Annotated in this window: 107 protein-coding genes, 6 tRNA genes and 1 pseudogene (1 of these 114 cut by a window edge); 56 read left to right on the forward strand and 58 right to left on the reverse strand. The window is 66.4% G+C overall.

Translation table 11 applies throughout. The features are described from left to right. Nucleotides 1-9: 9 nt before the first annotated feature. Both HWY45_RS20815 and HWY45_RS20820 read left to right on the forward strand, forming a co-directional pair. Nucleotides 10-85: transfer RNA gene (locus HWY45_RS20815), tRNA-Thr, on the forward strand. 308 nt (nt 86-393) lie between these two features. Further along, nucleotides 394-648, forward strand: coding sequence for a GlsB/YeaQ/YmgE family stress response membrane protein (locus HWY45_RS20820; RefSeq protein WP_059802254.1), 255 nt, complete (start codon nt 394-396; stop codon nt 646-648). Nucleotides 649-748: 100 nt separating this feature from the next. Here the strand turns inward: HWY45_RS20820 and HWY45_RS20825 are convergent, their stop codons facing one another. The 4 genes from HWY45_RS20825 to HWY45_RS20840 all read right to left on the reverse strand — a co-directional run bounded on the left by HWY45_RS20825 (nt 749) and on the right by HWY45_RS20840 (nt 5,355). Beyond that, entirely contained in the window at nt 749-1,231 is a 483-nt protein-coding gene (locus tag HWY45_RS20825) for a TlpA family protein disulfide reductase (RefSeq protein ID WP_059884906.1), read from the reverse strand. Next, nucleotides 1,228-2,487 (reverse strand): sialidase family protein, encoded by a 1,260-nt coding sequence (locus tag HWY45_RS20830; protein WP_059884909.1) that lies wholly within the window; start codon nt 2,485-2,487, stop codon nt 1,228-1,230. Before HWY45_RS20830 ends, HWY45_RS20825 begins: the two co-directional genes overlap by 4 nt. Next, a complete protein-coding gene (locus HWY45_RS20835; protein WP_059884911.1) occupies nt 2,475-4,844 on the reverse strand; it encodes a TonB-dependent receptor in 2,370 nt (789 codons plus the stop codon). The genes HWY45_RS20830 and HWY45_RS20835 overlap by 13 nt, the downstream gene beginning before the upstream one ends. A 121-nt stretch (nt 4,845-4,965) precedes the next feature. After that, on the reverse strand, nt 4,966-5,355 hold the full coding sequence (locus HWY45_RS20840; RefSeq protein ID WP_059885060.1) for a DUF2946 domain-containing protein: 390 nt from the start codon (nt 5,353-5,355) through the stop codon (nt 4,966-4,968). A 184-nt stretch (nt 5,356-5,539) separates the two neighbouring features. On the opposite strand from HWY45_RS20840, the gene HWY45_RS20845 reads away from it, so the two are divergent. Further along, the gene (locus tag HWY45_RS20845) at nt 5,540-5,686 is read left to right on the forward strand and encodes a hypothetical protein (RefSeq protein ID WP_017333050.1); all 147 of its coding nucleotides are present in this window, start codon (nt 5,540-5,542) and stop codon (nt 5,684-5,686) included. 221 nt (nt 5,687-5,907) lie between these two features. Further along, on the forward strand, nt 5,908-6,501 hold the full coding sequence (locus HWY45_RS20850; RefSeq protein WP_059563382.1) for a chorismate mutase: 594 nt from the start codon (nt 5,908-5,910) through the stop codon (nt 6,499-6,501). 10 nt (nt 6,502-6,511) lie between these two features. On the opposite strand, the gene HWY45_RS20855 is transcribed toward HWY45_RS20850, so the two are convergent. Both HWY45_RS20855 and HWY45_RS20860 read right to left on the reverse strand, forming a co-directional pair. Then, nucleotides 6,512-7,642: an exonuclease domain-containing protein gene (locus tag HWY45_RS20855; protein ID WP_059884913.1), complete on the reverse strand. Its 1,131-nt coding sequence runs from the start codon at nt 7,640-7,642 to the stop codon at nt 6,512-6,514. A gap of 151 nt (nt 7,643-7,793) precedes the next feature. Then, the gene (locus HWY45_RS20860) at nt 7,794-7,997 is read right to left on the reverse strand and encodes a cold-shock protein (RefSeq protein WP_010091695.1); all 204 of its coding nucleotides are present in this window, start codon (nt 7,995-7,997) and stop codon (nt 7,794-7,796) included. A 396-nt stretch (nt 7,998-8,393) separates the two neighbouring features. Here HWY45_RS20860 and HWY45_RS20865 point away from each other — a divergent pair, with 396 nt between their 5' ends. Continuing rightward, nucleotides 8,394-8,666 carry a hypothetical protein gene (locus HWY45_RS20865; protein WP_059563380.1) on the forward strand — a complete coding sequence of 91 codons (273 nt, stop codon included), beginning with the start codon at nt 8,394-8,396 and terminating at the stop codon, nt 8,664-8,666. Nucleotides 8,667-9,167: 501 nt separating this feature from the next. Continuing rightward, entirely contained in the window at nt 9,168-10,310 is a 1,143-nt protein-coding gene (locus tag HWY45_RS20870) for a porin (protein WP_059802266.1), read from the forward strand. An 87-nt stretch (nt 10,311-10,397) separates the two neighbouring features. Here HWY45_RS20870 and greB read toward each other — a convergent pair whose 3' ends face one another. Continuing rightward, on the reverse strand, nt 10,398-10,961 hold the full coding sequence (gene greB, locus HWY45_RS20875) for a transcription elongation factor GreB (protein ID WP_059802562.1): 564 nt from the start codon (nt 10,959-10,961) through the stop codon (nt 10,398-10,400). A gap of 129 nt (nt 10,962-11,090) precedes the next feature. Here greB and HWY45_RS20880 point away from each other — a divergent pair. Together HWY45_RS20880 and HWY45_RS20885 are read left to right on the forward strand one after the other, a co-directional pair. After that, a tRNA-Arg gene (locus HWY45_RS20880) sits at nt 11,091-11,167 on the forward strand. Between the two features lie 61 nt (nt 11,168-11,228). Continuing rightward, a tRNA-Arg gene (locus tag HWY45_RS20885) sits at nt 11,229-11,305 on the forward strand. 146 nt (nt 11,306-11,451) lie between these two features. On the opposite strand, the gene HWY45_RS20890 is transcribed toward HWY45_RS20885, so the two are convergent. The 4 genes from HWY45_RS20890 to HWY45_RS20905 all read right to left on the reverse strand — a co-directional run bounded on the left by HWY45_RS20890 (nt 11,452) and on the right by HWY45_RS20905 (nt 15,763). Further along, nucleotides 11,452-13,821 carry a RelA/SpoT family protein gene (locus HWY45_RS20890; RefSeq protein ID WP_059561011.1) on the reverse strand — a complete coding sequence of 790 codons (2,370 nt, stop codon included), beginning with the start codon at nt 13,819-13,821 and terminating at the stop codon, nt 11,452-11,454. A gap of 64 nt (nt 13,822-13,885) precedes the next feature. Beyond that, complete coding sequence (rpoZ, locus tag HWY45_RS20895) at nt 13,886-14,089, reverse strand: DNA-directed RNA polymerase subunit omega (RefSeq protein WP_006025620.1); 204 nt, start codon at nt 14,087-14,089, stop codon at nt 13,886-13,888. Between the two features lie 60 nt (nt 14,090-14,149). After that, nucleotides 14,150-14,833 carry a guanylate kinase gene (gene gmk / locus HWY45_RS20900; protein WP_059884915.1) on the reverse strand — a complete coding sequence of 228 codons (684 nt, stop codon included), beginning with the start codon at nt 14,831-14,833 and terminating at the stop codon, nt 14,150-14,152. 6 nt (nt 14,834-14,839) lie between these two features. After that, nucleotides 14,840-15,763 (reverse strand): YicC/YloC family endoribonuclease, encoded by a 924-nt coding sequence (locus tag HWY45_RS20905; RefSeq protein ID WP_059561001.1) that lies wholly within the window; start codon nt 15,761-15,763, stop codon nt 14,840-14,842. Between the two features lie 173 nt (nt 15,764-15,936). Between HWY45_RS20905 and rph the strand changes: the two genes are divergently transcribed. The 8 genes from rph to HWY45_RS20945 all read left to right on the forward strand — a co-directional run bounded on the left by rph (nt 15,937) and on the right by HWY45_RS20945 (nt 21,857). Beyond that, nucleotides 15,937-16,677 (forward strand): ribonuclease PH, encoded by a 741-nt coding sequence (gene rph, locus HWY45_RS20910; protein WP_059884917.1) that lies wholly within the window; start codon nt 15,937-15,939, stop codon nt 16,675-16,677. Beyond that, nucleotides 16,670-17,296, forward strand: coding sequence for an RdgB/HAM1 family non-canonical purine NTP pyrophosphatase (gene rdgB, locus HWY45_RS20915; protein WP_059884919.1), 627 nt, complete (start codon nt 16,670-16,672; stop codon nt 17,294-17,296). Before rph ends, rdgB begins: the two co-directional genes overlap by 8 nt. Beyond that, the gene (hemW, locus tag HWY45_RS20920; protein WP_059884921.1) at nt 17,293-18,507 is read left to right on the forward strand and encodes a radical SAM family heme chaperone HemW; all 1,215 of its coding nucleotides are present in this window, start codon (nt 17,293-17,295) and stop codon (nt 18,505-18,507) included. Before rdgB ends, hemW begins: the two co-directional genes overlap by 4 nt. A 92-nt stretch (nt 18,508-18,599) precedes the next feature. Then, nucleotides 18,600-18,687, forward strand: a tRNA-Ser gene (locus tag HWY45_RS20925). A 187-nt stretch (nt 18,688-18,874) separates the two neighbouring features. Continuing rightward, nucleotides 18,875-19,168 carry a hypothetical protein gene (locus HWY45_RS20930; RefSeq protein ID WP_017333036.1) on the forward strand — a complete coding sequence of 98 codons (294 nt, stop codon included), beginning with the start codon at nt 18,875-18,877 and terminating at the stop codon, nt 19,166-19,168. 337 nt (nt 19,169-19,505) lie between these two features. Further along, entirely contained in the window at nt 19,506-20,000 is a 495-nt protein-coding gene (locus tag HWY45_RS20935) for an energy transducer TonB (protein WP_059884923.1), read from the forward strand. Nucleotides 20,001-20,271: 271 nt separating this feature from the next. Then, nucleotides 20,272-21,582 (forward strand): MFS transporter, encoded by a 1,311-nt coding sequence (locus HWY45_RS20940; protein WP_059564857.1) that lies wholly within the window; start codon nt 20,272-20,274, stop codon nt 21,580-21,582. 95 nt (nt 21,583-21,677) lie between these two features. Then, nucleotides 21,678-21,857, forward strand: coding sequence for a hypothetical protein (locus HWY45_RS20945; protein WP_059884925.1), 180 nt, complete (start codon nt 21,678-21,680; stop codon nt 21,855-21,857). 20 nt (nt 21,858-21,877) lie between these two features. Here HWY45_RS20945 and waaC read toward each other — a convergent pair whose 3' ends face one another. Then, the gene (gene waaC, locus HWY45_RS20950; protein ID WP_059884927.1) at nt 21,878-22,876 is read right to left on the reverse strand and encodes a lipopolysaccharide heptosyltransferase I; all 999 of its coding nucleotides are present in this window, start codon (nt 22,874-22,876) and stop codon (nt 21,878-21,880) included. Between the two features lie 178 nt (nt 22,877-23,054). Between waaC and HWY45_RS20955 the strand changes: the two genes are divergently transcribed. After that, on the forward strand, nt 23,055-24,539 hold the full coding sequence (locus HWY45_RS20955) for a chloride channel protein (RefSeq protein WP_059884930.1): 1,485 nt from the start codon (nt 23,055-23,057) through the stop codon (nt 24,537-24,539). 116 nt (nt 24,540-24,655) lie between these two features. Here HWY45_RS20955 and HWY45_RS20960 read toward each other — a convergent pair whose 3' ends face one another. From HWY45_RS20960 to HWY45_RS20985, 6 genes are all read right to left on the reverse strand, one after another. Further along, nucleotides 24,656-25,057, reverse strand: a complete 402-nt coding sequence (locus HWY45_RS20960) for a YXWGXW repeat-containing protein (RefSeq protein WP_059564853.1) — start codon at nt 25,055-25,057, stop codon at nt 24,656-24,658. Between the two features lie 161 nt (nt 25,058-25,218). Next, nucleotides 25,219-25,473, reverse strand: a complete 255-nt coding sequence (gene minE, locus HWY45_RS20965; protein ID WP_010091676.1) for a cell division topological specificity factor MinE — start codon at nt 25,471-25,473, stop codon at nt 25,219-25,221. Between the two features lie 12 nt (nt 25,474-25,485). Continuing rightward, nucleotides 25,486-26,301, reverse strand: a complete 816-nt coding sequence (gene minD / locus HWY45_RS20970; RefSeq protein ID WP_017333028.1) for a septum site-determining protein MinD — start codon at nt 26,299-26,301, stop codon at nt 25,486-25,488. A gap of 59 nt (nt 26,302-26,360) precedes the next feature. Next, nucleotides 26,361-27,134, reverse strand: coding sequence for a septum site-determining protein MinC (gene minC / locus HWY45_RS20975; protein ID WP_059884932.1), 774 nt, complete (start codon nt 27,132-27,134; stop codon nt 26,361-26,363). Between the two features lie 150 nt (nt 27,135-27,284). Next, a complete protein-coding gene (locus tag HWY45_RS20980) occupies nt 27,285-27,797 on the reverse strand; it encodes a GNAT family N-acetyltransferase (protein WP_026044892.1) in 513 nt (170 codons plus the stop codon). Nucleotides 27,798-27,856: 59 nt separating this feature from the next. Next, on the reverse strand, nt 27,857-28,189 hold the full coding sequence (locus HWY45_RS20985; protein ID WP_150999142.1) for a hypothetical protein: 333 nt from the start codon (nt 28,187-28,189) through the stop codon (nt 27,857-27,859). 406 nt (nt 28,190-28,595) lie between these two features. Between HWY45_RS20985 and HWY45_RS20990 the strand changes: the two genes are divergently transcribed. Beyond that, nucleotides 28,596-29,756 (forward strand): alkane 1-monooxygenase, encoded by a 1,161-nt coding sequence (locus tag HWY45_RS20990; protein ID WP_059884934.1) that lies wholly within the window; start codon nt 28,596-28,598, stop codon nt 29,754-29,756. 46 nt (nt 29,757-29,802) lie between these two features. Here HWY45_RS20990 and HWY45_RS20995 read toward each other — a convergent pair whose 3' ends face one another. The 7 genes from HWY45_RS20995 to serS form a co-directional block, all read right to left on the reverse strand. Beyond that, nucleotides 29,803-31,344, reverse strand: a complete 1,542-nt coding sequence (locus HWY45_RS20995) for a methyl-accepting chemotaxis protein (protein ID WP_059884936.1) — start codon at nt 31,342-31,344, stop codon at nt 29,803-29,805. A gap of 372 nt (nt 31,345-31,716) precedes the next feature. Further along, entirely contained in the window at nt 31,717-31,998 is a 282-nt protein-coding gene (locus HWY45_RS21000) for a PAAR domain-containing protein (RefSeq protein WP_081059580.1), read from the reverse strand. A gap of 66 nt (nt 31,999-32,064) precedes the next feature. Continuing rightward, nucleotides 32,065-32,784, reverse strand: a complete 720-nt coding sequence (locus HWY45_RS21005) for a lysozyme inhibitor LprI family protein (protein ID WP_244110994.1) — start codon at nt 32,782-32,784, stop codon at nt 32,065-32,067. Nucleotides 32,785-32,885: 101 nt separating this feature from the next. After that, entirely contained in the window at nt 32,886-34,592 is a 1,707-nt protein-coding gene (locus tag HWY45_RS21010) for a glycoside hydrolase family protein (protein WP_059565464.1), read from the reverse strand. A 6-nt stretch (nt 34,593-34,598) separates the two neighbouring features. Then, nucleotides 34,599-37,385, reverse strand: a complete 2,787-nt coding sequence (locus tag HWY45_RS21015; protein ID WP_059884938.1) for a type VI secretion system Vgr family protein — start codon at nt 37,383-37,385, stop codon at nt 34,599-34,601. Between the two features lie 433 nt (nt 37,386-37,818). Next, nucleotides 37,819-37,909: transfer RNA gene (locus tag HWY45_RS21020), tRNA-Ser, on the reverse strand. Nucleotides 37,910-38,037: 128 nt separating this feature from the next. Beyond that, complete coding sequence (serS, locus tag HWY45_RS21025; RefSeq protein WP_059565461.1) at nt 38,038-39,339, reverse strand: serine--tRNA ligase; 1,302 nt, start codon at nt 39,337-39,339, stop codon at nt 38,038-38,040. A gap of 168 nt (nt 39,340-39,507) precedes the next feature. Between serS and HWY45_RS21030 the strand changes: the two genes are divergently transcribed. Next, nucleotides 39,508-39,774: a DUF2164 domain-containing protein gene (locus HWY45_RS21030; protein WP_059565459.1), complete on the forward strand. Its 267-nt coding sequence runs from the start codon at nt 39,508-39,510 to the stop codon at nt 39,772-39,774. Nucleotides 39,775-39,800: 26 nt separating this feature from the next. On the opposite strand, the gene HWY45_RS21035 is transcribed toward HWY45_RS21030, so the two are convergent. From HWY45_RS21035 to HWY45_RS21045, 3 genes are all read right to left on the reverse strand, one after another. Then, nucleotides 39,801-41,111 (reverse strand): replication-associated recombination protein A, encoded by a 1,311-nt coding sequence (locus HWY45_RS21035; protein WP_059565457.1) that lies wholly within the window; start codon nt 41,109-41,111, stop codon nt 39,801-39,803. A 161-nt stretch (nt 41,112-41,272) separates the two neighbouring features. Then, nucleotides 41,273-41,962: an outer membrane lipoprotein chaperone LolA gene (gene lolA / locus HWY45_RS21040; RefSeq protein WP_059565511.1), complete on the reverse strand. Its 690-nt coding sequence runs from the start codon at nt 41,960-41,962 to the stop codon at nt 41,273-41,275. Nucleotides 41,963-42,008: 46 nt separating this feature from the next. Further along, the gene (locus HWY45_RS21045) at nt 42,009-44,318 is read right to left on the reverse strand and encodes a DNA translocase FtsK (RefSeq protein ID WP_059565455.1); all 2,310 of its coding nucleotides are present in this window, start codon (nt 44,316-44,318) and stop codon (nt 42,009-42,011) included. Between the two features lie 376 nt (nt 44,319-44,694). Between HWY45_RS21045 and trxB the strand changes: the two genes are divergently transcribed. The 3 genes from trxB (at nt 44,695) to HWY45_RS21060 (ending at nt 47,174) form a co-directional block, all read left to right on the forward strand. Further along, nucleotides 44,695-45,657, forward strand: coding sequence for a thioredoxin-disulfide reductase (gene trxB, locus HWY45_RS21050; protein WP_059565453.1), 963 nt, complete (start codon nt 44,695-44,697; stop codon nt 45,655-45,657). Between the two features lie 130 nt (nt 45,658-45,787). Then, the gene (locus HWY45_RS21055; protein ID WP_059884940.1) at nt 45,788-46,564 is read left to right on the forward strand and encodes a Smr/MutS family protein; all 777 of its coding nucleotides are present in this window, start codon (nt 45,788-45,790) and stop codon (nt 46,562-46,564) included. Beyond that, the gene (locus HWY45_RS21060; protein ID WP_059565449.1) at nt 46,551-47,174 is read left to right on the forward strand and encodes a trimeric intracellular cation channel family protein; all 624 of its coding nucleotides are present in this window, start codon (nt 46,551-46,553) and stop codon (nt 47,172-47,174) included. Before HWY45_RS21055 ends, HWY45_RS21060 begins: the two co-directional genes overlap by 14 nt. A 35-nt stretch (nt 47,175-47,209) precedes the next feature. Here HWY45_RS21060 and hutC read toward each other — a convergent pair whose 3' ends face one another. From hutC to HWY45_RS21110, 10 genes are all read right to left on the reverse strand, one after another. Next, entirely contained in the window at nt 47,210-47,962 is a 753-nt protein-coding gene (gene hutC, locus HWY45_RS21065; RefSeq protein WP_059565441.1) for a histidine utilization repressor, read from the reverse strand. Nucleotides 47,963-48,056: 94 nt separating this feature from the next. Then, nucleotides 48,057-49,550: an aromatic amino acid ammonia-lyase gene (locus HWY45_RS21070; RefSeq protein WP_059884941.1), complete on the reverse strand. Its 1,494-nt coding sequence runs from the start codon at nt 49,548-49,550 to the stop codon at nt 48,057-48,059. Nucleotides 49,551-49,557: 7 nt separating this feature from the next. Further along, on the reverse strand, nt 49,558-50,349 hold the full coding sequence (locus HWY45_RS21075; protein ID WP_059565436.1) for an ABC transporter ATP-binding protein: 792 nt from the start codon (nt 50,347-50,349) through the stop codon (nt 49,558-49,560). A 28-nt stretch (nt 50,350-50,377) separates the two neighbouring features. Further along, nucleotides 50,378-51,124 carry an ABC transporter permease gene (locus tag HWY45_RS21080; protein WP_059884944.1) on the reverse strand — a complete coding sequence of 249 codons (747 nt, stop codon included), beginning with the start codon at nt 51,122-51,124 and terminating at the stop codon, nt 50,378-50,380. Nucleotides 51,125-51,134: 10 nt separating this feature from the next. Further along, on the reverse strand, nt 51,135-51,857 hold the full coding sequence (locus HWY45_RS21085; protein ID WP_017333000.1) for an ABC transporter permease: 723 nt from the start codon (nt 51,855-51,857) through the stop codon (nt 51,135-51,137). Nucleotides 51,858-51,938: 81 nt separating this feature from the next. Continuing rightward, nucleotides 51,939-52,805 carry a transporter substrate-binding domain-containing protein gene (locus HWY45_RS21090; RefSeq protein ID WP_081069905.1) on the reverse strand — a complete coding sequence of 289 codons (867 nt, stop codon included), beginning with the start codon at nt 52,803-52,805 and terminating at the stop codon, nt 51,939-51,941. Nucleotides 52,806-53,203: 398 nt separating this feature from the next. Continuing rightward, nucleotides 53,204-54,322 carry an ABC transporter ATP-binding protein gene (locus HWY45_RS21095; RefSeq protein WP_059884946.1) on the reverse strand — a complete coding sequence of 373 codons (1,119 nt, stop codon included), beginning with the start codon at nt 54,320-54,322 and terminating at the stop codon, nt 53,204-53,206. Nucleotides 54,323-54,430: 108 nt separating this feature from the next. Continuing rightward, nucleotides 54,431-55,288, reverse strand: coding sequence for a carbohydrate ABC transporter permease (locus tag HWY45_RS21100; RefSeq protein WP_059565429.1), 858 nt, complete (start codon nt 55,286-55,288; stop codon nt 54,431-54,433). Next, complete coding sequence (locus HWY45_RS21105) at nt 55,278-56,216, reverse strand: carbohydrate ABC transporter permease (RefSeq protein WP_059565427.1); 939 nt, start codon at nt 56,214-56,216, stop codon at nt 55,278-55,280. The genes HWY45_RS21100 and HWY45_RS21105 overlap by 11 nt, the downstream gene beginning before the upstream one ends. A gap of 147 nt (nt 56,217-56,363) precedes the next feature. Continuing rightward, a complete protein-coding gene (locus HWY45_RS21110) occupies nt 56,364-57,611 on the reverse strand; it encodes an ABC transporter substrate-binding protein (RefSeq protein ID WP_059565424.1) in 1,248 nt (415 codons plus the stop codon). A gap of 425 nt (nt 57,612-58,036) precedes the next feature. Here HWY45_RS21110 and zwf point away from each other — a divergent pair, with 425 nt between their 5' ends. From zwf to HWY45_RS21125, 3 genes are all read left to right on the forward strand, one after another. Further along, entirely contained in the window at nt 58,037-59,506 is a 1,470-nt protein-coding gene (gene zwf, locus HWY45_RS21115; RefSeq protein ID WP_059802319.1) for a glucose-6-phosphate dehydrogenase, read from the forward strand. Between the two features lie 85 nt (nt 59,507-59,591). Then, nucleotides 59,592-60,272: a 6-phosphogluconolactonase gene (gene pgl, locus HWY45_RS21120; protein ID WP_059565420.1), complete on the forward strand. Its 681-nt coding sequence runs from the start codon at nt 59,592-59,594 to the stop codon at nt 60,270-60,272. After that, nucleotides 60,250-62,181, forward strand: coding sequence for a bifunctional transcriptional regulator/glucokinase (locus HWY45_RS21125; protein WP_059802323.1), 1,932 nt, complete (start codon nt 60,250-60,252; stop codon nt 62,179-62,181). The genes pgl and HWY45_RS21125 overlap by 23 nt, the downstream gene beginning before the upstream one ends. A gap of 90 nt (nt 62,182-62,271) precedes the next feature. Here HWY45_RS21125 and HWY45_RS21130 read toward each other — a convergent pair whose 3' ends face one another. Next, nucleotides 62,272-63,489: a Bcr/CflA family multidrug efflux MFS transporter gene (locus HWY45_RS21130; RefSeq protein WP_059802325.1), complete on the reverse strand. Its 1,218-nt coding sequence runs from the start codon at nt 63,487-63,489 to the stop codon at nt 62,272-62,274. 246 nt (nt 63,490-63,735) lie between these two features. Here HWY45_RS21130 and HWY45_RS21135 point away from each other — a divergent pair, with 246 nt between their 5' ends. The 4 genes from HWY45_RS21135 to HWY45_RS21150 all read left to right on the forward strand — a co-directional run bounded on the left by HWY45_RS21135 (nt 63,736) and on the right by HWY45_RS21150 (nt 67,413). Continuing rightward, nucleotides 63,736-64,191 carry a hypothetical protein gene (locus tag HWY45_RS21135; RefSeq protein WP_059802327.1) on the forward strand — a complete coding sequence of 152 codons (456 nt, stop codon included), beginning with the start codon at nt 63,736-63,738 and terminating at the stop codon, nt 64,189-64,191. Between the two features lie 151 nt (nt 64,192-64,342). After that, on the forward strand, nt 64,343-65,626 hold the full coding sequence (gene hemL, locus HWY45_RS21140) for a glutamate-1-semialdehyde 2,1-aminomutase (RefSeq protein WP_059884948.1): 1,284 nt from the start codon (nt 64,343-64,345) through the stop codon (nt 65,624-65,626). 15 nt (nt 65,627-65,641) lie between these two features. Next, entirely contained in the window at nt 65,642-66,763 is a 1,122-nt protein-coding gene (gene ribD, locus HWY45_RS21145) for a bifunctional diaminohydroxyphosphoribosylaminopyrimidine deaminase/5-amino-6-(5-phosphoribosylamino)uracil reductase RibD (RefSeq protein ID WP_059565411.1), read from the forward strand. Between the two features lie 14 nt (nt 66,764-66,777). After that, the gene (locus tag HWY45_RS21150; protein ID WP_059565508.1) at nt 66,778-67,413 is read left to right on the forward strand and encodes a riboflavin synthase; all 636 of its coding nucleotides are present in this window, start codon (nt 66,778-66,780) and stop codon (nt 67,411-67,413) included. A 43-nt stretch (nt 67,414-67,456) separates the two neighbouring features. On the opposite strand, the gene HWY45_RS21155 is transcribed toward HWY45_RS21150, so the two are convergent. Beyond that, nucleotides 67,457-68,617 carry a GGDEF domain-containing protein gene (locus tag HWY45_RS21155; RefSeq protein ID WP_059884950.1) on the reverse strand — a complete coding sequence of 387 codons (1,161 nt, stop codon included), beginning with the start codon at nt 68,615-68,617 and terminating at the stop codon, nt 67,457-67,459. 348 nt (nt 68,618-68,965) lie between these two features. Between HWY45_RS21155 and HWY45_RS21160 the strand changes: the two genes are divergently transcribed. The 5 genes from HWY45_RS21160 to HWY45_RS21180 all read left to right on the forward strand — a co-directional run bounded on the left by HWY45_RS21160 (nt 68,966) and on the right by HWY45_RS21180 (nt 73,053). Then, complete coding sequence (locus HWY45_RS21160) at nt 68,966-69,472, forward strand: DUF1993 domain-containing protein (RefSeq protein ID WP_059884952.1); 507 nt, start codon at nt 68,966-68,968, stop codon at nt 69,470-69,472. A 168-nt stretch (nt 69,473-69,640) separates the two neighbouring features. After that, on the forward strand, nt 69,641-70,786 hold the full coding sequence (gene ribBA / locus HWY45_RS21165; protein ID WP_059565406.1) for a bifunctional 3,4-dihydroxy-2-butanone-4-phosphate synthase/GTP cyclohydrolase II: 1,146 nt from the start codon (nt 69,641-69,643) through the stop codon (nt 70,784-70,786). Between the two features lie 54 nt (nt 70,787-70,840). Beyond that, nucleotides 70,841-71,362, forward strand: coding sequence for a 6,7-dimethyl-8-ribityllumazine synthase (gene ribH / locus HWY45_RS21170; RefSeq protein WP_059565405.1), 522 nt, complete (start codon nt 70,841-70,843; stop codon nt 71,360-71,362). Next, a complete protein-coding gene (gene nusB / locus HWY45_RS21175) occupies nt 71,359-71,796 on the forward strand; it encodes a transcription antitermination factor NusB (RefSeq protein ID WP_059565404.1) in 438 nt (145 codons plus the stop codon). Before ribH ends, nusB begins: the two co-directional genes overlap by 4 nt. Nucleotides 71,797-71,856: 60 nt before the next feature. Next, on the forward strand, nt 71,857-73,053 hold the full coding sequence (locus HWY45_RS21180; RefSeq protein WP_059884954.1) for a pyridoxal phosphate-dependent aminotransferase: 1,197 nt from the start codon (nt 71,857-71,859) through the stop codon (nt 73,051-73,053). Between the two features lie 93 nt (nt 73,054-73,146). Here the strand turns inward: HWY45_RS21180 and HWY45_RS21185 are convergent, their stop codons facing one another. After that, complete coding sequence (locus HWY45_RS21185; RefSeq protein WP_059565402.1) at nt 73,147-74,268, reverse strand: lytic transglycosylase domain-containing protein; 1,122 nt, start codon at nt 74,266-74,268, stop codon at nt 73,147-73,149. A 584-nt stretch (nt 74,269-74,852) separates the two neighbouring features. On the opposite strand from HWY45_RS21185, the gene HWY45_RS21190 reads away from it, so the two are divergent. Further along, nucleotides 74,853-76,409 (forward strand): UbiD family decarboxylase, encoded by a 1,557-nt coding sequence (locus tag HWY45_RS21190; protein ID WP_059802337.1) that lies wholly within the window; start codon nt 74,853-74,855, stop codon nt 76,407-76,409. Between the two features lie 45 nt (nt 76,410-76,454). Further along, nucleotides 76,455-77,126 carry a LysE family translocator gene (locus tag HWY45_RS21195; protein WP_059884956.1) on the forward strand — a complete coding sequence of 224 codons (672 nt, stop codon included), beginning with the start codon at nt 76,455-76,457 and terminating at the stop codon, nt 77,124-77,126. Between the two features lie 97 nt (nt 77,127-77,223). On the opposite strand, the gene HWY45_RS21200 is transcribed toward HWY45_RS21195, so the two are convergent. After that, nucleotides 77,224-77,523 (reverse strand): hypothetical protein, encoded by a 300-nt coding sequence (locus HWY45_RS21200; protein ID WP_059565399.1) that lies wholly within the window; start codon nt 77,521-77,523, stop codon nt 77,224-77,226. 443 nt (nt 77,524-77,966) lie between these two features. Here HWY45_RS21200 and HWY45_RS21205 point away from each other — a divergent pair, with 443 nt between their 5' ends. Next, nucleotides 77,967-78,896, forward strand: coding sequence for a Rossmann-like and DUF2520 domain-containing protein (locus HWY45_RS21205; RefSeq protein ID WP_059884958.1), 930 nt, complete (start codon nt 77,967-77,969; stop codon nt 78,894-78,896). A 76-nt stretch (nt 78,897-78,972) separates the two neighbouring features. Then, nucleotides 78,973-79,536, forward strand: coding sequence for a YggT family protein (locus HWY45_RS21210; protein WP_059565397.1), 564 nt, complete (start codon nt 78,973-78,975; stop codon nt 79,534-79,536). Between the two features lie 4 nt (nt 79,537-79,540). Here the strand turns inward: HWY45_RS21210 and HWY45_RS21215 are convergent, their stop codons facing one another. Both HWY45_RS21215 and crcB read right to left on the reverse strand, forming a co-directional pair. Next, nucleotides 79,541-79,888 (reverse strand): DUF190 domain-containing protein, encoded by a 348-nt coding sequence (locus HWY45_RS21215; RefSeq protein ID WP_059565506.1) that lies wholly within the window; start codon nt 79,886-79,888, stop codon nt 79,541-79,543. A gap of 61 nt (nt 79,889-79,949) precedes the next feature. Next, nucleotides 79,950-80,336 carry a fluoride efflux transporter CrcB gene (gene crcB, locus HWY45_RS21220; protein ID WP_059884960.1) on the reverse strand — a complete coding sequence of 129 codons (387 nt, stop codon included), beginning with the start codon at nt 80,334-80,336 and terminating at the stop codon, nt 79,950-79,952. A 375-nt stretch (nt 80,337-80,711) separates the two neighbouring features. Between crcB and HWY45_RS21225 the strand changes: the two genes are divergently transcribed. Next, a complete protein-coding gene (locus tag HWY45_RS21225) occupies nt 80,712-81,923 on the forward strand; it encodes a S53 family peptidase (protein ID WP_059565395.1) in 1,212 nt (403 codons plus the stop codon). 37 nt (nt 81,924-81,960) lie between these two features. Here the strand turns inward: HWY45_RS21225 and HWY45_RS21230 are convergent, their stop codons facing one another. From HWY45_RS21230 to HWY45_RS21240, 3 genes are all read right to left on the reverse strand, one after another. Beyond that, complete coding sequence (locus HWY45_RS21230) at nt 81,961-82,821, reverse strand: SIR2 family NAD-dependent protein deacylase (protein WP_059884962.1); 861 nt, start codon at nt 82,819-82,821, stop codon at nt 81,961-81,963. A 93-nt stretch (nt 82,822-82,914) separates the two neighbouring features. Next, a complete protein-coding gene (locus tag HWY45_RS21235) occupies nt 82,915-83,307 on the reverse strand; it encodes a hypothetical protein (protein ID WP_059802342.1) in 393 nt (130 codons plus the stop codon). Then, nucleotides 83,304-83,906, reverse strand: coding sequence for an NUDIX domain-containing protein (locus HWY45_RS21240; RefSeq protein ID WP_059884964.1), 603 nt, complete (start codon nt 83,904-83,906; stop codon nt 83,304-83,306). The genes HWY45_RS21235 and HWY45_RS21240 overlap by 4 nt, the downstream gene beginning before the upstream one ends. Nucleotides 83,907-83,985: 79 nt before the next feature. Here HWY45_RS21240 and HWY45_RS21245 point away from each other — a divergent pair, with 79 nt between their 5' ends. Together HWY45_RS21245 and HWY45_RS21250 are read left to right on the forward strand one after the other, a co-directional pair. Beyond that, on the forward strand, nt 83,986-84,741 hold the full coding sequence (locus HWY45_RS21245) for a DeoR/GlpR family DNA-binding transcription regulator (RefSeq protein WP_175038325.1): 756 nt from the start codon (nt 83,986-83,988) through the stop codon (nt 84,739-84,741). Nucleotides 84,742-84,780: 39 nt separating this feature from the next. After that, entirely contained in the window at nt 84,781-85,053 is a 273-nt protein-coding gene (locus tag HWY45_RS21250) for a LysE/ArgO family amino acid transporter (protein WP_269114010.1), read from the forward strand. A gap of 326 nt (nt 85,054-85,379) precedes the next feature. Here the strand turns inward: HWY45_RS21250 and HWY45_RS21255 are convergent, their stop codons facing one another. The 3 genes from HWY45_RS21255 to HWY45_RS21265 all read right to left on the reverse strand — a co-directional run bounded on the left by HWY45_RS21255 (nt 85,380) and on the right by HWY45_RS21265 (nt 88,618). Beyond that, nucleotides 85,380-85,724, reverse strand: a complete 345-nt coding sequence (locus HWY45_RS21255) for a cupin domain-containing protein (RefSeq protein ID WP_047900015.1) — start codon at nt 85,722-85,724, stop codon at nt 85,380-85,382. A 641-nt stretch (nt 85,725-86,365) separates the two neighbouring features. Continuing rightward, complete coding sequence (locus tag HWY45_RS21260) at nt 86,366-87,352, reverse strand: toll/interleukin-1 receptor domain-containing protein (RefSeq protein WP_081069907.1); 987 nt, start codon at nt 87,350-87,352, stop codon at nt 86,366-86,368. Between the two features lie 69 nt (nt 87,353-87,421). Then, a complete protein-coding gene (locus HWY45_RS21265) occupies nt 87,422-88,618 on the reverse strand; it encodes a reverse transcriptase domain-containing protein (protein WP_063895670.1) in 1,197 nt (398 codons plus the stop codon). Between the two features lie 691 nt (nt 88,619-89,309). On the opposite strand from HWY45_RS21265, the gene HWY45_RS21270 reads away from it, so the two are divergent. From HWY45_RS21270 to HWY45_RS21295, 6 genes are all read left to right on the forward strand, one after another. Continuing rightward, entirely contained in the window at nt 89,310-89,522 is a 213-nt protein-coding gene (locus HWY45_RS21270; RefSeq protein ID WP_126877948.1) for a hypothetical protein, read from the forward strand. Between the two features lie 31 nt (nt 89,523-89,553). Further along, a complete protein-coding gene (locus tag HWY45_RS21275) occupies nt 89,554-90,150 on the forward strand; it encodes a hypothetical protein (RefSeq protein ID WP_009689783.1) in 597 nt (198 codons plus the stop codon). A 229-nt stretch (nt 90,151-90,379) separates the two neighbouring features. Beyond that, nucleotides 90,380-91,222 (forward strand): DUF7946 domain-containing protein, encoded by an 843-nt coding sequence (locus HWY45_RS21280; protein WP_150998755.1) that lies wholly within the window; start codon nt 90,380-90,382, stop codon nt 91,220-91,222. Nucleotides 91,223-91,262: 40 nt separating this feature from the next. Next, nucleotides 91,263-91,784: a hypothetical protein gene (locus tag HWY45_RS21285; RefSeq protein WP_230947000.1), complete on the forward strand. Its 522-nt coding sequence runs from the start codon at nt 91,263-91,265 to the stop codon at nt 91,782-91,784. 120 nt (nt 91,785-91,904) lie between these two features. Beyond that, complete coding sequence (locus HWY45_RS21290) at nt 91,905-92,732, forward strand: DUF2971 domain-containing protein (RefSeq protein ID WP_081069908.1); 828 nt, start codon at nt 91,905-91,907, stop codon at nt 92,730-92,732. A gap of 159 nt (nt 92,733-92,891) precedes the next feature. Then, nucleotides 92,892-92,966: transfer RNA gene (locus tag HWY45_RS21295), tRNA-Gly, on the forward strand. Between the two features lie 178 nt (nt 92,967-93,144). Here HWY45_RS21295 and HWY45_RS21300 read toward each other — a convergent pair. The 4 genes and pseudogenes from HWY45_RS21300 to HWY45_RS21315 form a co-directional block, all read right to left on the reverse strand. Further along, nucleotides 93,145-93,531, reverse strand: a pseudogene (locus tag HWY45_RS21300) (MlrC C-terminal domain-containing protein); the annotation flags it as partial. Between the two features lie 24 nt (nt 93,532-93,555). Beyond that, nucleotides 93,556-94,980: an aldehyde dehydrogenase family protein gene (locus HWY45_RS21305; protein ID WP_059885069.1), complete on the reverse strand. Its 1,425-nt coding sequence runs from the start codon at nt 94,978-94,980 to the stop codon at nt 93,556-93,558. Between the two features lie 37 nt (nt 94,981-95,017). Next, the gene (locus tag HWY45_RS21310; RefSeq protein ID WP_059884970.1) at nt 95,018-96,415 is read right to left on the reverse strand and encodes an aspartate aminotransferase family protein; all 1,398 of its coding nucleotides are present in this window, start codon (nt 96,413-96,415) and stop codon (nt 95,018-95,020) included. 56 nt (nt 96,416-96,471) lie between these two features. After that, nucleotides 96,472-97,833 (reverse strand): APC family permease, encoded by a 1,362-nt coding sequence (locus HWY45_RS21315; RefSeq protein ID WP_059884972.1) that lies wholly within the window; start codon nt 97,831-97,833, stop codon nt 96,472-96,474. 171 nt (nt 97,834-98,004) lie between these two features. Between HWY45_RS21315 and HWY45_RS21320 the strand changes: the two genes are divergently transcribed. Next, nucleotides 98,005-99,096 carry an AraC family transcriptional regulator gene (locus tag HWY45_RS21320; RefSeq protein ID WP_059884974.1) on the forward strand — a complete coding sequence of 364 codons (1,092 nt, stop codon included), beginning with the start codon at nt 98,005-98,007 and terminating at the stop codon, nt 99,094-99,096. Nucleotides 99,097-99,476: 380 nt separating this feature from the next. After that, nucleotides 99,477-100,244, forward strand: a complete 768-nt coding sequence (gene trmB / locus HWY45_RS21325; RefSeq protein WP_059884976.1) for a tRNA (guanosine(46)-N7)-methyltransferase TrmB — start codon at nt 99,477-99,479, stop codon at nt 100,242-100,244. A gap of 112 nt (nt 100,245-100,356) precedes the next feature. On the opposite strand, the gene HWY45_RS21330 is transcribed toward trmB, so the two are convergent. The 3 genes from HWY45_RS21330 to HWY45_RS21340 all read right to left on the reverse strand — a co-directional run bounded on the left by HWY45_RS21330 (nt 100,357) and on the right by HWY45_RS21340 (nt 102,199). Next, complete coding sequence (locus HWY45_RS21330) at nt 100,357-101,187, reverse strand: undecaprenyl-diphosphate phosphatase (protein ID WP_059565388.1); 831 nt, start codon at nt 101,185-101,187, stop codon at nt 100,357-100,359. A gap of 80 nt (nt 101,188-101,267) precedes the next feature. Then, nucleotides 101,268-101,849 (reverse strand): DUF1439 domain-containing protein, encoded by a 582-nt coding sequence (locus tag HWY45_RS21335; RefSeq protein ID WP_059565387.1) that lies wholly within the window; start codon nt 101,847-101,849, stop codon nt 101,268-101,270. Between the two features lie 44 nt (nt 101,850-101,893). Next, nucleotides 101,894-102,199, reverse strand: a complete 306-nt coding sequence (locus HWY45_RS21340) for a zinc/iron-chelating domain-containing protein (protein WP_059565499.1) — start codon at nt 102,197-102,199, stop codon at nt 101,894-101,896. A gap of 173 nt (nt 102,200-102,372) precedes the next feature. On the opposite strand from HWY45_RS21340, the gene hemN reads away from it, so the two are divergent. The 4 genes from hemN to HWY45_RS21360 all read left to right on the forward strand — a co-directional run bounded on the left by hemN (nt 102,373) and on the right by HWY45_RS21360 (nt 105,180). Further along, complete coding sequence (gene hemN / locus HWY45_RS21345; protein ID WP_059884977.1) at nt 102,373-103,758, forward strand: oxygen-independent coproporphyrinogen III oxidase; 1,386 nt, start codon at nt 102,373-102,375, stop codon at nt 103,756-103,758. 77 nt (nt 103,759-103,835) lie between these two features. Next, nucleotides 103,836-104,093, forward strand: a complete 258-nt coding sequence (locus HWY45_RS21350) for a hypothetical protein (protein ID WP_059565385.1) — start codon at nt 103,836-103,838, stop codon at nt 104,091-104,093. Between the two features lie 101 nt (nt 104,094-104,194). Further along, nucleotides 104,195-104,848, forward strand: a complete 654-nt coding sequence (locus tag HWY45_RS21355; protein WP_059565497.1) for a protein-L-isoaspartate O-methyltransferase family protein — start codon at nt 104,195-104,197, stop codon at nt 104,846-104,848. Between the two features lie 8 nt (nt 104,849-104,856). Continuing rightward, nucleotides 104,857-105,180 (forward strand): rhodanese-like domain-containing protein, encoded by a 324-nt coding sequence (locus tag HWY45_RS21360; protein WP_059884979.1) that lies wholly within the window; start codon nt 104,857-104,859, stop codon nt 105,178-105,180. A 123-nt stretch (nt 105,181-105,303) separates the two neighbouring features. Here the strand turns inward: HWY45_RS21360 and aptA are convergent, their stop codons facing one another. Then, the gene (gene aptA, locus HWY45_RS21365) at nt 105,304-106,632 is read right to left on the reverse strand and encodes an omega-aminotransferase AptA (protein ID WP_059884980.1); all 1,329 of its coding nucleotides are present in this window, start codon (nt 106,630-106,632) and stop codon (nt 105,304-105,306) included. Nucleotides 106,633-106,926: 294 nt separating this feature from the next. On the opposite strand from aptA, the gene urtA reads away from it, so the two are divergent. The 3 genes from urtA to urtC form a co-directional block, all read left to right on the forward strand. Next, entirely contained in the window at nt 106,927-108,234 is a 1,308-nt protein-coding gene (gene urtA, locus HWY45_RS21370; protein WP_059565383.1) for an urea ABC transporter substrate-binding protein, read from the forward strand. 115 nt (nt 108,235-108,349) lie between these two features. Continuing rightward, nucleotides 108,350-109,969, forward strand: coding sequence for an urea ABC transporter permease subunit UrtB (gene urtB / locus HWY45_RS21375; RefSeq protein ID WP_081069909.1), 1,620 nt, complete (start codon nt 108,350-108,352; stop codon nt 109,967-109,969). Nucleotide 109,970: 1 nt separating this feature from the next. Continuing rightward, nucleotides 109,971-110,409: the 5' portion of an urea ABC transporter permease subunit UrtC gene (gene urtC / locus HWY45_RS21380; RefSeq protein ID WP_059884982.1), read on the forward strand. 749 nt of this gene lie beyond the right edge of the window; the window shows 439 of its 1,188 coding nt (coding positions 1-439); its start codon is at nt 109,971-109,973; its stop codon lies off the right edge, out of view.

Consider the following 110,409-nt stretch of genomic DNA (forward strand, 5'->3'; position numbering starts at 1 on the left):
TTCTCTGCTGCCGGTGTAGCTCAGTTGGTAGAGCAGCGCATTCGTAATGCGAAGGTCGTAGGTTCGACTCCTATCTCCGGCACCAAGATAAAAAGGCCTGACAAGCAATCGCTTGTCAGGCCTTTATCGTTTTCCGCGCCGGAAAGCGATAAACGTACTCATCGCATCGCAGCACTCGCTGCGGTCAACGTCCTCCTCCACAAGATTCGACTCGCGCGCTGCGCAGACAAATCCCCTGGAAAATCCCGATCGCAGTACATAACATTACTTAACGATCCTGACCCGCCTATCGCGCTACATTGCGTGGGCGACGCTGCGTAGTCGACGTACCGCGCTGGCCGGCACACCGCACGGCGTCCGGTCTTATCGATTCGTTACAAGGAGAGGACAACCATGACTCATGGCTTGATTATGTGGCTCATCATCGGCGCGATTGCCGGCTGGCTTGCCGGCGTGCTCGTCAAGGGCGGCGGCTTCGGGCTCATCGTCGACATCATCGTCGGGATCGTCGGCGCGATCATCGGCGGCTGGCTCGCGGGGCTGCTCGGCATCAGCATCGGCAGCGGCTTCTTCGGCTCCGTGATCGTCGCGGTCATCGGCGCGGTGATCCTGCTGTTCGTGATCCGCCTGTTCAAGCGAGCCACCTGACGCACCTGTCGCTCCGCTTCGCAAGCCTTCGTGCGCGCCATCGGGCGCGCTTTCGCAGTCACCGGCGCACGGCCCGATCGCCGTGCGCCGCCCCACCCTCTCAACGACGCGGCGCCGCGCGCAGCCAGCCATCGAGCACGGCGGGCGTCAGCAATCCACTGCGCGCGTCGCGCACGCCGTCGCGGCCGATCCATACGGTGCGCGGCAGTTCTCCCCGCCATTCCGCATCGAGCGCCGTGCGCAGGCGTTCCGGCATCGCCTCGGCGTTCGCATACTGCGCGACGTGCGGCGGCAGGTTCATCTGCGCGAGCGCCTGTCCGATCGCCGCGCCGTTCTCGTCGTACGCATCCATGGCCACCATCGCGATGCGCACCTCCGGGTGACGGCGCTGCCATTCGACGAGATGCGCGGCATTCTCGCGACAGTACCCGCAGTCGAGCGACCAGATTTCGACCGCCAACGGCCGCTCGTGCGCACGCTCGAACAACCGGCCGACATCGGCCGCGCGCAGCGGCTGCAGCGCGCCGGCCAGCGCCGGCCCGCACGCGAGCACCAGGCTCGCCAGCACGATCAGGCGCTTCATTGCCCGCCCTCCACCGCAATCAGCCGGTAGCCGTCGTTGCGCGTGCGCCATGACAAGTAGACGCGCCCCGCATCGTCGAGCAGTTGCGGATTGTCGCTCGCCCCCGACGTCGACGCGATCACGCGCGGCTCCGACCAGTGCGCGCCGCGATCGTCAGAGCGGCGCAACTTGATCTGCATCGTGTCGCCGTCGAACGCCTTCCACGCGAGCCACACGATATCGCCGCGCGCGACCATCGCCGCATGCGAAGCCTGCTCGCCCGGCGCGGCCGGATTCGCGCCGAACGCCCATGCGGCGCCGAGCGGCCGGCCGTCCGCGGCGATCCGCGAATAGAACACGTCGGCACGGCCGTCGACCACGCCGAACCACGCAAGATGCCGCGTGCCGTCCGACGTGATCGCGAGCGCCGGACCATGGTCGGGGCACGCCTCGACGTGCCAGTTCGAGAACGTCGTGCGCAGCGGCGCAACCGGTGCATCGGCCGAGGCCGGCAGCACCGCAAGCGCGTGATCGCGAATCTGGCCCGGGAACACGTTGCGCCACGCAGCCTCCACGCGCCCGGCCGGGTCGATTGCCATCGCGATCCGGCAGCATTCGCAGGTGTGGTCGGTCACCTTGCGCTCCGGCTCGAACGATGCGCCGCCGTCGCGCGACACCGCGTAGTAGATCGCCGCGCCGTCGTACGCCTGCCCGGCCGCCTTCGCGGCGGTCAGGTCGCGCTTGTCGATCCAGGCCAGATAGATCCGTCCCGCGGGGTCGACCGCCATCATGTCGAAGCGGTGCGTGATCATCTGCCTGTCGCGATGCACGGTGATCGGCACACTCCACGTCGCGCCGCCGTCCAGCGAGCGCGAGAAGCGCACCATCCCCGTATAAGGCGCGTCGAGCGGCATCGACCACGACACGTAGATCGCGCGGCCGTCCGGGCTCGCCGCGACCTTCGGACGGTTTTCCGCGCTGGTGTAGATCGATTCCGGCATCGCGTTGACGGTCACCGCGGCAGACAGCGTGCGGCCCGCGTCGTCGGAATGCGCGACGACCACATGCTCGCCCTCGACCCACGCGGCCCACAACCGATGCCGCGCATCGAACGCGGCGCCGGTGGCGAGCGGCTGCTTCTGCGACGCGACCGCCGCCTGCATGCCCATGTGCGCGGCGTGCGGATCGGCGGGCTTCGCCGCGTCGTGCGCGCCGGCAGCGGACAGCCCCGCGAGCCACAGCGCGCAGCCTGCCGCGAATGATTTCACAGCGACCATTTCAGTTCTCCATAGAAAGTGCGGCCCGGATACGGGTGGAACACGTAGTAGCGGCGGTCCGTCAGGTTGTCGATGCCGACCGATGCAACCCAGTGCCGGTCGAAGCGGTAGCGCGCCTTCAGGTCGACGACCGTGTACGAACTGGTGCCGCCATAGACGCCGGGATTCACGTCGCCGTTGTCGAGCGTGTTGAACTGGCGCCCCGAATAGCGGACGCCGACGCTCGCGAGCCAGTGCTCGTCGAAGCGGTACGACGCGAGCAGGTTCGCGCGCATGCGCGGAATCCGCGGGAAACGCGAGCCGACATACGCGGGGTTCGCCGCGTCGGACAGGATCTGCGCATTGCTCGCGGACACGTTCGCATCGACGTCGAGCCCCCTGAGTCCGACGTTCTGCCCGCTGAACGCGAGCTCGACGCCGCGCACGCGGACGCGATCGACGTTCGAGATGTTCGTGACCGTCGACGCGCCCGACACCGTCGTCTGGCTGTAGATCGAGTCGCGCAGGTCGCTCTGGAACACGCTCGCGCGCACGACACCGACGCCCACGTCGCGCTCGGCGGTGAAATCCCAGTCGATCGCCTTTTCCGGACGCAGGTTCGGGTTGTTGTTGACGATGGCGTTGTTCGAGATCGTGCCCTGGAACAGTTCGCCGACCGTCGGAAAGCGCGTGCCCGTCGCGAACGACAGCCGGAAACGCCAGACGTCGGTGGCGTCCCACTGCAGCGCCACCTTCGGCGACAGCGCATTCGCACTGCGGCCCGCATAACCGAGCGTGCCGCTCGCGTTGCCGAGCGCGCCGCCGTATGCATCCCAGCGCTCGTAGCGCAGCCCGAGCGTCGCGAGCCAGCCGGGCGCGAAGCGCCACGCGTCCTGCGCGAACAGCGCCTGCGTGCGCGTGTCGCCGCGATAGATGCTCGCGAGCGACGTCGTCGGCCCGTTCAGCCAGTCCGCCGTGTTGTACGTGACGTTGCGCAGGAAATAGTTGTCGTAGTGATAGCCGAAGGTGAACGCATGCCCCTTCACTTCCGGCGCTTCCGCCTTCAGGTCGAGCGTGCGCCAGCCGGTGCCGTCGCCCTGGAACTGCGTACCCGCGCCGCCCTGCGCGGTCGACGCCGCGCGCAGCACGTCGCGCGACACGTCGTACGCCGACACGACGCCCGACAGCCGCCAGCCCGAGTCAAGACGCGCGTTCACCCCGAGCGCATACAGCCAGTTCTCCTGGTCGCCGCGCTGCGGCGCGAACGCGCTCGGCGCCACGGTCATGTTCTGCCCGCCGATCGACACGTTGCCGCCGTACACGGGGTTGCCCGCCGCGTCGCGCAGGAACGTCTCGCCGTGCTGCCGGTAATGGTTTTCCCAGTGGCCTAGCGTGAGCGTCGCGTCGACGTGATCGGTGAATGCGTAGCCCATCCGCACCGTCCCGTTGATCTGCTCGGTGCGTTCGAGCGACTGGGCGCCGACGATCGTGCGCGGCTTGCCGTTCGGCCCGACGTCGGTCGCCGCGCCCGTCACCGGCACCGCACGGCCAAGCTTCGGGTTGTACGCGGCGTTCGGGCTTGCGTACTGCATCGGCTGCCCGTTGTTCTCGAGCCGGTCGAGCGACAGCGCGAACCAGAAGCGGCCGACGCGGTTCGCGATCCGCGCGGTCTGGTGATTGCCGCCGAAGCTGTCGGCGAATCCGTAGCCGTCGCGATAGCGTTGCGTGAAGAACTGCGTCGACAGCGACGCCTCGAGCTGCTCGGGCCGCCGCGTGGTCAGCAGCACGGTCGAGCCGATCGCATTGCCCGGATACAGCGCGGAAAAGGGGCCGTACAGCACGTCGACCCGCGCGATGTCGTCGGGCGGAATCAGCGACCAGCGCGGCGGATACGCGTAGCTCGAGCCGAGCAGGTTCGACAACAGCACGCCGTCGGCATAGACGAGCCCGCGCGCGCTCTGCAATTCGTTGAAATCGCGGCCCGCGAATACCGCGTTGCGATCGCCGATGTAGCGCTTGCGCACCATCAGGTTCGGCGCGTACTTCAGTGCGTCCTCGGTGTTGACGTTGGTGTGCGCGTCGATCCGCTCGCGCGTGATCGACTCGACGACGGCCGGCGTATCGGGGTCGACCGGTCGCCGTTGCGCGGTCACGCTGACGGCGGCGAGCGTATCGCCGCCGGCAGGCGCAACCGCCGCCGGACGCGTGGCAGCGGGCGCCGCGGCGGCTGCCCGGCTGGTCTCCGCGACGGATTCCGATACCGGCTCGGCACGCGCGCCGTCCGGTTGCGCCGCATACGCGGCGGGCCATGCGAAAGCGGCCGCGCATGCCAGCGCGATCCGGCCGCGCGACGGCCGCGCGGCAAGGGTGAATGACATGAATCGTTTCCTGAAAACGTGATCGAACGCCGCCGGGCGCCGGGCTGCGCAGCGCGCACGAACCGGCGCGGCGCGCGGCCGGCGCCGCGTGCGGACAGCGCGCCGTCAGGCGCGCGCGAAATCAGATCGAGACGGTTTCAGGCGGGGCGCGCGGCTGGGCAAGGCGGATGCCCTTGCGCACGAAGACGGGAAAAGACGGTGCGGGCGTGCGAACCGTGAAGGTCCGCACGAAATCCGGCATTGCGGGCAGGCTCGCGCCAAGCGCGAGGTTCGCGGCGAAGCCGGGACAGTACACGCAATGCGGTACGCCTGCGTGATCGACCGACGCCGCGCTGCGATCGTCGCCTGCCTGCGCGAGCACGAGATGACGCGCGCCCGCTGCACTGCACAATTCGAGCGTGAGTGCTCCCGACCCGCTCGATGCAAGACGCGCGTAGCCGACGACGGGCGACAGTACGTTCAGTACCAGCGCCAGCCAGACGAGGCCGATCCATCGCGTCGTTCGTTTCATCGCGGTCCAGGAAAAAGTGCGCGCAAGTATAGCAAGCAGGCGCGCGCTGCCGATTCCGCTGACCGTATGATCGACATGGTCGCGCATGTGCCGTTAATACAACAGAGACAAAATCTAACGATTCGTTTCTGGCATAAATCTGAGCACGAGGTCGATAATCATTGAACCTGTTGGAGAAACGATCATGGACGAAAAACCGACCCGCGTGCCGCCCCCGGAGCAAGTGATGAGCCCGGATCCGGAACCCGTTGGCGTGGAATTCCTCGCCGAGCTGCCCGATCACGTGCGGGCATTCTTCGACGAGCAGCACAAGCTGTACGCGCCGAAGTGAACGGCCATTCCGCGCTTTAACCGCTGCGTGACGCCAGTCGACATCGTGCGGTTCATTGCTGCGCATCTGCCGCAGTTCGCATTGCACCCGGGTCGCAACGGCCTGACGGTGCCGGGTCAGCTCGTCCGCTGATTCCTGGGTCGCGACGCCACGCCGCGCGACTGTCTTCGTCTATTCTTCTGGTTTTCCACTTCCGGCCCGCCCGGCTCCCGATCGTTCCGATGAAGCATGCTATTCGCGCCGGCCTCGCCGCAGCAGCACTCGGCCTCGCCCTCGTCTCCTCGCCACGCATCGCCGCCGCCGACGGCGACGACACGGCCCTGACCAACCTCGTCGCGCTCGCGTCGCAACGCCTCGCGCTCGCCGAGCCGGTCGCCCGCTGGAAATGGGCGAACGGCAAGCCGATCGAGGATCGTCCACGCGAAGCGGAACTGCTCGCGTCGGTCGAGAAGCGGGCGGCACAAGCCGGCGTCGATCCGGCCTTCGCCAGGACGTTCTTCGCCGATCAGATCGCGGCCAGCAAGGACGTGCAGAACGCGCTATTTGCGACGTGGCGGGCGACGCGGCCACCCGAAGGCACGCCGCCCGATCTCGCGACCGGCACGCGGCCGAAGCTGGACCGACTCACGCAGGCGATGCTCGCGGGGCTCGCGCAGGTCGGTCAGTTGCGAAATGCGCCCGACTGCCAGTCACGGCTCGCACGCAGCATCGCCAACTGGAAGACATTGACGCGCTACGACGCGAACCAGGCGCAGGCGCTCAATACCGCGCTGTCGCACGTCTGTGCGGCGGGCGGCGCAAGCGCGATCGGCTGACCCGCAGCGTCTACTCCGCCGTCGTCGCGAGCGCGGCGAGCGGGATCAGCTGCAGGCCGCGCGCCAGGTGCGTCTGGAGCAGCCGATGGGTGAAGGGTTCGAACGGCCCGGCCGTATCGTCGGCGGCCAGCCGCGCGGCCGCTTCGAGCGACGCCGCGGCGCCGAGATAGCGCCAGCCATCGATCACATGGAACATCTTGCGCTCGCCGTGCGCCTCGAACGCCACCGCGCCGTCGAATGGCCAGGGTGCCGCCGCGCCTGCGCGCGCCTCCGCCGCCGGACGGCGATTGAACGTCGGGCGCAGGCGCGCGATCCACTGCGCCTCGGCGAGCATCGCGCCGAGTTCGTTGCCGGTTTCCCGCCACTCGACGCGACGCACCTGCTGCGCCAGCCGCATTTCCTTCGCCGAGCGCCGCTCGCCGGTCAACAACGCGCGAAGCCGCTGCCGCACGCGCACGCTGCGCGCGACATAGAGCGGCTCGTCCGCTTCGCCGAACAACGCATACGCGCCGCACCCGGCCGGCGCGGTATCGAGCCATGCCTCGGTCAGGCCGCCCGCGAGGCGGAAGTGGCGCGTCGTGCGCGCGATCTGCTCGCGCAGCCGCTCGAGCGGCACGATCTCGTGCAATTGCCGCCAGAACTGCCAGATCAGGTCGGCATCCGCGAGCGCCCGGTGCCGCGCTGACGGTACGAGGCTGTGCCGTTCGACCAGCGCGTCGAGGCCATGCCGCGATTCGCGCGGAAACAACGCACGCGACAAGCGCACGGTACACAGCACATCGGGATTGAACGCAAACCCCACCCGCTCGAACTCGGCGCGCAGGAAACCTCGGTCGAAACTTGCGTTGTGCGCAACGAACAGCTTGCCGTCGAGCCGCTCGAACAGCGCGGGCGCAAGCGACGCAAAGGATGGCGCATCGCGCACCATTGCATCCGAAATGCCTGTCAGTTGCTGGATGAACGGCGGGATCGACTGCCCGGGATTGACGAGCGAGGCCCACGTCGACACGCCGGACGGGCCGATCTCGACCACGCCGATTTCGGTGATCCGGTGTTCGGCAGACGAGCCCCCCGTGGTTTCGAGGTCGACAAAAACGAGCGGTTGTTCGCAGGCGGGATCGGGCGAGCGGGAATCGGACATGAAGGAACTGGGAATCGGTGCTCCCGTGAGTATGCACCGGCAGGCCGGTCCGCGGCCAGCCCGAAGCGGCCGCGCGACAATTCCGGGCCGCAATAATGCAAAAAGCCCCCGCATCGCGGGGGCTCGGACGTGATCGGCAATACGTGGCGCGTCAGATCGCCTGGATATTCGCTGCCTGCTTGCCTTTCGGCCCGACTTTCACGTCGAACGAAACACGCTGATTTTCCTTCAGCGTTTTGAAGCCGTCCATCTTGATTTCGGAAAAATGCGCAAACAAATCCTCGCCGCCGTTGTCCGACGTGATAAAGCCGAAACCTTTAGCATCGTTAAACCATTTCACGATACCGGTATCCATACCTTCGTTCCCCACTCTATTTTGTTCAAAAAAGCTACTGTTATAGCCGTTTCCCGAAATCTCGAAGCGTCGCCTCTGACACCAGCTACACACGCCGCCCGAGGACGGAGTGGTGACTTTATAAATTGGACAATCCCATTGCGTCAAGAGGATTTTTAGCGAACGTATTATAAAAATTACGCTAATGCCGGTGGAATCGGTACCCGATCGATTTCGATAAATCGATTCCACACAAAAACCTGTCACTATTACCGGGTTCGACATGGCCATAATCCGCGCCGCGAAAAACCTACCGGGGTCGAATCGCATCGGCAAAAATGCTCGGTATTTTTCCGGGTTGCAGAAAACGGCGGACGTTGCGATGCTGAACGTCACATCGACGCGACGGAGAAAGTCATGTGGCTGGACGGAATCAAGCGCTTCGCTAGCCGGCTCGGCCGCGTTCGCCGCAAGTCCCGCGCACTTGCCGACGCCGCCCGCGAAAAGCCCTGCGACGCCGAATTCGATACGACCTGGCATGGCGACCACTGGCAGAACCTGCTCGCGTCGCCGCTCGATGCGCGCCACTACGTGATGGAAGACTGGACCTATACCCCGCCCCCGGCCGAGGAAAACCGGGACGCGCCGCCACCCGGCAGGCGCAAGCGCCGCCGCTGGTACGAACAATAGAAGCGGGCCCGACGGGCAAAAAAAAAGCGCGACTGGGAAGTCGCGCCGACAAAGGTTTGGAGATCTTTTCCGTCAACGAAAAAGTCTGCTTCGGAAAGCAGAGATCGCAGTATAGCGAGATAACATCCTTTCATTATCCATGCTACGCACAAACCTCTATTGCCGAAGCGACAATAATGACGCTGACGCAATGGGCGTGGCCGACTGGCCGCTGTCGCGACTGCGCAACGCCTGACACCCGCACCACCCCTTGCCCGCAATCTGCCGCAGCGCCGCAAAGCCTTGATCCGCAAGGCTCCCGGGCCGACCGAAAATCATTGCGCATTCCAAAATACAGTATTGCTTAAAGTGGCTTCCTCGCCATTCGGAGCCGCTTCTTACACTGAAATTGAATTTTGAGACGAGAGCAACAAGCCCGCCCGTGCAGTAGCGCCGATGTCGCGCGCCGCACCGGAGCCCGCAACAGGTTCGCTTCCCTTCATCCGGTTTGGAGACAGATCAATGAAAAGGACTCTGATCGTCGCGGCATTGTCGAGCGTGTTCGCGACCGCGGCGCACGCACAAAGTAGCGTGACGCTGTATGGCCTGCTTGACGCCGGCATCACGTACACCAACAACCAGGGCGGCCACAGCGCCTGGCAGCAGTCGACCGGCTCGGTCAACGGCAGCCGGTGGGGCCTGCGCGGCACCGAAGACCTCGGCGGCGGCCTGAAAGCGATCTTCACGCTGGAAAACGGCTTCGGCATCAATAACGGCACGCTGAAACAGAATGGCCGCGAATTCGGCCGCCAGGCATTCGTCGGGCTCGCCCACAACCAGTTCGGCTCGCTCACGCTGGGCCGCCAATATGACAGCGTCGTCGACTATCTCGGCCCGTTGTCGCTGACCGGCACGCAATTCGGCGGCACGCAATTCGCGCATCCGTTCGACAACGACAACCTCAACAATTCGTTCCGGATCAATAACTCGGTCAAATACCAGAGTGCGAACTACAACGGCCTGAAGTTCGGCGCGTTGTACGGCTTCTCGAATTCGACCAGCTTTGCCAACAACCGCGCGTACAGCGTCGGCGTGTCGTACAACTTCATGGGCTTCAACGTCGCGGCCGCGTACCTGCAGTTGAACAACAACGTGAACGGACTGGCGCAGACGGTCAGCGATCCCGGCGCGGTTGCCGGAGACTGGACGTTTGCCGCCGCACGGCAGCGCACCTGGGGCGCCGGCCTGAACTACACGTTTGGTCCGGCAACGGCTGGCTTCGTGTTCACGCAGACCCGCCTCACCGATAGCGTCGCGATCAGCGCCGGCCAATCGGGCGTGACGGGCGGCGTCGGGCTCGCGGGTGGCGTGCGCTTCAACAACTACGAATTGAACGGCCGCTACGCGCTGACGCCGGCGCTCTCGCTGGCCGGGTCGTACACGTACACCGACGGCCGCATCGTCGGCCAGAGCCCGAACTGGCACCAGTTCAACCTGCAGGCGGCATACGCGCTGTCGAAGCGCACCGACGTCTACCTGCAGGGCGAATACCAGAAGGTCAACACGGACGGCCTGCACCTGCGCGCGAACATCAACGGCCTCGGCACGGCGTCGTCGAACAACAAGCAGGTCGCGGTGACAGCCGGCCTGCGCCACCGGTTCTGAACGGCGCCGCGCGGTCGCCGCCGGCACGACGAAGCGCCCCACGCGGGGCGCTTTTTTCATGACGCGGCAACCGCGCAGCCAACGCGCTCAGGCCGCCCCCGGCTCCGGATAGCGCACGTCGAGCACGTCGATCGGCTGCGGGCCGGCGGGCGTCATCAGCGTGACGGTGTCGCCGATCTTCGCCTTGAGCAGCGCGCGCGCCACCGGCGAGATCCAGCTCACGTGCCCGCGGTCGAGATCGACCTCGTCGATGCCGACGATCGTGATCGTATGTTCCTCGCCATCCGGCGTCGCATAGTCGATGGTGGCGCCGAAGAACACCTGGTCGGTATTCTCCTGCCGGCTCGCGTCGACCACTTCGGCGATGTCGAGCCGCTTCGTCAGGAAGCGGATGCGCCGGTCGATCTCGCGCAGCCGCCGCTTGCCGTAGATATAGTCGCCGTTCTCGGAACGATCGCCGTTCGACGCCGCCCACGACACGAGCCGCACGACCTCGGGCCGTTCGGTATCGATCAGGCTCAGCAGTTCGTCCTTGAGGCGCTTGTGCCCCACGGGCGTGATGTAGTTCTTCGAGCCCGCCGGGATCGCCGTGTGGGCCTGGTCGAGATCGTCGTCGTCGCCGTCCGACTCTTTGACAAACGCCTTGTTCATGATGCACATTCAACGTGGATTGCGGATGCTTCAAGGGTACACGATGCGTGGCCGCGCAAGCCCGCCTCCAGCATTTTGCGAATAAGGCTTCCCTTTTTATATAACCCTGCTATAATCCCTCTTCTGCGTGCGGCTGTAGCTCAGTTGGATAGAGTACTTGGCTACGAACCAAGGGGTCGTGGGTTCGAATCCTGCCAGCCGCGCCATCTTTAAGGGGCCTTCCCATCGCAGAAGGTCCTGGCAGTTTGAAGTAGTATCGCTTTGCGTGCGGCTGTAGCTCAGTTGGATAGAGTACTTGGCTACGAACCAAGGGGTCGTGGGTTCGAATCCTGCCAGCCGCGCCACTTCAGAAGGGCCTTCCTCCGGGAAGGCCCTTTTTCTTTTCCCCTTCCCTTCGCACGAATTGCCGACACGGCCTTCACCCGGTACGCCCCAATGAAAACGGCGGCCCGAGGCCGCCGTCGTATCGCACGCATCAGACGCCCGCGCGTCAGTAATCCTGCCGCTCGCGCTCGATCCGCATCCCGCCGTCGTGACGCGCATGCGTGCCGTCGTCGGTCGAACGCTCGCGCATGATCCGCATCACGTCCGGATTGGTCCGCACGCGCCGCATCACGTTCGCGAGGTGGACGCGGTCGCTGACCTGGATCACGAAGCGCAACACCGTCGATTCGTGCGTGAGATCCTCGTCCATCGCGATGTGGACGATGTTCGCGTCGGCCGACGTGATGTCCGCCGCAACCCGCGCGAAAATCCCCTTCGTGTTCTTCACGAGCGCCTTCACCGCGACGTCGAACAGGCGGCCCGGCTGCGGCGCCCACTCGACATCGATCCAGCGGCCCGGATCGCGGCGATGGATGCGCTGCGCGACACGGCAATCGGTCGTATGAATCGCCATCCCGAGGCCGATGCCGATATAGCCCATGATCGCGTCGCCCGGAATCGGCCGGCAGCACGCGGACAACTGCACCGACATCCCTTCCGTGCCGGTGATCACGACCGGCGGCGCATGATGCGCGGCATGGCGCTCTGCCTTCGGCAGGTCGTCGTCCGCATCGCGGCCGCTCATCAGCACCTCGATGCGCTTGGCCATCACCGCGGCGACGCGGCGGCCGAGGCCGATATCCGCGAAGATTTCCTGGCGGCTCTTGTTGCCCGTCCACTGCACGAGCTTTTCCCACACTTCCGGCGTGACGTCGGCGAGCGCGAGGCCGTAGCCCTTCAGGCTCTGGTCGACGAGCCGCTCGCCGAGCTGCACCGACTCGTTCAGGCGCATCGTCTTCAGGTAGTGACGGATCGCCGAACGGGCCTTGCCGGTGCGCACGAAGCCGAGCCACGCGGGGTTCGGCTTCGAATACGGCGCGGTGATCACTTCGACGATGTCGCCGCTCTTCAGCTCGGTGCGCAGCGGCAGCAGCTCGTTGTTGATCTTCACGGCGACGCACTGATTGCCGAGATCGCTGTGGATCGAATACGCGAAGTCGAGCGCCGTGGCGCCGCGCGGGAGCGCCATGATCTTCGACTTCGGGGTGAACACGTAGACCGCATCCGGGAACAGGTCGATCTTCACGTGCTCGAGGAATTCGCTCGAATCGCCGGCCTCGCTCTGGATGTCGAGCAGCGACTTCAGCCACTGGTGCGCGCGCTTCTGCACGTCGCTGAGATCCGCGCTGCTACCGTTCTTGTACAGCCAGTGCGCGGCCACGCCCGCCTCGGCGATCTCGTGCATCTTGCGCGTGCGCACCTGGAACTCGATCGGCGCGCCGAACGGGCCGACCAGCGTCGTATGCAGCGACTGGTAGCCGTTGATCTTCGGGATCGCGATGTAGTCCTTGAACTTGCCCGGAACGGGCTTGTAGAGCGCATGCAGCGCGCCGATGCACGTGTAGCAGTCGAGCGGATTCTCGACGACGACGCGAAAGCCGTACACGTCGAGCACCTGCGAGAACGACAGCTGCTTGTCGCGCATCTTCCGGTACACGCTGTAGATGGTCTTCTCGCGCCCGGTGATCTCGGCGTCGATCTTCGCGTCCGCCATCGCGCGCTGCGCGGCTTCGAGGATCTTGCCGATCACCTCGCGGCGGTTGCCGCGCGCGGCCTTCACCGCCTTCTCGAGCGTCGCGTAGCGATGCGGATTGAAGTTCGCGAAGCTCATGTCCTGCAGCTCGCGATACGTATTGTTCAGACCGAGGCGGTGCGCGATCGGCGCATAGATGTCGAGCGTCTCGCGCGCGACGCGGCGGCGCTTTTCCATCGGCACCGCGCCGAGCGTGCGCATGTTGTGCAGGCGATCGGCGAGCTTGACGAGGATGACCCGCACGTCGCGCGCCATCGCGAGCAGCATCTTGCGGAAGTTTTCCGCCTGCGCTTCCTCGCGGCTGCGGAATTCCATCTTGTCGAGCTTGGACAGCCCGTCGACCAGCTCGGCGACCTTCGGCCCGAACCGTTCGGCCAGCTCGCTCTTGGTGACGCCCTGGTCCTCCATCACGTCGTGCAGCAGCGCGGCCATGACCGCCTGCGCGTCGAGCTTCCAGCCGGCGCAGATTTCCGCGACGGCGACAGGATGGGTGATGTAGGGTTCGCCGCTCTGGCGATATTGACCGAGGTGGGCTTCGTCGCTGAAGTGGAACGCCGCCTTGACCTCTTTGATTTCCTCCGGAGCGAGATACTCGGCCAGCGCGGCAGTCAGATTCGCGATCGAAACGACGCCGTGCTTGCGCGGTTGCTCCGGGGTGGCGGTCGGCCCGAACAGATGCCGGAAGGACTGTTCGAGGACCGCGTCGATGTACTGGCGCGCAGGCGATTGTGCCGTGGCTTCGGTGGTCGGATCCGCGGAGGCGGACGATGGGGTGGTGCTCATATTCGCCTCCTCGGTCAGCAATCGTTGCGCGCGTGGACTACATGGCTGGCGTGAAGCGGTGCGGTTAGACCGGCACCTTCTTCAGCATCTCGACGCCAACCTGGCCAGCCGCGATCTCGCGCAGCGCGACGACGGTCGGCTTGTCGCGGCTTTCGATCTTCGGCGTGTGGCCTTGCGCGAGCTGACGCGCGCGATAGGTGGCGGCAAGCGCCAGTTCGAAGCGGTTCGGGATCTGCTTCAGGCAGTCTTCGACAGTAATGCGAGCCATGGTGGGTAATTCCTTCTGAATATAGTGCTTATTCTACCTTATGTCCCTTGTCCGTCGCCGTCATTCCACATGCGGCAGGTGGATGCCGAGCTCGATGAACAGCTCCGCGTGTCGCGCGTACTGCGAAGCAAAGCGCAGGCGTGTCGCGGCGACGATGCATTCGAGCTCGGCGAGCGCGCGATCGAAATTCTCGTTGATCACGACGTACTCCGCTTCGGACGCGTGCGCCATCTCGCTGCCCGCCGCGAGCAAGCGGCGCGTGATCACGTTCGGCTCGTCCTGGCCGCGCTTCTTCAGGCGCTCCTCGAGCGCGTCGAGCGACGGCGGCAGGATGAAGATGCCGACCGCGTTGCGGAACTGCTTCTTCACCTGCTGCGCACCCTGCCAGTCGATTTCGAGCAGCACGTCGTGGCCGTTCATCATCTGCTCTTCGATCCACACGCGCGACGTGCCGTAGTAGTTGCCGTGCACTTCCGCGCTCTCGAGGAATTCGTGCGCGGCGTGGCGCGTGCGGAAATCGTCGACCGTCGTGAAATGATAGTGCTGGCCGTCGTGCTCGCCGGGGCGCGGCTTGCGCGTCGTGTACGAGATCGACAGGCAGATGTCGCTGTCCTTCGACAGCAGCGCGTTCACGAGCGTGGACTTGCCGGCGCCCGACGGCGCGACGACCATGAACAGGTTGCCGGGATAGACGCCGCCGTGCAGCGAATGCGCGGCGTGGCCGTCGTGGGTGGGTTGGGTCATGTTGCGTTACTCCAGGTTTTGCACTTGCTCGCGCATCTGCTCGATCAGCAGCTTCAGCGCCATCGACGCGTCGGCCAGTTCCTTGGCCGCCGCCTTCGAGCCGAGCGTGTTCGCTTCGCGATTCAGTTCCTGCATCATGAAGTCGAGGCGCTTGCCGACGCGGCCGCCCTTCTCGATCACATGACGCGTTTCGTTCAGGTGCGCGGTGAGCCGCGACAGCTCTTCCGCGATGTCGATCCGGATCCCGTACATCGTCACTTCCTGACGGATGCGCTCCGCGGCTTCCTCGCGCGTCACGATCGGCGCGCTGCCTTCCGGCGCCGCGATGCCGAGCGCTTCCTGCAGCCGCTCGACGATCTTCTGCTGGTGCTTCGCGATCAGCTCCGGCACGAGCGGCGTGATGCGCGCGACGATCGCCTCCATCTCGGCGACGTTCGACAGCAGCATCGCGGCGAGCTGCGCGCCTTCGCGCGAGCGCACGACGACCAGCTCGTTGATCGCTTCCTTGCCGCACGCGAGCACCGCATCGCGGATCGCGTCGGCCGACACGCCGCTTTCGGCGATCACGCCGGGCCAGCGCAGGATCTCGCCCGCGCGCAGGCGGCCGACGCCCGGGAACGACTCGAGCACCGTGCGCTCGAGATCGGCGAGCTGGCCGAGCGCCGCCTGGTTCAGCGCGCCCGCGCCGATGCTCTGCTCGCCGCGCTGCAGGTTGATGCGCACGTCCACCTTGCCGCGCGACAGCTTGTTCATCAGCATCTCGCGCAGTGCGGGCTCGCAGGCGCGCACGTCGTCGGGCATGCGGAAATTCAGGTCGAGGAAACGCGAGTTCACGGTGCGCAATTCGACCGACACGCTGGTGCCGCCGTTGCCCGTCGCCGCCGCGAGTTCGCGCGTGGCGCTCGCATAGCCCGTCATGCTGTAGATCATGGTTCGTCTCGCCGTCTGGATGCCCTCGCGGGCCGGGGATAAGTCGAGGCGCCCGGCGCATTCGCAAGCGCGGGGCGGGAAACGGGCATTATCCCATTTTTGGCGCAGACCCCGCCGGGCACGCCAGCCGTTCGGCGCTAAAATCAGGGTTTCCTCTCTGCCATCTTTCCCTCATGACGCAATCCACCTCCCGGCCGAGCGGCCGCCGCGCCGACGAACTGCGCAAGGTCACCCTCACGCGCCACTACACGAAGCACGCGGAAGGCTCCGTGCTGGTCGAATTCGGCGATACCAAGGTGATCTGCACGGCGAGCGTCGCCGAGCGCGTGCCCGAATTCCTGCGCGAGCGCGGGCAAGGCTGGCTGACCGCCGAATACGGGATGCTGCCGCGCGCAACGCATACGCGCAGCGATCGCGAGGCGGCGCGCGGCAAGCAGACGGGCCGCACGCAGGAAATTCAGCGCCTGATCGGCCGCGCGCTGCGCGCGGTGTTCGACCTGGAAGCGCTCGGCCCGCGCACGATCCACATCGACTGCGACGTGATCCAGGCCGACGGCGGCACGCGCACCGCGAGCATCACCGGCGCATTCGTCGCCGCGCACGATGCGGTGTCGAAGCTGATCGCCGCCGGCAAACTCGCACGCTCGCCGATCACCGACCACGTCGCCGCGATTTCGGTCGGCGTGTTCGAGGGCACCCCGGTGCTCGATCTCGATTACCCGGAAGATTCGCGCTGCGACACCGACATGAACGTCGTGATGACGGGCGCGGGCGGCTTCGTCGAAGTCCAGGGCACGGCGGAAGGCGTGCCGTTCTCGCGCGACGAGATGAACGCGCTGCTCGACCTCGCGCAAAGCGGGATCGGCGAGCTCGTGCGGCTGCAGAAGGACGCGCTGGGTGTGAGCCATGTCTGACGATCGCATCACGCCGTCGCTGTCGCGCATCGTGCTCGCGTCGAACAACGCGGGCAAGCTGCGCGAATTCACGGCGATGTTCTCCACCGTCGGCATCGACGTGATTCCGCAGGGCGACCTCGCGGTGCCCGAAGCGGACGAGCCGTACCGCACGTTCATCGAGAACGCGCTGACGAAGGCGCGGCACGCGTCGCAGCTCACCGGGCTGCCGGCGATCGCCGACGATTCCGGGTTGTGCGTGCGCGCCCTGCGCGGCGCGCCGGGCGTCTATTCGGCGCGCTATGCGCAGCGCGCGGGGCTCGAGAAAGGCGACGCGGCGAACAACGCGCATCTCGTCGATCAGCTGCGCGGCGTCGACGATCGCCGCGCGTATTACTGCTGCGTGCTCGCGCTCGTGCGCCATGCCGACGATCCGGAGCCGCTGTTCGCCGAAGGCCGCTGGCACGGCGAGATCGTCGACGCGCCGCGCGGTGCGCACGGATTCGGCTACGACCCGTATTTCTACCTGCCGTCGCTCGGCGCGACGGCGGCGGAACTGGAGCCGCCCGTGAAGAACGCGCTCAGCCATCGCGCGCTCGCGCTCAAGGCGCTGCTCGCGCGGCTCGCGGAGGTGGAATGAGCCAGGCTGCGGACACCGGCGCGCGCGTCGTCGCGACCTTCACGTCGCCCGGCCAGGTGCGGCTCACGTCGCTGCCGCCGCTCGCGCTGTACGTGCATTTCCCGTGGTGCGTGCGCAAGTGCCCGTATTGCGACTTCAACTCGCACGAGTGGAAGGGTGAACGGTTTCCGGAAACCGAGTATCTCGACGCGCTGCGTGCCGATCTCGAGCACGCGCTGCCGCTCGTCTGGGGCCGCCAGGTGCATACCGTGTTCATCGGCGGCGGCACGCCGAGCCTGCTGTCCGCGGCCGGCCTCGACCGCCTGCTGTCCGACGTGCGCGCGCTGCTGCCGCTCGACGCGGATGCCGAGATCACGCTCGAGGCGAATCCGGGCACCTTCGAGGCCGCGAAGTTCGCGCAGTTCCGTGCGAGCGGCGTGAACCGCCTGTCGGTCGGCATCCAGAGCTTCAACGAGGCACACCTGAAGGCGCTCGGCCGTATCCACGACGCCGCGCAGGCGCGCGCGGCCGTCGAGGTCGCGGCGCGGACGTTCGACAACTTCAACCTCGACCTGATGTTCGCGCTGCCGAACCAGACGCTCGACGAATGCCGCACCGACGTCGAGACGGCGCTCGCGTTCGCGCCGCCGCATCTGTCGCTGTATCACCTGACGCTCGAGCCGAACACGCTGTTCGCGAAGTTTCCGCCTGCCGTGCCGGACGACGACGCATCGGCCGACATGCAGGAATGGATCCACGCGCGCACGGCCGAGGCCGGTTACGAGCGCTACGAGGTGTCCGCGTATGCGAAGCCGCACCACCAGTGCAAGCACAACCTGAACTACTGGCGCTTCGGCGACTATCTCGGCATCGGCGCCGGCGCGCACACGAAGCTGTCGTTCCCGAACCGCATCGTGCGGCAGGCGCGCTACAAGCACCCGGCGACCTTCATCGAGCAGGCGCTGGCCGGCACCCCGGTGCAGGAGGAGCGCGAAGTCGGCGCGCGCGACCTGCCGTTCGAGTTCATGCTGAACACGCTGCGGCTCGTCGAGGGCTTCCCGGTGCACAGCTTCGCCGAGCGCACCGGGCTGCCGATGAGCACGATCGAGCCGGCGCTCAAGGAAGCGGAGCGGCGCGGGCTGATCACGCGCGACTTCACGCAGATTGCGCCGACGCCGCTCGGCCAGCGTTTCCTCAACGATCTGCAGGAACTGTTCCTGCGCGACGATTGACCACCACGGCCGCATCGCTCTGCGACCGGAGTCGGCACCCAGGTACCGTCTCCGGTCTACATGCGCGGCATTTCGGTTACAATGCCGCCTCCGGAAGCGTGGCCGAGCGGTTTAAGGCACTGGTCTTGAAAACCAGCGACGGGCAACTGTCCGTGAGTTCGAATCTCACCGCTTCCGCCAGAACATCCCGCCGACGCTCGCGCAGCCAGGCGGGATTTTTCTTTTGCGCGGCCGTCGGCCACGCGCCGCGGCAATGCGCGCGTTGCACCGCCATCGCCTAGAATTCGGATCAGACCGGCGACACGAACGCCGCCGCGCATTCGATGCCGCGCGAGCTTACCCGCTCGCGCCGCACACGGAGACCGTCATGTCCGAACAGTCGACTCCCATCCGCCACGTCGATTACGAAGGTTTCGAGATTCACGTGGTGCCGGCCCCGCTGCCGGGCGACGACACGCGCTTCACGTACACCGGCTACGTGTGCCACCCCGGCGCGAATCCGGCGCTGCCCGGCCATGCGGTGCCGTTCCATGCCGACGGCGAAGAAAGCTTCCCCAGTCTCGACGAAGCGATCCACGAAGCGGTGCACGTCGGACGCAGCATCGTCGACGGCACGCATCCGGACCTGTCGGTGCTGTCGCTCGTCACCCACGGCTACTGAGGCGCCGTCCGACACGTCCGGTAGCGCGCCGATGCGGCGCGATGCCGTTGCGCAAGCAGGCGGCACGCGTCACCTTTCGATGCCGATCAGCGCCGCCGCTCACGTCATGCATTTATCGCGCCATCCCGGCGTGCGCGCACGCCGCTGACTCGCCCCGCTCGCCTGCGCGCAACAGTGTCAGGCAGGTTCCGCTTCGGCACCGTCGCGCGCCGCGTGCGTTTGCCGGCATCATCGTCCGCCACCGTAATGCGCACGCCGCGCGATATGTGTTTCCCCCGATGTCGCGGCACGGGCCCGCGACTATCATCTGTGTATAGTCAGACCTGCCCACCTTTCCATGGTCATCCCGCTCCGCCCGAGCGTCGTCCGCCTGCGCATCGCCGCGCTGGCCGGCGTTGCCGCGCTCGCCGCCTGCACGATCACGGTCACGCCGCCCGCTCCGCATTCCGTGGTGATACTGCCGTCGATCACGCGCAGCGCAAATATCGCCCAATACCGCACCGAAGTCGCCGAACGCGTCGCCGAAAGCAATCCGTCGGGCATGTTGCACGGCACGCCGCAGGCAATGCTGCGCTCGCTCGTCGTGGTCGCGTTCACCGTCGACCGCAACGGCCAGCTCGTGCACGCGTCGGTATATCGCAGCAATGGCGACAGCGAAGCCGAAGCGCTCGCGCTCGCGTCACTGCGCCGTTCGGCGCCGCTGCCGCCGCCGCCCGCGAAGCTGCTCGACGGCAAAGGCCAGCTGGAGCTGATGGAGGGCTGGCTCTTCAACGACAACGGCAAGTTCCAGCTGCAAAGCACGGCGTCGGCACAGGCCCAGTCGATCGACTGAATGCGCGCCGCGCGCGATTGCCGGTGCGCGCCGCCGCTGGCTATAATTTTCCGCACCCGCGCGGCCATCACGCCGCGTGCGCGTTCGCGCCTCACCCGGCCCGCGAACCGACCATGCCGGCACCGGGCGGCGGCGACCTGCCCGTCTCCCGCGTCGACCGGCGGATGACGATCGGCGGCGCGCGTCCACGCCGCCACCGCGTCGCGCCCGGCCATTCCGGCAGGCGCCGGCCACAAGGCCACCCCTTCCCCAGAACATCACGGAGACCTCCATGTCCGCATCCCCACCGGCCGTTGCGCACGCAACCAGTCCGGCCGGCGCCGTCAGCCACCGTCGCATCGTGTTCGCGAGCTTCATCGGCACCGCGATCGAGTTCTACGATTTCTACGTCTACGCGACCGCCGCCGCGCTCGTGATCGGCCCGGTGTTCTTTCCGCACGGCTCGGCGACCGCGCAGGCGCTGTCCGCGTTCGTCACGTTCGGCATCGCGTTCATCGCGCGACCGATCGGCTCGTTCCTGTTCGGCCATTTCGGCGACCGCATCGGCCGCAAGTCGACGCTCGTCGCGTCGCTGCTCGTCATGGGCGTGTCGACCACCGCGATCGGCCTCGTACCCGGCTACGACGCGATCGGCACGCTCGCGCCGGTGCTGCTGTGCGTGCTGCGCTTCGGCCAGGGCATCGGCCTCGGCGGCGAATGGGGCGGCGCCGCGTTGCTCGCAACCGAGCATGCGCCGCAGGGCAAGCGCGGCTGGTTCGGGATGTTCCCGCAGCTCGGCCCGTCGGTCGGCTTCCTGATGTCGAACGGGCTGTTCTTCGCGCTCGCGCTGTCGCTGTCCGATGTGCAGTTCCGCAGCTGGGGCTGGCGCATTCCGTTTCTCGTCAGCGCCGTGCTCGTCGCGCTCGGCCTGTACGTGCGCCTGAAGATCGCCGAGACGCCCGCCTTCCAGGCCGCGCTCGATCGCAACGAGCGCGTGCGCGTGCCGGTCGCGACGCTCGTCACGCATCACTGGCGGCCGACGCTGCTCGGCGCGCTCGCGATGGTGGTCTGCTACACGCTGTTCTACATCTCGACGGTGTTCTCGCTGTCGTACGGCGTCGCGACGCTGCATATCCCGCGCCAGACCTTCCTCGGCCTGCTGTGTTTCGCGGTCGTGTTCATGGGGCTCGCGACGCCGCTGTCGGCCTGGGCATCGGACCGCTTCGGCCGCAAGCCGGTGCTCGCCGCCGGCGCGATCGCGGCGCTGCTGTCCGGCTTCACGATGGCGCCGCTGCTCGGCAGCGGCTCGATCCCGCTCGTCGCGCTGTTCCTGACGCTCGAACTGTTCCTGATGGGCGTGACGTTCGCGCCGATGGGCGCGCTGCTGCCGGAGCTGTTCCCGACCAACGTCCGCTACACGGGCGCGGGCGTCGCGTACAACCTGGGCGGGATCCTGGGCGCGTCGATCGCGCCGTACATTGCGCAGTTGCTGGCCGCGCAGGGCGGCCTGTCGTGGGTCGGCGGGTATGTGTCGGCCGCGGCGGCGATCAGCCTGCTCGGCGTGCTGCTGATGCGCGAAACGCGCGACGCATCGCTCGTCTGATACCCGGGGCCGCCCGGGTTGTATGGCGGCCGGCGCCCTCCCATACTGGCAACCGGGCGCGCCGCCGGCTGCGCCGCGATCGCCAGGGAGCGACCATGAGCATCCGCCTCGGCAATGCCGATCTCATCCTGATCCTGATGCTTGCGTTGGGCTGTGCGCTGCTGCTCGCGACGCGCTTCCGGCCGAAGACCTGGCGCGGCATCGCGATCGAGGCGCTAGTCGCGAATGTGGCCGCCGTCGCGACGGTACTTGCGGTCGAAGCGCTGCTCGCGTGAGCGCGCGCCGCACTTGTGCGTCAGGCCGCGACGGGCGTACGACGCCTGCCGTAGGCCGGACTGACCGTTTCGATCGCCTCCAGCGCGTCGTCGACTGACGGCGCGGCGCCCGAATCGCCAATCGAGCAGGCATTCGGCGCGCCGCCGATGCCGAAGTGCTGGCGCGACGTTGCCACGAAGATCATCACGGTCGGCCGACGCAGCGCGTGCGCCATGTGAACGAACCCCGTGTCGACACCCACCACCAGCACGGCCCGGCCGATTGCCGCGCCGAGCTCGCGCACCGACAGCGCGGGCAGCACGACCGCTCCCGGCGCTCGTGCGGCGATGTCCTGCGCGGCATCGTGCTCGCCCGGCGAGCCCCACGGCAACAGCACGCGCACGCCGCGCGCCATCATCTCCGTCGCGAGCGCCGCCCAGCGCTCGGCGGGCCATCGCTTCTCGTCGTTCGACGTCGCATGGAACATCATCATGAACGGCGTGCCATCGGTCACGGCGTCCGGCAGGCTCACGCCCTGCGGCGTGACGATTCCGTAATCGGCGATGCCCTGCGGATCGTAGCCGAACGCCTCGCCCGCACTCACGCGCATCCCGTGCCATGCATTGAAACCGCGCCGCGGGCCGAAACGGTGCGAATAGGCGAAGCGTGCGCCGGTTTCGCCGAGATCCTGGGTCTGGTAGCCAACGCGGCGCGCGGCGCGCGCGAACGCCGAAATGATCGCGCTCTTGTAGACGCCGTGCAGATCGACGACCGCGTCGTAGCGGTGTGCGCGCAACGCGCTGATCGAGGCCCAGATCGCCTTCAGGTCGCCGCCGTTGCGCAGCTTCTTGAACCGCCGCAGCGGCGCGCACAGCACGTTGCTCACGCCAGGGTGCCAATGCACCACTTCCGCGCACGACTCGTCGACAGCCCAGTCGACCGTGACGCCGGGAAATTCGCGATGTAGATCGGCAACGACCGGCAAGGTCTGGACGACGTCGCCGAGCGACGTCACTTTCACGATGAGGATGCGTTTCACGTTTGTTGTCAGTGCGCGAGAGCGTGCCATTTCGGCATACTAGTGATTCCCGGCCCCGCTAGCATTACAGCGCAATTACATTTGTAACGATATGCGGCGCAAGTGTGAAAGAGTGTAGAACACCGTGCGGTTCCCCGCGCTCTTTTTGTCATCCTTTCTCGTCCGACGCCCCCCGCCGATGTCCCCTGCCAACTTGTTTCCCACCCTCACCCGCCGCACCCAGCGCCTCTGGCGCCAGTACGGCGTGTTCTGGCTCGGCGCAATTGCCGTCGGCCTGACCGCCGTGCTCTACGCGCGGCTGATCGACTGGGGTTACGACACGTTCCGCACGCTGCGGCAGCACGCGCCCTGGGTGCCACTCTTTCTGACTCCGGCCATCGCGGCCGGCTCCGTCTGGCTCACCCGTCGCTTCTTTCGCGGCGCGGAGGGCAGTGGCATCCCGCAGGTGATCGCGACGCTGCACGCGCGCCCGAGCGCGTTCGGCGCGCGGCTGCTGACGCTGCGCATCCTGCTCGGCAAGGTCGTGATTTCGTGGTTCGGGATCCTTGGCGGCTTCACGATCGGCCGCGAAGGGCCGACCGTGCAGGTCGGCGCGGCGCTGATGTTCAACCTGCGGCGCTTCTATCCGCGCTCGAACGCGCAGATCGAGCGCCAGCTCGTGCTCGCGGGCGCGGCGGCCGGCCTGTCGGCCGCGTTCAACACGCCGCTCGCCGGCATCGTGTTCGCGATCGAGGAGCTGACGCGCAGCTTTTCCGCACGCGCGAGCGGGGTGCTGATCACGGCGATCATCATCGCCGGCGTGGTCGCGCTCGGGCTGAATGGCAACTACACGTATTTCGGCACGATCGACGCCGGCCCGCATTTCCCGAAGTTGCTCGCGGTCGCGGTGCTCGTCGCCGCGCTCGTGACCGGCATCGCCGGCGGGCTGTTCGCATGGCTGCTGCTCAATACGGGCCGCTGGCTGCCGCCCCGGCTGCTCGCGCTGTATCGCGAGCGGCCGATCGCGTTCGCCGCGCTGTGCGGTTTCGTGATCGCCGTGGTCGGCCTCGTGTCGGGCGGCACGACGTTCGGCAGCGGCTACGCGGAAGCGCGCGGCCTGCTCGACGGCCGCGAGCAGCTGTCGGTGTTCTATCCGTTCCTGAAGATGGTATCGATGGTCGCGTCGTACCTGCCGGGCATACCGGGCGGGATCTTCGCGCCGTCGCTGTCGATCGGCGCGGGGTTCGGCAACCTGCTGCACCTCGTGTTCGGCGACATGCGCCTGCCGGTGCTGATTGCGCTCGCGATGGTCGGCTACCTCGCCGCGGTCACGCAGTCACCGATCACGTCGTTCGTGATCGTGATGGAAATGATCAACGGCCATGCGCTCGTGATTTCGCTGATGGCCACCGCGCTGATCGCGAGCCGCGTGTCGCGCTTCTTCGCGCCGCCGTTGTACGAGACGCTCGCGCAGCGCTACCTCGCACCGCCCGCGCCAGCCGACGCGCCGGCAGCCGCCGCTCCGGCGGCATCCGGCATCACCACGCCGCAGGATGCGGACGCCGCGCCGGCCGATCCGCTCGATACGCTGCGCGACGAGCGCGGCGGCGAGAACGGCGACGAACCGGCCGACGCCGCGGCGCCTTCCGCCACGACGCAGGCCGGCCCGCGCGACGCTCAGTAGATCACCACCGGCGCCGGCCGGTAGTAGACGGGCCGGGCCGGCACCACGATGCAGCCGGCGAGCGTGACGGCCACGAGCGCGATCACGAATACGGTCTTCTTCATCTCGCGCCTCCGTTACGCCCAGTGACCGCGCGTCCAGAACCAGTTCGGGCCGCGCTGGGCCCAGTGGCCCGGCACCCAGTGCATGCCGATCCGCTCGGTTTCCCAGTGGCCGCCGATCCACACGTAGCGGCCATGATCCCAGCGCCAGTGGCCGCGTTCCCACACGTAGCCGACCCGCGCTTCCGGTACGACCTCGTAGCGAATCGGCGGCGGTGCGTTCGGCGCGACGATCACGACCTCTTCGGCGCGCGCCGCCGCGGGCTCGGCGATGACGACTTCGCCGGGCCGGGTGACGACCGGCGTGGCGACGAGAATTTCATCCGCGCGCGCGGCAAGCGGCGCGGCGAAAGCAGACACGCCCGCCGCAGCGGCGGCGAACGCAAGGACAACGCGACGAATCGATGAGACAGCCATCACAACCTCCTGATTGAACAAGCAACGCGAGCGTATTCAATCAATGCGGAGGCAGGGGTTACGGCCGACAGGCGCCGTGTTACGGCGTGCCCGAAAGTGCAACAGGGCGTAAGACGCGCACGGCGGCCTGAAGCCGCCGTGCGGAACGGGAGCGACGCAGGTCAGGCCTGCGGAATCTCGATCTTCACTTCGAGCACCTCGAGATCGTCCTGACGCTCGAGGCTCACGCGGATGTCATCGTTCGAAATCTGCACGTACTTCGAGATCACGGCGACGAGCTCCTTCTGCAGCGCCGGCAGGTAGTCGGCGGGCGGCTTGCCGCCCACCCGCTCGTGCGCGATGATGAGCTGCAGGCGCTCCTTCGCGATCGACGCGGACTTTTTCTTCTCGCCGAGGAGAAACGACAGAATGGACATGGGCGGCCTCCGTTACTTGCTGCCGAAGAGGCGCTGCAGCAGGCCCGGCTTCTGGTATTCGGTGAAGCGCAGCGGCTTGTCCTCGCCGAGGAAGCGCCCGACGATGTCCTTGTACGCCTCGGCGACGTCGGTGCCGTCGAGGTGCACGGCCGGCAGGCCCTGGTTCGACGCGTGCAGCACCGCTTCCGATTCCGGCACCACGCCGATCAGCTTGATGCGCAGGATCTCGCTGATGTCCTCGAGCGACAGCATCTCGCCTTCATTGACGCGCTTCGGGCTGTAGCGGGTAATCAGCAGGTGCTCCTTGATCGGGTCCTTGCCTTCGGTCGCGCGCTTCGTCTTCGACGACAGGATGCCGAGAATGCGGTCCGAATCGCGCACCGACGACACTTCCGGGTTCGTGACGATCAGCGCCTCGTCCGCGAAGTACATCGCGTGCAGCGCACCGGCCTCGATGCCCGCCGGCGAATCGCAGATGATGTACTCGAAATCCATCCCGGCCAGGTCGTTCAGCACCTTCTCGACGCCGTCGCGCGTCAGCGCATCCTTGTCGCGGGTCTGCGACGCCGGCAGGATGTACAGGTTCTCGCACTTCTTGTCCTTGATCAGCGCCTGGTTCAGGTTCGCCTCACCCTGGATCACGTTCACGAGGTCGTACACGACGCGGCGCTCGCAGCCCATGATGAGATCGAGGTTGCGCAGGCCGACGTCGAAGTCGATCACGGCCGTCTTGTGGCCACGCAGCGCGATACCGGACGCGAAGCTCGCGCTCGTCGTCGTCTTGCCAACGCCGCCCTTGCCGGAAGTCACCACGATGATTTTTGCCATTTACCCTATACCCTGTGTTCGTCAATGAGAGCCGATCGATCCGGTGTGCGCCGCGTGCTTCACGTCAGGCGCAACGGTTCGATCATCAGTTTTTCCTCTTCGAGCCGGATCTGCACCGGTTTGCCCAGCACGTCGGCGGGCAGCGGGTTCTCGGTCGTTCGATAGATACCCGCAATCGAAATCAGTTCCGGCTCCAGACACGTGCAGAAGATGCGCGCGTCGTGATTGCCGTGCACGCCCGCCAATGCGCGGCCGCGCAACGGCGCGTAGATGTGGATATTGCCTTCCGCAATGATCTCGGCGCCATGACTGACCGGCGCGAGCACCACGAGGTCCCCTTTCGCGTAAATCTGCTGCCCCGAGCGCAACGGCTTGTCGATCACGAGCGTCTGGCCGCCGGCCGGCGCCACCGCCGGTGCCGGCTCGGGCTCCGCTGCTACGACCGGCGCCTGGTCGGCAATCGCGTCGGCCGCCGGTGCCGCGTCCGCGTCGCCGGCCGCCTTCCCCGACGGCGCGCGGCGGTCGCGCGCCTCGAGCAGCGGCAGCCCCGCCTCGCCCGCCCAGCCCTGCGACGCCAGCGCGACGACGCCCACCGGGCGCATCCGCACGTCGCTGAGCATCTGGCGGATGTCGGCCAGCGCCACGCGTTCGCCGTCCGCAAGACGGCGGACGTCGATCGCGACGACATCGTCGGCAAAAAACTCGGGAGTCGCTTCGAAGCGCTTGACCAGTTCGGCACGCAACGCGTCGAGATCGGTCGTCTTCACGGTGAACAGCAACGTATCGACCGAGCCGCTGCGCAGTTCGAAGAATGGCGATTTTTTAAGCGACATGGACACTCTGCAAAAAATTTTTGCGTATTTTACAGGCGTCCACGCGACCAGCCATTATTTTTGGGCGTCGCGCAACAGGCGTCGCGGCGGTCGACGTCGGGCCGCCGCGGGGAGAAAGGTGCGCCGGCGCCGGCGGGCACGGCCCGCCGGTCAGTGTTTCGCCTGCGACACGAACAGCGTCTTCATCGCGCCGGGCATCCGCGCGATCGGCGCATGTTCGCCGGTGTTGCCGAAGCCCGCGCGCTCGTAGAACCGGATCGCGTTGCGGTTCGCGTCCGCGATCCATGCGAAGACTTCCTGCGCGCCGCGTTCGGCGAGCCAGGCCGTCGCCGTTTCGACGAGCAGCACGCCGCCGCGCAGATGGCGCACCGCATGCGCGACCCACAGCTCGCTGACGAATGCGCGACGTTCGGGCGTATTGTCGAAATACGCGCCGATCATGCCGGCCGGATGGCCTTCGGTGTACAGCAGGAACGTGGTCGATTGATCGGATGTCGCGCGCTGCGCGGCAATGGCCGCCGCCGCGTCGGAATCGACGTTCAGCAATTCGGCCTCCGGCGCCTCGCCCGGTGCGTAGGGCTCACGCAGCGACGCGGCGCGGAGTTCGCGATACACGATGCCCTGGTCGGCAGCGATACGACGAACGGTCAAGGTCGAACTCATGCAGGCACAGCCCCCTTCGGACAGCAAGCTATTAGCTTCAACCGAAAGCGGGGCATGAGTCAAATCGTTATTTTCAAACGCCGGCGCGAATCGAAAGGCAACAGGCGTTGCGGGCGCCCGCGAAGGCCGTCGAACGTGCGCGGCTGTGCAGGTGCAGCATCGCCGGCCCGGGCTCGGTTGCGCTCGGCGAACGACGACGACCCGCCCCGGCGCAGCCGGCGCGCCGCCTTGATGAGCGGGACAGTGCGCGCGCGGATCGGGTCGCGCCGGGCCGACGTTTCCGTATCGTCCCGGTGCCTCACCTGCCGAAAATCAAACGGACGCCCGCTCGCCTCGCGGTTTTTTATTGCGTCGCAACATATGTTGTCCGGCATGGCGCTTCGTGCCTGCATCGCCGGCCATTCCGGTTTCGTCAGACAATCGACAACCGGCGCGGGGTCGCCCGCCGCGTTTGCGGTCGTTTCAATCGGGGCGCGGCCGCCCTTCCCCGCATGCGCGGCCGGCAGCCGCCCGTTTGGAGTTTCCCGCCTAGCGCCGGGGTTTGGAAAAGTGGGCGCGCCGGTCGTATAACTGGCAAAACCGGGCCGCGACCCGGCGCCGCGCGCAAGCGTTCGCCGCGGACCAATGACGGATTCAAACAGCTCGGCATGGGGCCGGACCAGGCGTTAAAGCGCCAACTCCGGCCGACTGCTCTGCATGGGGCCGGACCAGGCGCTAAAGCGCCAACTCCGGCCGACTGCTCTGCATGGGGCCGGACCAGGCGCTAAAGCGCCAAGTCCGGCCGACAGGAGGGAGACAATGGCAATGACCGACGGATCAGCCGCGAGCTGGTCGGATGGCAAGCGTTACCTCTGGCTGCTCGGCGTGCTGACGATCACGCTGCCGATCCTCTCGGCCCAGCTCGCGCTGTCGACAGGCCTGCACGTGTTCTGGTGGTTCGGCCCGCTGTTCGCGTTCGGCGTGATCCCGATCCTCGACACGCTGATCGGCGACGATCGCGACAACCCGCCCGAAGACGTCGTGCCCCGCCTGGAACGGGACCGCTATTACCGTGTCATCGTCTACCTCGCGACGCTCGTCGAGTACGTCGCGTTCTTCCTGTGTACATGGATCGTCGCCACGCACGCGCTCGCGTGGTACGACTACGTCGGCTTCGCGCTGTCGCTCGGCGCGGCGACGGGCATCTCGATCAACACCGCGCACGAACTCGGTCACAAGACCAGCCACTTCGAGCGCTGGCTCGCGAAGATCACGCTCGCGCCGGTCGCCTACGGGCATTTCTTCGTCGAGCACAATCGCGGCCACCATGTCCGGGTCGCGACCGCCGAGGATCCGGCCAGCGCACGCTACGGCGAATCGTTCTGGGCGTTCCTGCCGCGCACCGTGATCGGCAGCATCCGCTCCGCCTGGAACCTGGAAGCGGCGCGCCTCGCGCGGCTCGGGAAGTCGCCGTGGACGTGGCGCAACGAAGTGCTGCACGCGTGGGCGATGACCGCCGTCGTGTGGGGCATCGCGATCGCGCTGTTCGGCAAGGCGGTGATCCCGTTCCTGCTGATCCAGGCCACATACGGCGCGTCGCTGCTCGAGGTGGTGAACTACGTCGAGCACTACGGGCTCGGGCGCAGGAAGCTGCCGAGCGGCCGCTACGAGCGCTGCACGCCGCAGCACTCGTGGAACAGCAATCACGTCGTGACGAACCTGTTCCTGTACCAGCTGCAGCGGCACGCAGACCATCACGCGAACCCGACGCGCTCGTACCAGGCGCTGCGCCACTTCGACTATGCGCCGCAGCTGCCGGCCGGCTACGCGACGATGATCCTGCTCGCTTACGTGCCGCCGCTCTGGTATCGCGTGATGAACCCGCGCGTCGTCGCGCACTATGGCGGCGACATGGCGCAGTCGAACATCAAGCCGTCGATCCGGGACAAGGTGCTCGCGCAGTACGCGGCGACGGCCTGAGCCTTCGCGGCGCGGCGCCGTTCCCGACTCGGCTCCGGCCGCGCGCTCAGGCGGCCGCCGTCTGCGGCAGCTTGAACACCGCCACCGCGTGCTGCAGCGCACGCGCCTGCTCGGCAAGCGCCTGCGTCGCCGCCGACGCCTGCTCGACGAGCGCCGCGTTGCGCTGCGTCGCTTCGTCCATCTGCGTGACCGCGATGTTGACCTGATCGATGCCGCCGCTCTGCTCCTGCGATGCCGCCGAAATCTCGCCGACGATCGACGTAACCCGCTGCACCGCCCCGACGATCTCGTGAATCGATTCGCCCGCGCGGCCGATCAGCGCGGCGCCCGCGTCGACGCGCCGGGTCGACTGCTCGATCAGCACCTTGATTTCCTTCGCCGCGGCGGCGCTGCGCTGCGCGAGCGTGCGCACCTCGGACGCGACCACCGCGAAGCCGCGGCCCTGCTCGCCCGCGCGCGCGGCCTCCACCGCCGCGTTCAGCGCGAGGATGTTGGTCTGGAAGGCGATCCCGTCGATCACGGCAATGATCTCGCCGACCTTCGCCGAACTGTCGGCGATACCGTTCATCGTCTCGACTGCCTGCGTCATCACGCTGCCGCCGTTCGACGCGATGCCGGACGCGTCGTGCGCAAGCTGCGCCGCGTGCTGCGCGTTTTCTGCCGATTGGCGGACGACGCCCGTCAACTGCTCCATGCTCGCCGCGGTTTCCTCGAGCGACGCGGCCTGCGATTCGGTGCGTGCGGACAGGTCGTGGTTGCCCGACGCGATCTGCGCGCTCGCGGTCGCGACCGCTTCCGCGTGCGAGCGCACCTCGAGCACGACGTCCGACAGGCCCGCCTGCATCGTCTGCAGCGCGCGCAGCAGGTCGGCGATCTCGTCGCGGCCGGAGACCGAGAAGGCTTGCGTCAGGTCGCCGTCGGCGACGGCCTTCGCGCAAGCGACTGCTGCATCGAGCGGCCGCAGGATCGCACGGCTGAACAGGAACGCGCCGATCATCGCGACCACCAGCACGACCAGCATCAGCACAATGCTCGCGATCGTCGCATGCTGCGCGTCGCGCCCCGCGCGCTCGGACACCGCCGCGCTCTCGTCGGCGATCGTCTTCGCGGCCCGTTCGAGCAGCGCGGCCGGCTCGCGATCGACGCCCGCGACCGCCGCGTCGCCGGCCGCCGCCTCGAAGCCGGCCGCCTTGAAGGCGTCGAAGCCGCGCCGGTAGCCGTCGCCCATCGCTGCGTGCGCACGCGCGAACTGCTCGATGAGCGTGCGGCTCTCGCCGGCCGGCAACTGCTTGTCGAGCTGCGCGGCGAGCGTGGCGACCGCGCGCTCGCGCGTCTGGAACGCGCTCCAGTACTTGTCGAGCTTGTCGGGCTGCTTGCCGCGCAGCAGCGTGTCCTTCCATTCCTGGACCTGTAGCTTGAACTGCATGAGCGTCGCCGAGACGAGCCGCTCGTTGGCGACGTTCGTCTGCACGTCGTTCGTGAACGTGTCGATCGAGCGGTTGAGGATGTGAATGCCGTACAGCGCGCCGGAGAACATCAGCAACAGCGCGGCGGCAAACGCGAGGGGAATCTTGTAGCTCAGCTTCATGGGACCTTGGATCGACAGAGGGATGACGGCGTCGCGGCGCGGACGCCTGTTTGTCGAAACCTGTTAACGGCGGGGAGGCTGGCGGCTTAAAGTAGACGAAAGCGATTGGCTGGAGAGGTGGGCACAACTTTGCGTGTGAAGAGGACGCCCGGCTTGAGGGCGACTGGCTGTCGCGTCCACTGAATAGTTAATGGCTGCGAACAAATGGCGTTCGCCGCAAGCCGGCGCGTACCGGACCACACTGAGGTGATGCGCCGGTCATCGCCGATTCCGGGCCCCAAAAAACGAAACGCCCCTTGGTCCTGACGGATCAAGGGGCTGTGCCCAGGGTCGACGAAACGATCGGCGACGGTCGATGGATGCGCTACATGACTAATCGCCGACTTGTGCAGCCGTACTTCCAATCAACGTACAGCCACACTCGGTACGGTGGCCATGCAACGCGACACGCTCTCCCCCAATCGTGAATGTCGGATGGGACTCGATAATTTTGTTCACGCCGTGCGGACGCCCATCAGGATACTTTTCCGGGCAATCCACCAGATCGTGCAGCCGGGCGATCCTTTTACCATCGATCGTATGGCCTTCCGAGCCTGTAATGACTCGCCCGCCGTGCGAGGTCATGTCACCGACCACGATAACCTGCAATGCCATCTCGACACCTCCTTTTTCGTCACGCGTCAGCCCTGCGATCGCTTGCGACTTGATGCGCGCCGTCGCTCAATCGCCATCCTGCTCGGGCTCTTTTTCCGGATACGACGGATAGGTACTGGATATCCGGCCCTTGATGTATTGAACTCGCGCACGGTAGGCATCGGTAAGACACTCGCTATTCACACACTTGTTCCTGACGTTTCTGATCCAATTGATCTGATCTTTTCTGACCGGGTCCTGATAAGAAATTTCCTTCGACTGAACCAGCTGCATCGCAACAAATCCACGGTTCACCGTTTCATCAAGCTTCACGAGATCAGGATTGGCGCAAATAAGTCGCTCGACACTCGTCTGGGCCTTGGCACAATCGAAACTCTTTTCGGCGTTCATGGGAGGATGCGTTTCGCGTTGGAACGCATACATCCACGATCCGCTCGCCAGAACGAGAGCGTCTGACGACTTGTAAATCATTGCGAATCGCAAACCCGAGCAAAGCGGCACATTCGCATCTCCAAGAAGATAAATTTCACTCATGTTCTTGTAGCCCATATGAAATTTATCGCTCAGAAACTTCCCAAACGTATCAAGCGATCCGAAGGCGTGCGCAATGACCGGATCAAAATAAAAATTCAATCGCTTTTGAATCTTGACCGTGCACTCGTGCCCGACATACCGAAAAGTCACGCCATCATCGCTCGGAATCAGTGCACCCGAACTAACCGGATTCACAGGAAACGGAAGAGCATGATCATCCTTCGTTCTTTCGAATTGAGCGGCTCCGGTCATCAAGTATCGGTCTTGCGCGAAAGCGAAACCCGACAACGAAAACACCAGACTCAGAAATACTGCAACTTTCTTAAATTCTTTCATAATCTTGACCACGCGGCTCAGTGCTTTGAATTATAAACACCCTGGCAAAACATATCGTACTCTCGCTTCCGGCGCGTCGCGTTTTCGATATCCAGGAACTCCTTGGGAGCCTCCGTATAGTCGCATTTATTCAATTTTGCGCGAAGATTAGGTGTCTTCGACAAGCTACCAAGATTGAATGCGAGCGACACGAGGGCATCGTACTCGTACTGGTAGAGCGGAACAGTGATCGCGTTCCGAACACGTCCTTCTATGACCGCCACATCATCATCGAACAGTTTTTTCGCATCGGCCACCGGGATCTTGCTCGACATGGCGACATAACCACTTGCCGCACAGCTGGCTTCCCGAATCAAGTGCCCCCACCCAACCGTGCAATAGCCCTTGCTATCGTCGTAGTAGTAAGTATTTTCTTTGGCCTTGTCAAAATGGACACCTTCCCATTCTTTTATGAAGTCCTTGCCGCGTTCCGAGAGCTTGAGTTGCGCAATTGGAATCCGATTCCCGACCGGCGGCAGCGACGGTGCATCGAGAAATATCGCCCGATACCCCTCCTGCAATATATCCACCGAATCCATCAGATCTTCGCGACGCTGGAACATATTCTTCAAGACCTTTCCATTCAACTTCGAATTCGGATCAAACCCCAGCGCGCCTGAATAGGTCTCGAAGTGAAGCATCGACACGTTCTTGCCGTGTACGATAGTCAGCGGAGTTCCGTCATCGTGCAGCAAAACCCCGCTCTTGGCGATCAGTTGCCCTTGGCTAACCGATTCGCCAACTTTCACCTTGATCGACGATGGATCAACCTCTCCATACAACGCAATGAACTCACGTCCGTCGGTAGTTTTATGGTGAATGCTGATCTGCCACGTCTGACAATAAAAGGGTTCCCGTTTCATCACGACACCTGGCGCGATCGCAACGATCGGCGTATATGCCTCGACATACAAGTCCCGCGCGGCATGCTTTCGACGGCCGCGATCGCGGAGTGTGCCGAAACGTGCCAGAGTGATCCCACCGGCGCCCAAAGGCTTGACCCACGAACAGTCACCATATTTCCCTCCCTCGTCATTCAATGGACGAGTCTGGATCGGGAAAATAATCGGCGCGCCGCCCTTGCGCGGCGTAGTCGTCGGCGCTCCCCGATCGTTGTTGTCGTGATCGTTCTTCGGCGGCGCCCCCTTCGGATCCGGCTTCTTCGGTGCGGGCGCATCCGATTTTCTCGAATCGACAGGCGGCACCTTTAGTACCTGCCCAACCACGATCAGGTCGGATTTCAGACAATTGACATGCTTGAGGAGATCGACGCTCGTGTGATATTTCCTGGCGATCACGGTCAGGTTGTCATGCGCTTTGACCTTGTAGGTACCTCGCCAGTAGTCACCGCCGGCTCCGTCATCGGTCTTCGTCGGCAGGTCATGCAGCGTCTTCGGACTCGTCAGGTGGAATTTGATTTGCGACAGTGCGGCTTCAAGCCGTGCGACTTCTTTCATGCTGTCGCTGGTCCATCGCTTCACATGGACGGAAAGGGCTTCCCCCATGCGCACGGAAAACTCGACTGCGCCCTGTGCGTTCGTCGATGCGGTGTGATAGACATGGTCGAGCCGCTCTTCCATACCCTTTATCTCGACCTTCAGATTCTGGATAGGCTGGCCAAAGTGGTCCTTGAAATAGACAGTGACCGCGGAGAGAGCGTCGTTGGTATTGTTGGATGTAGCCATAGTCGGTCAAGCACTCTGATTGACGTAATGATACGGATCGTCTGGCAGTTCATCGCCGGAAACGTCGTACTGGTTGGCGTTATCGCCAGCCTCGGTTTCCACCAGCCACGCCCCCTGCGTGCCAACCAGAACCTGAATCGTTTCCGGTTGATCGGTCGAAAGGCGCGACGTCCTGCCCTCCTGATCGAGCGTGCCTTGGGCAAGCACCTCGCCGCTGACACGCCGAGCCGTATATTCGACCTCTTCAAACGACCTGCGCCAGTAAATGTCGTAGACATCGAGACGATTGCTGAACGCCTTGGGCATGTCCATGCCCGGGATCGAAACCGGCAACGACTTCGGGCCGGGCATTGCATGGCTCGCCGCGTGGGCGACCCACTTCGCCGGGGTGCCATGCTCGATGCCGGCCCCGTTGATCCGGATATAACTGCCCCTGGCCTGCAGCAGGATTTCTTCCGCCGCCGTGATCTCGATGCGCTTTTTCGCGCTGATCAGTTTCAGCACCTGGTCGGCAATGAGCTCTATGTCGTCGGACTGTGCCTGAATCTCCACCTTGCCTTTGGCGGAAAACAGCTTCATCCCCGCGCTTTTCACGAACAGGCTGATCTTTTCGGTCACGCTCGCCACCAGCGACTTGCCGACCGCCAGATGCGTACTCTCGCCGCTCACGACGTTCACGTGCTGATCGGCGGCGATCTGTGTCGACTGCCGCGTCGACATCGCGATACCGGCCGGGCTTGCCATCAGCATGATCGGCGTCTTGAAGCCGTTCGCACTCCCCGCTCCGCCTCCAGCCGTGCGGCCGCCCGATGCGGTGCCGGCCACGCTGGACTGCGTGGCATCGTTGAATGCACGCAGCGATTCATACCCGGGATCGAGCCCCTCAGCCTGGTGGGCAGCGCTCGCTCCCGAGAGCGACTTGACGACGTTCTCCGCGTTGGTCAGTTGTGCCGCTGCCTGCCGCACGTCCATCGGCTGATTGACCGACGCCGAATAACTGGATACGTAGATGCCTTGCCCCGCACGAATAGCACCATAAGCATCCGACTTCAGGTCGAAGCCGCTGCCAAGATAGGCACCCCGCGTGTTGCCGCTCTGATCGATCAAATAGCCGAGGTGAAGCAGACTGTTGGCGCTGCTGCTGAACAGCCGCACGCGGTTTTGCGCGGTCGCATCATCGAGCACCATCTCGTTGTAGCCGGCGCCCGAGAATTCCTTCGACCGATAGCCCGACATGATGCCGTTCGAGTGCCATTGCGGCTTGACGGCACCGTTATAGACGCGATGCAGGACCATCGGACGATCGCAGTCACCGCCGAGATATCCGACGATCACCTCTTCTCCGACGCGCGGAACATGGACACCGCCGTATCCGCCGCCAGTATCCGATTGTGCAACGCGCACCCAGCACGATGCGAGCTCGTTCCCGGGATTAACGCGATCCCAGACGAACATGACCTTGACCCGGTTCAGTTCGTCGGTATAAACCTCTTCCCCGCTCGGACCCACGACGATCGCGGTCTCCAGCTGCATCACGGGTTTCTTGTGTTCGAACGGGCTGCGATACGGCACCGTCACCCGCTGGGCCTCGACTTCGGCCAGGTAAAAACCTGTCGAGCCGTCGTGGTGCGCGACCTGGAACCCCGCGTCCGCCGCCTGACTGGCCTTCGCCTGTGCGATCTGATGGCTCAGGCCATGGGGAAAACTCGATTCACGATCCGACAGCGGCAGGTTGTTCTCGATATACCGCCATACCTTGATCGCGGCAAATTCGCGTTGACCATCGGGATCTCGATCGTGGTCCGGATGATCCGCCAGAACGAAACGTCGCCCGACGTCGATACCGCGAAGGCCGCCCACGCCAAAATATCGCTTCGCGCGCGACTCCCATTCCTCGAGCCGGATTTTCGACAAATGCTCGCCGCGCCCATGGTCCTGATAGGTATACGGGCCCGTGTATTCATACACCTCGGCCTGCTGCGGCAGATTTCCCTGGTCGGCCCGCGTCGGCAACGTCGTGCCTTTGGGATTGAACGGTGCGGACGGAGCCTTGTAGTCGAACGTACGCGTCGTGTGCAGAACGCTCTGCAGCGTTCGCGAGCCGGCCCATTGCACGAATCCGTCCGTCTCGCGGCGCGTGCCGGTGCGCTGGAACCGGGCCGTGCGCGGCGACATCTCGTCGAGTGATTGAATGGTGTCGGTCACAACGAACCGATGGGATTTGCCGTCTCCGTCGTGTTGCCAGAAACCAAACAGGCCCTCGTCCTCCATCAGACGGTGCACGAAATTCCAGTCGGTTTCGCTTTGACGGCAATACGAACGTGACGGCAATGGTTTCGACAGTGCGAACTGGAACTGCCCTCGCGCCTGTGGATGCTGATTGAACACATCCGCGATGATTTCGTCCGCCGCCTTGTCCTGCCAGTAGCGCATGTCGCTGCGAAACTTCAGGAAGTGCAGCCACGATGCAAAAGTCAACTGATAAGTCGTCAGGCTACCGTCCGCGCCGAGTCGGCGGGCAGTATGAATATAACCGTTGATCGGCAGATAGGACTTGTCCGCCTGCTGTATCCACAACGTCATGGGTGCCGCGATCAGCGTCTTGAGTTCGACCGCGCCCGCTGCAGACACCATATCGAGCGTGACCGTGAAATCGCGTCCCAGTTCTGCCGACGTCACCGCACGTCGCGGCACCAACGTGTTCAACGGCAATGACGGTATGTCGGTCTTGAGCAGTCGGTCCTGCTGAATCAGACCGCCACGAATGGCCCGAACCAAATCGATCATGTTCATGCGTTTTTCATCTTGTTTTCATCTCGGGCCTGTAGCGGCCCGTGCTCTCATGGATGGGGACGGCTACCCCATGAATTGCACACGTGCGGCGCGATTCTACAGACGAAGATGAACCAAAGGAATCGATTGTCAACAATCGAAAGCATGACGAAAGGAGCGCGCACAACATCGCCTTTCAACAGTCGAACACACGTGCACCACGGCAGTTCAAGGAAGGTACGTCACCGTCATTTTTGGCCGGTGGCCGTCACGGCCATTCGTGCTCTCGCAACATCCATTTGCTAGTGATTTTTCGTCCGGATGAGCGGGACCATGATCGACCGGATGCGTATAGCCACGGGGAACATGTTTCGAAGCGGTGAACACGAGACCGTATCGAATCGGCAAAAACGAAAAACCCCTTGATCCTTCCGAATCAAGGGGTTTCGTGTTCTGGCGGAGAGGGTGGGATTCGAACCCACGGTACGGGGAAACCGTACGCCTGATTTCGAGTCAGGTACATTCGACCACTCTGCCACCTCTCCGTTTTTACTGCTCTTCGCGGCTGGTCGTTTCCGCGAAAGACAAGATTATAGAACGGTCTCTTCGAATCTGCCAAGCCCCTTTTTGCATTTTTTTTGCGAGGGCCCGGAAGACGCGCCGACGTTCAATCTCACGACGCCTGTGCAGGCGCGTCGATCCGTTCGAGACCGCCCATGTACGGACGCAGCACCTCGGGCACCGTGACCGAGCCGTCCGCGTTCTGGTAGTTCTCGAGCACGGCCACGAGCGTACGGCCCACCGCGAGGCCCGAGCCGTTCAGCGTGTGCACGAGTTCCGGCTTGCCCTGCGCATTGCGGAAGCGCGCCTGCATCCGGCGAGCCTGGAACGCCTCGGTGTTCGAGCAGCTCGAGATCTCGCGATAGGTGTTCTGCGCGGGCAGCCACACTTCGAGGTCGAACGTCTTCGCGGCCGCGAAGCCCATGTCGCCCGTGCACAGCGTGATCACGCGGTACGGCAGGCCGAGCTTCTGCAGGATCGCTTCCGCGTGGCCGACCATCTCGTCGAGCGCCGCGTACGACGCGTCCGGCGCGACGATCTGCACCATCTCGACCTTGTCGAACTGATGCTGGCGGATCATCCCGCGCGTGTCGCGGCCGTACGAGCCCGCTTCCGAGCGGAAGCACGGCGAATGCGCGGTCAGCTTGATCGGCAGCGCGGACGCTTCGACGATCGATTCGCGCACGGTGTTCGTCAGCGAGATTTCGGACGTGGAGATCAGGTATTGCGTGACGGTGTTCTCCGCGCCGCCCTTCTCGACGCGGAACATGTCGTCCGCGAATTTCGGCAGCTGGCCGGTGCCGTACAGGATGTCCGGGTTCACGATGTACGGCGTATACGTCTCGCTGTAGCCGTGCTGCTGCGTATGCGTGTCGAGCATGAACTGCGCGAGCGCGCGGTGCAGGCGCGCGATCGGGCCGCGCAGCATCGTGAAGCGCGCGCCGGCGAGCTTCGCGCCGGTTTCGAAATCGAGGCCGAGCGGCGTGCCGACGTCGACGTGATCCTTCACCTCGAAGTCGAACTGGCGCGGCGTGCCCCAGCGGCGCGCTTCGACGTTGTCGCTCTCGTCCTTGCCGACCGGCACGCTGTCGTGCGGCAGGTTCGGCATCAGCAGCAGCAGGTCGGACAGGCGCGTCTGAATCTCGCCGAGCTTCACCTCCGACGCCTTCATCTCGTCGCCGATGCCGCCGACCTCGGCCATCACCGCCGACGTGTCCTCGCCCTTGCCCTTCATCGCTCCGATCTGCTTCGACAGGCTGTTGCGGCGCGCCTGGAGTTCTTCGGTACGGGTCTGGATCGCGCGGCGTTCCGCTTCGAGCGCGGAGAACGCGGCGACGTCGAGGGTGTAGCCGCGATCGGCGAGGCGCTTGGCGACGCCGTCGAGGTCTTTGCGCAGCAACTGGATGTCGAGCATGGGAGGACAGGAAAATCGTTGTGTAAGACGGGGATTCTAACGCACCGCGCGGCCGCCACGGCGTCGGCCTGACGGACAAGGCCTCAAACGGCGGCGCCGTGGCAGTATCGCATTGCCGTCACGCGCGCCGCGTGCCGGCCGACCGCAACGCAGGAAACCGGAGAACCGATGGCCATCGAACTCGACAAGGACGTGCGCGACCGCGCGATCGCGTCGCTGCAACGCTATTTCACCGAAAACATGGAGGAGCCGATCGGCAACATCCAGGCCGGCGCGCTGCTGCATTTCTTCGTCGAGGAAATTGCGCCGGCGATCTACAACCTCGCGATCGCCGACGCGCAGGAACGCCTGCACGCGCGCATCGCGGAACTCGATATCGAATGCCACGAGGAACCGTTCGGCTACTGGAAGAAACAGCCGGCGCGCAAGCGCTGAGCGAAACCGCGCCGCACCGCCGGCCGCTAGTCTTTCTTGCCGGCCTCGCGGTCGAGCTCGCGCAGCCACGCGAGCTTGTCGGCGATCTTCGATTCGAGCCCGCGCGGCACCGGCTTGTACCAGCGCGGCTCGCGCATTCCGTCGGGCAGGTACGTCTCGCCGGCCGCGTACGCGTTCGGCTCGTCGTGCGCGTAACGGTACGCGTGGCCGTAGCCGAGCTCCTTCATCAGCTTGGTCGGCGCGTTGCGCAGGTGCACGGGCACCTCGCGCGACTTGTCCTGCTTCACGAACGCCATCGCCTGGTTGAACGCGTTGTAGCCCGCGTTGCTCTTCGCCGCGCACGCGAGATAGATCACGGCCTGCCCGAGCGCCAGCTCGCCCTCGGGCGAACCGAGCCGTTCGTAGGTCTCGGCCGCGTCGTTCGCCATCTGCATCGCGCGCGGATCGGCGAGGCCGATGTCCTCCCACGCCATCCGCACGATCCGCCGCGCGAGGTATTTCGGGTCCGCGCCGCCGTCGATCATCCGGCAGAACCAGTACAGCGCGCCGTCCGGGCTCGAGCCGCGCACCGACTTGTGCAGCGCCGAGATCTGGTCGTAGAAGTTGTCGCCGCCCTTGTCGAAGCGGCGCGCATTCAGCGTCATCGCGCTGCTGACGAACTCGGCGTCGATCGTCGTCACGCCCGCGGACGCCGCCGCCGTCTGCGCCTGCTCGAGCAGGTTCAGGAACCGCCGCGCATCGCCGTCCGCATAGCCGACCAGCGTGTCGACCGCCTTGTCGTCGAACGCGAGGCCGTCGAGCGCGATCTCCTGCGCGCGCTTGAGCAGCTGGCGCATCTCGTCGTCGGTCAGCGACTTCAGCACGTACACCTGCGCGCGCGACAGCAGCGCCGAGTTGACCTCGAAGCTCGGGTTCTCGGTCGTCGCGCCGATGAAGGTCACGAGCCCCGATTCGACGAACGGCAGCAGCGCATCCTGCTGGCCCTTGTTGAAGCGGTGGATCTCGTCGACGAACAGGATCGTGTGGCGGCCGGTGCGGTTCAGCGTGTCCTTCGCCTGCTCCATCGCCTCGCGGATGTCCTTCACGCCGCCCAGCACCGCGGACAGCGCGATGAACTCGCAATCGAATGCCAGCGCGGTGAGCCGCGCGAGCGTGGTCTTGCCGACGCCGGGCGGACCCCACAGGATCATCGAATGCGGCTTGCCCGATTCGAACGCGAGCCGCAGCGGCTTGCCTTCACCGAGCAAATGCGTCTGGCCGATCACCTCGGCGAGCGTCTTCGGCCGCAGCGCCTCGGCGAGCGGCCGGCGTGGTTCGACTTGAAACAGGTCGGACATGAACCCAGGCTCCACATCATGCGATGGCGGCCGAACGGGCCGCCGGACCCGCCATTATGACAGCCGCGCGACGGCGCCGCCGGGCCCGGTGCCCGCGCCCGGAAACGACACGGGCCTGCCATCGCCGGCAGGCCCGTTGCGAAAGCGGCGCGCGGCGCCGGTCAGCCGGTGATCACGTCGGCGCCCTTCGGCACGACGAACTTGAACGTATCGGACTTCAGCGGCGGGTTGGTCTGGATGTTGGTGAACGTCAGCAGCGTGACGTTGCCGAACACGTCATGCAGCTCCATCGCGGCGAGCGTGCCGTTGCGAAAGCCGATGCCGATCCGCTGGAACTGCGTGTCCTGCGCCTTCGGCAGCATCTCGAGCCACTCGATGCCGCCCTTCTCGCCCGCATCGCGCAGCGTGTAGTTCTTGTCGAGGTCGTTGCTGCCGAACAGGATCGCGGCCGGGCTCGCGCCCAGCGCGCCGGCCAGCTTGCGCTCGGTGACCTGGTTCAGGTCGCGGTCGTACACGAACAGCTTCTCGCCGTCGGCCTGCAGCACCTGCTGGTACGGCTTCTGGTACGTCCAGATGAACTTGCCGGGGCGCGAGAACACGAACGTGCCGCTCGAATTGTCGCCGGCCTTCGGCGCCGCCTGCACGGCGCTCGCGCCCTTCGCGGGCGCCTTGACGATCTGCTGCGTGAACTCGCCCTTCGCCGCGTGCACCTGCGACACGAACGCCTTCAGCTGGGCCGTGCCGCCGGCGAACGCGTGCGTCGCCGCGAGCATCAGCGATGCGCCGGCGAGCGCCGCGCCGAGCCAGCGCCGCGTCGAACGAACGGATTGGGCGAACGAATGTTGCTGCATGATGCGGTTTTCTCCCTGGGTGGCCGGCGTCGCGTACGCCGCGGACTCATTCCGCGTCGCGCGCCGGCACAAGAATTTCGCGGTTGCCGCTCGACGACATCGCCGACACGAGCCCCGACTGCTCCATCTGCTCGAGCAGCCGCGCCGCGCGGTTGTAGCCGATCCGCAGATGGCGCTGCACGAGCGAGATCGACGCGCGGCGGTTCTTGATGACGATCTCGACCGCCTGGTCGTACAGCGGATCAGACTCGCCGCCGCCTTCGCCGGTTCCCTCGCCGGCCGAGCCCTCGTCGCCGTCGGCGGTGCCGCCCTCGAGCAGGCCCTCGATGTAGTTCGGTTCGCCCTGCTCCTTGAGCTTCTCGACGACGCGATGCACTTCGTCGTCGGCGACGAACGCGCCGTGCACGCGCACCGGCAGCCCGGTGCCGGGCGCCAGGTACAGCATGTCGCCCATGCCGAGCAGCGATTCGGCGCCCATCTGGTCGAGGATCGTGCGCGAGTCGATCTTCGACGACACCTGGAACGCGATCCGCGTCGGCACGTTGGCCTTGATGAGGCCGGTGATCACGTCGACCGACGGCCGCTGCGTCGCGAGGATCAGGTGGATGCCGGCCGCGCGCGCCTTCTGCGCGATCCGCGCGATCAGCTCCTCGACCTTCTTGCCGACGACCATCATCAGGTCGGCGAGCTCGTCGATCACGACGACGATGTTCGGCAGGCGGCCGAGCGGCTCCGGCTCGTCCGGCGTGAGGCTGAACGGGTTCGGGATCTTCTCTTCGCGCTTCGCCGCGTCGTCGATCTTGTTGTTGTAGCCGGCGAGGTTGCGCACGCCGAGCTTGCTCATCAGCTTGTAGCGGCGCTCCATCTCGGCGACGGTCCAGTTGAGCGCGTGGCCCGCCTGGCGCATGTCGGTGACGACCGGGCACAGCAGGTGCGGAATGCCTTCGTAGACGCTCATTTCGAGCATCTTCGGATCGATCAGGATCAGGCGCACCTGCTCGGCGGTCGCCTTGTACAGCAGCGACAGGATCATCGCGTTGATCCCGACCGACTTGCCCGAACCGGTCGTGCCGGCCACCAGCAGGTGCGGCATCTTCGCGAGATCCGCGCACACCGGCTTGCCGCCGATGTCCTTGCCGAGGCTGAGCGTGAGCGCCGACGACGCGGCCGCATAGACCTCGGAGCCGATGATCTCCGACAGGAACACCGTCTGGCGGCGCTGGTTCGGCAGTTCGAGCGCCATGTAGTTCTTGCCGGGGATCGTCTCGACGACGCGGATCGACACGAGCGACAGCGAGCGCGCGAGATCCTTCGCGAGGTTGACGATCTGGCTGCCCTTCACGCCGGTGGCCGGCTCGATCTCGTAGCGCGTGACGACGGGGCCCGGATACGCGGCGACCACGCTCGCCTCGACGCCGAAGTCCTTCAGCTTCTTCTCGATCAGGCGCGACGTGAATTCGAGCGTATCGGCGGAGATGGCCTCCTGCGCCTTCGGCGCCGAGTCGAGCAGCGACACCGGCGGCAGCGTCGAATCGCCGGGCAGGTCGGTGAACAGCGGCACCTGGCGCTCCTTCTCGACGCGCTCGGATTTCACCGGCGTGACGACCGGCGGCACGATCGTCACCGGCTCGTGATCCTCGATGCGCACGCGCTCTTCCTCGACCTTGCCTTCGCGGCGCACGGCCGCGGCCTCGCCGAGCTTGCGGTCGCGCTCGGCCTCGCGGCGCAGCTTCGCGACGTTGACGGCGGACAGGATCGCGCCGCCGACGCGCTCGGACACCGACAGCCACGAGAAGCGGAAATACAGCGACAGGCCGATCGCGAGCGCGATCAGCAGCAGCAGCGTGCCGCCGGTGAAGCCGAACGCGTGCGACATCGCGCCCGCGACGGCCTCGCCGACCACGCCGCCCGGCGCGCGCGGCAGCTGCACCTTCAGCGACCACATGCGCAGCGCCTCGATGCCGTCGCACGCGAGCAGCACGAGCACGAACGCGAGCACCTCGGTCAGCCAGCCGATCGGCCGCTCGGGCTCGTCGTCCAGCGCCTCGTGGCCGGTGATGCGGCGGTAGTTGGCGGCGATGCGCCGGCCGAGCGGCACGATCAGCCAGTAGGCCGACAGGCCGAACAGCAGCAGGATGATGTCGGCCGTCCATGCGCCGACGCGGCCCGCCCAGTTCGTGATGTGATCGACCTGCGCCGCGTGCGTCCAGCTCGGATCGCGCCGGCTGTAGCTCAGCAGGGCCATCACCAGAAACGCGCCGAGCGCGACCTGGAGGATCCAGCGAATCTCCGTGAGGAGCTTCGACATCCGGTGCGGCAACGCCTGTGCCTGAGCGGAATAAGGAGCTTTTGCCATGAATCCGTATAGAAAAGGCGGGCCGCGCACGCCGCGCGCCCGCCGATCGTTCGATCCCGCATATTGTAAGCGCAGCGCCGCCTGCCCAAGTGTAAATGACGGTTACATGGGGGCCGCGCAGGTGGGGCCGCCCAGGTACGGCCGGCGAGGCGGCACCGCCCGGGCCGACTGCGCCCCGCCCCCGCCTGCCCTGCCCCGCGCGCGCGCCGGCGCTCCCGCCGAATGCTATCGCCGCGATTGAAACTCTCGTTCGGCAGCGCACCGGCAGGACCTTTATAATGCGCGTCTGATACCCATCTACGGTGGCATCCCGGTCAACCCCGACCGTCCGGCAGGCTCATCCTGCCGCCGCGGCCACCCCTTACGGATTTCGCACATGTCCACGCCCAAACACGCCAAAGTCCTGATTCTCGGTTCCGGCCCCGCCGGCTACACGGCCGCCGTCTATGCCGCGCGCGCCAACCTGTCCCCGGTGCTCGTCACCGGCATCGCGCAGGGCGGCCAGCTGATGACCACGACCGACGTCGAAAACTGGCCGGCGGACGCGAAGGGCGTGCAGGGTCCCGACCTGATGCAGCGCTTCCTCGAGCACGCGGAGCGCTTCAACACCGAGATCCTGTTCGATCACATCCACACCGCGAAGCTGCACGAGAAGCCGATCCGCCTGATCGGCGATGCCGGCGAATACACCTGCGACTCGCTGATCATCGCGACCGGCGCGTCCGCGCAGTATCTCGGCCTGCCGTCCGAGGAAGCGTTCATGGGCAAGGGCGTGTCGGCCTGCGCGACCTGCGACGGCTTCTTCTACCGCGGCCAGAACGTCGCGGTGGTCGGCGGCGGCAACACCGCGGTCGAGGAAGCGCTGTACCTGACGGGCATCGCGAGCAAGGTCACGGTGATCCACCGCCGCGACAAGTTCCGCGCGGAGCCGATCCTCGTCGACCGCCTGCTCGAGAAGGAAAAGGAAGGCAAGGTCGAGATCAAGTGGAACCACGTGCTCGACGAAGTGACGGGCGAGGATTCGGGCGTGACGGGCCTGCGCCTGAAGAACGTTCAGACCGGCGCAACGGAAGACATCCAGGTGCAGGGCGTGTTCGTCGCGATCGGCCACAAGCCGAACACGGACATCTTCCAGGGCCAGCTCGAGATGAAGGACGGCTACATCCTGACGAAGAGCGGCCTGCAGGGCAACGCGACGTCGACGAGCGTGCCGGGCGTGTTCGCCGCGGGCGACGTGCAGGACAACGTGTATCGCCAGGCGATCACCAGCGCGGGCACCGGCTGCATGGCCGCGCTCGACGCGCAGCGCTACCTCGAGAGCCTGCACGACCACAAGTAAGCGAATCGCCCGGCGGGCGCTACAATGGCGTCCGCTGCCGCGACGCATGCCTGCCGACAAGCCGCTGCCGACGCAGCGGCTTTTTTGTGCCCGCGCGCCCCGCGCGCCATTTGCCTTGCGTGTGTGAATCATGGCGAAGAATCAACCCCATCCGAGCGATCCCGCGAAGCGGCAGGCCGCCGCCCGCCCCCAGCCCACCGCCCCCGCCGCGCCGCCGGCGCCGGAGCCCGCCGCGCTGCGCGGCCAGGGCCTCGCCGGCCTCGGCGCGCTGCGCACCGCGCTGAAGGGCGAAGCCGAGCGCCGCGAGCGCGAACGCGTCGAAACCGCGAAGGCCACCCGCCAGGCCGAGGCCGACGCGAACCTGTTCCGCAACGAGATCGGCGCGATCCGGCCGCTGAACGCGCCGCCGCGCGCCGCGTCCGGCCGCATGCAGCCCGACCCCGTGCCGAAGCAGACGCAGCGCGACGAGGAAGCGGTGCTGAACGCGACGCTGTCCGACGAGTTCGATCCCGAGACGCTGCTCGACAGCGACGAGTCGCTGTACTACCACCGCCCCGGCATCAGCCGCGACGTGGTGCGCAAGCTGAGAAGCGGCGCGTGGATCGTGCAGGCGCAGCTCGACCTGCACGGGATGCGCCGCGACGAAGCGCGCGACGCGCTCGCCGAGTTCATCCGCGAAGCCGGCAAGAAGGGGCTGCGCTGCCTGCGCGTGATCCACGGCAAGGGCCTCGGCTCGGCCGGCAAGGAACCGGTGCTGAAGGGCAAGGTGCGCGCGTGGCTCGTGCAGAAGGAAGAAGTGATCGCATTCTGCGAGGCGCGCGGCCACGACGGCGGCGCGGGCGCGGTGCTCGTGCTGCTGCAGCTGTTGGCCGCCTCCGGCGAGCGGGGGCCGCGTGCCGCATCCTAGGCTGACGCTCGCGATCGCGGTGCTCGAAGCGATCGCGACGCTGGCCTTCGCGATCTCCGGCTTCATCGAAGCGCGCAAGAACCGGCTCGACTCGGTCGGCACGTTCGTCGTCGCGCTCGCCACCGCGTTCGGCGGCGGCACGCTGCGCGACATCCTGCTCGAGCGCCGGCCGTTCTACTGGGTCGTGCACGACGACTACGTGATCGCGATCTTCGTGCTCGCGCTGTTCGCGCCGTTCGTGCTGCGGATGCTGTCGCGGCTATCGGCCGAACGGCTGCTGCTGGTCGCCGACGCGATCGGGCTCGGCATCTTCAGCATCTCGGGCACGTCGATCGCGCTCGACGCCGAGATGCCGCGCTTCATCGCGGTGATGATGGGCGTGATCACCGGCGTGGTCGGCGGGATCATCCGCGACGTGCTGTGCAACGACATCCCGCTGATCCTGCGCGATTCGCGGCCGTACGCGACCTGCGCGTTCGTCGGCTGCTGGTTCTATCTGCTGCTCGTGTGGCTGGACATGGATTCCGTCTACAGCGTGCTGACCGCGACCGGCTTCATCCTCGTCGCGCGGCTCGCCACGTACAAGTTCGACGTGCGGTTGCCGCACTGAGCGGCGCGGCGCCGCACCGGCGGGCCCACCCCGCGCTAGACGCGGCCCGCAAGATGAAAACGCGACGACGGGTGCCAGAGCTGCACCGACGTCGCGACCTGCTCTCCCACCCACGTCCGGCGCCACAGCATCAGGCACGGCTCGCCGATCTCCATCATCAGGTGCCGCCGTACCTGCTGGTCGGACTTCTGCGCATAGATCCGGAACTCGGCGCGCTGGATCGGCGCGAGCCGCACCATGTAGTGGTTCGGCGTCTCGGCCGTGAAGTCCTGCTCCAGATAGGCGGGAAACACCTTCGGATTGACGTAGCGATCCTCGAACTGGATCGGTTCGCCATCCTCGTAGTGAACGATCCGCGAATGAAATACGGGGCCGGCGGCCAGCGCAAGCGCGTCGATCGCGTGCGCGTCGTCGCTGCGCTCGAGCATCAGCACGCGCGCCGTGTGCCGGTGGCCGCGCTCGGCGATCTCGTCGGCGATGTTGCGGATCTCGAGCACGGTCGATTCATAACGCCGCGGCTCGACGAACGTGCCCGCGCCCTGGATGCGCGTCAGCACACGCTCGGCCGTCAGTTCGCGCAACGCGCGGGACACGGTCATGCGCGCGACGCCGAACTCCTTCACGAGCTCGGCCTCGGTCGGAATCGCGCTGCCGGGCTTCCAATCGCCCGCGGCGATCCGCTGGACGACGTAGCGCTTGATCTGCTGATACGCCGGCAGTGCGCGTGCCGGCGCGTCTTCGCCGAGCGCGCGCGGGGATGGGCGGGTCACTTGCTCTGAATGGTTCATCTTCGCATCGGTCCATCGGTAAGGTCCCGGGCCGCGAACCAGCGGTCGGCGCATCGCGGATGGCGGCGCCGCACGCGGTCGCGGGCGAATTTCTCTACGATACGGGCGGTGCCGCGTCCGCGAGCAGCGCCGCTGCCGCCGCGATGTCGTCGGCGAGCGGCCGGTCGTCGCGATACGGCGGCACGCGCCCGCGCAGACGTCGCCACACCGTATCGGTCAGCGCCGCGCGGCGCGCATCGCCGGGCTGCAGGTCGTACGCCTGCGCCGCCGCGAGCAGCTCGATCGCCAGCACGCGCGTCGCATTCTCGATGATGTCGAGCGCCTTCAACGCAGCCGGCGTCGCATGGCACAGATGATCTTCCTGCAGCCCCGACGTGATGCCGCCGTCCAGGCTCGCGGGCGCCGCGAGCCGCTGGTTCTGCGCGACCAGCGCGACCGCCGTATACTGCGCGATCATGAACCCCGAACAGGTGCCGCCGGGCGCCGCAAGAAACGCCGGCAGGCCGCTCACGAGCGGATTGACGAGGCGGTCGAGCCGGCGTTCGGCGATCGCCGCGACCTGCGCCATCGCGGCCGCGAGGCTGTCCATCGCGAGCGCAATGCCTGCGCCGACCGCATGCGCCTGCGAATGCACGCGCGGCGCGTCGCGCGTGCCCGCGACGATCGGGTTGTCGGTGACCGACGCGAGCTCGCGGTCGACCACGTCCGACGTCACGTCGAACACGTCGCGCGCCGCGCCGTGCACGTGCGGAATCGTGCGCAGGCTGAGCGGATCCTGCGTGTGCCGTCCGGCCATCGCGGCCAGCATCCCGCTGTCGGCGAGCGCGCCGCGCATCCTCGCGCCGACCCGCTCGATCCCGCGCGACACGCGCAGCGCGAGCGAACCCGCGTCGAACGCGGCGAGCTGGCCGCCGAGGTTTTCGAAGCTCATCGCGGCGATGCAGTCGGCCCAGTCGAGCAGATGCTCGGCCCGGGCGAGCGCGAGCGCCGCCAGCCCCGTCACGCAGGGCGTGCCGTTGACGAGGCTGAGCCCCTCCTTCGCGCCGAGCACGAGCGGCGCAAGCCCGATGCGGCGCAGCGCGTCACGCCCCGGCAACCGCTCGCCGCGATAGCGCGCATGGCCTTCCCCGATGCAGACGAGCGCAACGTGCGCCATGTGGGTCAGATAGCCGACCGAGCCGTGCGCGGGCACTTCGGGCAGGCAATCCGCGTCGAGCAGCGCGACGAGCTGCCTGACCACCTCGACGCGCACGCCCGAATGCCCGTGCGCATAGTTGTTGACGGCCGCCGCGATGATCGCGCGCGTCTGCGCCGCGTCGAGCGGCGCGCCAACGCCGACCGCGTGGCTCATCAGGATGTTGCGTGACAGCGAGCTCTGCTCGCCGGGCGACACGATCACGTCGCACAGTGCGCCGACGCCCGTGTTCACACCGTATGCGCGAATGCCGCGCGCGACGATTTCCTCGACGAGACCGCGCGCGGCGTCGATGCGCGCGAGCGTGTCGTCGGCGAGCGCGAGCGGCGCGCCGCCCGCGATTGCCGCAATCTGCCGCCAGTCGAGCGGGCGGCCGGAACGAATGACGGTCATCGTGGCCTCAGTGCGCGGAGCGGTCTTGATGGCTCGACACGAACTGGCGGAACCGCTCCGATTTCAACCCGCCGAACACCTCGTCCGGCGTGCCGTCCGAGTCGACCTCGCCCTGATGCAGGAACATCACGCGATTCGACACATGGCGCGCGAACCCCATCTCGTGCGTGACGACCAGCATCGTGCGCCCCTCCTCCGCGAGCGAGCGCATCACGCGCAGCACCTCGCCGACGAGCTCGGGGTCGAGCGCCGACGTCGGCTCGTCGAACAGCATCACCTTCGGATGCATCGCCAGCGCACGCGCGATCGCGACGCGCTGCTGCTGGCCGCCGGACAGGTGCGCGGGATAGTGGCCGCGCTTGTCGGCGAGGCCGACGCGGGCCAAGAGCGCCTCCGCCTCCTCGACCGCTTCCGCGCGGCTGCGTTTCTGCACGCGCAGCGGGCCTTCGACGAGATTGTCGAGCACCGTCATGTGCGACCACAGATTGAAGTTCTGGAACACCATGCCGAGCTGCGAGCGGATCCGGTCGACCTGGCGGCGGTCGCTCGGATGCAGCTTGCCGTCGCGGGCGCGCGCCATCTTGAGCGTCTCGCCCGCGAGCGCGACCGAGCCGTCGTCGGGCGTCTCGAGCAGGTTCAGGCAGCGCAGGAACGTGCTCTTGCCCGAGCCGCTCGCGCCGAGGATCGAGATGACGTCACCTTCGTGCGCGTCGAGCGAAATGCCCTTCAGCACGTGATGGCTGCCGAACGACTTGTGGATGTTCCTGACCGACAGGGCGACGGGCGCGGACGTGTTCATCGGATGCTCCGGAAAGTGGACGGTTCGGTCACGGGGTGATGCGGCGCGCTTCGGCGGCCGGGGCGGTTTTCGCGCCGCCCGGCAGCGGCGCGCGCAGGTGACGCGACAGGCGCCATTCGAGCGCGCCCAGCGCGCGGACGATCAGGAAGTTCAGGCACAGGTAGATGAGCGCCGCGCACACGAACACCTCGGTCGTCCGATAGGTCTGCTGGATGATCTGCTGCGCGATGCCGGTCACTTCCCACACCGTCACGAGGCTCGCGAGCGCCGTCGACTTGACGAGCAGCACGGCTTCGGTCGAGTACGCGGGCAGGCACTGGCGCAATGCGATCGGGCCGATCACGCGCCGCAGCAGCGCGAAGCCCGACAGGCCGATCGAATAGCCGGCCTCGATCTGCCCGACCGGCACGGCCATCAGGCCGCCACGGATGATCTCCGCCGTATAGCCGGCCGTGCAGAGCGCGAGCGACAGCACCGCGCAGATGTACGGCTCGCGCAGCACCGGCCACAGGAAGCTCTCGCGGATCACGCCGAACTGGCCGAGCCCGTAGTAGACGAGAAACATCTGGATCAGCAGCGGCGAGCCGCGAAAGATCAGGATATAGACGCGCGCGATGCGGTTCGGCAGCCAGTGCGGCGACACGCGCATCGCGACGACGACGAGCGACAGCAGGCCGCCGAGCACGAGCGACGCGACGAACAGGCTGAGCGTCATCGGCACGGCCGCGAGCAGCTGGCGCACCGTGTCGGCGAGGAATGCGAAATCCATGTTCATGCTCCGTGCGTCAGTTGCGTGCGAAATTGCGTCGGAACGAGCGCCCGACGTACGCTTCCGCGCGATTGAACACGCGGTTCGACAGGCCCGTCATCAGCAGGTACAGCGCACCGCCCGCGACGAAGAACACGAAATACTGATGCGTCGAATTGGCCGCGATCTGGCTCGTGCGCAGCAGCTCGGCGAGGCCCGTGACCGAAATCAGCGCGGAATCCTTGAGGCTGAGCTGCCACACGTTGCCGATGCCCGGCAACGCGAAGCGCAGCACCTGCGGAACCAGGATGCGGCGCAGCACCATCGACGACGGCATGCCGATCGAGCGGGCTGCCTCCAGTTCGCCTTTCGACACCGCGAGCACGGCGCCGCGATAGACCTCGGCCTGGTACGCGCCCGAGATCATCCCGACCGCGAGCGCGCCGATCACGAACGGCGGCACGCCGACGAAGCCCTCCGCGCCAAACCATTGCCCGACGGTCGTGACGAGCGTCGAGCCGCCGAAATAGAACAGATAGATGACGAGCAGCTCGGGCACGCCGCGAAACACGGTCGTATACAGATCACCCAGCACGCGCGCCACGCGATACCGCGACAGCTTCGCCGCGGCGACCAGCGCGCCGAACACGGCGCCGACGGCCAGCGCGACGAGCGTCAGCGCCACCGTCATCAGGGCGGCGAGCAGCAGCACGCCGCCCCAGCCGTCCGTTCCGAAACCCAGCATTTCGATGAGCGCCATGTGCGTCCCCTGCTGATTAGGATGGAATCGACAGTCGGCCCGCGTGCGCGGCTTTCGTCACGCGTGCGGGCCGACGCGCCGTTACGGCGTGACGTCCGTCTTGAACCACTTGTCGGCGAGCTTCTTCACGGTGCCGTCCGCGAGCGCCGCGCCGATCGCCGTATCGAACTTCGCCTTCAGGTCGGCATCCTGCTTGCGGAACGCGAGCCCTTCGCCGGGCCCCCAGATCGGGCCGCCGAGCTTCGGGCCAGCCAGCACGATCGACGCGGTTTCCTTCTTCCCGGCGTTCGCCGCGTAGTACGTGACGTCGTCGAACGACGCGTCGATGCGGCCCGCGACGAGATCGAGATCACGCTCGGGCGACGTCTTGTACACGCGGATCGTCGCGACGTCCTTGAAACTGTCGTTGATGAACTTCGTATAGACCGTGCCCGACTGGATGCCGATCGTCTTGCCCTTCAGCTGCTTGCGCAGCGTGTCGACCGTCGGCTTGTCGGCCTTCGCATCGCCGGTCAGCTTGACGACCGGCGCGGCGGCGTCGCTCTTCGGGATGACCTTCGTGTCGGTGACCGCGAAGGTCGCGGGCGTGGCCGCGTACGGCCGCGAGAACGCGAGGATCTTCTCGCGCTCGGGCGTGATCGAGATCGCATCCATCAGGATGTCGAACTTGCCGGCCTGCAGGCCGGGAATCATGCCGTCCCAGTCCTGCGCGACCATGTTGCACTGCAGCTTGATGCGTGCGCACACGTCGGCGAGCAGTTCCGGCTCGAAGCCGCCGAGCTTGCCGCCCGGCAGCGTCAGGTTCCACGGTGCGTAGCCGCCTTCGAGGGCGACCGTGACCGTCTTCCATTCCTTCGCCTGTCCCGGCACCGGCACCGCGAGGGCGGCGGCGAGGCTGACGATCGCGGCGATCGTCCGGACTCCCGATTTGATTGGCTTGCCGTACACGTCATTTCTCCTTTCGTTGAAGACCCATCCCGTCAAGCAACCGAACCGCATCGGGAATTTGTATATACAAGCATGCGGCGAAAAAAAATTCGCCACAAGCGCTGATCAAAAAAAAGGCAGAAACCGAGGGAAAGCCCCTATAAAAAGGCTGTCAGACAGGCAATGCGGGGAGCGGCGAGGGGGTGACAAGCGGTCGCCGCGCGACGGCCGGCGTCAATAATGTCTAGACAAATCGGGGAAAGATTGCGCGCTTCAAGGCTCGGGAAGCAGGCAAGCGGCATCCGGGCGCTGCGCGAACGGAGGCGCCCGCGAGAACGCGGATGGGGTAAATCGATGGGGACAGATTCCCGGCGCCGCGAGGGGGCGCCGGGGGTGCGCGGGCGGTCGGGACCGGCCGCTTACGCGATCCGCTCTTCGGAAGCCGGATCGAACAGCACGGCCTTCGACACGTCGAACAGCAGCGACAGCGTCTGGTCGGGCTGCGGGTTCGCGGCCGGATGCACGCGGCTCACGATGCGCTTGCCGTTCACCTGCGCGAACACGTGCGTGTCGGGGCCGGTCGGCTCGGTCACGTCGACGCGCACGTCGAGCGGCTGCAGGTGCGACGCGTCGCCGTTGTGCGCGTGGCGCACGTCGGTGATGCGCTCCGGGCGCAGGCCGAGGATCACCTCGCGGCCGACGTGCGCGTTCAGCTTGCCCGCGTCGAACGGCAGGTTCAGCGCGCCGCGCGTGACGCCCGTGTCGATCTCGAGCGCGACGCCGCTGCCCTGCCCCACCAGCCGGCCGTTGATGAAGTTCATCGGCGGCGCGCCGATGAAGCCCGCGACGAACAGGTTCGACGGCGAATCGTAGATGTCCTGCGGCGCGCCGAACTGCTGCACCACGCCGTCCTTCATCACCGCGATGCGGTCGCCGAGCGTCATCGCCTCGATCTGGTCGTGCGTCACGTAGACGATCGTCGTGCCGAGGCGCTGGTGCAGCAGCTTGATTTCCGCGCGCATCTCGATGCGCAGCTTCGCGTCGAGGTTCGACAGCGGCTCGTCGAACAGGAACAGCGCCGGGTCGCGCGCGAGCGCGCGGCCCATCGCGACGCGCTGCCGCTGGCCGCCCGACAGCTGGCCCGGCTTGCGGTCGAGCAGGTGCTGGATCTGCAGCATCTGCGACACGCGATCGACGATCTGCTGCTGCTCGCTCTTCGGCACCTTGCGGATGTTCAGGCCGAACGAGATGTTCTCGCGCACCGTCATCGACGGATACAGCGCGTACGACTGGAACACCATCGCGATGTCGCGATCCTTCGGCGACAGGTCGTTGACGACCTTGCCGTCGATCCGGATCTCGCCGCTCGTGACGGTCTCGAGCCCGGCGATCATGTTGAGCAGCGTCGACTTCCCGCAGCCCGAGCCGCCGACGAGAATCAGGAACTGGCCGTCCTCGATGTCGATGTCGACACCCTTCAGGACCGGCACCCCGTTCGGGTAGGTCTTGTACACGTCACGGATGGAAAGGCTTGCCATGCTGTGAATCCTCTGTCTCGAGCGGCGCGCCCCGCGCGCCGCGTCCGGTTCGTTTCGATGCGCCGCGCGTCGCGCGCGGCCGGTTCGTCGTCTCGTATGAAACCGCGCTCAGCCCTTCACCGCGCCCGCCGTCAGGCCGCGCACGAAGTAGCGGCCGGCGATCACGTAGACGAGCAGCGTCGGCAGCGCGGCGATGATCGCGCCCGCCATGTCGACGTTGTATTCCTTCACGCCCGTCGACGTGTTCACGAGGTTGTTCAGCGCGACCGTGATCGGCATCGAATCGACGCCGGAGAACACGATCCCGAACAGGAAGTCGTTCCAGATCTGCGTGAACTGCCAGATCAGGCACACCATGAAGATCGGCAGCGACACGGGCAGCAGGATCTTCGTGAAGATCGTGAAGAAGCCCGCGCCGTCGATGCGCGCGGCCTTCACCAGCTCGGCCGGCACGCTCACGTAGAAGTTGCGGAAGAACATCGTCGTGAACGCGATGCCGTACACGACGTGCACGAACACGAGGCCGGGAATCGTGTTGGCGAGGCCGAGCATCCCCTGCAGGCGCGCCATCGGCAGCAGGATCACCTGGAACGGGATGAAGCAGCCGACCAGCAGCATCGTGAACAGCGCGTCCGCGCCGCGAAAGCGCCAGTGCGTGAGCACGTAGCCGTTGAACGCGCCGATCAGCGACGAGATCAGCACGGCCGGGATCACCATCTGCAGCGAATTCAGGAAGAACGGCTTCATGCCGTCGCAGCGCACGCCGGTGCACGCGCCGCTCCACGCCTTCACCCACGGCTCGAGAGTCCAGTGCGACGGCGGCGTCAGCAGGTTGCCGGTGCGCAGCTGGTCGAGATCCTTGAACGACGTCGACAGCATCACGTAGATCGGGAACAGGAAGTACAGCGCGAACAGGATCAGGGCCGCGTAAATGACCGCGCGGCTGATGGTCATCTTAGGCTGCATTGCGGGTGCTCCTCGATTCCAGGTACATCAGCGGCACCAGCACCGCGACCACGGTCGCGAGCATCATCACCGACGATGCGGCGCCGAGCCCGAGCTGGCCGCGGTTGAACGAAAACGTGTACATGAACATCGCCGGCAGCGACGACGACGTGCCGGGCCCGCCCGCGGTCAGCGCGACGACGAGGTCGAAGGTCTTGATCGTGATGTGGCAGAGGATCAGCAGCACCGAGAAGAACACCGGGCGCATGCTCGGGATCACGATCTTGCGGTAGATCGTCGGCAGCGTCGCGCCGTCGACCTGCGCGGCCTTGAAGATCTCGCTGTCGACGCCGCGCAGGCCCGCGAGGAACAGCGCCATCACGAAGCCGGTCGATTGCCACACGGCCGCGATCACCACGCAGAAGATCGCCTTGTCCGGATCGCCGAGCCAGTCGAACGAGAAGCTCGTCCAGCCCCAGTCGTGCATCACCTTCTCGAGGCCGAGGCCCGGGTTCAGGATCCACTGCCACGCGGTGCCGGTGACGATGAACGACAGCGCCATCGGATACAGGAAGATCGCGCGCAGCGCGCCTTCGTTGCGGATCCGCTGGTCGAGCAGGATCGCGAGGAACAGCCCGAGCGCGACGCAGATCGCGATGAACGGGATGCCGAACCAGCCGAGGTTCGCGGCCGAGGTCCACCACACGTCGTTCTGGAACAGGTCGGAGTAACGGCCGAAACCGTCGAACTCGTAATTCGGCAACAGCCGCGAACGGGTCAGCGACAGATAGCCGGTAATCAGGATGAAGCCATAGATGAACACCACGGCGATCGCCACGCTGGGTGCGAGCACCAGCTTCGGGATCCAGCGGTCGGCGAACGCCGACATCGGCGACGTGCGCCGGGCGCCGGCAGCGCCGGATCCGTTTCCGCTAAGAGGGGCAGCCACTTGATTCGACTCCTGGGACGAGAGTGATGCCGGCCAAGCCGGGGCCGGCATCGGATGCGGCGCGGGCCCGGCGGGCGGGCCCGATTGCTGCGCATGCAAAAACGCCCGGCGGATGAAACGTGACGTGCCGGGCGTGCGTTGCGCGCGTTACTTCACCTTCGCGGCTTTCGCGAGCGCGGCCACCGCGCTCTTCGAATCCTGCTGCGAGTTCATGAACTTCGTCACGACGTCGGTGATCGCGCCGGCGGTTGCGTCGCCCTGCGCCATGCCGTGCGCGAGCGACGGCACGAAGCCGCCCGACTTGATCGCGGTCTGCTCGTCGGCATACGACTTCTTCGCGCAGTCGTCGAACTTGTCCATCTTCACGCCGAGGCGCACCGGCACCGAGCCCTTCAGCAGGCTGAACTGCTCCTGGAATTCCGGCGTCATGATGGTCTTCGCGAGCGCGACCTGGCCCGGCGTCGCGGCGCTCTGCCCCTTCTGCTGGAAGAACACGAACGAATCGACGTTGAACGTATACGAATTCGCGGTGCCCGGCACCGGCGCGCAGATGTAGTCCTTGCCCGCCTTCTTGCCCGCGTTCTCGAACTCGCCTTTCGCCCAGTCGCCCATGAACTGCATGCCGGCCTTGCCGTTGATCACCATCGCGGTCGCGAGGTTCCAGTCGCGGCCGTTACGGCCGGCGTCGAAGTAGCCCTGGATCTTGCGCACGGTGTTGAACACGTCGAGCATCTGCGGCGACGTCAGCGTCGCCTGGTCGAGATCGACGATCGCCTTCTTGTAGAACGCCGGGCCCTGCGACAGCACGACGTCTTCCCACAGCGTCAGGTCCTGCCACGGCTGGCCGCCCATCGCGACCGGCTGGATGCCCGCGGCCTTCAGCTTGTCGGCGACCGCGAAGAATTCGGGCCAGGTGGTCGGCACCTTCGCGCCCACCTTGTCGAGCGCGGCCTTGTTCACGTAGAGCCAGTTCACGCGGTGCACCGAGAACGGCGCGCCGACGGTGTGGCCCTTGTACTTCATGATCTTGTCGATTTCCGGCGGCAGGTTCTGCTTCCAGTCGCCGGCGGCCGGGTCGATGTTGACGAGCACGCCCTGGTCCGCCCAATCCTGGATCAGCGGGCCCTTGATCTGCGCGGCCGACGGTGCGTCGCCGCTGATCACCTTGGTCTTCAGCGCGGTCATCGCCGCCGCGCCGGCGCCGCCCGCGACCGCGAAATCCTTCCACACGTAGCCCTGCTTCTGCAGGTCGTCCTTCAGTACGCCGACGGCCTTCGATTCGCCGCCCGAGGTCCACCAGTGCAGCACCGTCACATTCTCGGCCGCCTGCGCCGCCACGGCGCCAACCATCAGACCTGCGGCGCACAGCGCGCCCATGATCGCGCGAACTTTCATTACTTATCTCCTCCAGACTGAATCAACTCGTGAGGTTCCGCAGCGGGAACCGGCTTCTTGGTGACGACGGGGAAATCGAGCCGCAGGGCGCTGCGCGCACGGGGCCGATGACCGGCCGGGCTCTTACAGAAAGCGTGACTTGAGATTCAACGGCGTGTCTCCTCTTGTGTTTCTGGCCCACCGCGACGCGGCGCGAGCCCGGGGCCGACGACGCTCGCACGATGCGCGTCATCAATGTCCGATAACATTCGGCACATGGCATACCCCGCGACGAAGAACGCGCTGTTGCATCGACCGCGCTTCATTTTTTCTTCGCCCGGGTGCTACCCCTTGCGGCGGATTGTAGTTAAACTACAATTCAGTGTCAAAAATATTTTTATCGCACTACGGATCGCTTCCCAGCACCCCAACCCGGGCGGAGACACATGCATACCGATTCCAGCTTTACCTTCGTACTTTTCGGCGGCACCGGCGATTTGTCGATGCGCAAGATCCTCCCGGCGCTGTTCGAAGCACACCGCGCGAACATGCTGGCGGAGACCGGCAAGATCGTCGCGGTCGCGCGCCACGCGGCCGATCTCGCCGGGTATCTCGAATGGGTCGAGGAACACGTGAAGCCGCACGCGGCGAAGGCGTCGCGCGGCACGTTCGACGAGGCCGCATGGAAAAGCTTCGTCGAGCGCATCGTGTACGTGAAGCTCGACCTCGGCCGCGCGGAAGACTACGCGCTGCTGCGCGACACGGTCCACCCGCTGCCCGGCACCCGGGTGTTCTATCTCGCGACGGGCCCGTCGCTGTTCGAGCCGATCTGCAAGGCGCTCGCGGCGGTCGGCCTGAACCAGGGCGCGCGCATCGTGCTCGAGAAGCCGCTCGGCTACGACCTGCGCTCGTCGAACGCGATCAACGACGCGGTGGGCGAGATCTTCGCGGAAGACCAGATCTACCGGATCGACCACTACCTCGGGAAGGAGCCGGTGCAGAACCTGCTCGCGCTGCGCTTCGGCAACGCGCTGTTCGAGCCGCTGTGGCGCCGCGAATGGGTCGAGAGCATCCAGATCACGATCGCCGAGGAGCTCGGCGTCGAGGCGCGCGGCGATTTCTACGACAACACCGGCGCGCTGCGCGACATGGTGCAGAACCACCTGCTGCAGCTGCTGTCGATCGTCGCGATGGAACCGCCGCACTCGATGGATTCCGACTCCGTGCGCGACGAGAAGCTGCGCGTGCTGCGCGCGCTGAAGCCGGTCGACCCGCGCGACATCGGCAAGGTCGCGGTGCGCGGCCAGTACCACGCCGGCGTGATCAAGGGCGCGCAGGTGCCCGCCTATGCGACCGAGCCGGGCGTGAAGCCGGACAGCCCGACCGAGACCTTCGTCGCGCTGAAGGTCGAGATCGAGAACTGGCGCTGGGCCGGCGTGCCGTTCTTCCTGCGCACCGGCAAGCGGCTCGCCGATCGCGTCGCGGAGATCGTCGTCAACTTCCGTCCGGTGCCGCATTCGGCGCTCGGGCCGACCGCGCTGCGCCCCGGCGCGAACCGCCTCGTGATCCGCCTGCAGCCGAACGAGACGATCCGCCTGTACTGCCTCGCGAAGCAGCCCGGCGAAGGGATGAACCTCGCGAGCGTGCACCTCGACCTCGCGTTCGACCAGTTCTTCAAGGAAGGCCAGATGGAGGCGTACCAGCGCCTGCTGCTCGACGTGATCAACGGCCGCCTCGCCCTGTTCGTGCGGCGCGACGAGCAGGAAGCCGCGTGGCGCTGGGTCGAGCCGATCCTGAACGAATGGGCGCGCTCGCTGAAGCCGCCGAAGCCGTATGCGGCGGGCACGTGGGGCCCGGCCGCGGCGAGCGCGATGCTCGCGCAGCACGGCACCTGCTGGCTCGAGGAAGAGAATTGACGATGTCCCGGGCGGGCGCCGCGCAGGCGGCGCCCGCCGCCGTACCCCAACACGATTGAACAGATAACAGCAGTCCGGAGGAGATGTGATCGAGATCCACGCTTTCGACACCCAGGAAGCGCAAAGCGACGCGCTCGCGCAAGCCGTCGGCGACGCGCTGCGCGCGGTGCTCGCCCGCCCCGCGCGCCCGACGCTCGCGGTGTCCGGCGGCACCAGCCCGCGCCCGTTCCTGCAGGCGCTGTCGCACGCGGCGCTCGACTGGAGCCATGTCGACGTGACGCTGGTCGACGACCGCTGGGTGCCGGAAGACGACGCCGCGAGCAACGCGAGCCTCGTGCGCGGCGCACTGCTGCAGCATGCCGCCGCGGCGGCGACCTTCCTGCCGCTCGTCGATACGCGCGCCGCGCTCGACGCGCACGTCGCCGCGCTGAATGCGAACCCCGCGCACCGCCTGCCCGATATCGCGGTGCTCGGCATGGGCGAGGACGGCCACACCGCGTCGATCTTCGCCGACGCGCCCGAATGGGGCCACGCGATCACCACCGCCGAGCGCTTCGTCGCCGTGCATCCCGGCGCGGCGCCGCATGCGCGCGTGAGCTTTTCGCTCGACGCGCTGACGCGCATCGACCGGCTGTTCCTGCTGATCGCCGGCAGCCGCAAGCGCGAGGTGCTCGAGGCGGCCGCTGCGTCGCCGCAGCAGAACGCCATTTCGAAACTGGCCAACGACAAGGGGACCCAGCTCGATGTCTACTGGTGCGCAAAGTAAAGCCGCCGCCGCCGCGGGCCAACATGCCGACGGCCCGCGCCTGCTCGCGGACGTGGGCGGCACCAACGCGCGCTTCGCGCTCGAAACCGGGCCGGGCGAGATCACGCAGATTCGCGTCTACCCGGGCGCCGAGTATCCGACGCTCACCGACGCGATCCGCAAATACCTGAAGGACGTGAAGATCGCCCGCGTGAACCACGCGGCGATCGCGATCGCGAACCCGGTCGACGGCGACCAGGTCACGATGACCAACCACGACTGGAGCTTCTCGATCGAGGCGACGCGCCGCGCGCTCGGCTTCGACACGCTGCTCGTCGTCAACGACTTCACCGCGCTCGCGATGGCGCTGCCGGGCCTGACCGACGCGCAGCGCGTGCAGATCGGCGGCGGCGCGCGCCGCCAGAACAGCGTGATCGGCCTGCTCGGGCCCGGCACCGGGCTCGGCGTGTCCGGGCTGATTCCGGCCGACGACCGCTGGATCGCGCTCGGCAGCGAGGGCGGCCATGCGTCGTTCGCGCCGCAGGACGAGCGCGAGGATCTCGTGCTGCAGTACGCGCGCAAGAAGTTTCCGCACGTGTCGTTCGAACGCGTGTGCGCGGGGCCCGGCATCGAGATCATCTATCGCGCGCTCGCCGCGCGCGACAAGAAGCGCGTCGCTGCGAGCGTCGACACGGCCGAGATCGTCGAGCGAGCGCATGCGGGCGATGCGCTCGCGCTCGAGACGGTCGAATGCTTCTGCGCGATCCTCGGCTCGTTCGCGGGCAGCGTCGCGCTCACGCTCGGCGCGCTCGGCGGCGTCTACATCGGCGGCGGCGTCGCGCTGAAGCTCGGCGAGCTGTTCACGCGCTCGCCGTTCCGCGCGCGCTTCGAGGCGAAGGGCCGCTTCGCGCACTACCTCGAGAACGTGCCGACCTACCTGATCACCGCCGAATACCCGGCGTTCCTCGGCGTGTCGGCGATCCTCGCGGAGCAGTTGTCGAACCGCTCGGGCGGCGCGTCGTCGGCGGTGTTCGAGCGGATCCGCCAGATGCGCGACGCGCTGACGCCGGCCGAGCGCCGCGTCGCCGATCTCGCGCTGAACCATCCGCGCTCGATCATCAACGACCCGATCGTCGACATCGCCCGCAAGGCCGACGTGAGCCAGCCGACCGTGATCCGCTTCTGCCGCTCGCTCGGCTGCCAGGGGCTGTCCGACTTCAAGCTGAAGCTCGCGACGGGCCTCACCGGCACGATCCCGATGAGCCACAGCCAGGTGCATCTCGGCGACACCGCGACCGACTTCGGCGCGAAGGTGCTCGACAACACGGTGTCGTCGATCCTGCAGCTGCGCGAGCACCTGAACTTCGAGCACGTCGAGAAGGCGATCGAGATCCTGAACGGCGCGCGGCGCATCGAGTTCTACGGGCTCGGCAACTCGAACATCGTCGCGCAGGATGCGCACTACAAGTTCTTCCGCTTCGGGATCCCGACGATCGCGTACGGCGACCTGTACATGCAGGCCGCGTCGGCCGCGCTGCTCGGCAAGGGCGACGTGATCGTCGCGGTGTCGAAGTCGGGGCGCGCGCCGGAGCTGCTGCGCGTGCTCGAGGTCGCGATGCAGGCCGGCGCGAAGGTGATCGCGATCACGTCGAGCAACACGCCGCTCGCGAAGCGCGCGACCGTCGCGCTCGAGACCGATCACATCGAGATGCGCGAATCGCAGTTGTCGATGATTTCGCGAATCCTGCACCTGCTGATGATCGACATCCTCGCGGTCGGCGTCGCGATCCGCCGCGCCTCGCCGAACGCGGAGCTGAGCGAGGCCGTCGCGCAGGCGAAGACGCGCGCCAGCGACGACGAGACGGCCGACGTGCTCGACTGGCTGAGCCACGGCGCGTCGCCTGCCGCGCGGGACGCGGCGAGGGACTGACGCGCGCCGCGGCTGCGTCGCGCGGGCCGCATGTAAAAAAACGCCACCGGGTGCGATGCCCCGGTGGCGTTTTTCATTCCAGCGCGCCGCTCAGGCGCCGGCCTTCACCGGCCGGCCATGCCAGCGCAGCACGAGGATCCGCCCGGCGAAGCACAGGATGCCCGTCACGCCGATCGTGACGCCCATCGCGAACGGCGTGCCGTCCGCGAGTGCGCCGATCGCGACGCTCGCGAGCGCGCCGAGCGCGAGCTGCATCGCGCCGAACACGGCCGCCGACGCGCCCGCGTTGTGCGGATAGCGGTGCATCAGGTCGGTCGTGCAGTTCGCCGACAGGATCCCGACCACGCCGACGACGAAGAACAGGCACACCACGATCGACCACAGCCCGCCCCACCCCGTCAGCGCGACGAGCGCGACCGCGAGCGACGCGACGCAGCTCACGAGCGACGCCGCCGCGATGATCCGCAGCGAGCCGAGGCGGCCGACGAGCCGCGTGTTCGTGAAGTTGCCGATCATGATGCCGACCACGTTCAGGCCGAACAGCAGGCCGTAATGCTGCGGCGACACGTGGAAGTATTCGATGTAGACGAACGGCGTCGCGGTGATGTACGAGAACATCGACGCGAATGCCATTCCGCCGCACAGCATGTGGCCCCATGCGACGGGATCGGACAGGATGCGCCCGTACGACGCGAACGACGCGAGCACGGCCGCGCTCTTGCGCCGCTCCTTCGGCCAGGTTTCCGGCACGCGCAGGTAGGCGGTCGCCGCGCACAGCGCGCCGAACGCCGCGAGCACGACGAACACGCCGCGCCAGCCGGCGAAGCGCAGCACCTGCCCGCCGAGCAGCGGCGCGAGCAGCGGGCCCACCGCGGTGACGATCGCGACCATCGACAGCACCTTCGCCGCGTCGCTCGGTTCGTGCGCGTCGCGCGCGATCGCCCGCGCGAGCACCGATGCCGCGCCCGCGCCGAGCGCCTGCAGGAAGCGCACGACGATCAGCATGTCGATCGAGCCGGCCACGACGCAGCCGATGCTCGCGAGCGTGAACAGCGCGATGCCGCCGAGCAGCACCGGGCGCCGGCCCCAGGTGTCGGACAGCGGGCCGTACAGCAGCATGCCGATCGAGAAGCCGGCCATGAAGCTCGTCAGCGTGCGCTGCGCGGCGCCGGCGCTCACGGAGAAGCCTTGCGCGATCGACGGCAGGCTCGGCAGGTACATGTCGGTGGCGATGGGTCCGCAGGCGGCAAGCGCGCCGAGCAGCAGGATCAGCCGGGCATCGGGCCGGCGCCGGACGACGTGAGACATGAGGATCCGGAAAGGAGCCGGTGCGCCCCGGGGGGGCGCGCGGCGGTGAGACGGAAGGCGGCGGCCGGATGCGGCTCGCCGCCGAGCCCATGATTGTACGCGCAACTTTTTCGAGTGGCCGCGACGGCGGCGGCCGGCCCCCGCCGTCGCGGCCCCACGCGGATCGCACTGCGCGGCGCGCGATCGTGCGCCGATTGGATTAAGCTTGCAGCCCTTGTCTGAACAATCCGCGTCCCGCCCGAACCGATGACCGCCTTCCTGCTGATCTGGAGCCCAAAGAAATGGCCGTGGCCCGAGCTGCCCGACGTCGCCGCGCGCGTGAAGGCCGGCGAGGCCGTGCACGATGCGTGGGGCTGCGGCTTCGCGCGCGGCATCCTGCCGGGCGACCGGGTGTTCCTGCACCGCGTCGCGAAGGAGCCCAAGGGCGTGTTCGGCTCCGGCTACGTGACGCGCGCGCCGTACGAGGTGCCCGATCCGTCGACCAGGCGCGGCTATCGGCTCTGCATCGACTTCGTCTACGACTGGCTCGTCGACGGCCACCAGGAGGTCGTGATCCCGCGCGACGCGCTGCGGGTCCACCCGTATTCGGTGCAGACCTGGGACGCGCAGACGTCCGGCACGTCGATCAAGCCGATGGTCGAGGGCCCGCTCGAAAAGCGCTGGGCGGAGCTGACCGGCGGCAAGCGCAAGCCGCCGCGCTGAGCGCCGCGCCGCCGCCCCCCGCGCGCCGAATCGCCGCGGGCCGCCCGCCGGCTCGCCGCGCGCGTCTCCGGTACAATCGGACGATCGTTCCGCCCAGGCGCCGCGGCCCGTGCACCGGCCCGCCCGCGCCCTTCTCTCGCAGGTTTCGCCCATGTCCAACAATCAGATCCTTTTCGAACGCGCGCAGCAAACCATCCCCGGCGGCGTCAACTCGCCGGTCCGCGCGTTCCGTTCGGTCGGCGGCACGCCGCGCTTCGTCGCGCGCGCGCAGGGCCCGTATTTCTGGGATGCCGACGGCAAGCAGTACATCGACTACATCGGCTCGTGGGGGCCGATGATCGTCGGCCACGTCCATCCGGAAGTGCTCGCGGCGGTGCAGAAGGTGCTCGGCGACGGCTTCTCGTTCGGCGCGCCGACCGAGGCCGAGATCGTGATCGCCGAGGAAATCTGCAAGCTCGTGCCGTCGATCGAGCAGGTGCGGATGGTGTCGAGCGGCACCGAGGCGACGATGAGCGCGCTGCGCCTCGCGCGAGGCTTCACGGGCCGCAGCCGGATCGTCAAGTTCGAGGGCTGCTACCACGGCCACGCGGACAGCCTGCTCGTGAAGGCCGGCTCCGGCCTGCTGACGTTCGGCAACCCGACGTCGGCAGGCGTGCCCGCCGACATCGCGAAGCACACGACCGTGCTCGAATACAACAACGTCGCCGCGCTCGAGGAAGCGTTCGGCGCGTTCGGCGACGAGATCGCCGCGGTGATCGTCGAGCCGGTCGCCGGCAACATGAACCTCGTGCGCGGCACGCCCGAATTCCTGAACGCGCTGCGCGCGCTGTGCACGAAGCACGGCGCGGTGCTGATCTTCGACGAAGTGATGTGCGGCTTCCGCGTCGCGCTCGGCGGCGCGCAGGCCCACTACGGGATCCAGGCCGACCTCACCTGCCTCGGCAAGGTGATCGGCGGCGGGATGCCGGCCGCCGCGTTCGGCGGCCGCCGCGACATCATGGCCCACCTCGCGCCGCTCGGCGGCGTCTACCAGGCCGGCACGCTGTCGGGCAACCCGATCGCGGTCGCCGCGGGCCTGAAGACGCTGCAGCTGATCCAGGCGCCCGGCTTCTACGACGCGCTCACCGCGCAGACGAAGCGCCTCGCCGACGGCCTCGCCGCCGAGGCGCGCGCGGCCGGTGTGCCGTTCGCGGCCGATTCGATCGGCGCGATGTTCGGCCTCTACTTCGCGGAGCGCGTGCCGACGAGCTTCGCCGAGGTCACGCAGAGCAACGTCGAGCGCTTCAACCGCTTCTTCCACCTGATGCTCGACGAAGGCGTGTATTTCGCGCCGTCCGCGTACGAAGCCGGCTTCGTGTCGAGCACGCACGACGACGCGGTGATCGACGCGACGCTCGCCTCCGCCCGCCGCGCGTTCGCCGCGCTGGCAGCCTGACGCGGGGCCGCGCGGATGTTCTCCGACACCGATTTCGCCCACATGCAGCGCGCGCTCGCGCTGGCCGCGCGCGGGATGTACACGACGACGCCGAACCCGCGCGTCGGCTGCGTGATCGTCAAGGACGGCAACGTGATCGGCGAAGGCTACACGCAGCCGGCCGGCCACGATCACGCGGAAGTGCAGGCGCTGAAGGACGCGCGCTCGCGCGGCCACGACGTCGCGGGCTCGACCGTCTACGTGACGCTCGAGCCGTGCAGCCACTTCGGCCGCACGCCGCCGTGCGCGAACGCGCTGATCGACGCGCGCGTCGCGAAAGTCGTCGCGGCGATGGAAGACCCGAATCCGCAGGTGTCGGGGCGCGGCCTCGGGATGCTGCGCGACGCGGGCATCGACGTGCGCTGCGGCCTGCTCGCGCACGAGGCGGGCGAACTGAACATCGGCTTCGTGTCGCGGATGACGCGCGGCCGCCCGTGGGTGCGGATGAAGAGCGCCGCGTCGCTCGACGGCCGCACCGCGCTGCCGTCCGGCGAGAGCCAGTGGATCACCGGCGACGCCGCGCGCCTCGACGGCCACGCGTGGCGCGCGCGTGCATGCGCGATCCTCACCGGCATCGGCACTGTGCGCGAGGACAACCCGCAGCTCACCGTGCGCGGCATCGACACGCCGCGCCAGCCGCAGCGCGTGCTCGTCGACAGCCGCCTCGAGCTGCCGCTCGACGCGCGCCTGCTCGAAGGCGCGCCGCTCTTGATCTTCTGCGGCCGGCTCGACGAAGCGGGCGAAGCGCGCGCCACCGCGCTGAAGGCGCGCGGCGCGGAGATCGTGCCGCTGCCGAACGCGCACGGCAAGGTCGACCTGCCGGGCATGCTGGCGGCGCTCGGCGCGCGCGGCATCAACGAGCTGCACGTCGAGGCCGGCCACAAGCTGAACGGCTCGCTGCTGCGCGAACACTGCGTCGACGAGCTGCTGGTCTATCTCGCGCCGAGCCTGCTCGGCGCGGACGCGGCCGGCATGTTCGATCTCGCCGCGCCGGCCAGCCTCGACGCGCGCGCGCGGCTCACGTTTCACAGCATCGAGCGGATCGGCGACGATCTGCGCATCCTGGCGCGCTTCGCGCCGCTCAACGCCTCTCATTGAACGGAATCGTCACGATGTTTACCGGAATTGTCGCGGCCGTCGGCCGCATTGAATCGATCCAGCCGCTCGGCGCGTCGCCGGACGCGGGCGTGCGCCTCACCGTGAAAGCCGGCGGGCTCGACCTCGCCGACGTCGCGCTCGGCGACAGCATCGCGATCCAGGGCGCGTGCATGACGGTGATCGAGAAGTCGGCCGACGCGTTCGACGTCGAGGTGTCGCGCGAGAGCCTGAACCGCACGGTCGGCCTCGCGGCGCCCGGCGACGTCAATCTGGAAAAGGCGCTGCGCGCGCATGACCGGCTCGGCGGGCACATCGTGTCCGGCCACGTCGACGGGCTCGGCACGGTGTCGCACTTCGCGCCGGTCGGCGAGTCGCACGAGCTGCGCATCGTCGCGCCGCGCGAGCTCGGCCGCTACCTCGCATACAAGGGCTCGATCACCGTGAACGGCGTGAGCCTGACCGTGAACTCGGTCGCCGACCGCGCGGACGGCTGCGAATTCTCGATCAACCTGATTCCGCACACGGTCGACGTGACGACGCTGCGGCACTTGAAGGCAGGCAGCACGGTCAACCTCGAGGTCGACATGATCGCGCGATACGTGGAGCGGATGCTGTCGGCGTCGCAACCCGCCGGCACCCCGCAGGACTGACCGTCCGGCGCGGGCGCCCCGGAGCCATCCGGGCGCCCGCGTCTCAGGCCGCGATATCGGCGTGCGCGGCGGCCGTCACGCGGTCGCGCCCGGCCGCCTTCGCCGCATAGAGCGCGGCGTCGGCGCGGGCCATCAGCTGCGACAACGGTTCATCGGCCGCGCGCTCGGCCACGCCGGCGCTGAACGTGAACCGGACACCGCCCGCCCCGCCGCCGCCTGCGGCACGCGCCAGCGAAGCGCGCAGCCGCTCGATCGCGCGCGTGGCATCGCCCTCGGCGGTGTCCGGGCAGAGCACGGCGAACTCCTCCCCGCCGAGCCGCCCGAACAGGTCGCACGGCCGGATTCCGCCCGACACGACCGCGGCGAAATGCACGAGCGCCTGATCGCCGGCCGCATGGCCGTGGCGGTCGTTGATCGTCTTGAAGTTGTCCAGGTCGACGATGGCGAGCGACAGCGGCACGCCGGCGCGCACCGCGCGCAGGCAATGCTGCTCGGCCCGCTCGAGAAACGCGCCGCGCATCATCGCCCCCGTCAGGCCGTCGATGGTCGCGAGCCGCTCGAGACGTTCCGCCACCCGGTCGTGCGCGAGCATCACGACGCCCATCGACAGGCACAGCAGGCTCAGCACGCCGAGCGCGAGAAACACGACGTTCGCCGGGGCCACGCTCGCCACCGACGTGTCGCGCAGGTGGCCGAGCATGAACCCGGCGCTGCGTGCGGCATGGGCGAGCGCGCCGGCCGCGGCCACGACGGCGACGAACACGTAGCTGTACGTGGGCCGGTTCGCCGGCCGGCGGCGCCACGCCAGCCAGCCGATCGAGAAGCGCGTGTAGGCGACGAATGCGGACATCAGCACGACGCGCACGCGCGAATCGCCGCCGTTCAGCGCGAAATCGACCAGCACCAGGATCAGCAGCGCGACAGCGGCCAGCTCGGCGCGATACACGGCGCGCACGCCGAAGAATTGCCGGAAGCCGTGCAGCACCGCGAGCGTCGCGCACGCATACAGCGCCGCCGCCACGCCGACCACGGCCGTGGATGTGCCGTCCGCGAGCGCGAGCACGATCGACACGGCCATCAGCGCCTGCGCGGCGAGCCAGCTGCGCAGGCCCGGCAGGCCGGCGCGCAGCAGCGAGCCGAGCACGGCCAGCGACACGATGCAATGGATCAACAGGATCAGCAGGAGAACGGCGGGAGTCGACATGTCCGGAGCGCCCAATCTGAATCGCCGAACGCCGCCGCCCGTGTGCCGCCCCCCGGCGCATCGCGCCGTCTGGCTGGCCCCGCCGAAAGTGCGTGCCGCGCTTGCGCGCCGGCGATGCGATCGGGTCGGTACGGACGCGATCCGTCGCGCCCGGCGTTCTGGTCCGCCCGCACGTCGTGCGAACGGTGCGCGCATTCTAACCGCTGCGGCTGACGGCACGCGAGCGCCGCGCGCTCACGCGTGCGCGCGCGACATTGCGTCCGCGCTATGATGCCGAAGCGCCCAGCGCGCAATCCCGAGAACCGTCACGCGCCCCATCGCGCTCACGCACTCCATCGAGGTATCCCCATGTCCATTTCGATGTACCAGGCCTCCGTGCCTGTCCTGATTCGCGGCCTGACCAGCCTGCAGCACATCCTCGGCAAGGCTCAGGCGCACGCGGCCGAGAAGCAGATCGATCCGTCGGTGTTCATCGGCGCCCGCCTCTACCCGGACATGCTGCCGCTCGTCCGCCAGGTCTACATCGCGACCGACACGGCGAAGGGCTGCGCCGCGCGGCTGGCCGGCGTCGAGATTCCGAGCTACCCGGACGTCGAGCAGACCTTCGACGAGCTGCAGGCGCGCCTGCAGAAGACGATCGACTACCTGAAGCACTTCGACGCGGCGCAGATCGACGGCATGGAAGACCGCCAGATCGTGCTCAAGATGCGCACCGGCCCGCTGGAGTTCACCGGCCAGTCGTACCTGCTGGGCTTCGTGCTGCCCAACTTCTTCTTCCACGTGACGACCGCGTACGACATCCTGCGCCACAACGGCGTCGAGCTCGGCAAGCTCGATTTCCTCGGCCGCCCGTAACGGCGGCGCCCCGCCCCGGCCGGCGCGCAACACGCCGGCCGGGCCTGCCCGGCGGCCGGCTGCGCCGGCATTTGCCCCCGCGGCGCGACGGCCGCCGCCCGCGCCAGCCGAAACCGGGCCCGGCTGGCGTAAAATACGCACTTTCCTCTTTCTCGCCCTTCCCCCTTTATGACGCTCGCCTCCACGCCCGACATCATTGCCGAGCTGAAAGCCGGCCGGATGGTGATCCTGGTCGACGAAGAAGACCGCGAAAACGAAGGCGATCTGGTGATCGCCGCCGAGTTCGTGACGCCGGAAGCGATCAACTTCATGGCCAAATACGGCCGCGGCCTGATTTGTCTGACGTTGACGCAGGAACGCTGCAAGCAGCTGCACCTGCCGCTGATGACGTACCGCAACGGCACGCAGTACGGCACCGCGTTCACGGTCAGCATCGAAGCGGCCGAAGGCGTGACGACCGGCATCTCGGCGGCGGACCGCGCGCACACGATCGCCACGGCGGTCGCGCACGACGTGCGCCCCGAGCACATCGTGCAGCCGGGCCACGTGTTCCCGATCATGGCGCAGCCGGGCGGCGTGCTCGTGCGCGCCGGCCACACCGAGGCCGGCTGCGACTTCACGGCGCTCGCGGGCCTTACGCCCGCCGCGGTGATCTGCGAAATCATCAAGGACGACGGCACGATGGCCCGCCTGCCCGACCTGATCGAGTTCGCGCAGGAGCACAACCTGAAGATCGGCACGATCGCCGACCTGATCCACTATCGCAGCCGCACCGAGTCGATCATCGAGCGCGTCGCCGAGCGCACGATGCAGACGGCGCACGGCACGTTCCGCGCGGTGCTGTACCGCGACCAGCCGACCGGCTCGCCGCACATCGCGCTGGTGCGCGGCACGCCGTCGCCGGAGCGCGACACCCCGGTGCGCGTGCACGAGCCGCTGTCGGTGCTCGACCTGCTCGAGACCGGCGTGTCGACCCACTCGTGGACGCTCGACGCGGCCATGCGCGAGATCGCGCAGCGCGACCACGGCGTGATCGTGCTGCTCAACTGCGGCGACACGAAGGAACATCTGGTCGACGTCTTCAAGGCGTTCGACGAGGAAGAGAAGGCCGCGGTGCTGAAGCGCCGTCCGGTCGATTTCAAGACGTTCGGCATCGGCGCGCAGATCCTGCGCGATGTCGGCGTCAGCAAGATGCAGGTGCTGTCGAATCCGCGCAAGCTGGGCAGCATGTCCGGCTACGGCCTCGAAGTCACGGGCTTCATTCCGATGCCCGGCGGCGAAGCCAAGGCCTGCGGCTCGACGCCGCACGCGTAACCCGTCACGGCGCTTTCGCCTTATAACCGTTCATCCACACCACGGACAAAGATCATGGAAATCGGACAATACCAACCGAATCTCGAAGGCGACGGCCTGCGTATCGGCATCGTGCAATCGCGCTTCAACGAGCCGGTATGCAACGGCCTCGCCGACGCGTGCGTCGAGGAACTGGAGCGCCTCGGCGTCTCCGGCGAAGACGTTCTGCTGGTGTCGGTGCCGGGCGCGCTGGAAATCCCGCTCGCGCTGCAGAAGCTCGCGGAAAGCGGCCAGTTCGACGCGCTGATCGCGCTCGGCGCGGTGATCCGCGGCGAGACCTACCACTTCGAACTCGTATCGAACGAGAGCGGCGCGGGCATCACCCGCATCGGCCTGGATTTCAACCTGCCGATCGCGAACGCGGTGCTGACGACCGAAACCGACGAGCAGGCCGTCGCGCGCATGACCGAGAAGGGTCGTGACGCGGCGCGCGTGGCGGTCGAGATGGCCAACCTGACGATGGCGCTCGACCAGCTCGGCGACGACGAAGACGAAGACGAAGAAGAGGACGAAGACGACGAAGAGGAGCGCGCATGAAGAAGAGCGCCCGCCGACAATCGCGCGAGCTGGCGACGCAAGGCCTGTATCAGTGGCTGCTGTCGAACGCGTCTTCAGGCGAGATCGACGCGCAACTGCGCGGCGCGCTGGGTTACGACAAGGCCGACAAGGATCTGCTCGACGCGATCCTGCACGGCGTGATCCGCGAGCATGCAACGCTTGCGGAAGCGCTCACGCCGTGCCTCGACCGTCCGATCGACCAGCTGTCTCCGATCGAACGGGCGGTGCTGCTGATCGCGACCTTCGAACTCACGCATCACCTCGAAACGCCGTACCGCGTGATCATCAATGAAGCGGTCGAGCTGACCAAGACGTTCGGCGGCTCCGACGGCTACAAGTACGTGAACGGCGTGCTCGACAAGCTCGCCGCGAAGCTGCGCCCCGCCGAAACGCAGGCGCGCCGCAACGGCTGACCTCCGACGGGCGCGCATGCGCCCGTTTTTCATTTCACGCTCCCCTCTTCCGACCGACCGATGAATACCACCGCCGATTCGCTCGTGACGCTCGCAGCGCGCGTCGACGCGATCCAGCCGTTCTATGTGATGGAACTGGTGAAGGAGGCGCAGCGGCTCGAAGCCGCGGGCCGCGACATCATCCACATGGGCATCGGCGAACCGGATTTCACCGCGCCGGAGCCGGTGGTCGAGGCCGCCGCCGCCGCGCTGCGCCGCGGCGTCACGCAATACACGAGCGCGCTCGGCATCGCGCCGCTGCGCGAGGCGATCGCCGCCCACTATGCGCGCGCGTACGGCATCACGGTCAGCCCGGAGCGGATCGTCGTGACGGCGGGCGCGTCCGCCGCGCTGCTGCTTGCGTGCCTTGCGCTCGTCGGCCGCGACGACGAGGTGCTGATGCCCGACCCGTCGTACCCGTGCAACCGGCATTTCGTCGCGGCGGCCGAAGGCCGCGCGGTGCTCGTGCCGAGCGGCCCGGCCGCGCGCTTCCAGCTCACCGCGAACGACGTGCGCCGGCTATGGGGCGACAGGACGCGCGGCGTGCTGCTCGCGTCGCCGTCGAACCCGACCGGCACGTCGCTCGAGCCCGACGAGCTGAAGCGGATCGTCGAGGCGGTGCGCGCCCGCGGTGGCTTCACGATCGTCGACGAGATCTACCAGGGGCTCAGCTACGACGCGCCGCCCGTGTCGGCGCTGTCGTTCGGCGACGACGTCGTCACCGTCAACAGCTTTTCGAAGTACTTCAACATGACCGGCTGGCGGCTCGGCTGGCTGGTCGTGCCGCCGGCGCTCGTCAGCACCTTCGAGAAGCTCGCGCAGAACCTGTTCATCTGCCCGTCCGCGCTCGCGCAGCACGCGGCGCTCGCGTGCTTCGAACCGGCCGCGCTCGAGATCTACGAAGCGCGCCGCCTCGAATTCAAGCGGCGCCGCGATTTCATCGCGCCGGCGCTCGAGCGGCTCGGCTTCACGGTGCCCGTGATGCCGGACGGCGCATTCTATGTATACGCGCACTGCGGCGGCGTCGCGCATCCGGCGGCCGGCGACAGCGCGGCGCTCACGCAGACGATGCTGCACGACGCGGGCGTCGTGCTGGTGCCGGGCATGGATTTCGGCGTGCATGCGCCGCGCGACTATATCCGGCTGTCCTATGCGACCGCGTACCCGCGCCTCGAAGAAGCGGTCGAGCGGCTCGCGACGCTGTTCGGGCAGCGCTGAGCGGGGCTGCGCGGCACGCCGGCGCAAGCCGGCAGGCGAAAAAAAAGCACCCTCGCGGGTGCTTTTTCGTTTTCTCCGGGCCGGATTCGCACGTTATGCGCCGAACTCCGAGTGATCGCCGCGCGACTGCTTGGCGGAATCGACGCTCGCGTCGTCCTGCTGCGGCGCCTTCGGCGCGGCCGACTTGGCGGCGACGATCGGTTGCGCGTTGTCGAGCGTGGCACGGACCCGCTTCGCGCCGCCCGTCGACGACACCGCGGCCGTGACCATCGGCTTCGCCTGCTGGGCCGGCGCCTGCGGCGCAAACACCGACACGCTGCGGCCGCGGGCCACGTCGCGCAGCCGGCCGCGCTCGGCCATCACCTTCGAGCCGTAACCGTTGTCATCGGGGTTCGTCGAGCCGTTGTACAGGCGCAGGCCGCTCGCGAGCGAGCCGCCGCGCGCGATGCAGTCCTTCAGCACGAGTGCGCCGACCTGGATGTTCGCGAGCGGCTGCAGCGCGGTGCCGGTGCCGCCGAAATACTCGAACTTGTCGGAATGGACCTTCGACATCACCTGCATCAGGCCCTTCGCGCCGACGCCGCTCTCGGCGTACGGGTTGAAGCCCGATTCGATCGCCATCACGGACAGCAGCAGCAGCGGATCGAGGCCGACGTCGTGGCCGGTCTGGAACGCCGCCTTGACGAGCTGGCCGACCGGCTCCTGCGCGACGCGGTAGCGGCGCGACAGGTAGGTGGCGACGAGCGCCTGCTGGCGGTTCGACGCGAGCGCGCGGTCGTCGCGCGCATCGGCGGGCACCCGCTGGGCCGGGATCAGCTTCGCGAGCGTGACCGGCGACTGGCCGTTGCGGGCGTCGTCGGCGGCGTCGTTCTGCGAGACGGCTTCCGATGCGACGTCGAGATCGGCCGCCAGCGCGTCGGTCTCCGGACCGTCGTCCTGCTGCGGCTGCGCGCCCGCGGGCGCGAAATTCGGCAGCGGATGGCCGGTCAGCAAACGGGCCGGACCGGCCTGCACGGCCGCGGACACGACCGGCATCAACTTCGCGGCGAGCGTGCCGCGCACGGCCGGCAGCATCCAGAGGGCAAGCGCGACCGCAACAGCGAGACAACCTACGACGCTGAATAAGTGGTGACTGACACGCGTCCCGCGACGCAGCATTTCACGCACGAGGTGCGTATGCCGCTCATTGGGACGCCACGATAACCAAGCGTTCATTCAGATCTCCCATGAACATGATTCATGCGGCTCGCTCTGCTCGATGGCGAGACGGAACACGCGCCGCGGAATCACGACGCCGCACGTCATGGCTGGACGCGCAGGCATCGGAGAAACGGTATAAGTACCGTTCGAGGCCACGGCAGGACAGGGCCGGCGCCTTTCTCAAGGCGGGCAAATGCGGTGGCACTCACGCAAAAAACCAGCGTCAGGAGGCGCTGGCTGTGACTACGACTAGAGCCGTCGACAGGCCGTGCAGGTTCCGGCGGACGGTGACGCGCTGCGTCAAAGATCGGTGATTGGCGGCTTGAAGCCTTTTACCCTGCAACCAATGTGAGCGGATTCTATCAGGGTTTTATAGATCGTCAACACTATAAAAACTCGAAATCATAACAAAAAGTAATTACAGCTGACCCTTCAGAAGCCGGAGCCCCTTGCCGTAGGGGGTTTGCGCGCCGTCGACTTTTTTCTGCGCCGGGCAGCCGCGCGGCCGGCCGGGTAAAATCGTCGGTCGATTCGGGGCCGCAGCCGGCCGCTGCGCCCGCCCATCGCCGCCCGCCGTGCGGGCGGCCCGGACCTTATTCATGAAATACAAAGACTTACGCGATTTCATCCAGCGCCTCGAGGCGCTCGGCGAGCTGCGGCGCGTCACGCAGCCCGTGTCGCCGGTGCTCGAGATGACCGAACTGTGCGACCGCGTGCTGCGCGCCGGCGGCCCCGCGCTGCTGTTCAATGCGCCGCCCGGCAGCGACTTCCCGGTGCTCGGCAACCTGTTCGGCACGCCGCGGCGCGTCGCGCTCGGCATGGGCGTCGATGCCGGCGACGAGGCCGCGCTCGACTCGCTGCGCGATCTCGGGCGCCTGCTGTCCGCAATGAAGGAACCCGATCCGCCGCGCAGCCTGAAGGACGCCGGCAAGCTGCTGTCGCTCGCGAAGGCGCTGTGGGACATGGCGCCGAAGACGGTGTCGTCGCCGCCGTGCCAGGAAATCGTCTGGGAAGGCAACGACGTCGATCTCGGCAAGCTGCCGATCCAGACCTGCTGGCCGGGCGACGCGGGCCCGCTGATCACCTGGGGCCTGACGGTCACGCGCGGGCCGAACAAGCCGCGCCAGAACCTCGGCATCTACCGCCAGCAGCTGATCGGCCGCAACAAGCTGATCATGCGCTGGCTCGCGCACCGCGGCGGCGCGCTCGACTTCCGCGAGTTCGCGCTGCGCAACCCCGGCAAGCCGTATCCGGTCGCCGTCGTGCTCGGCGCCGATCCGGCCACCACGCTCGGCGCGGTGACGCCGGTGCCCGATTCGCTGTCCGAGTACCAGTTCGCCGGCCTCCTGCGCGGCAGCCGCACCGAGCTCGCGAAGTGCCTGACGCCCGGCGTCGACACGCTGCAGGTGCCGGCGCGCGCGGAGATCGTGCTCGAGGGCTTCATCTACCCGCAGGACGGCGCGCCTGCGCCCGCCCCCGCCGGCGCGCCGCCGCGCCCGGCGAACGGCGCGAGCGCCGCGTACGAGCACGCGCTCGAAGGTCCTTATGGCGACCACACCGGCTATTACAACGAGCAGGAGTGGTTCCCGGTGTTCACGGTCGAGCGCATCACGATGCGCCGCGACGCGATCTACCACTCGACCTACACGGGCAAGCCGCCCGACGAGCCCGCGGTGCTCGGCGTCGCGCTGAACGAGGTGTTCGTGCCGCTGCTGCAGAAGCAGTTCTCCGAGATCACCGACTTCTATCTGCCGCCCGAAGGCTGCAGCTACCGGATGGCGATCGTCCAGATGAAGAAGAGCTACGCGGGCCACGCGAAGCGCGTGATGTTCGGCGTCTGGAGCTTCCTGCGGCAGTTCATGTATACGAAGTTCATCGTCGTCGTCGACGAGGACGTGAATATCCGCGACTGGAAGGAAGTGATCTGGGCGATCACGACGCGCGTCGATCCGGTGCGCGACACCGTGATGGTCGACAACACGCCGATCGACTATCTGGATTTCGCGTCGCCGGTCGCGGGGCTCGGCTCGAAGATGGGGCTCGACGCGACCAACAAGTGGCCCGGCGAGACCAGTCGCGAATGGGGCCGCCCGATCGAGATGGACGCCGCCGTGAAGGCGCGCGTCGACCGGATCTGGCAGGACCTCGGCCTGTAACGCGAACCGGCGCCCGGCCCGCCGGGCGCCCAGACAAGACCGACGATGAGCTTCCCCCCTGCCTCGATGCTGTCCGACGGGTTCTTCCTGTCGCTGTCGCTGTGCCTCGACATCGGCCTCGTGAATGTCGCGATGCTGTCGCTCACGCTGTCGCACGGCTTCCGGCCGGGCTTCTGGCTTGGCATCGGCTCGTGCGTCGGCGATCTCGTATACGCGGCGCTCGCGCTCGCGGGGATGGCCGTGCTGCTGCAGTTCGAAGCGGTGCGCTGGGTGGTCTGGATCGGCGGCGGCGCGGTGCTGCTGTTCCTGACGTGGAAGATGGCGCGCGAAGCGCTGGCGCCCGGCAACGCGCCGGACCACGCCGCCGCGGATGGCGCACTGCCGCCGCGCGCGAGCGCACGGCGCAGCTTCATGCGCGGGATGCTGCTCGCGATGTCGTCGCCGAGCGCGATCCTGTGGTTCGCGGCGGTCGGCGGCGCGCTGATCGCGAAAGCCGGCGCGACCACGCCTGCCACCGCGTCGGTATTTCTGTCCGGCTTCTTCCTCGGCGGCCTCGCGTGGACGCTGTTCATGTGCACGCTCGCGAGCCAGGGCCGCAAGCGCGCGGGCGCGGGGCTGATGCGCGCGTGCCACGTCGCGTCGGCGCTGCTGTTCGCGTATTTCTCGTACAGCGTGATCGTCGGCGGCTATCGCGACCTGATCGCACACGCGGTCTGAACGCGCAGCGAACGGCCGCCCCAATAGAAAACGGCGCAGCCTCCCGCGAGGGACGCTGCGCCGTTTGCCACGCGCGGACGAGCCGCGCGGGCGTCAATCAGCGGCGCCAGTAGCCGTGGCCGTAGCCATGGTGGCGCCAGTACGGACGGCCATAATAGCCGCCATAGCCACCGTATCCACCGACCACCACGGCCGGCGGCGGATAGTAGACCGGCGGCGGGGCATAGACGACAGGCGGCGGCGGTGCGTAATAGACGGGCGGCGGCGCCGCATAGACCGGATACGCGGGCGCGACCGGAATCCCGATGCCGACCCCGATCGACACGTGAGCCTGCGCGGCGCTTGCGGCACCCAGGCCCAGCGCGGCGGCGGCGATGAACGGAATGAGCTTTTTCACTTCGATTCTCCTGCTGGAGCGATCATTTTATGCGCTCCTGTCGGCAACGGCGGGCGTGCACGTCGCATGCATGCAATGTAGCGAAAAGCACTCGAGCCCGTCGTCTGCATTTGTAGCAAATTGCAATCGCGCCCCCGTGCCGGCCGCGCGCCGCCTGGCGCACGCGCCCGCCGAGCGCCCCGGCGGACCGCATGAATCCGCGGGTCGGACCGTCGGCGACGGGTCGTCAGGTCAGCCTTACCGATTGCCGCGCGCGGGGCGTGCCGGCCGCCGTAATGAACGATTACAAATTTGAGACAAAAAGCCAACAGCGGTCGCGGCGCTGCCGGCCGGCGCGCTGCTCGGGGCCGGATCGCGACCGTTCAAGCCGCCGCCCGTCTGCCGCGGCCACCTCCCCGTTCCTGCGATACTGGCGGCTTCCCGTTTTCGCTTCGTCCACTGCCATGACCGTTCCCGCCATGCCCCGTCTCGGCTTCATCGGCGCCGGCCGCCTCGCGCGCTGCGTCGCGCAGCGTTTCGCGCAGGCCGGCTTTTCCGTCGTCGCGGTCGCGAGCCGCACGCCGGCGTCGGCCGCGGCGCTCGCCGCGCGCATCGACGGCTGCCGCGCGCTCGCGTCGCCGCAGGACGTCGTCGATGCGGCCGACCTGATCTTCCTGACCGTGCCCGACGACCATCTCGCGGCGAGCGCCGCGCTGCTGCGGTTCGACGCGTCGCGCGCGGCCGGCCAGGCGCTCGTGCATTGCAGCGGCGCGTCGAGCGTCGACCTGCTGGATCCCGCGAAACGGCAAGGCGCGGCGACGGGCGGGTTCCATCCGCTCTACCTGTTCGGCGGCGGCGACGCCGACCTGACCCGCATCGACGGCTGCTCGGTGACGATCGAGGCCGACGGCGCGCTGCACGCGGTGCTCGCGCGCCTCGCGGCCGCGCTCGGCTGCCATCCGCTGTCGATCCCGGCCGGCGGCCGGATGCTGTACCACGCGGCCGCGCACTATGCGGCGAGCTTCGCCCTGTGCGGACTCGCGGAAGCGGTGGACCTGTGGCGCACGCTCGGCTTCGACGAGGACGCCGCGCTGCGCGCGCTGCTGCCGATGCTGGCCGGCACGATCGAGACGGCGCGCGACAAGGGGCTGTCGAACGCGCTCGCGGGGCCCGTGTCGCGCGGCGACACCGGCATCGTCGAACGCCAGCTCGCGCTGCTGGAGGCGCGCGGCGGCGATCACGCGACGCTCTATGCGCTGATGACGCGCCGCGCGGTCGCGCTCGCGGCGCAGCGCGCGGCGCCGCCCGCGTCGCTGCCGGCGCTCGCCGACGCCGTCGAAGCGTCACTCGCGCGCACCGCCGCGCCGCCCTCCCCCGCGCGCGACGAGGCGTGATAAGGTGTCGGCCGATGCGCCGCCATCCGGCGTTGGCGGCCGCACGCTACTCGACTGTAAAAAAAGGATGCCAACGATGTTCGGCGAAATCGCCCGTTTTCTGCTCAATACCGTCTTTACGCTGTTCGGCGCCGCGCTGATTCTGCGCGTCTGGATGCAAGCCGTCCGCGTGCCGCCGTACAACCCCGTCACGCAGGCCGTGCTGCAGGCCACCAACTGGCTGGTGCTGCCGTTGCGCCGCGTGATCGCCGGCGTGCGCGGCATCGACTGGGCGAGCGTCGTCGCCGCGGTGCTGACGTCGTTCGTGTACGTGGTGCTGATGATCGTGATGGCCGGCGTCGACCCGACCGCGCTGGTGCCGACGATCGTGATCGTCGCGCTGCTGACCGTCTTGAAGTGGGCGCTCAACCTGGTGATCTGGATGACGATCCTGATGGCGCTGCTGTCGTGGCTGAACCCGCGCTCGCCGGCAATGCCGATCCTCTACCAGCTCACCGCGCCGTTCCTCAACCCGCTGCGCCGCGTGATCCCGAACCTCGGCGGCGTCGACCTGTCGCCGATCCTGCTGTTCGTGATCGTGCAGGTGCTGCTGATGATCGTGACGCGCGCCGCCGTGTCGCTCACGCTGTTCGGCATCTAGGCATCTAACCGCCAGCCTGCTCCGCCGGCGCGCCGAGCGTGTCGATCACGCCGAAGCGCGCCGGAATCATCGCGTAGCACACGCGCACCTTCTCCTGGCCGAGCCGCTCGAGCAGCCGGCGCGCCTCGTCGTCGGTGACGACGAACTCGACCTCGATCGTCAGCGACCCCTGCAATTCGAAGAAGCGGTCTTCGTGCAGCACCCGGTGCGCGCCGAAGCCCGCCATCGCGCGAAACGCCGACCCGCCCGCGACGCCCATGCGCCGGCCTTCCTCGAGCAGCCATTCCCAGAGCGGCTTCCAGTGCAGCCGGTGCTGCTCGTGCACATAGAAGCGCAAGAAGATCCTGTCCATCGCCACCTCCGACGCCGGCCGCCTGGGGCCTGTTCGCGCCAATAACGGGCTTGCGCCGGCGCTAGGCCGCAGCGAGCCACGCACGGGCGGTCCACATGCCGAGGGCCGTCAACGTGAACGATCCCATCAAGTGTAGGGCAGCCACCGCGAACGCCCATCCGAACTCGCCCTGCAGCGCATGCGTCATCACCTCGGCCGAGAAGGTCGAGAACGTCGTGAGCCCGCCGAGAAAGCCGGTGATCACGAACAGCCGCCACTCGGGCGGCAGCCCGGCGCGCGTCGCGAACATCACCACGGCGATGCCGATCACGTAGCCGCCGATCAGGTTCGCGGCGAGCGTGCCGAGCGGCACCTCGGGCAGGAACGCGTTGAGCGCGAGGCTCAGGAACCAGCGCAGCAGCGCGCCGAGCCCGGCGCCGACGAAGATCGCGACGATCGATTGGAACAAGGGAACTCCTCGGTGACGATGCGGCGTGGCCGATGCGGCCCACGCTGAACTGTATGCGGAATCGCGCCGCGCCGGCAATTTCATGAAGCGATTCATGATTCACGCACGTCCGGCGTCACGGATATTTTCCGGCGCATTACGCTGGACATTACAAATAAATTCGAGATTGACCGATTATCTTCCAGCCTTCTTAAATTCACGAAAACGGTTTTCCACGATGGCGCGTCAATCCTGAAAACGCCCGTCTCATAGGCGCTCCACGTATTTTCCCTTATCAGACTTTCCCGAATTCCACCGATATTTCATGCAATTGACTTTGCCAATTTCGTAGACTTGTTTCGACCCACTCACTCCATCGGCATGGAGACTCGAAAAATGAAGAATATCCGCCTGTCGTCCATGTTGATTCCGGCACTGTGCGCGTCGCTGCTCGCGTCGAGCGTCGCGCTCGCCGAGGGCAACGGGCCGCCGTCCTACGTCGAAGGCAATCGCGCGCCGAAGGGGTTCGCCCGCCCGCCGTTCCATACGAAACAGCGCGCGAGCACGGCCGCGGTGTCCGGCCTCACGCCCGCGCTCGCGCGGCATGCGTACGGGTTCGACGCGATCGCCAACCAGGGCGACGGGATGGTCGTCGCGATCGTCGACGCATACGACGACCCGAAGATCGAAGCCGACCTCGGCGTGTTCAGCAACGCGTTCTCGCTGCCGGCCTGCACCACGGCGAACGGCTGCTTCACCAAGGTGTACGCGCGCGGCGTCCGGCCCAGGACCGACGCGGGCTGGTCGCTCGAAATGGCGCTCGACGTCGAGTGGGTGCATGCGATCGCGCCGAAGGCGCGGATCATCCTCGTCGAGGCCGCGTCGGCCAGCTTCAACGACCTGCTGGCCGCGGTCGACGTCGCGGTGAAGCGCGGCGCGTCCGTCGTGTCGATGAGTTTCGGCGGCAACGAGTTCAGCAGCGAGACCGGTTTCGACAGCCACTTCAGCGTGCCGGGCGTCACCTTCGTCGCGTCGTCCGGCGACAGCGGCGCCGGCACCGAATACCCGGCGGCGTCGCCGTACGTGGTGGCGGTGGGCGGCACCACGCTGACCACCGATGCGTACGGCAACTACGTCGGCGAGGCGGCCTGGAGCGGCAGCGGCGGCGGCGTGAGCACCGTCGAGACCGAGCCCGCCGGTCAGGCCGCGTGGCCCGTTCCGGTGGCCGGCAAGCGCGGCGTGCCGGACGTGAGCTACGACGCGAATCCGTCCAGCGGGTTCGCGGTGTACGACTCGGTCACCTATCAGGGGCAGGCGGGCTGGTTCCAGGTCGGCGGCACGAGCGCGGGCGCGCCGCAATGGGCGGCGCTCGTCGCGATCGCGAACTCGCTGCGCGCGGCGGCCGGCAAGAGCCGGCTGAGCGGCACCTACGACGCACTCTATGCGCTCGGGAAAACCGCCTACGGCAGCGACTATCACGACGTGACGACCGGCACCAACGGCAACTGCGGCGGCGTCTGCAGCGCCGCGGGCGGCTACGACTACGTGACGGGCCTCGGTTCGCCGCTCGCGCCATCGCTCGTGCAGGCGCTCGTCGCCCGGCCGTAGCCGAGCGGCCGCTGTCGGCGGGCCCGTGGCGCGGCGCTCAGCCGCCGCGCCATGCGCGATCGAGCGCGCGCAGCGTCGCGCGCGCGCCGCCCTTCAGGCCGATCACGTCCGCGCGGCGCGCATGCGCCTCGCGCGCGTTGATGCGGATCACGTCGGCGCCGAGCCGTTCGCTGATCAGCCGCACGGTCGGGATCGCCGTGCCGGCCCCCACTTCGACCACCGCCACGCGCCCGGCGCCGGCGAGCCAGTCTTCCAGCGCGCGCTCCTGCGCGTCGTAGCGCGCGCCGATCCATCCGGCGTCGCCGAACATCAGGATGTTCGGCCGCGCGAGGCCGCCGCAGTGCGGGCAGGCCGGCATCTCGCCGACCAGGCGGCAGGCCGCCGCGTCGACCTCCGGCGTGAACGGGTCCGCCGACCACGTGTGCTCCGAGCACGGGCGCAGGCACTGCATCCGGTGGATCGAGCCGTGGATCTCGACGATCCGCGCCGGATCGAAGCCGGCCTTCTGGAACTGCCCGTCGACGTTGCTCGTCAGCACGAAGCCGCCGTTCGGCATCGCGTCGATCCAGCGGCGCAGGATCCCGAAGCCGTCGTGCGGCACGGTCGACCGGTACAGCCCGAGGCGATGGCCGTAGAAGCCCCAGGCGAGCTGCGGCCGCGCGCGGAACGCCTGCGGCGACGCGATCTCGTGGAATTCGAAGCGCTCGTGACGCAACGCGGGGTACGCGCGCCAGAAGCCGTCCGTGCCGCGGAAATCCGGCAGGCCGGAATCGACGCCGATGCCGGCGCCGGCCGTGACGAGCAGCGCGTCGGCGCGGGACAGCGCGGCGACGGCGGCGTCGATCAGGGAGTCAGGCAGCGGCAATTCGCCGTCGGCGGCAGGATCGAGGGGCGGCATGAGGGTTCGGTGGTGAGGTGCGGGGCGGCGTGGTTTTCGCCGTCGCGATCATACGCCGACGCGCCCCGCATGACGACTCCGTCCGCCGGGGCGTCACGGGCCGCCGTCGCCGCGCGTTTCCGGCGTCGCGGCCGGCACGTCGTCGAGCGCGCGATAGACCGGCTTGCCGAGACTGCGCGCCAGTGCGACATCGGCATCCGCGCCGCGCGATTCGCCGTCGATCCGCAGCACCGCGTCGCAGCGGTGCAGCAGCCGGTGCGCGGCCGGATAGAGGAACGTCTCGCTGATCGCGTCGCCGACCTGCTGCGACCCGGCCATCGTGGCGAGCGGCAGCGACACCCATTCGGCGATCATCGGCACGTGCCCGCGCCGATAGACGGCCAGCGCCGCCTGCTCGAGCCGCACGAGGTTCGCGGCGATGCGCGCGGGGTCGCCGTCGGTGCCGCTGCGGTACGGGCCCGCCACCAGGATCAGTTGCGGCGTCATGCGGCCTGCCCTCCCGCGTGCGCGTGCAACGCGGCGTACTGCAGCAGCATGATCGTCTTGCCGTCGACGATCTCGCCGCGCTCGATTGCCCGCAATGCCGCGTCGAGCGACATCTCGACGACCTCCAGATCCTCGCCCTCGTCCGCCAGGCCGCCGCCGTCGCCGGTACGCAAGGACGCGTCGTATTCGCCAACGAAGAAGTGCAGCTTCTCCGTGACCGAGCCCGGGCTCATGTAGGCCTCGAACACCTTGCGCACGTTGCGCACGCGGTACCCCGTCTCCTCCTCGGCTTCGGCGCGGATCCGGTCTTCCGGCGTCGCGTCGTCGAGCAGGCCGGCGGCCGCCTCCAGCAGCATCCCGTCGTGGCCGTTCACGAACGCCGGCATCCGGAACTGGCGCGTCAGCAGCACGGTGCCGGTCGCGGGATTGCGCAGCAGGATCGTCGCGCCATTGCCGCGATCGTAGGTCTCGCGGCTGAGCCGCTGCCAGGTGCCGTCGCGGCGGCGGTAATCGAACGTGATCTTCTTCAGCACATACCAGTCGTCGGACAGCACGACGGTATCGACGATGCGCACCCGCTCCTGCGTGGTTACGACCATGACAGCCTCCATTCGACAGATGACGGCGCCGATGGTAACGTGCACATTCGTGCAATATCAAGAATATTCGTGCAAAGCCATGCTGACGACGCAACGCAAGAAAGCCATCCTCGACACGCTCCGGCGCGACGGCCAGGTGCTGGCCGGTGAACTGAGCGCGACCTTCGGCGTATCGGAGGACACGATCCGGCGCGACCTGCGCGAGCTGGCCGCCGAAGGCCTGCTGCAGCGGGTGCACGGCGGCGCGCTGCCCGCTTCGCCGGCCACCGCGCCGTTCGCGCAGCGCCAGGATCTCGAATCGGCCGCCAAGCGCCGCATCGCGCGGCGGGCCGCCGGGATGATCGCGCCGGGGCAGGTCGTGATCGTCGACGGCGGCACGACGTCGGCGCTGCTGGTGAGCCAGTTGCCGGCCGACCTGTCGGCGACGGTCGTCACGCACAGCCCGAGCGTCGCCGTCGCACTCGTAGAGCATCCGTCGATCGACGTGATCCTGATCGGCGGGCAGCTGTTCAAGCACTCGATCGTGACGGTCGGCGCGGCGGCCATGGAGGCGATCGCGCGCGTGCATGCGGACCTGTACTTCATGGGGGTGACGGGCGTGCATCCGGTGGCCGGGCTGACCACCGGCAATTTCGAGGAGGCCGCGATCAAGCGCGCGCTGGCCGCGCGCGCGGCGGAGACGGTCGTGCTCGCGTCGTCGTCGAAGCTCAACGCGGCGTCGCCGTTCGTGATCGGCGAGATCGCGCTCGCGCAGACGGTCGTCGTCGAAGAGGCGACCGATGCGGCGCTGACGAAGCCGATCGAGGCGGCGGGCGTGACGGTCGTGCGGGCGTAGGGGCGGCGCCTGCTGCAAGCGCCTGTTCGCCGCGAAACGCTGGTCACCGCCGCGGTGTCGCTGCTCAATCCGTATGCATGGATCGACACGGTACTGCTGCTCGGCACCATGATCGCGAGCCATGCGCCGCAGGCGCGCGCACCGTTCGCGGCCGGCACGATGGTCGCTTCGCTCGCATGGTTCCTGATGCTGGCCTATGGGGCGCGCGCTTGCCGCGCGTGGTTCTCGCGCACGCTCGGTTGGCGCGTGCTCGACCTGTTCGTCGCGGTGATGATGATCGGCTTTGCGATCCGTTTCGCGATCGACGCGTGATGAATTCGGTTGCGTCGCTTCAGTCGCCGTCTTCTCGAACGGCGGCGGCCAGATCGCGAATCTGCTCGATGGCCAGCGGCGCGAAATCGATGGGATGTCGAGTGTCGCCATGCGACGACTATCCCGGCAATCCTGTGGACGAAACAACGGCGTAGGCCCGGGTACGCCCCGCAACCGCGTTCGCCCGGCGTACGCGTTCCGCGGGCGTCGTCTTGCCTTTAATGTGCATGGACCCTTGCAAGATGCAAGGGCCGCGATGACAGAGGCCGCGAACCGGGAAGGTACTTGGACGACGACGATATGCGTGGTCGAATCGACAGGCCCGCTCAGGCGAAGACGAAGTACTTGCGCACCGTCTCCACCACTTCCCAGGTTCCTTTCATGCCGGGTTCAATCACGAACACGTCGCCGGCCTTCAGGTGCACCGACTCCTCGCCTTCCGGCGTGATGATGCAGTAGCCGTCGAGGAAGTGGCAGAACTCCCATTTCTCGTAGTTCACCTCGAACTTGCCCGGGGTGCAGATCCAGGTGCCCATGATCTTGCTGCCGTCCTTGGAGACGTAAGCGTTGAGGTTCACGGTGTGCGGATCGCCGCCGATGCGCTTCCACTTGGTCGCGTCGAGGACCGGCGTCGGGCAGGTTTCGCGCAAAACGGTGATGAAATCAGACATGTCAGCTCCAAACGATCGGGTAAGTGGTCCGTCACGTTAATTCGGAAGCGTTACCGGGGCTTGTTTGCTTCCGACACCGACTCGTCTATTTTCGACAGCAGGCTCGCCTGCAAGCGCGCTGCCAGCTCGTTGCACCTGGCTCGGGCGGAATAGCCCCAGCTATTCGCGGATTCAACCAATCGAGCGAATCGCGTCGACGGACCGTTTTGGGCCGATCTTTGACGGCCATTCTCGGCGACGCCACCGCGCCACGATCCAGCCACGCCAGTTTCGCCGCCACCGCCCCAAACCGCCCGCTTGCCATCCCCACCCGCCCCCCCTGTACAATCACCCGTTCTGCGGGCGTCGTATAATGGCCATTACCTCAGCTTCCCAAGCCCCAACGCGTTAATTAGAATCACTAACCACGCGCATTCACACGTCATAATTTCTCCCGGCTCCACGAAGAACCGCTGTTCATGCGGGATTCATTGCGATGCCAGTTTTCATGCCAGCACCGACATCAAGAAGCTGACGATATAGCCTCACCTTTTAAAGCACGGAGACCGTTTCATTCCCCCTTGCAATTCGAGACGCACTCTCGGCAACGAGCGTTTCGAGCAGGGAGGAAATTACGGTTAAGAACTCGATTCTAAAAACCGTTAAGCCTGGCCTTCGTCATCGACTGTCACCTCTGCGCCACCACGCGAATAGATCGAGATGACATGTTCCGGCAAAAACACGACTCGATCGCCAACCGCTAGGTGCTCCTGCTCGTCGGCGCAAGCGGGAATATTGTTTAGCTCTCCAATATAGTAGGGACCAGATCGCTCGTGTACGATGACCCACATCCGCTCGCTAGAGCAATCACCGAGTTCGGGATCGTCTGGCACCTGTATATCGAACATAAGCTTGACGATGTCGCCGCTTACGAGTCCACGACGCTCTTGCTCATCCGGAATCTCAAACGTTTCGGGCCATCGGCGGTGACTAGCAACGCCACTTCGCAGGCGCCAACCATCTATATCAAGTTCAGCAAGATGGATTTCCTCACCTTCTTGTTGTTCTTGCTCAATTGTGATCGGTTCTTGATCAACTGCGAAGATCGGAGCTTCGCCAAGGTCAGGCGGACAATACATCGGCGCTTTGAAAATCGCTCTTAGCAGCGACTCCATTGAAAAATCCGAATTAGCGTCGGAGCGCATATCAATGGCGTAAGTTCCGTGGAATGCAGCAGGTATCGAGCACTCAGGACCCGCAGCGAAATCGCCATCACGAACGATTGGAATAAAGTGCTCCCTAGCCTTCCCAGAGACAATATTTCCAGTAATGATTTGCTGTTCATAGCCTACACCGCCAACTCGCGCCAGAGATTTCCGCGCGTACTCCTTGGTGCAGACTACGAGGGTGAAATCGCATCCAGAAACTTCCGCCTCCATAAACTGAGTGAGGCTTTGTCCTGGAACAATATGCCATTGATCCAATCTCGCGTGAACACCATTTTTTGTGAGACGCTCGGCCAAGGCGCGGACCCAAGCCTTGTGGTCCTCGCTGTCCCAAGAATAGGAAATGAATACTCTGGGAGGAATGCTCTCTGCCATCATCAGGTCCAGTGATTTGATTTCCAATGAAGACGAACGTGCTGCCATTTTCACATGCAGCAGCCACTGTTCACCTCAAGATCGAATACTTATTGCCATACTCTTCAACGAACTACGTCAATTCAATCCCAAGAAGTTGCGGGCCACAGGCGACAACTTGGCGAGATCGATCCCGAGGCCTTCGCTATAGATTCTTCGAAGTACCCGCTGCTCCAGCTTCCCCAACTCTCGACCCAGATCTTCTACGTTGTGACACATGTCATAGGCTGCCAAATACCCGTTTCGCCTCAACATGAGTACATTACCCAGTTTTGGCAGAGCTATCCGTCGCGCCACGAGTTCCTGGACTGAGCCGAGCTTAAGCAGGTCATCACGAATGACATCGATTTGTTCCTGCGTCAACTCAAGCCGGTAGCTGGACTGGTGGCGAACCAAGCTCACACCAAGAAATTCGGCAGCCTGCTCGGGTTCGTATATCACTGACTTCGAGCCGGGCTCAACCGGTGGCACCATCAACCCAATCGGGGCGAGATGGCGCGCGCAGAATTCAGCAACATCCTCACACTCACCACGAGACGAGGCAAAGAAAATCAGGTCGTCCGCATACCTGACCGCACGAAGACTCCGCTGCTCAATCACGCGATCAAAACCGGCCAGCATAATATTGGAAAAGAATGGGGATAGCGGCATTCCCTGTCGCACGCCTCGCCCGGCTTTGATGCCGAGTCGATTGATCCTCTTCGCAACGCTCCCCTTCGTCGCGGAAATCTCGCAACCAATTGCCTGCACCAGCAGCGGATGGAGGGAGCGCTCACGGATGACAACCTTCAGCGCTCGCTCAAGATGCAACCGATCAATGGAATCAAAAAAAGACGCGATATCTGTCTTGTAGACCCATCCATACTTCGCTCGAATCTCACAAGCGTCGTGAACAGCCTTCTTCACCCCACGATCCTTCACGAAACCATAGCTGATCTTGTTAGCAAGCCGATCTGCGTAGCGATCCGAAAGAAAATTCAAAAGCGCTCTCTGCACAATGCGATCTTGGACCGTCGGAACGCAGATCAACCGATCCTTTCCTGAAGACTTCGGAATGAGGTGTGGTCGAAGATCGGAAAACTGGAACGCTTTGCGGTGCAAATCGCGAGCCAATCGATTGAGACGAGCCTTTTCGTCAGCACGAAAGTCGTTGATGGAGATGTCATCGACGCCCGTAGTATTGCGGGATCGAGGTGAAGATTTCTTAAATAGAATGCCCCACGCCGCGCGTAGGGCATCAAGTGACAGGGCAGTATGGTATGCGTTTCTAGCCATATCTCAGGTGCTTCGCTGGCGTTGAACATCCTCCCTAGACCAGCGGCTGAAAGCCCCTTCGGCATCCTCGTTGCGGACCGCATCTTGCGATTCGGACCCGCCCCTGATTCCGCCGGTCACGCACACGCGATCGCTCGCATGGGCGCAGGTTGCCGATTGGTAACGTGCAGCGCAACCCGCAGAGATGCCCGTGGGCGCAGCACTTCGACCGAAGCGGCCGCGTCGATGCAAATGCTTCTCATTATCACCTCCATTACGCTGGTTTTGATCCCGGTGATGCAAGCGATGGCGGCCACGGCCGCGCAGACCAGCTTCCGGCCGGCGCAACGAGGGCGATGCTTCGAAGACATGCGCCGCGACGTTGCCGGCGCGCCCGCCTCCCTGCCTGGGGGATGCCCCACACGTTTGTTAATCGCCTTCCCAACAGTTCTAGGGACAGAAAGCGACCCGGTCGCCCCTTCGGCATCCTCGTTGCGGACCGCATCTTGCGATTCGGACCCGCCCCTGATTCCGCCGGTCACGCACACGCGATCGCTCGCATGGGCGCCAAAGGGCCGATTGGTAACGTGCAGCGCAACCCGCAGAGATGCCCGTGGGCGCTACCGAACCGGTGTATTTTGCCTGATGAGTCAATCGGTAACAACTCCCCACCCGCGACTCGCTCACGCACTTATTACTTGAATGTGACGATATGCCCGACTATCTTTGTACGACGATTGTTAAGTGTGCGGAGGCTGCGGTGGCAGAAAAGCAAAAACCGACAAAGAATCTCGCAAGCAACGCCGCTCGCGCCCTGAAAACCGGTACTGCCAGCAAGAAAACCGTGAAGAGCATGGCAGCCCGAATCCTTGCCGACGAGAAGAACGATCCCGAACCGCACAAGCGCGGGCCGAAAGGCAAATAGGGGTCTACGGCTCTCATAAGGGCGAAAGCAGATGGCCGTCATTTCACTTACCGATTTCGTGGACATCGTCTCGAAGTCTGGAACGCCAAAAGCAACCAAGGTTGCGAGCGTCAAGGAACGCCCCGACTATGAGCCAGCACTCGATTTTTATCGTACGTTGCGTGAGGGAATCATTCACCTTCACCAGAGCAGCAAACCGAAAAGCGAATTGGATCGCATCCTCGACAAGCTGAGTGATCCTAAGAAAATTAAGAACTACCCTGCGCTACTCGAAGGCTACAGAAAGTGGTGGGGAAAGAAAAGCCTTGTTTGGTTCTCGCCGCCAAGAGCGAGCTATGAGCATGCCGGCATTCAAATCAATATCAATCCAGAGCTCGGCATGTCGGTTGACAGCATCCGTCATGTCATCAAACTGTATTTCAAGGCCGATGCACTGACGAAACCGCGCGCCGACCTGATAACTTATCTCATGGAAACCGAGCTCCGAAAACTGGCAGCACCAACCGATGTGATGACAGTGCTAGACATCAGGAAAGCGAAGGCATTCACCTACGGCGCGAGTTCGGCAACAACTCAGCGAATGATCAATGCTGAGCTGGCGTACATAGCGAGTCTTTGGGGCAATTGAGGGAGACAGATAATGTCGTCCATGCGACGACTATCTCTAAGCCTCATAAAAGAAATAACGGTCAGATCATTCGCTCTCGATCCGAACACAAAATCATCTGTGTCGGCTCGCACCTTTGGGTCGACACACAACCAATAATAATTCTCATTTCCACATCACGCACCGGTCACTTACGCGGCTTGTACTTCTGTGGTAACGTGCAAAAAAACGGGGATTAAAATAGCAATGTATGAATCAGCCTAGCGAAGAAAAAGAAGTAAGCGCCCTCATCCGTGTTGAAGGCGGCACCGCAGACGAAGGCATCTTAGATTTGCACGACGGAGCTAGGACTATGCTCGGGATCGCTCGAGCAGTTAACATTGCTAGCCACGCGTTTGCCAACAACGATCAGATTCGCACCCGCGCCGACAGAGCTCATGGCGTTCAAGCGTTCGTCCACTCGTCCCTCAAAGGTTGCTTTGAAGAGCGCATCGATATTAGATTCAATGCGACAACAATCAAGCGAATTGGCCCCAGCAAGTTAGTCAATAGCTTTTGGGACTATCTGACATGCTGTTGGTCTGCTGCACTGGGATTACCGTACACGCCGGAAACGGCATATGTCCAAGCCACTCTTAGCAGGGACCCTGATTTTATATATGAAATCGCTGATGCACTAGAGTCAGCCATGAGAGAGTTGCAACGCCCTATTGAATCAGACGATAGCGTAAGCATCACATTGGCTCGCCTCCGCAAAGGTGACCTACTCACAATGGACCGGCACACACGCGATTTCGTAACCGTTCGCGAAATAAAAACCGACAAACGAATCATTCAAGGAAATATAACAAGATATAACGTCCTGAGTGATTTTGGTCGCCTCTATTCCGACGAAGACGGAAAAGTAATTTCATTTGAAATCGCAGGAAGCTCGGGAAATAGAGTCAAGAAGCTTGTAGTTGACTCCATGGCGAAGCGCATAGACGGCAGAACTGGGAAGCTGCAACTTAAAGTGTCATCGATTGAAAGCGCACAAGGATTTGTAAAGCGATACGTAATTCACGACGCGATCCCAATCCAAACCGATGATTAACAATCCAAGCTTGTTTTGTGCACTGCATACGTCAACCTGCATGCTAATGTCCGAGTGGGGGGTCTATTGGCAGGCTCTCGGAACATTGGCCGCCGTGATCTTCGGGGTATTCGGTCTCTATAAGGTTCGTGCAGAGCTCAAACGCCTGAACGAACAGCGTGAAAAGGAAATTATTGACAGAGATGCTGCCGCAAAATTAAAACGAACGGAGTTTTTCTTAAACCAGCATCGTCGGCTTTTTGATAACCCGGAACTTTACGCCGTCCTGTGCCTGGTTGACTCTGATAATGAAGCCCTAGCCAATCCTGACATGTGGGATCGAAAGAGAAAGTTCATTACCTTCTTCGAAGAAATTCAAATTCTCATTGATAGCGGCCAACTGGACAAGCAAGTCGCCCTCTACATGTTCGGTCATTACGCTAGATGCGCAATGTACGGAGCAAATTTTCAAACAGGCATAGCAATGACCGAGGCGTATTGGCGCTTGTTTTTTCGTTTTGTGCGAGACGCCGATGTTTTTTTTGAGGAACACCCGAATGGCCCGGAGTCAGTCTCCCTTTAACGTGCGCGCAAAGAGTCTCCGACAGCATCACCATTACAAGCACGCGCGCAGCAACGTGCCACTAAACCGCAGCGCAGTCGCTTCGTTATCTGATGTGTTAGTCCTTTTGATCTGAAGCATATGACCAACCTCGTCTATCGTTACGCGAACGCCTCCACCTTTTTATCAATGCTGCACAGTCAAGAACTGTGGTTTACCGACTTGCGCCAAATGAACGACTGGAACGAATACGAGGCTGGCTTTCGAATCGCCAGCGAAATCATCGCCTGTGATTTTCCTGAACTGACGGCTGCTATTGAGGCTATTTCACCGGATAAAATGGATCCGCATTTCATGATCCTAATATGCTCGTTTGGAAGTCTTGGTGATTGCTTGAGCATGTGGCGTGGGTACGGAGACAATTGCTACGGTGCAGCTATTGGATACGATCCCAAAAAAATACAAGATCACTGCATGTTTGGCCGATACCTTACAAAGAGAAATCCGATATCAGGGAAAGTTTTATTTCTTCCGGTGATTTATGATGACCAAGCTTACAGGTCAATGCTACGTCAATATATTCAAAGCGCGTCGAATCAATTGAAAAATCTATCAGGAGAGGACTCCAATGTACATGCCGCAGTCCATACTAGAACGCTAAAAATTGCATTGACGCGACTTTGTACTTTATACAAAGATCACTTTTTCGCAGACGAACGTGAAATCCGCGGCTTCATTGAGATCAATGCTGAAGTCGATCCATACAAACTGCAAGTCCGCCAATCCGAGTTCGGTGAAGCGACGTACCACCGCCTCAACACCAACTTCCAAAATGTGCGGGCGATTGAGGAGGTGGTTCTGGGCCCGCTGTGCACACTGACAGAGATGGAGGTTCGGAATAAGCTCGTTGAAAACGAATTAGACGGCGTGGTTATCAGGCGTTCACGGGGTGCCGGTGCTTATCGCTGATGGATTCCCCAATCCTAAATGTGAAACGACTGCCTTACGTCGATCTTGAGCGGCCAGCGATGCCAGCGCCCCAGCATCGAGCCATGCCAGTTTCGCTGCCAGCGCCCCAAACCACCCACTTGCCATCCCCACCCAAACCCCTGTAGAATTACGCGTTCTGCGGGCGTCGTATAATGGCCATTACCTCAGCTTCCCAAGCTGATGACGTGGGTTCGATTCCCATCGCCCGCTCCAGGACATCTCCAGCCTTGTTCCATAAGGCTCCGCCGATTGGCCCGATGCGGCCGCTCCCCTTCTGATCATCTCCCCGGTTGCCCGAGAAAGTCGGCGCGACACGCGTTTCTTGCGCACGACTCCCCGATATCCGGCGTGATACGCGAGCGAACCCCGCTCCGCCCAAGTCACACCTCACCTACCAATCCACCTCATCGAGCGGATAAACAGCCCGCACGAGCCGCGCATACCGAAACAGCGCGTAATCGGAACTCGTCGCGCCCCGGTTGTCGCATTCGACCAGCGCCGCCGCGATCGGCACGAACACGGGCCGGCAATACATCCGTGACTTCAGCAGCAGGAACCGCGCGCGCTGCGGATCGACACCCGCGCGCTCGAACACACCCAGATCCCAAGGCTCCTGCGTGCGCTCCGTGACGACGAGTACCGCCCTGCCGATATCAAGCACGGCCGTCCGCCCCATATACGCGCGCTGCCCCGTATACGTCGGCCCCGTGATCACCTATTCGCCGTCGGTGATCGCCCGCACCACGCCCGTCGCACGAAACGGTTCGCGCCGCACACCAGCGACAACGCGGCGGACGCTTGCTCAAACGTATCCGGTCGTGCCTTTCGTCTCCAGGTATTCCGCAATGCCGAACTCCGCATACTCGCGCCCGTTGCCGGAGCGCTTGTAGCCGCCGAACGGCGCGGCCGGGTTCCACGCCGGGTAATTGATGTGGACGTTCCCGACGCGCAGCCGGGATGCGATCCGCCGCGCGCGTTCGATGTCCGGCGATTGCACGTAGGCCGCGAGCCCATAGACCGAGTCGTTCGCGAGCGCGATCGCCTCCTCCTCCGTCCGGTAGGCGATGATCGACAGCACCGGCCCGAAGATCTCCTCGCGCGCGATCGACATGGTCGGCGCCACGTTCGAGAACACCGTCGGCCGCACGTAGAACCCTTCGCTCAAGCCTTCCGGCCGGCCGGGGCCGCCGGCGATCAGCGTCGCGCCTTCGTCGATCCCGAGCCGGATGAAGTGCTGGATGCGGTCGAACTGCGTGCGGCTGACCACCGGCCCGATCTCGGAGTCCGGCGCGCGCGGATCGCCGACCACGGTGCGCGCCGCCTCCCTGCTCGCGGCCGCTTCCGCCGCCGCGAGATGATCGACATGCACCAGCATGCGAGTCGGCGCGTTGCACGACTGGCCGCTGTTGCTGAAGCAGCTTCGTGCGCCGAGCGTCGCCGCAGCCTCGATGTCGGCGTCCGGCAGGATGAGGTTCGGGCTCTTGCTGCCGAGTTCCTGATGCACCCGTTTCACGGTATCCGCGGCCGCTTTCGCGACTTCGACACCCGCGCGCGTCGAGCCCGTGAACGACACCATGTCGACATCCGGATGCCGCGACAGCGCATCGCCGACGACGTTTCCATACCCGTGCACGAGGTTGAACACGCCGGGCGGCACGCCCGCCTCGTGCAGGATCTCGGCGAACAGGATGCCGCTGAACGGCGCGACTTCGCTCGGCTTGAGCACCATCGTGCAGCCGGCGGCGAGCGCGGGCGCCACCTTGCACACGATCTGGTTGATCGGCCAGTTCCACGGCGTGATCAGCGCGCACACGCCGATCGGCTCGTGCGACACGAGCAGCGAATCGGTCTGCGTGCTGAACCGGAACGACTGCAGCGCGCGGATCGTCTGCTCGAGATGCGCGGTGCCGACCACAGCCTGCGCCGCACGCGAAAACGCGATCGGCGCGCCCATCTCCTGGCTGATCGTCCGCGCCACTTCGTCGTAGCGGCGCCGGTAGATGTCCAGCACGCGCTGCAGCAGCGCGACGCGCGCGTCGACCGGCCACTGCGAGAACGCGTCGAATGCCTGCTTCGCCGCGCCGACCGCGCGGTCGACGTCGGCAGGCCCGCCGACTCTGAGCTGCGCATACGGCCGCTCGGTGGCCGGGTCGATCACGTCGATCGCCTGCGCGCCGTCTGGGTCGAGCCACTGTCCGTCGATGTAAGTCTGGTGTGACGTTCGCATCGCATGCTCCTGTGTGTTTGGGAGGTCGCCGCTGCGCTCAGCGCATCGCGCGCGCATACGCGTCGGTAAGGATGTCACGGATCCGCGCGACGAACCACGCGATCTCGTCGCGCGACATCACGAGCGGCGGCGCGAACTGCACGATCGGCGTGCCCTCGTGGTCGACGCCGGCCCGGCACAGCAGCCCGGCCTCGAAGATTGCCGGCGCGAGCAAGGTCGACACGAACGCCTGCGCGCCGATGTCGGCCATCCAGCGCCGCGCGTGCTTGTCGGTCACGAGTTCGAGCGAGTAATGGTAGCCGTCGCCGCGCACGTCGCCGACACACGGCAATTCGAGCAGGCCGTCGAGCATCGCGCGGAAATACCCTTCGTTCTCGCGGACGTTCGCGAGCACGCCTTCCCGCTCGATGATCGCCAGGTTTGCGAGTGCGGCAGTGCACGCGACCGGATGGCCGCCGTACGTCGCGCCGTGCAGGAACATCTGCTGCGGCCCGCGCAGCACCGCGTCGACCACCGCATCGCTCGCGATCACGCCGCCGAGCGGAACGTAGCCCGACGCGATGCCCTTCGCGAAAGTCAGGATGTCCGGCTTCAGGCCATAGCGGCGCGATCCGAAATACTCGCCGAGCCGGCCAAACCCGCAGATCACTTCGTCCGCGACGAGCAGCACGCCGTGCCGGTCGCAGATCTCGCGCAGCCCGGCCGCGTAGCCGGCCGGCGGCGTCAGGCTGCCGCCCGCGTTCTGCAGCGGCTCGACGACGATCGCCGCGACCGTATCCGGCCCTTCCTGCACGATCAGCGATTCGATCTCGTCGAGCAGATGGCGCGTGAACTGCGCTTCCGTCTCGCCGGCCGGGCGGCCGTAGCGCTTGGTGTTGCCGACGTGCCGCACGCCGGCCATCAGCGGCTCGAAATGCTTGCGGAAGTGGGTCATGCCGTTCAGCGCGAGCGCGCCGAACGACGTGCCGTGATACGCGACGCGCCGTGCGATGAACTTGCGCCGCTGCGGCTCGCCGCGTGCCTGGTGGTACTGGCGCACCAGCTTGATCGCCGACTCGTTCGACTCCGACCCGCTCGACGTGAAGAACACGCGATTCATGCCGTCCGGCGCGAGCGTCGCGAGTTTATGCGCGAGACGGATCGCCGGCTCGTGGCCATAGCCCCAGTTGGTGGCAAACGGCAGCCGCGCCATCTGCGCGCGGATCGCGTCGCCGATCTCCGCGCCGTGGCTGTAGCCGACCTGCACGCAGTACAGCCCGGCCAGTGCATCGAAGTAGCGCTTGCCGTTCCGGTCGACGAGCCAGCACCCTTCGCCGCGGTCGAACACGGTCAGCGCGTTGTCGCCGTATGCATCGGCGTGCGTGAAGTGCATCAGCAGATGGCGCTTGGCCAGCGCCTCCAGATTCGCGTCGGGATTGACGTCAACACCGTTCATTGTTTCGCTCCTCCTTCACAGGTCAGGTTCACAACCGGGTTTCGATGACCGGCCGCTCAACTCATCGTCAGCGTCGGCGCGGGGCGCGTGAACCCGCGGGTCAGCCACAGCAGCTGGCAGAACCCGAGCGCGAGCCAGCCGATGCCGACATAGAACGTCTGGCGCGACAGTCCGGACCAGAGCCAGACATTCATCGCGAATCCGATTGCCGGGATCAGGCCGAACCCGATCCAGCCGGCAAGATTGCGGTGCTCCGGCCGCGCGAGATAGCTGCGCATCACGCACAGGTTCACGGCCGCGAACGCGACGAGCGCGCCGAAGCTGATCATCGTCGACGCGAGATCGAGCGTGATGAACAGCGCGGAAAGCGAGACGGCGCCGACCGCGAGCGTCGCGCGCACCGGCGTGCCGAGCCGCGCATGCAGGTGCCCGAAGACGCACCCCGGCAACACCTGGTCGCGGCCCATCGCGAACAGCACGCGCGTCACGCTCGCCTGCCCCGCCATCGCGCTGGCGAAGCAGCCGGCAACGTAGACCGCGACGAAGAACACCGCCAGCGTGCCGCCGCCGATGCGCTGCATCAGTTCGAGGCTGGCCGAATCGAGATCCTTGAATGCATGCCAGTCCGGAAAGACCACTTGCCCCGCGCAGGCGATCAGCATGAACAGCACGCCGCTCGACAGCGTGCAGAGCAGAATCGCGCGCGGGACGGTGCGCCGCGGCTCGCGCGTTTCCTCCGACAGCGTGGACACGGCATCGAAGCCCAGGAACGACAGGCACAGGATCGCCGAACCGGCGAGGATCGCGCGGGCGTCGCCCGCTTGCGGCAACGCCACCGCCATCGGCAGGCCCTGCCCGGATGCGAGCCGCGCCGATGCGGCCAGGAAGATCGCGATAAAGACCAGCTGGCTGGCGATCAGGATCAGGTTGACGCGATTGACGAGCTTGATGCCGACGATGTTCAGTCCGGTGACGAGCGCGATGCTCGCCACGATCCACACGCCGGAAGGCACGATCGGAAACAACTGCTTCATGTAGATGCCGATCGCCAGGTAGCTGATCATCGGAATGAACAGATAGTCCATCAGCAACGCCCATCCGACCATGAACCCGGCCGACGTGCCGAAGTTCCGGCTCGCGAACGTATAGGCCGAGCCTGCGCACGGCATCAGTCGCGCCATCTGCCCGTAGCTGCGCGCGGTAAACAGCATCGCGACCAGCGTGAGCGCATACGCGGCCGCGAGATGCCCGTTCGTCTCGCGGGTGACGAGCCCGTAGGTCGTGAACACCGTCATCGGCAGCATGTAGGCGAGGCCGAAGATCACCAGCGTGACGAGCCCGAGCGGGCGCGCAGGCGCTGGCCCGACGTGATCCGTGGCGCCGTCGGACGCAAGTCGATCCGGCCTTTGGCTCTGCATGCTGTCCTCACGTGGTCGCTCGATTCGAGGAAAAGTGTGGTGTGCCAAAAAGTCGAGGACGAATGAGAAAAGCGGACGTAATCGAGGGATATTTCCGGACGCACGGCCGCCACTGGCGTTGCGCGGCCGTTCCGGCTATGTTCTACGCAAACCACTCGCGGCGTCGGCAACATGATCGGCAGACCCCATCGCAATCAGAGCGGCGCGGAACGCAGCTTGCGTTCGTCGCTCGGACTGGCGCGTCCGGCCGGACGCCAGGAGGACATACCGGCCACCGTTCACGCCGTCGCGGCCGTGCTCGACGAGTGTCGCGTGCGACAGATCGACGGCGCTGCGTTGCTGGAAGGCACGGGGCTCGACGCGGACGAAGTCGCGTCGCCCACCACCTACGTGAACCGCAGCCAGGAGCAGCGCTGCTTCAGGAATCTCCTGCGGTGCAGCGGCGTGCCGTCGATCGGCCTCGCGATCGGCAGCCGGCTGCATGTCTCGACGCTCGGGCTGGCCGGCTACGCGATGCTGATCAGCGGCTCCGTCACGCAGGCGCTCGAATGCATGAGCCAGTTTCCGTTGTTCATGGGCCTCTACTTCGACGTGCGTGTCCATGCGCGCCCGCACGGCATGAGCGTATCGATCGGCCGGTACAACGGCGAGCCCGATCTCGCGGTGTTTCAAACCGACATGTGCGTGTCGAGCCTTCGCTTGATCGTGTCCGATCTCGTCGGCAAGCCGGTCTGGCCTTCGCAACTGCATCTCGCGCATCGCACGCCTCGCCATGCGGCCGAGTACGCGCGCCACTTCGGCTGCGACGTGAAGTTCAACGCGGGTGAAAATCGTCTCGTGTTCGAGACGGTGAGCGGCGCCGAGATCCCGCATCTCGCGAACGAGGTCAGCTTCAATGCGCTGCACGGCCAGTGCGAGGCGCTGGAGCGGCAGTGGGCCGCATCGATCGGGACGCGCTTCGCCGATCGCGCGAAGGAGTTGATGGGACGCGACCTGTCGCGCTTCAAGTCGATGACGTCGCTCGCGAACGCGCTGCACATGACGGAGCGCACGCTACGCAGGCGGCTCGACAAGGACGGCATCACGTTTCAGTCCTTGCTGGACGAAGTCCGCCATGAGGAGGCCGCCCGGCTGCTCGGCGACCATATGCTGACGGTTGCCGCGATCGCGGAACGCCTCGGCTACAGCGAACCGCGGAGCTTCCGCCATGCGTACCGGCGCTGGACGGGGCAACCGCCGCGCGCGAAGCTCGACGTGGACTGATTCGCCGCGCACATGCATGCGATGGAATCCTCATTGTTCCTGCCCGCGGATACACGCCCGACCGGCGGATGGCGCGCGAACCGCCCGCCGCATTGCATCTGCACGCTTCCCCCGCCGGCTGGACGGACGATTTTGCGCTGTGCTACTCTACCGACCCCTGCATGGCAGGCCTGTAGTCCGCGCCCGCCTGCCCGACGTTCAGGCAGGCAACCGGGCAAGCAGCGGAATGCAAGAGGAATCCCGGGCCGATGGCCGACTGTTCCGTCACCCGCCCCACATTCCGGCTGCGCCGCAGCCTGCGCGCCAGCCGCCTCGTCGAAGGCGGCTTTTTTGTACCGCGCGACGGTTCCCCGCCCGCAACCCAGCCATTCTCAGCACCGATGATGCACGACGATCCGAACGAAGCCGGCCTGCCGCCGCACGACGACGCCCTTCCCGACGAAACCGCCGATGGCGCGGACGAAGTCAATCCGCTGCACCGCCGCCGCATCCGCAGCTTCGTCACCCGCGCCGGCCGCGTGTCGACCGGCCAGCGCCGCGCGCTTGACGAGTTCGGCCCGCGCTACGTCGTCCCGTACACGCCGCAGATGCCCGACTGGAACGCGGTATTCGGCCGCCAGGCGCCGCGCGTGCTCGAAATCGGCTTCGGAATGGGCGCGTCGACCGCGGAAATCGCCGCGCTGCGCGCGGACGACGACTTCCTCGGCGTCGAGGTGCACGAACCGGGCGTCGGCGCGCTGCTGAAGCTGATCGGCGAGCAGGACCTCACGAACATCCGCATCATCCAGCACGACGCGGTGGAGGTGCTCGAACACATGCTCGCGCCGGAAAGCCTCGACGGCGTGCACATCTTCTTCCCCGATCCGTGGCACAAGGCGCGCCATCACAAGCGCCGGCTGATCCAGCCGCCGCTCGTCGCGCTGCTCGCGTCGCGCCTGAAGCCCGGCGCGTACCTGCATTGCGCGACCGACTGGCAGAACTACGCGGAGCAGATGCTGGAAGTGCTCGCTGCGGAGCCGTCGCTCGAAAACACGGCCGACGGCTATGCGCCGCGCCCCGACTACCGCCCGGTGACGAAATTCGAACGGCGCGGGCTGCGGCTCGGCCACGGCGTCTGGGATCTGGTGTTCCGCAAGCGCGCGGGCTGATCGCGCAACGCACCGACCCCATCAAGAAAAAAGGCCGGACCGGCATTTGCCGGTCCGGCCTTTTGCATGTGGCGCGCGAACCCGCCCGCGCGCCCGACGCCCCTGCCGCGCGTCACGACCAGTTCAGCCAGCCGCTGTAGCCGACGAGCAGCACGAACAGGCCGAACACGATCCGGTACCACGCGAACGCGGTGAAGTCGTGCGACGCGACATAGCGCAGCAGCCAGCGCACGCAGGCGAACGCGCTGACGAACGACGCGGCGAGCCCCAGCGCGAACAGGCCGATCGAATCGACGGTGAACGCGTGCCAGTCCTTGACGGTTTCGTAGAGCGTCGCGCCGAAGATGATCGGGATCGCGAGGAAGAACGAGAATTCGGTGGCGACGCGCCGCTCGAGGCCGAACAGCATCCCGCCGATGATCGTCGAGCCCGAGCGCGACATGCCGGGAATCAGCGCGAAGCATTGCGCGAGGCCGACCTTGAGCGCGTCGAGCGGAGTGAGCGCGTCGACCGACTGCACGCGCGGCGTCTCGCCGCGCTCGCGCTGCCGCGCCTCGGCCCACAGGATGATCGCGCCGCCGACGACGAGCGCGAACGCGACCGGCACCGGCGAGAACAGCACCGCCTTGATCTTCTTCTCGAACAGCAGGCCGAGCGCGATCGCGGGAATCGTCGCGATCACGACGTTGAGCACGAAGCGCCGCGCGTCGGGCCGGCTCGGCAGCCCCGCGACGACGGACACGATCCGCTGCCGATACTCCCAGCACACCGCGAGGATCGCGCCGAACTGGATCACGACGTCGAAGGTCTTCGCATGCGCGTCGTTGAAGTTCAGGAAGCTGCCCGCGACGATCAGGTGGCCCGTGCTCGATACCGGCAGGAATTCCGTCAGCCCCTCGACGACGCCGAGGATCAATGCCTTGCAGATCAGGATCCAGTCCATCCGTGGCCCAACTCCGAAGTGGTCAAAGAAAGGGCCGCGTCGTTACCGCCGCGGCCCGCCCGGCCGCGCGCGGCACGCCGTCATTTCTCGACGATCGCCACGCGTATGCCGTTTGTAAGAATTGTGATTGTACCGGGTTCGTAGTTCACGCCGGCAAATTGCAGCTGTTCGGGCTTGAACGTGTAGATCGGATAGTTGGTCAGCACTTGCGTCGCGATCATGCCGGCGGCCGCGCCGATCTGCTGCGCGTACATCTGCGCGTCGCCGTCGACCGTCAGGTTGTCGACGGCCGGCGCCTTGATCACGACCGAGCGGCTCGCCGCGTCGTATGCGAGCTGGCCGGAAACGGTGAACTTGCCGTTGACCGGCGCGCGCAGGAACGGGCTCGCGAAGCGCGCGTCGAGCTGCACCGCGATGCGGTTCTGGTCCGGCAGCAGGCCGACCACCGGATTGGCGAGCGATACGTCGGCCACGGGCGCGACGTTCTTCTGGTACGGAAACTTGCGCGCGATCGCCTTCTGCACGTCGTCGCGCGAGAACGTGTAGTGATCGGGAATGAACGGGAACGTCGATGCGCACGCGGCAAGCGACAGCGACACGCCCGCGGCGGCGGTGCATGCAACGAGGAAACGACGCCGGCTGAGGGCGCGACTGACGGTCATGCTGAATCTCCTGTGCGGACCAGGGCGCCCGGCCCCGTGCCGAATCATGCCGGCCGCGACGGCTGCGTCGCGGTTTCGAGCCGGGTGAGCCACGCGAGCGCGTCGGCGCGCGACGCGCCGCACATCTCCGCCGACGGCTGCAGCCCCGCGCAGCACGCGGGCCGCTCCGGCCGGCCGAAGATCCGGCAGCGCAGGTCGTCGCCGAGCTGCGCGCAGCGCACGCCGGCCGGCTTGCCGCCGGGCATCCCCGGAATCGGGCTGGAAATCGACGGCGCGATGCAGCACGCGCCGCATCCCTCGCGGCATGCGTGCGGCGGCGGGGTTTCGGCAGGCGCCGGGCGGGCAGGCAAATCGACGGACACTCGGCTCTCTCTGGCGGAACAACGGAAACATCGCGGCGGCCGCACAACGCGTGCGGCCGCCGCACCCCGCATTGTGCCATCGCTGGCTGCGACGTTATTACACAATGCAGGCCAATCGCGCGTTTATATACTCGAATGCATCTAAAAAGCGCGAGTCAACGATGAGCTCTGCCGACATCCTGTTCCGCCCCGATTTGCTCGCGAAGTACGGTGCAAACGGTCCGCGCTATACGTCCTACCCCACGGCGCTGCAGTTCCGCGACGATTTCGACCCCGCCGACTATGCACGCGCGGCAGGCGACCCGGGTGCGTCGTCGAGCGAGCTGTCGCTGTACTTCCACATCCCGTTCTGCAACACCGCGTGCTTCTACTGCGGCTGCAACAAGATCGCGACCAGCAACCACCGCCGCGCGCGGCCGTACCTCGACCAGCTGAAGCGCGAGATGGCGCTGCAGGCCGCGCTGTTCGACCCGGCGCGCCCCGTCACGCAGCTGCACTGGGGCGGCGGCACGCCGACCTTCCTGTCCGACGACGAGACGGCCGAGCTGATGGCGGCGACCCGCGAGCACTTCGCGCTCGCGCCGGACGCCGACGCCGAGTTCTCGATCGAGATCGACCCGCGCACGGTCACGCCGGCCACGCTCGTCCACCTGCGCACGATCGGCTTCAACCGGCTGAGCCTCGGCGTGCAGGATTTCGATCCGGCCGTGCAGCAGGCGATCAACCGCATCCAGCCGCTCGGCATGACGGCCGACCTGCTGAGCGCCGCGCGCACGACCGGCTTCCACTCGGTCAGCGTCGACCTGATCTACGGGCTGCCGCACCAGACGGTCGCGAGCTTCGACCGCACGCTCGAGACGATCATCGAACTCGCGCCGGACCGGCTGTCGGTGTTCGGCTACGCGCACATGCCGCACCTGTTCAAGATGCAGCGGCAGATCGACGACGCCGCGCTGCCGCCGCCCGCGACGCGCGTCGCGCTGCTCGGGCTCGCGATCGAGCGGCTGACGGCGGCCGGCTACGTGTACATCGGCATGGACCACTTCGCGCGGCCGGGCGACGAACTCGTGGCCGCGCAGCGCAACGGCACGCTGCAGCGCAATTTCCAGGGCTACAGCACGCGCGCGGACACCGACCTGATCGGCATCGGCGTGTCGTCGATCGGCAAGGTCGGCGACGTCTACGCGCAGAACGCGAAGGACCTGCCCGCGTACGGCGCGGCGCTCGACGCGGGCCGGCTACCGATTGCGCGCGGCGTGCGCCTGAGCGCCGACGACCGGCTGCGCCGCGACGTGATCACGCAGCTGATGTGCAACCTCGAGCTGCCGTTCTCGCACGTCGAGGCCGCGCACGGCATCCGTTTCGCCGACCATTTCGCGCGCGAGCTGGACGCGCTGCGCGCGTTCGAGCGCGACGGGCTGCTGACGATCGCCGGCGACCGCCTGACGATCCATCCGGCCGGCCGGATGGTCGTGCGCAACATCGCGATGGCGTTCGACGCGTATCTCGCCGCCACGCCGCGCACGTGCTACTCGCGCACGGTCTGAACGGCGGCCGCCGGCCGCGCACGCGCGGCCGGTTGTTGCTAAAGTGTGGGCCTCCCCCCAGCAGCAGAACCCCCACCATGCGCACCACCAAGGCGACCCACGCGGTCGAACGCCTGAAAACCCGCACCGGCAACCCGCACTTCGCGGCCGTCGCGATGGCGGGCGGCCTGTTCTATCTCGTCGACCGCGCCGGCGGCACGGCCGACAAGCGCTGCGAGCCGCTGCCGCTCGATGAATTCGTGAAATTCGTCGACGACCTTGGCCCCAAAAAGCCGCGCAAGGCCAGCAAGCTCGACCTCGCGTTCGAGGAACAGATCAAGAACAGCAAGCGATAAGCTTCATTGCAGGGCGTCTGAAGGCCGGCGCACCGCCCTGTTTGGTACAATCCGCAAGTTTTTCTCTCTCCGCTGACGGCCGACCAGGCTGCATGACCACCATGAATATCGAACAAGCGCGTTTCAACATGATCGAGCAGCAGATCCGTCCGTGGGACGTCCTGGATCTGGAAGTGCTGGAGTTGCTGGCGATCGTCAAGCGTGAGAATTTCGTCCCGGCCGCGTACCGCGACCTCGCGTTCGCCGACCTCGAACTGCCGCTGCCGGGCGGCCACAAGATGCTGTTCCCGCGCGTCGAGGCGCGCGTGCTGCAGGAGCTCGCGGTGAAGAAGCACGAGAACGTGCTGCTGATCGGCGCGGGCTCGGGCTACCTGACTGCCCTGTTCGCGCACCGCGGCCAGCACGTGACGGCGGTCGAGATCGATCCGGCGCTCGCGAAGATCGCCGAGGAAAACCTGCGCAACAATGGTGTGACGAATGCGGAAGTCGTGCTCGGCGACGGCTCGCGCGGCTGGCCGGCGAAGGCGCCGTACGACGTGATCTGCGTCGCGGGCGGCCTGCCCGTCGTGCCGCAGGAAATCCTCGAGCAGCTCAAGGTCGGCGGCCGCCTGTCGGCCTTCGTCGGCGGCCGTCCGGTGATGAAGGCGCAGGTGATCACGCGCATCGACGACAAGCAGTACCGCGTCGCCGACGTGTTCGAGACCTACGTCGACCATCTCGTCAACGCGGTCGAGCCGTCGCGCTTCAAGTTCTGAGCCCCGCCATGCAGATCCTGACGCCCGCGCTGCTCGCGCAATGGCTTGCCGACAAGAGCCGCCCCGCGCCCGTCGTGCTCGACGTGCGCGAGCCGTGGGAAATCGCGACCGCGCAGATCGCCGGCAGCGTATCGATCCCGATGCAGCAGATCCCCGCGCGCAGCGAGGAGCTCGACGACGAAGCCGAGATCGTCTGCGTGTGCCATCACGGGATGCGCAGCGCGCAGGTCGCGATGTTCCTCGAATCGCGCGGCTTCACGAAGCTGTACAACCTGCAGGGCGGCATCGACGCGTGGTCGCGCGACGTCGATCCGTCGGTGCCGCGCTACTGATCCGGCTTGGCCGGCTGCACCGCGCCAGCCACACCTCGGCGGCCCCACCCAGGCGGCCCCACCTAGGCGGCCCCATGAATTGCCCGACGGGCGCGCATCGCGCGCCCGTTTTGCTTTCCCGCCCTACTCCGTTTCCTTCAGCGCCTCGGCGACGATCGCGAACAGCTCGACGATCTGCGCCTCCTCGATGATCAGCGGCGGCGAGCACGCAAGGATGTCGCCCGTATAGCGGACCATCGCACCCTTCTGGTAGCACTTGACGAACACGTCGTAAGCCCGCGCGCCGGGCTTGCCGTCGCGCGGCGTCAGCTCGATGCCGCCGACGAGGCCGAGATTGCGCACGTCGATCACGTGGCGCGCGTCCTTCAGCTTGTGGATCTCGCGCTCGAACACGGGCGCCATCCGCGCGGCGCGCTCGAACAGCCCTTCGCGCTCGTACAGGTCGATCGTCGCGCACGCGGCGGCCGCCGCGAGCGGATGCCCCGAGTACGTATAGCCATGGAACAGCTCGATGCCGGCCGGCGCGCCGTTCACGATCGCGTCGTGGATCGCGCCGCTCGCCGCCACCGCGCCCATCGGCACCGCCGCGTTGTTGGTGCCCTTCGCCATCGTCAGCAGGTCGGGCGTCACGTTGAAGAACTGCGCGGCGAACTGCGCGCCGAGCCGGCCCCAGCCGGTGATCACCTCGTCGAAGATCAGCAGGATGCCGTGCTTGTCGCACACCTCGCGCAGCCGTTCGAGATAGCCCTGCGGCGGAATCAGCACGCCCGTCGAGCCCGCGACCGGCTCGACGATCACCGCGGCGATCGTCGACGCGTCGTGCAGCGCGACGAGCCGCTCGAGCTCGTCGGCGAGGTGCGCGCCCCACGCGGGCTGCCCTTTCGAGAACGCGGCCTCCTTGAGGTTCAGCGTATGCGGCAGGTGGTCGACCGACGGCAGCAGCGCGCCCGAATACGCCTTGCGGTTCGGCGCGATCCCGCCGACCGAGATGCCGCCGAAGCCGACGCCGTGATAGCCGCGCTCGCGGCCGATGAAGCGCGTGCGCTGCCCTTCGCCGCGCGCGCGATGATAGGCGAGCGCGATCTTCAGCGCGGTGTCGACCGCTTCCGAGCCGGAATTCGTGAAGAAGATGTGCTTGAGATCGCCGGGCGTGTGGCGCGCGATCCGCATGGCCGCCTCGAATGCCTTCGGATGGCCCATCTGGAAGGTCGGCGCGAAATCCATCTCCTCCGCCTGCGCCTTCACCGCCGCGACGATCTCGTCGCGGCAGTGCCCCGCGTTCACGCACCACAGCCCCGCGGTGCCGTCGAGGATGCGCCGGCCGTCGTGCGACGTGTAGTACATCCCCTTCGCCGACACCAGCAGCCGCGGCGCGTCCTTGAACTGGCGGTTGGCGGTAAACGGCATCCAGAACGCGGACAGGTCGGGCGTGTTCGTTTGCTGCTGACTCATGGACGGCTCCTCGGTGGGTTCGATCGGCGCGACGACACCGCGCCTTCAGGCTGCGACGCAAGTCGAAACCCGAGTGTAAGCACCGAAACCGTGAAGCACAATCGTGCACCAATAGTGCCCGCGGCACTGCACCGCGGCGGACCATTCGTGCCGCACCGCGCATCACGCGCACCGCGCCGCCGCCCGCGCAGGCACGTCCGCCGTGCATGTGCGCGACTGGCACATGCCTTGCGTAACCCTTGACGGTCGACGCCGAAACGGCGCGCACCCATCCAACACGTCAAGGGGAACTCGATGAAACGCCGCAGTCTGCTGAAGTTCGGATCGATGGCCGGCGCGCTCGCGCTGGCAGGCAAGAGCCCGTTCGCGCACGCCGCCGATGCCGGCACGGGGCCGATCAAGGTCGGCATCCTGCATTCGCTGTCCGGCACGATGGCGATCTCCGAGACGTCGCTGAAGGACACCGCGCTGATGACGATCGCCGACATCAACAAGAGCGGCGGCGTGATGGGCCGCAAGCTCGAGCCGGTGGTGGTCGACCCCGCGTCGAACTGGCCGCTGTTCGCCGAGAAGGCGCGCCAGCTGCTCACCCAGGACAAGGTGGCCTGCGTGTTCGGCTGCTGGACCTCCGTGTCGCGCAAGTCGGTGCTGCCCGTGTTCGAGGAGCTGAACGGCCTGCTCTACTACCCCGTGCAGTACGAAGGCGAGGAAATGTCGCGCAACGTGTTCTACACGGGCGCCGCGCCGAACCAGCAGGCGATCCCGGCCGTCGAGTACCTGATGAGCGCGGAAGGCGGCGGCGCCAAGCGCTTCTTCCTGCTCGGCACCGACTACGTGTATCCGCGCACGACCAACAAGATCCTGCGCGCGTTCCTGAAATCGAAGGGCGTGAAGGATGCCGACATTCAGGAGGTCTACACGCCGTTCGGCCACAGCGATTACCAGACCATCGTCGCGAACATCAAGAATTTCTCGCAGGGCGGCAAGACGACCGTGATCTCGACGATCAACGGCGATTCGAACGTGCCGTTCTACAAGGAGCTCGGCAACCAGGGGATCAAGGCGACCGACGTGCCGGTCGTCGCGTTCTCGGTCGGCGAGGAGGAGCTGCGCGGGATCGACACGAAGCCGCTCGTCGGCCACCTCGCCGCATGGAACTACTTCATGTCGGTGAAGAACCCGTCGAACACGAAGTTCAAGGACCAGTTCGCCGCGTGGGTGAAGGCGAACAACCTGCCCGGCGGCACGAAGCGCGTGACCAACGACCCGATGGAAGCGACCTTCGTCGGCATCCACATGTGGAAGCAGGCGGTCGAGAAGGCGAAGAGCACCGACGTCGACAAGGTGCGCGTCGCGATGATCGGCCAGGCGGTGACCGCGCCGTCCGGCTTCACGCTGACGATGGACGGCAACCATCACCTGCACAAGCCGGTGATGATCGGCGAGATTCGCGGCGACGGCCAGTTCAACGTCGTGTGGAAGACCAAGACCGCGATCCGCGCGCAGCCGTGGAGCCCGTTCATCGCGGGCAACCAGGGCAAGCCGGACGTCGTCAGCTCGATCCCGGCGTTCCTGCGCCGGCAGCGCGCGGCGCTGGCCTGACGCGCCGCGGGCCGGGGCGCTGCGCGCATGCGCGGCACGCCGGTTGCGGGCGTCTCCGCCGACGCCCGCGCAACGCCGCACGAGACTTCCCCTCCACGCCTGCCAGGACTTCCCGATGCCCAGATTCCTTCGTCGCGCCGCTGTCGCCGCCGTCGCGTGCGCCGCCCTCGCGGGCGGCCTGCCGCGCGCCGCGTTCGCGCTGACGGCCGCCGATACCGCCGCGCTCGCCGGCGACGATTTCGACGCGAAGACGGCCGCGATCGAACGGCTCGCCGCCGATGCCGATCCGCACGCCGTCACGCTGCTCAACGCGCTGTCGAGCGGCGACGCGCTCGCGACCGGCGACGGCCGCATCCTGATCCAGACCGGCGACACCGCGCACGACGCGCTCACGCAGGCCGCCGCGCCGCCCGGCGACGCGCAGCCGGTAACGCTGAACAACCTGCTGCGCACCAAGATCGCCGGCGCCTTGTCCGGCCTCGCGCTCGCGTCGCCGGACGTCGCCGCGCGGCGCGACGCGATCGACGCGCTGCTGAAATCGCCCGACCCCGCGTTGAAGCCGATGATCGACCGCGCCCGCGCGAAGGAAACCGACCCGTCGCTGAAGCGCCGCCTCGACGCGCTGTGGGCGATCGCCGCGCTGCACGACGCCGATTCCGCGAAACGCCTCGAAGCCGTGCAGGTCGTCGCCGCGCGCAACGATCTCGACATGATCGAGCAGCTGCGCCCGCTCGTCGCGAAGAACGCCGACGGCAGCTTCGCCGAACCCGACGCGCGCGTGCGCGACGCCGCGCAGCAGGGGCTCGACGCATTGCATGCGCTGCAGCGCCGCGGCGAGATCGCGGGCACGCTGTTCGCGGGCCTGTCGCTCGGCAGCGTGCTGCTGCTCGCGGCGCTCGGCCTCGCGATCACCTACGGGCTGATCGGCGTGATCAACATGGCGCACGGCGAATTCCTGATGATCGGCGCGTATGCGACCTACGTCGTGCAGACGCTGATCCAGCGCTACGCGCCCGGTGCATTCGACTGGTATCCGCTCGTCGCGGTGCCCGTGTCGTTCGCGGCGGCCGCGCTCGTCGGCATCGTGCTCGAACGGCTCGTGCTGCGGCACCTGTACGGCCGCCCGCTCGAGACGCTGCTCGCGACCTTCGGCGTGAGCCTGATCCTGATCCAGGCGACGCGGATGCTGTTCGGCGCGCAGAACGTGCAGGTCGTGAACCCGTCGTGGATGAGCGGCGGCGTGACGGTGATGCAGAACCTGATCCTGCCGTACAACCGGCTCGTGATCCTCGCGTTCGCGCTCGCCGTGGTGTTCGTCGCGTGGGCCGTGCTGACGAAGACGCGCCTCGGCCTGTTCGTGCGCGCGGTCACGCAAAACCGCCGGATGGCCGCGTGCGTCGGCGTGAAGACCGCACGCGTCGACGCCTATGCGTTCGCGTTCGGCGCGGGCATCGCGGGCCTCGGCGGCTGCGCGCTGTCGCAGATCGGCAATGTCGGCCCCGATCTCGGCCAGAACTACATCATCGATTCATTCATGGCCGTCGTGCTCGGCGGCGTCGGGCAGATCGCCGGCACCGTGCTCGGCGGCTTCGGGCTCGGCCTCGTCAGCAAGGCGATCGAGCCGTTCTGGGGCGCGGTGCTCGCGAAGATCGCGGTGCTCGTGATGATCGTGCTGTTCATCCAGAAACGTCCGCAGGGCATGTTCGCCCTGAAGGGACGCAGCGCGGAGGCTTGACGTGACTTCCATCACCGATTCGTTGTCGAACCCGGTCGCCGGCGCGCCGACGCCGCCCGCCGCCGCGCGCGTGCAGGACGGCTTCGCGCTCGGCCTGCCGCCGCGCCCCGCGCTGCTGTCGCGCCGCGCGTGGCTCGCGCTCGTCGCGCTGTGCGTCGCAATCGGCGTCGGCGTGCCGCTGGCGGCGCTCGTCGCGCCCGAGTCGAGCGCGTTCCATCTTTCCGCGTATGCGATGACGCTCGCCGGCAAGCTGATGTGCTACGCGATCGCGGCGCTCGCGCTCGATCTCGTGTGGGGCTACTGCGGGATCCTGAGCCTCGGCCACGGCCTGTTCTTCGCGCTCGGCGGCTATGCGATCGGCATGTACCTGATGCGCGAGATCGGCCGCGACGGCAAGTACGGCAGCGACCTGCCCGACTTCATGGTGTTCCTCGACTGGC

Origin of the sequence: Burkholderia stagnalis (assembly GCF_902830275.1) — a bacterium.
Taxonomy (GTDB): Bacteria; Pseudomonadota; Gammaproteobacteria; order Burkholderiales; family Burkholderiaceae; genus Burkholderia; species Burkholderia stagnalis.

What these genes read in the sequence shown, in the direction of transcription:
- HWY45_RS21315 (WP_059884972.1), bottom strand. Translation starts at nt 97,833, where the DNA reads ATGCAGAGCCAAAGGCCGGATCGACTTGCGTCCGACGGCGCCACGGAT.
- HWY45_RS21010 (WP_059565464.1), bottom strand. Translation starts at nt 34,592, where the DNA reads ATGGCTACATCCAACAATACCAACGACGCTCTCTCCGCGGTCACTGTC.
- HWY45_RS21045 (WP_059565455.1), bottom strand. Translation starts at nt 44,318, where the DNA reads ATGGCAAAAGCTCCTTATTCCGCTCAGGCACAGGCGTTGCCGCACCGG.
- ribH (WP_059565405.1), top strand. Translation starts at nt 70,841, where the DNA reads ATGGAAATCGGACAATACCAACCGAATCTCGAAGGCGACGGCCTGCGT.
- HWY45_RS20955 (WP_059884930.1), top strand. Translation starts at nt 23,055, where the DNA reads ATGTCCCCTGCCAACTTGTTTCCCACCCTCACCCGCCGCACCCAGCGC.
- HWY45_RS21235 (WP_059802342.1), bottom strand. Translation starts at nt 83,307, where the DNA reads ATGACGCCGCAACTGATCCTGGTGGCGGGCCCGTACCGCAGCGGCACC.
- HWY45_RS20845 (WP_017333050.1), top strand. Translation starts at nt 5,540, where the DNA reads ATGGACGAAAAACCGACCCGCGTGCCGCCCCCGGAGCAAGTGATGAGC.
- HWY45_RS21230 (WP_059884962.1), bottom strand. Translation starts at nt 82,821, where the DNA reads ATGCCGCCCCTCGATCCTGCCGCCGACGGCGAATTGCCGCTGCCTGAC.
- HWY45_RS21245 (WP_175038325.1), top strand. Translation starts at nt 83,986, where the DNA reads ATGCTGACGACGCAACGCAAGAAAGCCATCCTCGACACGCTCCGGCGC.
- HWY45_RS20930 (WP_017333036.1), top strand. Translation starts at nt 18,875, where the DNA reads ATGTCCGAACAGTCGACTCCCATCCGCCACGTCGATTACGAAGGTTTC.
- HWY45_RS21155 (WP_059884950.1), bottom strand. Translation starts at nt 68,617, where the DNA reads ATGTCGACTCCCGCCGTTCTCCTGCTGATCCTGTTGATCCATTGCATC.
- ribD (WP_059565411.1), top strand. Translation starts at nt 65,642, where the DNA reads ATGTTCTCCGACACCGATTTCGCCCACATGCAGCGCGCGCTCGCGCTG.
- HWY45_RS20835 (WP_059884911.1), bottom strand. Translation starts at nt 4,844, where the DNA reads ATGTCATTCACCCTTGCCGCGCGGCCGTCGCGCGGCCGGATCGCGCTG.
- HWY45_RS20850 (WP_059563382.1), top strand. Translation starts at nt 5,908, where the DNA reads ATGAAGCATGCTATTCGCGCCGGCCTCGCCGCAGCAGCACTCGGCCTC.
- HWY45_RS21195 (WP_059884956.1), top strand. Translation starts at nt 76,455, where the DNA reads ATGAGCTTCCCCCCTGCCTCGATGCTGTCCGACGGGTTCTTCCTGTCG.
- HWY45_RS21135 (WP_059802327.1), top strand. Translation starts at nt 63,736, where the DNA reads ATGACCGCCTTCCTGCTGATCTGGAGCCCAAAGAAATGGCCGTGGCCC.
- HWY45_RS21000 (WP_081059580.1), bottom strand. Translation starts at nt 31,998, where the DNA reads ATGGCATTGCAGGTTATCGTGGTCGGTGACATGACCTCGCACGGCGGG.
- HWY45_RS21110 (WP_059565424.1), bottom strand. Translation starts at nt 57,611, where the DNA reads ATGAAAGTTCGCGCGATCATGGGCGCGCTGTGCGCCGCAGGTCTGATG.
- HWY45_RS21160 (WP_059884952.1), top strand. Translation starts at nt 68,966, where the DNA reads ATGTCCATTTCGATGTACCAGGCCTCCGTGCCTGTCCTGATTCGCGGC.
- HWY45_RS21320 (WP_059884974.1), top strand. Translation starts at nt 98,005, where the DNA reads ATGATCGGCAGACCCCATCGCAATCAGAGCGGCGCGGAACGCAGCTTG.
- trxB (WP_059565453.1), top strand. Translation starts at nt 44,695, where the DNA reads ATGTCCACGCCCAAACACGCCAAAGTCCTGATTCTCGGTTCCGGCCCC.
- hemW (WP_059884921.1), top strand. Translation starts at nt 17,293, where the DNA reads ATGAGCCAGGCTGCGGACACCGGCGCGCGCGTCGTCGCGACCTTCACG.
- HWY45_RS21085 (WP_017333000.1), bottom strand. Translation starts at nt 51,857, where the DNA reads ATGGCGCTCATCGAAATGCTGGGTTTCGGAACGGACGGCTGGGGCGGC.
- HWY45_RS21005 (WP_244110994.1), bottom strand. Translation starts at nt 32,784, where the DNA reads ATGACCGGAGCCGCTCAATTCGAAAGAACGAAGGATGATCATGCTCTT.
- HWY45_RS21070 (WP_059884941.1), bottom strand. Translation starts at nt 49,550, where the DNA reads ATGACCGTCATTCGTTCCGGCCGCCCGCTCGACTGGCGGCAGATTGCG.
- HWY45_RS20995 (WP_059884936.1), bottom strand. Translation starts at nt 31,344, where the DNA reads ATGAAGCTGAGCTACAAGATTCCCCTCGCGTTTGCCGCCGCGCTGTTG.
- rdgB (WP_059884919.1), top strand. Translation starts at nt 16,670, where the DNA reads ATGTCTGACGATCGCATCACGCCGTCGCTGTCGCGCATCGTGCTCGCG.
- HWY45_RS21330 (WP_059565388.1), bottom strand. Translation starts at nt 101,187, where the DNA reads ATGGACTGGATCCTGATCTGCAAGGCATTGATCCTCGGCGTCGTCGAG.
- HWY45_RS21280 (WP_150998755.1), top strand. Translation starts at nt 90,380, where the DNA reads ATGAATCAGCCTAGCGAAGAAAAAGAAGTAAGCGCCCTCATCCGTGTT.
- HWY45_RS21130 (WP_059802325.1), bottom strand. Translation starts at nt 63,489, where the DNA reads ATGTCTCACGTCGTCCGGCGCCGGCCCGATGCCCGGCTGATCCTGCTG.
- urtA (WP_059565383.1), top strand. Translation starts at nt 106,927, where the DNA reads ATGAAACGCCGCAGTCTGCTGAAGTTCGGATCGATGGCCGGCGCGCTC.
- trmB (WP_059884976.1), top strand. Translation starts at nt 99,477, where the DNA reads ATGATGCACGACGATCCGAACGAAGCCGGCCTGCCGCCGCACGACGAC.
- HWY45_RS21350 (WP_059565385.1), top strand. Translation starts at nt 103,836, where the DNA reads ATGCGCACCACCAAGGCGACCCACGCGGTCGAACGCCTGAAAACCCGC.
- HWY45_RS21095 (WP_059884946.1), bottom strand. Translation starts at nt 54,322, where the DNA reads ATGGCAAGCCTTTCCATCCGTGACGTGTACAAGACCTACCCGAACGGG.
- HWY45_RS20825 (WP_059884906.1), bottom strand. Translation starts at nt 1,231, where the DNA reads ATGAAGCGCCTGATCGTGCTGGCGAGCCTGGTGCTCGCGTGCGGGCCG.
- HWY45_RS21225 (WP_059565395.1), top strand. Translation starts at nt 80,712, where the DNA reads ATGAAGAATATCCGCCTGTCGTCCATGTTGATTCCGGCACTGTGCGCG.
- minC (WP_059884932.1), bottom strand. Translation starts at nt 27,134, where the DNA reads ATGTCGCTTAAAAAATCGCCATTCTTCGAACTGCGCAGCGGCTCGGTC.
- HWY45_RS21015 (WP_059884938.1), bottom strand. Translation starts at nt 37,385, where the DNA reads ATGAACATGATCGATTTGGTTCGGGCCATTCGTGGCGGTCTGATTCAG.
- HWY45_RS21035 (WP_059565457.1), bottom strand. Translation starts at nt 41,111, where the DNA reads ATGTCCGACCTGTTTCAAGTCGAACCACGCCGGCCGCTCGCCGAGGCG.
- nusB (WP_059565404.1), top strand. Translation starts at nt 71,359, where the DNA reads ATGAAGAAGAGCGCCCGCCGACAATCGCGCGAGCTGGCGACGCAAGGC.
- HWY45_RS21030 (WP_059565459.1), top strand. Translation starts at nt 39,508, where the DNA reads ATGGCCATCGAACTCGACAAGGACGTGCGCGACCGCGCGATCGCGTCG.
- HWY45_RS21270 (WP_126877948.1), top strand. Translation starts at nt 89,310, where the DNA reads ATGCCCGACTATCTTTGTACGACGATTGTTAAGTGTGCGGAGGCTGCG.
- HWY45_RS20985 (WP_150999142.1), bottom strand. Translation starts at nt 28,189, where the DNA reads ATGCAGGCACGAAGCGCCATGCCGGACAACATATGTTGCGACGCAATA.
- aptA (WP_059884980.1), bottom strand. Translation starts at nt 106,632, where the DNA reads ATGAGTCAGCAGCAAACGAACACGCCCGACCTGTCCGCGTTCTGGATG.
- rph (WP_059884917.1), top strand. Translation starts at nt 15,937, where the DNA reads ATGACGCAATCCACCTCCCGGCCGAGCGGCCGCCGCGCCGACGAACTG.
- HWY45_RS21190 (WP_059802337.1), top strand. Translation starts at nt 74,853, where the DNA reads ATGAAATACAAAGACTTACGCGATTTCATCCAGCGCCTCGAGGCGCTC.
- HWY45_RS21205 (WP_059884958.1), top strand. Translation starts at nt 77,967, where the DNA reads ATGACCGTTCCCGCCATGCCCCGTCTCGGCTTCATCGGCGCCGGCCGC.
- gmk (WP_059884915.1), bottom strand. Translation starts at nt 14,833, where the DNA reads ATGACCCAACCCACCCACGACGGCCACGCCGCGCATTCGCTGCACGGC.
- HWY45_RS21290 (WP_081069908.1), top strand. Translation starts at nt 91,905, where the DNA reads ATGACCAACCTCGTCTATCGTTACGCGAACGCCTCCACCTTTTTATCA.
- HWY45_RS20870 (WP_059802266.1), top strand. Translation starts at nt 9,168, where the DNA reads ATGAAAAGGACTCTGATCGTCGCGGCATTGTCGAGCGTGTTCGCGACC.
- serS (WP_059565461.1), bottom strand. Translation starts at nt 39,339, where the DNA reads ATGCTCGACATCCAGTTGCTGCGCAAAGACCTCGACGGCGTCGCCAAG.
- HWY45_RS21305 (WP_059885069.1), bottom strand. Translation starts at nt 94,980, where the DNA reads ATGCGAACGTCACACCAGACTTACATCGACGGACAGTGGCTCGACCCA.
- hemL (WP_059884948.1), top strand. Translation starts at nt 64,343, where the DNA reads ATGTCCAACAATCAGATCCTTTTCGAACGCGCGCAGCAAACCATCCCC.
- HWY45_RS21055 (WP_059884940.1), top strand. Translation starts at nt 45,788, where the DNA reads ATGGCGAAGAATCAACCCCATCCGAGCGATCCCGCGAAGCGGCAGGCC.
- HWY45_RS21360 (WP_059884979.1), top strand. Translation starts at nt 104,857, where the DNA reads ATGCAGATCCTGACGCCCGCGCTGCTCGCGCAATGGCTTGCCGACAAG.
- HWY45_RS20945 (WP_059884925.1), top strand. Translation starts at nt 21,678, where the DNA reads ATGAGCATCCGCCTCGGCAATGCCGATCTCATCCTGATCCTGATGCTT.
- HWY45_RS21260 (WP_081069907.1), bottom strand. Translation starts at nt 87,352, where the DNA reads ATGGCAGCACGTTCGTCTTCATTGGAAATCAAATCACTGGACCTGATG.
- HWY45_RS20855 (WP_059884913.1), bottom strand. Translation starts at nt 7,642, where the DNA reads ATGTCCGATTCCCGCTCGCCCGATCCCGCCTGCGAACAACCGCTCGTT.
- HWY45_RS20960 (WP_059564853.1), bottom strand. Translation starts at nt 25,057, where the DNA reads ATGGCTGTCTCATCGATTCGTCGCGTTGTCCTTGCGTTCGCCGCCGCT.
- HWY45_RS20905 (WP_059561001.1), bottom strand. Translation starts at nt 15,763, where the DNA reads ATGATCTACAGCATGACGGGCTATGCGAGCGCCACGCGCGAACTCGCG.
- urtB (WP_081069909.1), top strand. Translation starts at nt 108,350, where the DNA reads ATGCCCAGATTCCTTCGTCGCGCCGCTGTCGCCGCCGTCGCGTGCGCC.
- HWY45_RS21335 (WP_059565387.1), bottom strand. Translation starts at nt 101,849, where the DNA reads ATGACCGTCAGTCGCGCCCTCAGCCGGCGTCGTTTCCTCGTTGCATGC.
- ribBA (WP_059565406.1), top strand. Translation starts at nt 69,641, where the DNA reads ATGACGCTCGCCTCCACGCCCGACATCATTGCCGAGCTGAAAGCCGGC.
- rpoZ (WP_006025620.1), bottom strand. Translation starts at nt 14,089, where the DNA reads ATGGCTCGCATTACTGTCGAAGACTGCCTGAAGCAGATCCCGAACCGC.
- HWY45_RS21125 (WP_059802323.1), top strand. Translation starts at nt 60,250, where the DNA reads ATGTCTACTGGTGCGCAAAGTAAAGCCGCCGCCGCCGCGGGCCAACAT.
- HWY45_RS21355 (WP_059565497.1), top strand. Translation starts at nt 104,195, where the DNA reads ATGAATATCGAACAAGCGCGTTTCAACATGATCGAGCAGCAGATCCGT.
- HWY45_RS20935 (WP_059884923.1), top strand. Translation starts at nt 19,506, where the DNA reads ATGGTCATCCCGCTCCGCCCGAGCGTCGTCCGCCTGCGCATCGCCGCG.
- HWY45_RS20820 (WP_059802254.1), top strand. Translation starts at nt 394, where the DNA reads ATGACTCATGGCTTGATTATGTGGCTCATCATCGGCGCGATTGCCGGC.
- minD (WP_017333028.1), bottom strand. Translation starts at nt 26,301, where the DNA reads ATGGCAAAAATCATCGTGGTGACTTCCGGCAAGGGCGGCGTTGGCAAG.
- lolA (WP_059565511.1), bottom strand. Translation starts at nt 41,962, where the DNA reads ATGCAGCAACATTCGTTCGCCCAATCCGTTCGTTCGACGCGGCGCTGG.
- HWY45_RS21255 (WP_047900015.1), bottom strand. Translation starts at nt 85,724, where the DNA reads ATGTCTGATTTCATCACCGTTTTGCGCGAAACCTGCCCGACGCCGGTC.
- HWY45_RS21265 (WP_063895670.1), bottom strand. Translation starts at nt 88,618, where the DNA reads ATGGCTAGAAACGCATACCATACTGCCCTGTCACTTGATGCCCTACGC.
- HWY45_RS20860 (WP_010091695.1), bottom strand. Translation starts at nt 7,997, where the DNA reads ATGGATACCGGTATCGTGAAATGGTTTAACGATGCTAAAGGTTTCGGC.
- greB (WP_059802562.1), bottom strand. Translation starts at nt 10,961, where the DNA reads ATGAACAAGGCGTTTGTCAAAGAGTCGGACGGCGACGACGACGATCTC.
- HWY45_RS21185 (WP_059565402.1), bottom strand. Translation starts at nt 74,268, where the DNA reads ATGAACGCTTGGTTATCGTGGCGTCCCAATGAGCGGCATACGCACCTC.
- HWY45_RS20830 (WP_059884909.1), bottom strand. Translation starts at nt 2,487, where the DNA reads ATGGTCGCTGTGAAATCATTCGCGGCAGGCTGCGCGCTGTGGCTCGCG.
- HWY45_RS21310 (WP_059884970.1), bottom strand. Translation starts at nt 96,415, where the DNA reads ATGAACGGTGTTGACGTCAATCCCGACGCGAATCTGGAGGCGCTGGCC.
- HWY45_RS21100 (WP_059565429.1), bottom strand. Translation starts at nt 55,288, where the DNA reads ATGCAGCCTAAGATGACCATCAGCCGCGCGGTCATTTACGCGGCCCTG.
- HWY45_RS20940 (WP_059564857.1), top strand. Translation starts at nt 20,272, where the DNA reads ATGTCCGCATCCCCACCGGCCGTTGCGCACGCAACCAGTCCGGCCGGC.
- HWY45_RS21180 (WP_059884954.1), top strand. Translation starts at nt 71,857, where the DNA reads ATGAATACCACCGCCGATTCGCTCGTGACGCTCGCAGCGCGCGTCGAC.
- HWY45_RS20840 (WP_059885060.1), bottom strand. Translation starts at nt 5,355, where the DNA reads ATGAAACGAACGACGCGATGGATCGGCCTCGTCTGGCTGGCGCTGGTA.
- HWY45_RS21075 (WP_059565436.1), bottom strand. Translation starts at nt 50,349, where the DNA reads ATGAACACGTCCGCGCCCGTCGCCCTGTCGGTCAGGAACATCCACAAG.
- hutC (WP_059565441.1), bottom strand. Translation starts at nt 47,962, where the DNA reads ATGAACCATTCAGAGCAAGTGACCCGCCCATCCCCGCGCGCGCTCGGC.
- HWY45_RS21215 (WP_059565506.1), bottom strand. Translation starts at nt 79,888, where the DNA reads ATGGACAGGATCTTCTTGCGCTTCTATGTGCACGAGCAGCACCGGCTG.
- HWY45_RS21080 (WP_059884944.1), bottom strand. Translation starts at nt 51,124, where the DNA reads ATGAACATGGATTTCGCATTCCTCGCCGACACGGTGCGCCAGCTGCTC.
- HWY45_RS20990 (WP_059884934.1), top strand. Translation starts at nt 28,596, where the DNA reads ATGGCAATGACCGACGGATCAGCCGCGAGCTGGTCGGATGGCAAGCGT.
- HWY45_RS21240 (WP_059884964.1), bottom strand. Translation starts at nt 83,906, where the DNA reads ATGGTCGTAACCACGCAGGAGCGGGTGCGCATCGTCGATACCGTCGTG.
- HWY45_RS20865 (WP_059563380.1), top strand. Translation starts at nt 8,394, where the DNA reads ATGTGGCTGGACGGAATCAAGCGCTTCGCTAGCCGGCTCGGCCGCGTT.
- HWY45_RS21150 (WP_059565508.1), top strand. Translation starts at nt 66,778, where the DNA reads ATGTTTACCGGAATTGTCGCGGCCGTCGGCCGCATTGAATCGATCCAG.
- hemN (WP_059884977.1), top strand. Translation starts at nt 102,373, where the DNA reads ATGAGCTCTGCCGACATCCTGTTCCGCCCCGATTTGCTCGCGAAGTAC.
- HWY45_RS21285 (WP_230947000.1), top strand. Translation starts at nt 91,263, where the DNA reads ATGCTAATGTCCGAGTGGGGGGTCTATTGGCAGGCTCTCGGAACATTG.
- zwf (WP_059802319.1), top strand. Translation starts at nt 58,037, where the DNA reads ATGCATACCGATTCCAGCTTTACCTTCGTACTTTTCGGCGGCACCGGC.
- HWY45_RS20890 (WP_059561011.1), bottom strand. Translation starts at nt 13,821, where the DNA reads ATGAGCACCACCCCATCGTCCGCCTCCGCGGATCCGACCACCGAAGCC.
- HWY45_RS21275 (WP_009689783.1), top strand. Translation starts at nt 89,554, where the DNA reads ATGGCCGTCATTTCACTTACCGATTTCGTGGACATCGTCTCGAAGTCT.
- minE (WP_010091676.1), bottom strand. Translation starts at nt 25,473, where the DNA reads ATGTCCATTCTGTCGTTTCTCCTCGGCGAGAAGAAAAAGTCCGCGTCG.
- HWY45_RS20980 (WP_026044892.1), bottom strand. Translation starts at nt 27,797, where the DNA reads ATGAGTTCGACCTTGACCGTTCGTCGTATCGCTGCCGACCAGGGCATC.
- HWY45_RS21210 (WP_059565397.1), top strand. Translation starts at nt 78,973, where the DNA reads ATGTTCGGCGAAATCGCCCGTTTTCTGCTCAATACCGTCTTTACGCTG.